Genomic DNA, 115343 nt, shown 5'->3' with positions numbered 1-115343 from the left:
TTGGCGTTCGTCCAGGACAGCAAATCGTTCCTGCAACGGTTTTTACGCCAATGGCGAATCCAAAAAAGATTTTAGCGAAGGCTTGGGATAACCGCTATGGCTGCGGCCTTGCAATTGAATTATTAAAAGAATTAAAAGACGAAACACTTTCATGTCAGCTGTACTCAGGAGCAACTGTTCAAGAGGAAGTAGGGCTTAGAGGGGCTGAGGTAGCTGCGAATATGATTCAGCCAGATCTTTTCTTCGCTTTAGATGCGAGTCCTGCAAACGATGTGACAGGTGACAAAACACAGTTCGGCCAGCTTGGAAAAGGTGCACTTCTTCGTATTTTTGATCGGACAATGATTACGCACCGCGGAATGAGAGAATTTGTGCTTGATACTGCTGAAACAAACAACATTCCATATCAATATTTCGTATCACCGGGTGGTACGGACGCTGGACGTGTTCATATTTCAAACCAAGGTGTGCCTTCTGCCGTCATTGGGGTTTGCGCACGCTACATTCATACAAGTCATTCTGTTTTGCATGTGGATGATTACGCAGCGGCTAAAGAGTTAATTGTCCGCCTTGTCAAAAATTGTGATCAAAGTACAGTGGATTCTATTTATCAACAAGTATAAATAGAATAGAAAAAGGCTGCTTCTTCAATGAGAGCAGCTTCAGCGTGTAGACAAACCCTCGCATTCCGCTCCGGTACTCGTCCTTCCTAGACTGCAAAGGTTTTCTATCACGCTGAAAAGAAGACAAAGGGCTAAAATAAACATCATTTTAGCCCTTTGTCAACTATCTGAAAGGCTGCCTCTTCAATGAGAGCAGCCTTCTTTATTATTGCTGTTCAAACACATAAGATAACGCCTTGATCGCTTGGTTTACGGTTTCCACAGTGATATTTGCTTTGTTTGAGAGTTCCTTTAACGGATGGTGCAGCTCTTTTGGACGGATTAAAATAAGAGGTTTCCCTTTTGCAATCGCAGCAGATGCATCCATGGCTGTGTTCCACTGTTTATATTTCTCACCAAAGCGTGCAATGACGACATCTGCTTTGTTTAATAAAATTTCAGTACGAAAATTGTTCAAATCAGAAGCTGCATCATCTTTGAAAATGGCATTCGGCTGCTCACCTAAAATATCCTCACCGATATTATCTGAGCGGTCATGATTCTCCATTGGACCGACAAATGTCACTGGCAGCTTCAAAGATTGGCTTTTCTCCTTGATTTCATCACGCCACTGGCTATGAATTTCTCCAGCTAAATAGACAGTTAATTGCATAACGATCTCCTCCTTTTGTACAAACTTAGTAAAGGTTTGTCCTGTTTCTTTTCATGTTACACAAGAAGTGCTTGATAAAGCAAAAAAAATATGATTATGATATTCATGGTAGAGACTATTTTTCATCGTAAGAATACTACATATAATGGGAAGGACAGGCCTCTTCGTCTTTCCTATGAGAAAGCAGGAAGACGACGTTGATGACTTATTTGAAAAGAAAGGGGATCTCCCTTTCGCCAAAGGTGTATTTCATTGATGCACTTTCTTATATGGCTTTAGGTCTATTTGCTACATTAGTGGTAGGTCTGATTTTAAAAACAGCAGGCGGTCTGTTATCACTTTCTCTCATTGTGAAAATGGGTACGCTTGCTATGGGTCTGATGGGACCGGCAATTGGCGTAGCAGTTGCTTATCGCTTAAATGCTTCTCCATTAATCATTTTTGCAAGTGTTGTCTCAGGTGCCGCTGGAGCAGAGCTTGGGGGGCCTGCTGGAAGCTTTGCCGCAGCATTAATTGGTGTGGAACTCGGCAAGCTGGTCAGTGGTGAGACAAGAATTGATATTATTTTAACGCCGCTTGTCACCATTATCACTGGCTTTTTCACCGCTGCTTTCATCGGACCTGGGATTGAAGCCATGATGACAGGGCTCGGCAGGCTCATCATGTGGGGGACAGACCAAAGCCCGCTGATCATGGGCATGCTGGTAGCGACCATTGTTGGACTTGCCCTCAGTTCTCCGATCTCAAGTGCTGCACTTGCGCTTATGCTTGACTTAAGCGGAACCGCTGCTGGTGCTGCAACGATTGGCTGCTGTGCTCAAATGGTTGGCTTTGCTGCTGCAGGCTTTAGAGAAAATCGCTTTGGCGGTCTTGCGGCTGTCGGCATTGGAACGTCAAAATTGCAGCTTTCGAACATTGTGAAAAATCCCCTCATCCTGATTCCGCCGACGATTGCTGGTCTGATTCTCGCGCCAATTGGTATTATTGGCTTTGGGATGGTCAATAATGCGGCAGGAGCGGGAATGGGAACGAGTGGCCTTGTTGGACAGCTCATGACCCTGACCGTCATGGGGTTTCATCCATCTGTGTTTTTGGCGATAGCTCTCTTGCATATCGTTGGCCCGGCAGTGATTAGTTTGGTAGTATCAGAATGGATGAGAAAGAAAGGCTATATACAATTCGGAGATTTAACCATACAAACTGGAGGAATGAAACATGAAAAAAATTGAATCAAACGAAGAATTACAAAAAGTGATTCAAGAAGACTTAACGGTATTGCTATTTTCAGCTGACTGGTGCCCGGACTGCACATTTATTGAGCCATTCTTGCCAGAGCTTGAAGCAAACTACCCAGAATTTGAGTACTTCTATGTTGATAGAGACAAGTTCATTGACACTTGTGCAGAGTGGGAAATTTACGGCATTCCAAGCTTTTTAGTCTTTAAAAACGGACAAGAGATTAACCGCTTTGTCAGCAAAGATCGTAAGACAAAGGAAGAGATTGAAGCATTTTTAACAGATTCTCTTTCTAAATAACGAAAGGAGAGTCTAAAACGATGGCAAAAATGACATCAAGACAGCTTGCGAATGAACTCAAAAGCCGTCTGACGAACGACAGCTGGTCACACCAGTTTGACCGGGAAAAAGATACGCTTCGTATTGAAGATAAACAAACAGGCAAAGGCATCACACTAGAGCTCCCGCCAATTATTGCAAAGTGGGAAGTAAAGCCTGATGAAACCATCGATGAGATCGTTTATTATGTGAAAGAAGCGCTGAGTGCGATGAAAGGCGAAGCGCAGCACATTTCAGGAAAAGAAAAGCAGATCTATCCAGTCATTCGTTCCACTTCCTTTCCTGAGGCATCAAGTGATGGAATTCCCCTCGTGTTTGATGAGCATACAGCAGAAACGAGAATCTACTATGCACTTGATCTTGGAAGCACCTATCGATTAATTGATGAAAAGATGCTTCAAAAGGAAAACTGGACAAAAGAGCGAATCAGAGAAACCGCCAGCTTCAACGTCCGTTCGCTAGAAACTGTAGTGAAAATGGATGAAGTGGCAGGCAACCGGTTTTATTTCTTCCGTGCAAATGACGGATATGACGCCAGCAGACTTTTAAATGAATCGTTATTACAAGAATACGCGCAAAAAATAGAAGGACAAATGGCGATTTCTGTTCCCCATCAAGATGTATTCATCATTGCTGATGTTCGCAATGATTCAGGCTATGATATTTTAGGACAGATGTCGATGAGCTTCTTCGCCAGCGGTACGGTTCCGATTACCGCATTATCATTTTTATATGATGAGGGGAAGCTTGAACCGATCTTTATACTTGCAAAAAGCAGACCAAAACAGCAGTAGAAGGGAATTTTGAAGAATGAACGTTTTTTATAATGCAGAAGGTGTAGGCGACACACTCCTTATTTCATTGAAAGATGTGACGAGAGAAGAAGTAGGTCATGAAACGTTTGGAGATGTTGTACGAATCTTCAATCAAGAAACAAAAGAAACAACAGGCTTTAATATCTTCAATGCATCGACTTACATGAAAATTGAAGAAAACGGATCTGTCCCGCTTTCTGAAACCATTGTTCAAGATATCAATGAAATTTTAAACCGCAACGGTGTCAGTGAAACGTTGACTGTGGATCTATCACCAAAATTTGTTGTCGGCTATGTGAAGGAAAAAGAAAAGCATCCGAACGCAGATAAATTAAACATTTGCCAAGTTGATGTGGGCGATGAAACCTTACAAATCGTGTGCGGTGCACCAAACGTTGACCAAGGCCAATATGTCGTGGTAGCGAAGGTCGGTGCAGTGATGCCAAGCGGTATGGTCATCAAAGATGCTGAGCTTAGAGGCGTTCCATCAAGCGGCATGATCTGTTCAGCGAAAGAGTTAGATCTTCCAGACGCACCTGCTGAAAAAGGGATTCTTGTTTTAGATGGAAGCCATCAAGCTGGCGAACCCTTTAAAGCGTAACCTCCCATAAACGGGCACATAGGAGCGAAGAATGTGTTATACCAAAAGTCACTAAGTACGTACTTAGTGACTTTTTTTCATCTACAGACAGCATGAACAGCAAAAAGCGGCACTTTTCTCGCTTTTCTGCATGAAAAAGCAATGGTATACTAAAAATCGCCCAAGAAAACGTAAGGGGAGTTAAAGTGAGTGATAAATGATGAGTTGGTTAGATAAATTTTTTAGTGTATTTTTAGGAGAAGAAAAGAAAGAAGAAAAAGCTGCAAGACCTGAAGAAGATCTAGCTGCACCAAAGCAGCCAGCTTTTGAACCGCATAAAGAATATAAAAAAATCGAAGATACGAAAGTGTATTATGAATATCCGAAAGGGAACTTTCGCTTTCCGCTCGTTCCAGATGAACCTCAGCGCGATGGAGTGAAGCCGGAGAGAAGACGCGCCAAACCAAGCCAGTCAAAGACCAGACAGACAACCTATCAGCCTAAACAAACGCTTCAGCCTGATATGAATAAAAAGCCATTCAAGCCAGAACAAATTCCATCACCGATCTATGGCTATCATCAGGATATGCGTCCAAAACGGGCAGATGCAAAAGAAGAAACAGCTTCAGTTCAAAGGAAAGCAGCAGAAGAAACGGCGCAGCGTGTCACACTGTTATCAGAAGAGGCAGAGCGTGAACGGAATGTCAGACAGCAAATGAACATCCCGTCAATACAGAAAGAAAAACGTATCGAGGAAATGGTTTCAGCGTCAGCAGAAGAGAGAGCAGATAAGGAGCCAGCAGTAACCCCGCATACATTGCAAGAGGAACTCGCTTATCAAGATCATGTTCAATCGACGATGGAACGTTTAACTGACGAGCCTTTCATCGAGCCAGAAGATCATCATGAAGCTGATTTACATAAGCAGCAAGCCGAAGTCTATCAGAAGCAGCCGGCAGAGTCTGAGCCGGAACAGACTGTTTCCAGTGATGAAGAAGAAATAAAGGACGAGCCTGTCCATCAGTTTGAAGAGCATACTGAGGAAATAGAGATGTTGACCTTCGAAACACCGGAACCTTCGCAGCCAGCGATTGAAATGGAAGTAGACATTCCAGCAGAAGAAGCGGCGTTAACAGAAAACATTTCAGCAGAACCGGTGGAAGAAGTAGAAGCTGATCCAATAGAAGACAACCAAGAAGAAGCGCCAGCGGCAGCATTTGAAGAAGCTGAGCCAGTCAAACATGACCTGCAGGAAGTACAGCTGGTTCAAGAAGCTGAAATTGAAGAAGATCAAGCGGTGCCAGTAGAACAAGTAAGAGAGGAACAAACTGCATCTGAACCGGCAGAAACGGTTATAGAGCAGCAAGAACAAACGCAGGAAGTCAAGAAAGAAGAACCAAAACAGACATCTCCGCAGCCACAACGCACAAGCGGGCAAACCTCTACGGTTCCGTTTAATGTCATGATGTTAAAAAGCGACCAGCGCGTGCAAGGGCAAAAGAAAGCAGCCGATACACAAGGGTATGTTTTTCCAAGTCTCGCCCTTTTAGACGTACCGCCAGCTCAAAAAGAAGAGGACGGGACTTGGGTGAAAGAGCGGGCTGAGCTGCTCAATGCGACACTTAAAAATTTCAATGTAAGAGCAAGTGTGGTTCATGTCACACAGGGTCCTTCTGTGACAAGGTTTGAAGTACATCCAGAACCAGGTGTCAAAGTGAACAAAATCACGAACCTGTCAGATGATATTAAACTTAGTTTGTCCGCAAAGGATATTCGAATTGAAGCCCCGATTCCAGGAAAGAACACAATCGGGATCGAAGTGCCAAATCTGCACAGTAAAATGGTGTTCTTAAGAGAAATGATCAGAAGCAGTGCGTTTAGAGACAATCCATCTCCTTTAACAGCGGCACTCGGATTAGATATTTCAGGCCAGCCTGTCGTGGTTGATCTGCAAAAAATGCCGCATGGCTTAATTGCCGGAGCCACTGGTTCAGGAAAAAGCGTCTGCATTAATACGATTTTAGTGAGCTTAATGTTTAAAGCATCACCAGATGAAGTGAAAATGCTCTTAATTGACCCTAAAATGGTTGAATTAGCGCCGTATAATCACATTCCGCATCTTGTGAGTCCCGTCATTACCGATGCCAAGACAGCAACAGCTGCTCTGAAATGGGTAGTGGATGAAATGGAAAGACGCTATGAACTATTTGCACATTCTGGCGTGAGAGAAATTAAACGATTCAATGAGCTTGTGAAAGAAAAACAAATGGGTGAAAAACTGCCTTATCTCGTCGTGGTGATTGATGAGCTGGCTGATTTAATGATGGTCGCACCAAATGAAGTCGAAGAAAGCATCTGCCGAATTGCACAGAAAGCAAGAGCATGCGGCATTCACTTATTGATTGCGACACAAAGACCTTCTGTTGATGTCATTACAGGTCTCATTAAAGCCAATATCCCAACAAGAATTGCGTTTTCTGTTTCAAGTCAGGTGGATTCAAGAACGATCATTGACATGGCAGGTGCAGAAAAGCTTCTCGGAAAAGGAGACATGCTCTTCTTAGAAAATGGCTCCGGCAAGCCGACAAGGCTGCAAGGGAACTTTGTATCAGACCGTGAGATTGATCAAGTGGTGGCACATGTGAGAAAGCAGCGTAAGCCAGTGTTCCTTTTTGAACAAGAGGAACTAATGCTGCAAGGCTCTGCGATTACAGACGAAGATGAATTGTTTATGGATGCCTGCCGTTTTGCCATCGAGCAGAATAGCGCTAGTACATCAAGTTTGCAGCGAAGATTTAGGATTGGCTACAACCGTGCAGCCAGATTGATTGACATGATGGAGCGCGAGGGCATGATCTCTGGTGCGAAAGGCAGTAAGCCAAGAGAAGTGCTCATGACACTGAGTGACTTAGAACAGTTGATCTAAACAAACCACTTCATTTTTTTCATAAACATGGTATGATAGCACATAGGTGCAATTTTGTAATTGGACGCTTTTCGCATGTCTGCCAGAACGCTTTTTTATGTAAAATAAGCGGAAACAGGTGTTAGAAATGGGAAAGTTGTCGGATACTAATCATAGTTAATATTGATTAGAATAGGAAGATCGGAAAAAATCTTTATTTGGAGCTGCGATCTGTGATCAGCTAGAGGCAAAAATCACAAGTTGCAAATTGAAATGAGCGTCATATACTGTAAGTCAGATAGACGTTTGTTGGAGGTACAATTATGACTGTTTATCATTTTGTTGGAATAAAAGGGACAGGTATGAGTCCACTGGCCCAAATTCTTCATGATACTGGGTATACTGTCCAAGGATCGGATATCGAAAAACATATCTTTACACAAAAAGCATTAGAAGAACGAAATATTAAAATTCTACCATTTGACCCAGATAATATTCAGCCAGGGATGACGGTCATCGCAGGAAATGCATTCCCTGATACACACCCTGAGATTGAACGTGCCCTTTCTGAAGGGATTCCTGTCATTCGTTACCATAAATTCCTTGGAGAATACATGGATTCATTCACAAACGTTGCGATTACTGGTGCTCATGGCAAAACATCGACAACAGGACTGCTTGCTCACGTCATGCAGGCAGCCAAACCTACTTCGTACTTAATCGGTGATGGATCTGGAATGGGGAAAGAAAACAGCGAGTATTTTGTCTTTGAAGCATGCGAATACCGCAGACACTTCCTCAGCTATCATCCAGATTATGCGATCATGACCAATATTGATTTTGATCACCCTGATTATTTCTCGGATATTGATGACGTGTTTGATGCGTTTCAAAACATGGCGCTTCAAGTGAAAAAAGCCATTATTGCCTGCGGTGATGATGAGCATCTGCCAAAGATTCAAGCGAAGGTACCTGTTGTGTACTACGGGTTCAACGAAGAAAATGATTTCCAAGCACGCAATGTTGTGAAAAATACGGAAGGTACCACATTTGATGTATTTGTACGCAATACGTTTTATGATACCTTCTACATTCCTGCCTACGGAAATCATAATGTCCTCAACTCGTTAGCTGTCATTGCATTATGTCACTATGAGTCCATTGATGTAGAGCTTATCAAAGGCGCATTAACGACATTTGGCGGTGTGAAACGACGCTTTAATGAAAAAGTGGTCGGTGAGCAGGTCTTAATTGACGATTATGCACATCATCCAACTGAAATTGAAGTCACGATTGAAGCAGCTCGCCAAAAATATCCGGACCGTGATATTGTGGCTGTCTTCCAGCCGCATACGTTCACACGTACACAGCAATTCTTAAGTGAATTTGCTGACAGTCTAAAGAAAGCCGACTATGTCTACCTTTGTGATATTTTCGGTTCAGCCCGTGAAAACATTGGGAAGCTGAGCATTGAAGATTTACGAGAAAAAATCCCGCAGGCCCAATTGATTGAGGAAGAAGATACATCTGTGCTGAAAACGCACGAAGATGCGATTCTGATCTTTATGGGAGCAGGAGACATTCAGAAGTATTTGCGTGCTTATGAAAAAGTCGCTGTATAAATGCTTTAAAAAAGTGCCGTTTCACACGGCACTTTTTTTATTTTGAATAAAATGTGACAAAAGGGCTAAATGTGTCAACATGTGGCGCTTTTTTTCGTTCGCTGTGGACAGGAATTAGCGAATAAGTGTAGAATTATTATTCAATCGGTCATTCTAGGCGATGTTTGAATGATACAACGAGAGGGTAATGAATTGAATATGCCCGCAGCAAAGGAGGTATCAGATGATTATTATTCTATATCTAAGCGTTGCACTGATCGCAATTGCTTTCCTCATTCTTGTCATCTATTTGTCCAAAACATTAAAATCCTTACAGCTGACATTAAAGAATGTTGCATCAACTTTAGAAGGTCTTGAAGGTCAGATGCAAGGCATCACCACAGAGACAGCACAGTTGCTACATAAGACGAATCAGCTTGCTGAAGATATTCAAGACAAATCAGCAAAACTTAACACAGTTGTGGATGCGGTGCAGGGAATTGGCGGCTCGATCAACCAATTTAATACAAGCATAAAGCAGGCAGCTGGTGCGGTTTCTTCATCCGTTGAAAGAAATCAAGAAAAAGTGACGGATGTGGTAAGCTGGAGTAACGCAGCACTTGAAATTTATAAAAAATGGAAACAGCGTAAACACCAAAAATAAACCATATTCGCATAGGAGGAATAATCATGAGCAAAGACGGAATCAATAGCAAAGACTTTTTGATCGGAACACTTATTGGTGGAATTGTTGGTGCAACAACAGCATTATTTTTAGCACCGAAGTCAGGAAAAGAGCTTCGCGATGATTTGAACACCCAAGCGAATGCGTTAAAAGAAAAAACAGACCGGCTCACAACAGATGCAAAAGAAAGAGGCACTGAATATGTGACGATTGCGAAAGATAAAACGTCTGAATTGTCTCAGCTTGTAGCAGAGCAGTCAAACCAGATTTTAGACAAAGTGAAAGACATAAAAGAGCGTGCGGCTGGAAAAGCTAATCACGTGAAAAATGAAGCAGAAGATGCGGCAGCGGATTTGGCAAGCGAAGCATCTGATGTAGCAGATGAAGCAAAAGTAAGAGCACAAGAAGCAAAATCAGAAATTGAAGACGGCATCAAAGATGTCAAAGAAAAAGTAGAACAATCTACTAAAGGCTAACTCTCACTGCTCGAAGTGAAGAAGGAGAACATCATGTCAAAACAACTCATTGAAACAGAAGAACAGTTTGATCAACTAACGAATCAAGATGGGACCTTTGTCTTTTTTAAGCACAGTTTGACATGTCCGATCAGCCAAGCGGCTTTTCAAGAGTTTGAAGCATTTGCGTCTGCACATGAAGACGTGCCAACGTATTTCTTGCAAATTCAAAACACGAGAGAGCTTTCATCCTACGTGGCTGAAAAATCGGGTGTAAAGCACGAAAGTCCGCAGGCACTCGTTTTTAGCGGTGGAAAAGTAAAATGGCATGCTTCTCACTCAAGCATTACAAAAGAAGTGCTTGAACATAATCTGTAAAAGAAAGAAACGTCAGCAGCGGCTGACGTTTTTTTTATAAAAAAGGTTTACTTGAACGAAAAGTATGCTATAATCTTACATACAATACTTTATCGCTTAAAAGCGTTTGGGTAATAAAGAAAATTTTCGTGACAATTCCGAAATCTTTGTTTATAATAAACCCTATCATGCAAGAATGAAAAAATAAAAAGCGAGAGCAGGCAGAGGAAAGGATGACAAAAATGAGCAACAATGAACTAGAAAAATTGAGGCAGCAAGCAGATGAACTAAATCTTCAAATTCTAAAACTGATCAATGACAGAGGAAACATTGTCAAAGAAATTGGAAAAGCAAAAGAAGCGCAAGGTGTCAACCGTTATGATCCTGTCAGAGAGCGCACAATGCTGAACCAAATTCTTGAAGAAAATGATGGGCCATTTGAAAACTCAACGATTCAACATATTTTCAAAGAGATTTTCAAAGCAGGTCTAGAGCTTCAAGAAGATGACCACAGCAAAGCACTTCTTGTTTCTCGTAAGAAAAAACCAGAAAACACAATCGTGAACATCAATGGGGAAGCGATCGGTGATGGAAAGCAGCGTTTCATCGTTGGACCATGTGCCGTTGAAAGCTACGAGCAAGTCGCAGAAGTAGCGGCAGCAGCGAAACAGCAGGGATTAAAACTACTTCGCGGTGGCGCATTTAAACCTCGCACAAGTCCATACGACTTCCAAGGACTTGGTGTAGATGGTCTAAAGATTCTAAAGCGTGTAGCGGATGAATACGGTCTTGCTGTCATTAGTGAAATTGTCAATCCTGCTCATATTGAAGAAGCGATTGAGCATATCGATGTCATCCAAATTGGGGCACGTAACATGCAAAACTTCGAACTGTTAAAAGAAGCCGGTTCCGTGAAGAAACCAGTTCTTTTAAAACGCGGTCTTGCAGCGACCATTTCAGAATTCATCAATGCAGCTGAATACATCATCGCCCAAGGAAATGATCAAATCATCCTTTGCGAGCGCGGTATCCGCACATACGAAACAGCGACAAGAAATACACTAGATATTTCGGCAGTGCCAATCTTGAAACAAGAGACACATTTACCAGTCTTCGTTGATGTGACGCATTCAACTGGACGTAGAGATCTTCTCCTTCCAACAGCAAAAGCAGCTCTTGCAATTGGAGCAGACGGTGTCATGGCAGAAGTACATCCAGATCCATCTGTTGCTCTATCTGATTCAGCGCAGCAAATGGACATTCCACAATTCGAAAAATGGTTAGATGCGTTAAGACCACTTGTCAACATTCACGCGTAATCATAGATAGAAATAGCCGCCGGATGACTGCCCGGCGGTTTTTTTATGGAAAAAATACCATGAGGTTTGGGAATGAAAGGAAGAAAGCACATTGCAAGCCCAAAAAGTGCTTGTTCACAATGTTTTCATTTTTAAAATTCGATAGAATCTGCTAAGATCATTGTCATAGCTGGCGTTCTCGATGATTTTTTATGAAATATGATTCAAATTACAGGTAACAAGCCGATTAAAGTTTGTTTAATTTAGTTATAAAAAGAAAGGGAACGTTTTCATATGACAAAAAAACGTGTATAATTTCATAAAAGAATGTCATTTTGATGTAGATTGAAAAATTATGTGTCTCTTTTCATCGTTTTAATGACAAATAGGATATTATTTTCCTCGTATCTGACATGTCTCTATCCAATTGGTGAATGCTATAGATATGAAGTGTATTTGAAGGAGTGATTTATGTGAATAATGTTACAATATATGATGTAGCAAGAGAAGCAAATGTAAGTATGGCAACGGTATCACGCGTAGTAAATGGTAATCCAAACGTAAAACCAACAACAAGAAAAAAGGTGCTTGAAGCGATTGATCGCCTTGGCTATCGTCCGAATGCAGTGGCACGAGGCCTTGCAAGTAAAAAAACAACGACAGTTGGGGTCATCATCCCTGATATTTCTAGTATCTTCTATTCGGAATTAGCACGCGGTATTGAAGATATCGCCACGATGTATAAATACAACATCATTTTAAGCAACTCAGATCAAAATACGGATAAAGAGCTTCATTTGTTAAATACGATGCTTGGCAAACAAGTAGACGGAATTGTCTTTATGGGCGGAAACATCACAGATGTGCATGTGGAAGAATTTAAGCGCTCTCCTGTACCGATTGTGCTTGCAGCATCTGTTGAAGAACAGGCTCAAACACCATCTGTTAACATCAACTATGAGCAGGCGATTTATGATTCCGTTCAGCTGTTAGTTGAAAAAGGACATAAACGAATTGCGTTTGTTTCTGGTCCGATGTCAGAACCAATTAATTCCGTGAGAAAGCTAGCAGGTTATAAGCGTGCGCTTGAAGAAGCGGGTATCGCGTTTGACGATGCACTTGTCGCTGAAGGCGATTACTCTTATGACTCTGGAATTGAAGCACTTGCTCATCTGCTTGAGCAGTCTGACAAACCGACAGCTGTTATCGCAGCTACAGATGAAATGGCACTAGGTGTCATTCACGGAGCACAAGACAGAGGGGTCTCCATTCCTGAAGATTTAGAAGTGATTGGCTTTGATAATACAAGACTTTCTCTCATGGTGCGTCCTCAGCTGACAACAGTTGTTCAGCCAACATATGATATTGGTGCTGTTGCCATGAGACTGCTCACAAAACTGATGAACAAAGAACAAGTGGACGATCAAATTGTTGAGCTTCCGCACAGAATTGAAGAAAGACAATCAACAAAATAAAACAAAAAAGCAGGCTCACCTTATGAGGGAAAGCCTGCTTTTCTTATGCCTGTTTCTTTTCTCTTCTAACAGGCATGAGTGCTTTTTCTACTGTTTGAGCATTTTTTTCTGTGATTTCTGCTTTTCTTGGGATCGGTGGATATAAATCGTCAGGGTCTCTCCACGTGGATGGAAGGGTAACAGGCGATTGCTTATTCCATGCCTGAATCCAGTCCTGAGGGAGCTCATCTGGCGGTGTAATGCCTTTCATCTCAAGCCAAATGCGGCTCCACGCTCTTGGAACGACGCGCCAAATATCATATCCCCCTCCGCCAACAGCGATCCACTTGCCGTCACAATATTGATGAGCAAGCTCATGGGCAAGTCTAGGAATTTCTTCATATATTTTCATTGTGGCAGATAAATGAGTTAACGGATCATAGTAGTGTGCATCTGCCCCGTTTTGCGTCAAAATCACATCTGGTTTAAAAAAAGCAGCAATTTCAGTCACTGCTGTTCGGTATGCTTCGAGGAACGATTCATCTTCCGTAAATGCATCTAGCGGAATATTATAGGCGTAGCCATAGCCTTTATCGTGGCCTCTTTCCTGTACTTGTCCGGTTCCAGGGAACAAGTAGCGTCCCGTTTCATGAATGGAGACTGTGCATACCTCTGGGTCGTCATAGAAGCTGAACTGGACACCATCGCCGTGATGAGCATCCGTATCAATATATAAAATTCTAGCGCCATAAGTCTTTTGAATATATTGAATCGCCACAGAGCTGTCATTATAAATACAAAAGCCAGATGCACGCCCTTTGAATCCGTGGTGAAGCCCGCCTCCAAGATTGAGGGCATGCTGCGAATGACCGAGCATCACTTGATCAACCGCTGTTAATGTTCCGCCAACAAGGAGAGATGCCGCCTCATGCATGCCTGCGAACATCGGTGTATCTTCAGTGCCAAGACCGTAGCGTTCACCCTCTGCTGTAGACAGTTTTCCTTCACTTGCCCGCTGCACAGCCTGGATATAATCTGCTGTATGGACGAGCTTTAATTCCTCCAGAGTAGCCATACGTGGTGCAACGATTTCATCCTCTGTTAACGCCTTCATTTTTTGAAGAAGATCATAAGTTAAGTAGACCCGAAGCTGATTGAAGGGATGATCTTGGTTAAATTGGTACGTTTGAAAAGATGGTGAAAAAACAAAGGTCGCTTCCTTCATTTGATCGTCTGCTCCATAGGCCAGAGCACTTTATAGCCTTTTGCGCGAATCAGCTTTGTCACATGATCTGCATGAATGGTTTGAAGGCGGAATACGAGCACTTTAGATGCCTCATTGGCATGCGGGTACACAAGCACACTCAGCAATTGAATATGCTGCTCCTTTAAAATGGCCGTAATGTCTGCGAGGCCTTCTGTCATCTGCTCGACTTCAACCTCTAAGTGCGACCCAGGCTGATCTGCACCTGTCAGTCTTACAAACGTACGAAGCAGATCTGTTTTTGTGATAATGCCTACAAGCTTGCCGCGTCTCACCACTGGAAGACAGCCAATTCCGTGCTCAAAAAAGACACTTGATATCTCCTCAACGAAATCAAGCGGGTGAGCCGTGATCGTCTCTAATACCATGATTTCTTCTACCGGCCGCTGAATAAAGAGCTTCCTTTTCTCTGTTTCAAAAATACTTGGACTGGCATTTTTAATATCCCGATCTGTCACCATCCCAATGACAGAGCCTTGATCAGATACGATCGGAATATGCCGGATGTGGTGTGCACTCATTTTTTGAATGGCCTCTTCAATCGTATCGGTTTTTCGCAGCGTGATCACATCACGCTCCATAATTTGTTCAATCATCATTGTTTACCAATCCCCTTTGCCAAAAAAACGAATTGAACGTTAATACATAAAGCGCTGATGGAAGCGAAGACGATCGAAACGCTCGATCGAATCAGGACTCACATGTTTCCCAATTCTGGCCATTAAACAATTGGCTGGATGTGAGCTAATCTCTGGCTCGTCTGTTGCAAACCAGACAAGACCGCCTGCGTTCATCATTTTCTCCATCATTTTGCGGTACTCCCAAACGTTTTTCTTTGTCCCCTTTAAATCCCAATGCCAGTAATATTCAGTTGTAATGATGATGTAATTCTCCATTTGCTCATCCATCATGCTCACATCAAGCAAATGCTTGCCAAGTGAGCATCCTCTAAATGGAGGTGCGACCTCAATCGCGCCAAGCTCAATTAAATTATCCATTTTGCCCTCTGACCAGCGCTCAAGTGGATCAGGATACAAATACGTGACATAGCCTACGACAAGCTCATTCGCTCTTGCAATGATAATACGTCCTTCTGGAAGATCTGCTATTTCAACAAGTGCTTGTTTCTGTTCCTCAGGCGTGCGAAATGCCGTTAGTCCTTCATGAAACGTATAGTTCGCAAGCTCTGATGCAGGTACCGGTCCTTCAATCAGGATGGAACCTGTTTCTCGCTCAATGGTTTTTGAATAATAAGTTTTAGGATGCTCCACGTATCCACCGCCCCTAATTCTAGTGAGTCGTCTCTATTCTATCTTAAATCTTGCAAGATTTAAAACGGTTTCATCAGAAGTTTTTTAAAAATTGAGAAAAAAAGTCATCTATACTATAATGGTCATTGTAAACGTATGCAAAGGGGGACTGTTTGATGAAATTGGAAACGCTACCATCAGTAAAAGGGGATTATCATTTAAATGATTATGAGCAGGCATACAAAGATTTTTCATGGGAGGAAGCTAGAAAAAACTTCTCCTGGTATGAAACAGGAAAAATAAATGCAGCCTATGAAGCGATTGACAGACATGCGGACTCGTTTCGTCAGAACAAGGTGGCGCTTCACTACAAAGATTCACAGCGGGATGAAAAGTATACGTTCAGGGATATGAAAATCAACACAAATAAAGCGGGAAATCTATTCAGAGAAAAGGCACATGTAGAAAAAGGGGATCGCGTGTTTATCTTTATGCCAAGATCACCTGAGCTCTATTTTCTTCTGCTTGGTGCAGTTAAAATTGGAGCGATCGTTGGCCCGTTATTTGAGGCATTTATGGAAGGTGCTGTCAAAGACCGTTTAGAGAATAGCGAGGCAAAGGTGATCGTGACAACACCTGATCTGCTTGAGCGAATTCCATTTGCAGAGCTTCCGAAGCTTGAATCTGTCGTCATTGTCGGCGGTGAAAACGAAGACGTCGATGGTGTGCGGACAATTCACTATGAAAAGGCGTTTGAGGAGGCAGCAAAGGAGCTTGAGATTGAATGGATGGATGAAAAAGACGGCTTCCTGCTTCATTACACATCAGGATCTACTGGTACGCCAAAAGGTGTGCTTCATGTCCATGGTGCAATGGTCCAGCAAGGCCAGACTGGTAAATGGGTGCTTGACTTGAAAGAGGATGACGTTTACTGGTGTACAGCTGATCCAGGCTGGGTTACAGGCACAGTGTACGGTATTTTTTCACCGTGGTTAAATGGGGCGACGAATGTGATTTTAGGCGGCCGGTTTAATCCTGATACGTGGTATGAAACCATTGAATCACTCGGTGTAACTGTTTGGTACAGTGCCCCGACCGCCTTTAGAATGCTCATGGGGGCAGGGGATGATCTCATTCAAAAATATGACCTCAGCTCGCTCCGCCATGTTTTAAGTGTGGGAGAGCCACTTAATCCAGAAGTCATCCGCTGGGGAGATGCTGTTTTTGGCAAGAGAATTCACGACACTTGGTGGATGACAGAAACGGGTGCACAGCTGATTTGTAATTATCCATGCATGGACATCAAGCCAGGCTCGATGGGAAAACCGATTCCAGGCGTAGAAGCGGCGATTGTTGATAATGCAGGAAATGAACTTCCGCCATACCGGATGGGCAACCTTGCGATTAAAAAAGGCTGGCCTTCTATGATGCATACGATCTGGAACAATCCTGAAAAATATGAATCTTACTTTATGCCGGGAGATTGGTATGTTTCAGGAGATTCAGCTTATATGGACGAAGACGGATACTTTTGGTTCCAGGGACGTGTCGATGATGTCATCATGACGTCAGGAGAGCGGGTCGGTCCATTTGAGGTGGAAAGTAAACTGGTCGAACATCCAGCTATTGCGGAGGCTGGTGTCATTGGAAAGCCAGATCCGGTCCGCGGTGAAATTATTAAAGCATTTATAGCGCTTAGAAGCGGATATGAGCCGACAGATGAGCTGAAAGAAGAGATTCGTACATTTGTGAAAAAAGGACTCGCAGCACATGCGGCACCTCGAGAAATTGAGTTCAAAGACAAACTGCCGAAAACGAGAAGCGGAAAAATTATGAGACGTGTGCTAAAGGCGTGGGAGCTGAATTTACCTGCTGGCGACCTTTCGACAATGGAAGATTAAATTTTTTCATCAGTTGACTTGATATCAAAAGTGTGTTAAAAATGACATTAGTTGAATATGAAAAGGTTTTGACTGAGATTCAGTAGAATGATCTTTCCCTGTTGAAGAGAGCTGACGGCTGGTGCGAGTCAGTACAAAGAGATATTCGAATTACCCTCACGAACCGCTTTTACGAAAAGGAGCATGCCCTGATTAGTGAAAGAACGGATCTGTCCGTTATCAGTGTAAGTGAAAAGACGAGATTTTTTGTCTTTTAAGCAGGGTGGTACCGCGATATATATCGTCCCTTCGTTCATTCGAAGGGGCGTTTTTTTGTTGAATTGTAAAAAAAGGAGATTTGGAAATGAGTCAATTGATGGAAGAGCTATCGTTCAGAGGATTAATTCAGCAGCAAACAGATGAAGAAGGTTTAACAAAATTATTAGCAGAAGAAAAAATCAAACTATACTCCGGCTTTGATCCGACAGCTGACAGCTTACACATTGGTCATCTATTGCCAATTTTAACATTACGCAGATTCCAAGAAGCAGGTCATCATCCGATTGCTCTTGTTGGCGGCGCAACTGGACTAATCGGCGACCCTAGCTTCAAAAAAGCAGAACGTTCACTCAACCCAGCAGAAATCGTCGAACAGTGGTCAGAAAAAATCAAAGGACAGCTGTCTCAATTTCTTGATTTTGAAGCAGGGGAGAATCCAGCCGTTATCGTGAATAACTACGACTGGATCAGCCAAATGAATGTCATCACGTTCCTTCGTGATGTTGGAAAGAACTTTGGTGTAAACTTCATGCTGGCAAAAGATATCGTGAGCTCACGTATCGAAACAGGGATTTCTTACACAGAATTCAGCTACGTTATCCTTCAGTCTTTAGACTTCTTAAATCTTTACAGAAATGAAAATTGTAAGCTGCAAATCGGCGGAAGTGACCAGTGGGGAAATATCACATCTGGACTTGAGCTGATCCGTAAGTCTGAAGCAGAAGGGGCAAAAGCATTTGGTCTGACGATGCCGCTTGTCACAAAAGCAGACGGCACAAAGTTTGGTAAAACAGAAGGCGGCGCCATCTGGTTAGATAAAGAAAAAACGTCTCCATACGAGTTCTACCAATTCTGGATTAACACAGATGACCGTGATGTCGTGAAATACTTAAAATACTTTACGTTCTTATCAAAAGAAGAGATTGCATCGTACGAAGAAAAAGTGCAAACAGCACCTGAAAAGCGTGAAGCGCAGCGCCGTCTAGCAGAGGAAGTGACAACACTTGTACATGGCCGTGAATCACTAGAACAGGCTGTTAACATCTCAAATGCGCTATTTAAAGGTGAGATCAAATCTCTTACAGCTGAAGAAGTGAAAGTAGGCTTTAAGGATGTTCCATCAATGGAGAAGAGCAGCACAGAAGAATTAACACTAGTCGATATCCTTGTGGAATCAAAGCTGTCTCCATCAAAGCGTCAAGCACGTGAAGATATCACAAATGGTGCTGTCTCCATCAACGGAGAAAGACAAACAGATAAAGATTATGTTCTTTCCGCTGACGACCGAATTGAAAACCAATTTACTGTTTTAAGAAGAGGGAAAAAGAAATACTTCCTCGTGACGTATAAATAAATCTTTATGAAACAGTAAGCATCATGGAAAAGCACCTCAACATGTTCGTATACATTGAGGTGTTTTTCTTTTTTATATAGAAGTAGCTCATTCGTCTGCTTCTTGTTCAAGGAGTGAATCTTTGTTTGTATAAGCATGTTCTACCTTACAAATTCGGGTTGTGTAGGATTCATACCAATCTTTTTTCCCCTTTTTTTGAACACGCTGATGTGCTGTATGTGCTTTCCATTCTTTGATGGCTTCTAATGAATCCCAGTAAGAGACAGTGATTCCAACACCATGTTCATCTCGTACACTTTCTATTCCAAGAAACCCATCTAGATCTTTCGCTAATTCTTCCATTTTTTGAGCAGCTGCAGCGTATTCTTTTTGCTCGACATTTGTTCGTTTTGATGTGAAAATCGCGGCATAGTAGGGTGGTGCAGGTGTTTGAGTAAATAGCATCTAGTAGAACCTCCTTAGTCTATTGATATTATATATGAAAGAAAGAAGGTCTCGTAGTCTTTTTGTTTTAATTTAAAAAAGTCCAAGGTGCTTTTTGATTATTTATATTTTTGTAAAATCATCTCATAAACATTACCTTGTTCACTTTTCTGACATATTTTTCTTGTATAAAATAGAGTCGTATAAGATGAATAAGGGGGAATGAAAGTGATGTTTGTTAAGAAAAGGAGTTTGCAAATTCTCATTGCGCTTGCATTGGTGATTGGTTCAATGGCTTTTATCCAGCCGAAAGAGGTGAAGGCGGCTGAGCATAATCCGGTTGTGATGGTACACGGCATTGGCGGTGCCTCTTATAACTTTTTTTCTATTAAAAGTTATTTGGTTGGACAAGGCTGGGATCGAAACCAATTATATGCTATCGATTTCATAGACAAAACAGGAAATAACCGCAACAATGGTCCGCGTCTATCCAGATTCGTCAAAGATGTGTTAGACAAAACGGGTGCCAAAAAAGTAGATATTGTGGCTCATAGTATGGGCGGAGCGAACACATTATACTATATTAAGAATCTAGATGGCGGCGATAAAATTGAAAACGTTGTCACAATTGGTGGAGCAAACGGACTCGTTTCAAGCAGAGCATTACCAGGCACAGATCCAAATCAAAAAATTCTTTACACATCTGTCTACAGCTCAGCTGATCTTATCGTCGTCAACAGCCTCTCTCGTTTAATTGGCGCAAGAAACGTTCTGATCCATGGCGTTGGCCATATCGGTCTATTAACCTCAAGCCAAGTGAAAGGCTATATTAAAGAAGGACTGAACGGCGGAGGACAGAATACGAATTAAAAAAACGAAAAGACAGCGGCATATGCTGTCTTTTTTGATGTCAACTGGCATATGGCAGCTAGAGATATTGAAAAGGGTGGCAAAACGATGATACAGAAACAGACCATCGTACATAGCCGAATAAAAAACATGTACAAAACGTCCACCATTCCTTACACTACATGTAGTGAATGAGAATTTTCGGAGGTGGACGTTTGTGAAAACGAATCAAAAGGCTTTCATCATTGTAGATGTACAAAAAGCGTTCGAGCATGAAAAATGGGGAGAACGCAATAATCTAGAGGCAGAGGAGAATATTAGCCGGCTATTGACGTTTTGGAGAGAGAAGGGCTGGAAAGTGATTCATATTCAGCATACATCCGACAATCCGGACTCTGTATTTCATCCAGCAAATGAAGGGCACCTTTTCAAAGATATGGCTAAACCGCTAGAGGAAGAAACAGTGATACAAAAGAAAGTCAACAGCAGCTTTATAGGGACAAGCTTGGAGGAACAACTAAGGTCAAATCAGATTGACACGGTCGTCATTGCAGGATTAACAACACCTCACTGCGTATCAACAACCACAAGAATGAGCGGAAATCTTGGCTTTGATACGTATCTGATCTCAGATGCAACAGCCGCCTTTGGACTAACAGATCAAAACGGTACATATTTTGACCCAGATACGATCCACCGGCTCTCACTTGCAACCCTGCATGATGAATTTGCGACTGTCATGACAACAGAGCAGCTCATCAAAAAATGGACAAGTCCAGAATAAAAGTTTGAAAGCTCCTAGAAAGATATCTAGGAGCTTTTTTGCGTATTAAGCGATTGTTTTCGTTGTTTCTTACGTGAGTAAACGAGATCAATCTCAATAAATAAAAAACTGACAAAGAATGATAAAATCAATACGCCGTCATCCCCTATCGATACATTCATAAAGTTTAAGTAAAGGACATACTTGATAGAGAGATGTAAAACGATCCAAGAACTCACCCATTCCAAAGCATAAGTGAGCCATACAGGAAGTTTAAGGAGATAAGCCAGTCCTTTTCCTATGAATAGAAGGACAGGTGACCAAAAAACGACGATAACACTCACGAACAAAGAGAAAGAGATCAAAGAAAGAAACGAATCATACGTGATGGTTTCTCCAAAAAGAAAATTCACGCCTAAAACGACGATGTATAGCAATACACATGGAACCGCGATCACAAAGCAGATAGAAAAAAAGAGCAGGAAGATAAACAGACTTGCAGCAAATCTATTGGGCGGCTCATCGATAATCTGTTTTTTTCTTAGAAGAGAATAGGCAATCACTGATAAGGTTAAAAGTAAGAATAGAATGATCGTGATACTATACATGGAACTCCCCCATCTAAGTACTATAGAAGACCATACGACTGATATGTCATCTATCATGATTGTACCAATAGAAAAAAGGCACTTCAATGAAATATTTCCTATATTTGTATATAAAAAATGAGACAGGTTTAGTTGAAGTAAGAATACAGGGGACGGTCGAGGAAAAGAGGTGATTGGAAATGGGAGGTTTCTTCCAATGATCTTATGTACAAATGTACGGCTTACTCAAAGGTGGTCTTGGCTAAATCCCCTTGAAAAGGGGTGACGCCTATGTCAACTTTTCAAGCATTAAAACCTGAAACAAAAAACCCTAGAAATCCTTGAACAATCAAGGGATCTAGGGTTTGTTTGCTCTCTCTTAGAGAAGTAATGAAATTAACGAGAGTAGAACTCAACGATTAGTTGTTCGCTGATTTCAGGCGCTAATTCAGAACGCTCTGGAAGACGAGTGAAAGTTCCTTCAAGCTTTTCAGCATCGAAAGAAAGGTATTCAGGAACGAAGTTGTTTACTTCAACTGATTCTTTCACTACTGCAAGGTTTTGAGATTTCTCACGAAGAGCAATCGTTTGACCTGGTTTCACAGAGAAAGATGGGATGTCTACACGGCTTCCATCAACAAGGATGTGACCATGGTTTACTAGCTGACGAGCTTGGCGGCGAGTACGAGCAAGGCCAAGACGGTATACTAGGTTGTCAAGGCGAGTTTCAAGAAGGATCATGAAGTTTTCACCTTGTTTACCAGGAAGTTTAGCAGCTTTGTCATATAGTGTACGGAATTGACGTTCGTTGACACCGTACATGTGACGAAGCTTTTGCTTCTCTTGTAATTGTAAACCGTATTCAGATAGTTTTTTGCGTTGTCCTGGACCATGTGGGCCTGGAGCGTAAGGGCGTTTTTCAAGTTCCTTACCTGTTCCGCTTAATGAAATGCCTAAACGGCGGGAAATTTTCCAACTTGGACCTGTATAGCGAGCCATAATGTGACTCCTCCTTATTGTTTTTATTTGTGAAAAATAAAAACCGTCTGTTCTTCCTCTTTTTCGTCATTATGTTTTCATGCATCCTCGCTCCAGCAGCAGGGAGTTACAAGATACACCTTCATAATATAGAAGGAACAAAATGATACAAAAAAGCCGAACAAAAAGGCTGCCATATTTCACACAAACTCTATTATATGACGCTGGGTAGGAGAAGTCAACCTATTTAGAGGCAGAGGTGACGTTCTCCATTATATAAAGAAACATAAAAAAGCAGACAATGTGCCTGCTTTTTCTTCATGATTACGCATCCGTAGAGACGGATAACGCCTGTTGGAGAATTTCTGTAAATTGAATAAGATAGGTCTCATCTACTTCACTGAAGCGGTCTTTCACAGGGCTGTCAATATCGAGTACCCCAATGATCTGTCCATTGACCTTGAGCGGAATGACTATTTCAGATTGCGATGCGGCATCACAGGCAATATGCCCAGGGAATGCATGGACATCAGCGATACGCTGCACTTCACCTGTCGCAAAAGCTGTACCGCAAACGCCTTTTCCAGAAGGGATGCGCACACATGCAGGCAGTCCGTTAAACGGTCCAAGCACAAGCTCGCCGTCCTTTGCTAAATAAAACCCTGCCCAATTGACTTCAGGAAGTGAGTGATAGAGTAGCGCAGCTGCATTTGCCAAGTTGGCAATCAGATCAGGTTCACCATCTGTAATGGCTTCTACCTGTTTGACGAGCAATTGATAGTCTTTTGAAGGATCGCCAGACTGTTTTTCGACATGAAACATGAAAATCTCCTACTTTCTATCTTAAAAATACATAACTTGCGTTTCGCATGTGGGATTTGTCGAGCAATTGTAAAAGGAACTTCCGCCTTCATCTTGAAGTATGTACACATGAAGAGGGGTGAGCGGATGAAAACATCAACAACCGTGCAGACAAAAGATCGTATTATGGATGCTGCCATCAGACTTTTTAACCAAAAAGGATTTTCTGGAACCTCTGTCCGTGAGATTGCGAAGGAAGCAAACGTCAACGTTGCCCACATTTCTTATTACTTTCAAGGAAAAGGAGGGCTGCTTGAGCAGCTCGTATCCGATTTTTATGAAGGCTACATTCACATGATTGAATCACATCTCCAGCACATGGAAACCCGTCATGCAAAAGAATGCTTACTACATGTGGTTTTTGATATTTTATCTTATCAGCACAAGCACCGTCAATTAACCCGTTTCGTTTATCGGGAGGTGACGATTGATTCGACACTCATCAGAGAAATCATGTCGACATATTTAACAAAAGAAAAGTATTTGTTTCAGCTTATCATTGAAAAAGGAAAAAGCACCCATGTTATTTGTGAGCAGCTTTCACTCGCATCCTTTATGATTCAGCTAAAATCACTTCTCATGATGCCATATTTACAGCCGCAATATTTAACAGAGGTGCTTTATTTGAACCCAAGTGAGCCGTATTTCTATCAAATGTACTTTAAGGAGCTGAGCCGCTCGCTTCATTATTTGTTAGAACCAAAAGAGCCGGCACTAGATTCTCATCTGAACCTCATGATGTCCTCGAATTGATCATACGCATATCCGAGATCTTCCGCTTGATGGGCATCAGAGCCGAATATGAGCGGAATTTTTTTCTTTTTTGCAAGCTCAATCATCCATTGATCTAAATAGATACTTCTGGCATATGTTTTACGAAGACCTGATGTATTAAAATCTAAGGACATGCCTTTTTTTGCCGTTTCTTCAAGGCAAAGGGTGACCTTTTGACAAAGTTCAGGTGACATTTCATATGGAAAAAGCTGTTTGAATTTCTGGACAAGGGTGATATGACCGATTCTCTTTGGCTTATATTGGCCTAAAGATGATAGAATAGAAGAATGAATTTGGTCATAGTAGCTTTGATAGACCTGTTCGATGCTGCCATAGATGCTTATTAGCTGCTGGAAGGCATGCTCGTCAAAATCAAGGCAAATATAATCATCGCCAGCAGGAAGAAAGTGAACAGATAAAATGGCGTCGTCTAGTTCTGGACCGTAGCAGTCTAAAAAGGTTCTTGTTTCCTCTTCATACTCTTTGATAAAGTCAACCTCAAGCCCAGTTTTTACTATTAATTGTCCTTTGTATTCTTGTTTCAGCTGAGCCAGTTTCGTTATATACGCTTCAAGGTCTTGGAGCTTCATGGCACTATCCTGCTCAGGTGTTGGATCTTGAAACGATGGAGGCAGCGGGGCATGCTCGGTAAAGGTTATGGAATCAAATCCCTTTTTGATGGCTTTTTCAATATAAGAATGAAAAGAATCAAGCGAACCGTGCGGGCAAAACGGTGTATGTAGATGTGCATCTTGTTTCAGCATGTCGTCACCTCTTGTCGATATTTTGAAAAACGTGATGTTTATTAGCGAAAATAATGAAAAATCATGACCAAAAATGCTGGTTACATGGTATCATAATAACAATGAAAACGACAGCTTCCGCATACATAAAAGCAGGTCACATTGATACGTGTGATCAAATGATAGAAAGCGCACAAATACTTTCTTGAAAAAACATACATAAAACCGTGAATGGATGGTATTGGAAAACATACGATCCTGCTTATAAAAAACAAATGCAAAGCGGACACGAAAGGGTTCTCAGGTCTACTCGGGACACTTTTACCCTGACATCACTTAGATCACAACAAGGGGGCTCATTATGGAGTTAATCATCGGTTTAATTGTCATTTTGCTTGCTTTGTTTTCAGTCGGTTATTTCCTGCGAAAAAATATATATAAAGAGATTGACCGATTGGAAGCATGGAAAATTGAAATTTTAAACAGATCAATTGTAGAAGAAATTTCAAAGATCAAACATTTAAAAATGACCGGAGAAACAGAGCAATTTTTTGAAAGATGGCGTGCAGAGTGGGACGATATCGTCACAGCCCATCTTCCAAAGGTAGAGGAGCTATTATATGATGCAGAAGAGTATTCTGATAAATATCGATTCTCCAAAGCCAAGCAGGTTCTTACGCACATTGAGGACTTGCTGAGTGCTGCTGATTCGAACATTGAAGACATTTTAAAAGAGATTGCAGACCTTGTCACAAGCGAGGAGCAAAATCGCAAGGACATTGAAAAGGTCAAAGAGCAATATCAAACAGTTCGAAAAAATCTGCTTGCGTACAGCCATTTATATGGCACCCTTTATGACAAAATGGAGCAGGACTTAGACGAGGCCTGGGAAGGGATCAAGCAGTACGAGGAAGAGACAGAAAACGGCAACTATATGAAAGCAAGAAAGATTTTGCTTGAGCAAGACCGCAGACTCGATCAGCTTCAACTGTATATCAATGATGTACCGAAGCTCATTGCAGACTGCAAACAAACCGTACCAGGCCAGCTGACGAAGCTGAAAGACGGATATAAAGAAATGACAGACAAAGGCTACAAGCTCGAGCACATCCAGATCACTAAAGAGCTTGAGAACTTAAACAAACAACTGACCCGTGCGGAAAAACTACTGATTGATGAACTCAATCTGGATGAAGCATCAAGCATTTTGCAAATGATTGATGATGCCATTCAGACGTTGTATGATCAGCTGGAAGCGGAAGTAGAAGCAGGTCAGGAAATCAAAAGCAAAATGCCTGAGCTGACGGAAGCATTTGAAAAGCTCGAGCAGGATCACACCCAAACAAAGGCAGAAACAGCTCTTGTAAAAGAAAGCTACAAACTGACAGCCGGAGAGCTTGATCAACAGAAGGCGTTCGAAAAACGCTTAGAAGAAATTGAAAAGCTCATGAAACAAATTCGCGAGAAGCTTGATCGTGATCATGTCGCATATTCCCTATTAATGAATGAAATCAATCAGCTTGAGACCTTTATCGATGATGCAAAAGCATTGCATGATACATTTAAGGATCATCTTCAATCATTAAGAAAAGAAGAGCTGCAAGCGAGAGAAACACTGGCTGAGCTCAAAACGATGCTGACAGATACAGTGCGTCAGCTGCAAAAAAGCAATATTCCAGGTGTACCTGCTGACATGAAAGAGCAGGCTGAAAAAGCGCAGGAGATGATTCAGCAAGTGCACGAGCAGCTGGAGAACCTGCCGCTCAACATGCCAGCTGTGAATGGGCAATTAAAAGAAGCCTCTGACACAGTGAGACATGTTGTGAATGAGACGGAAGAAATGCTCACAAAAGTGGATCAAATTGAACGAATCATTCAATATGGCAATCGTTTTAGAAGCCAAAATCATATTCTTTCAGAACAATTAAAAGAGGCAGAGCGAAGATTTTATGCGTATGATTATAACGGTTCATTTGATGTAGCAGCATCAGCTGTTGAAAAAGCATCACCTGGAGCCGTTCAGAAGCTATTAGCTCAGCACGAAAAAGAATATCAGCATCAATAAAAAAGCTGAAGTCCATTGATAGGACTTCAGCTTTTTTTGTATTATGATGCCTGCTTCTGACGTTCTTCTGAAGCAGAAGAAGTGAAAAGGGAGATCACGAACCCAATGGCGACTCCAAGTATCGCAGGGACAAGCCAGCCAATGCCAAGGTCATAAAAAGGCAGCACTGTTTGGAAAATGTCTTTTACTGGACCGATTGGAAGCTTTGCTGCTGCTAAGCCGTCAAATAAGCTCACGCACCCTGTCAAAATTAACGAGAGGACATATACTGGTCTTCTATGTCCAAGCCATTTATCAGCAAGTGATAGAACGATGATCACAATCGCCAGCGGATAAATCGCTGTTAAGACTGGAACAGAGAAAGCAACAATATGAGCAAGTCCAAAGTTAGAAATAATGAAACTAAACAATGTAACAAGTGTCACGACCATTTTATAAGAAAGCTTGGGAAGTAACTTTGAGAAATACTCTCCGCATGATGTGACAAGACCGATACTTGTTGTTAAACAAGCGACTGTAATGGCAGCTCCTAACACAATATTTCCTAGACTGCCGAAAAGGAACTGAGAAGACTGAGCTAAAATTTTGCTTCCATCTCCAACGAATCCAATGGCATGTGTACTAGAAGCACCCAGATACGCAAGTGACAGGTAAACGAAGGTTAATCCAGCAGCTGCAATCAAACCCGCTTTGATACAAGCAGAGGCCAGTGCCTTTTTACTTGTCACACCGCGTCCTTTAATCGCGTTGATGACAACAATTCCAAATACAATAGAAGCAAGAGCATCCATCGTTTTATAGCCCTCTAAAAATCCTTTGAAAAACGATCCGTTGCTATAAGATACATCTGGTGTACCAATGACGCCCATCGGTGTCAAAATGGCTTTGACAATGATAATAAAAATGATCGTAAATTTAATCGGTGTTAATATTTTCCCTACACGATCCACGATTTTCGTTGGATTTAAAGCAAGATAATACGTAATACCGAAAAAGACGAGTGTAAATAAAAGAAGAGACAGCCAAGCTGGCACACTTGATAAAAATGGTAATGCCCCAATCTCATACGAAACTGTTCCTGTACGCGGAATAGCGAAAAGCGGCCCAATGGATAAATATAAAATGACGGTGAATGCTGTTCCAAACACTGGGTGAGCCTTATCTGCAAGTCCTTTTGCATCACGCCCTGTTAAAGCAATCGCAATAATCCCGAGTAGAGGTAAACCGACACCTGTTAATAAAAATCCGCCCATTGCTTTCCAGACATTTGTTCCGGCATATTGCCCAAGCTCTGGCGGATAAATCATATTTCCGGCGCCGAAGAATAAAGCAAATAACATAAAACCTATAATAATCGTATCTTTCGTCGACAATGTTGCCTTCATTGAATATAAAGCCTCCAATATTATGTTGAAATATTCTGTTAATTAGCTGCTAAAACGGTTCTTCATTAACATTCACTAATTATAAAGGATGTACGCCTGATGTCAACATGTGTTTTCATACAAAAGTCATGAATTTTTCTATTTTAGTATATGAAGAACAATAAAAAACATCCCCTTCTCCTATGAAGGGGATGTTTTTTGATTTGATGCTTGATTAAGCAGGCTGTTTAGGTGGGCTCGTAAACAAAGAAATAAGAAGACCAATAATGGCTCCAAGTACGGCAGGGATAGCCCAGCCGATCCCAAGTTTGTATAAAGGAACAGTAGCTTCTAAAAATTCATTTAAACCGCCAAGAGGAATCTTTGCTGCCACTAACCCGTCGATGACGGCAAAGATACCTGTAAAAATGAGTGAAGCGATATAAATAATCCGTCTTCCGTTGATCCAGCGATCAAGAAAAGATAAGAGAATGATCACGATGGCTAACGGATAAATCGCAACAAGAACCGGAACAGAGAGCGAAATAATTTGTGCCAGTCCAAGGTTTGCCACAAATGTACTGAATAAAGATACAACTAAAACAACAGTGCGATAAGAAAAGCGTGGAAATAGTGAAGAAAAATATTCCCCGCAGGATGAAACCAGGCCAATACTTGTGGTCAAACAGGCAAATAAAATGGCAGCCCCTAGCACAATATTACCAGCAGAACCAAATAAAAAGTTCGCCGAAAGCGAAAGGAGTTTTCCACCTTCATTTGCCCCGACCATACCTGTTGCCTCAGGACTTGATGCTCCGACATAAGCGAGTGATATGTACACAAGAGCTAGTCCAGCAGCTGCGACAAGCCCAGCTTTAATACAGGCTGCGGCAATCGATTTACGTTCTGTCATACCGCGCTCTTTCACAGCCGTGACAACGACAATTCCGAAAACGATTGAAGCAAGAGCATCCATCGTTTTGTAGCCTTCTAAAAAGCCGGTAAACAGCGGGCTTCCTTCATAAGTTGGATGCGGACTCCCAATTCCACCCATTGGTGTCGCGATCGCTTTGATCACAATTAAAGCAATGACAGCGAGTAAAATTGGTGTTAAAATTTTACCGATTCGGTCAACAAGCTTCGATGGATTTAAAGCAAGAGCATAGGTAATGCCGAAAAAAGCAATCGAAAACAAGAATAATGGAATCCATGATTCAGACTGCGCTTCAGACAGAAACGGCGCCAGCCCAATTTCATAAGAAACCGTTCCAGTACGAGGGATCGCAAAGAAAGGCCCAATGGATAAATATAAAATGACAGTGAAAATGGTACCGAATGTAGGATGAGCTTTGTCAGCAAGCCCCTTTGCACCAGTTCCTGTCAGGGCAACGGCGATGACACCTAAGAGTGGAAGCCCAACTCCGGTCAGTAAAAATCCACCGATCGCAAGCCATACGTTTTCACCTGCGTACTGTCCAAGTACAGGAGGGAATATCATATTGCCTGCGCCGAAAAAGAGTGCAAACAACATTAAGCCGATGGCTAATGTGTCTGTTTGACTTAACTTATTTTTCATAAGGTTATCCCCCTATTATTTTATTTTTCCGCCATGTTTAAATATTCTGTTAATTTAGGAAAAAATATGACAATGGCACTATGCATGATATAGTGAATTGATGAGGTTGTCAATATACCGCTTTATATTGAAATAAAAGGAATTCATCATATTAGTTAAACGCAAGAGGATAAGGAGTTTCGCAATGATGTATCTTGATAATAGTGCAACCACAAAACCGTACCCTGAGGTTTTACAAGTATATCAGCAAGTGAGTGAGCGTTATTTTGGAAATCCATCTTCGCTTCATCAGCTCGGGATAGATGCAAGCCGGCTGTTAAATGAAACGAGAAAACAAATGCTTCACTACACGGGCTTGAAACAATATGAGATTATTTTTACTTCTGGTGCAACAGAAGCGAATAACATCGCCATTAAAGGAGCAGCACTTGCCAAAATGAACCGGGGCAAGCATATTGTGACCACAGAAATAGAGCATCCTTCTGTTATTGAATCGTTTGAACAGCTGAAGGCGTTATTTGGCTTTGACATCACCTATATTCAAGTAAATGAGCATGGCCATGCAGATATGACTCATTTAAAAGAAGTGCTTCGCCCTGATACAGTGCTTGTCAGCATGATGCACGTCAATAACGAAACCGGTGCTATCCAGCCGATTGAAGAGGCTGCTGGCATCATTCGTGAGCATGCCGAAAACGCACTTTTTCATGTCGACGGGGTGCAGGGAATGTGCAAGGTCGCACTCAATAAACAGCTGGATGTAGACCTTTTGACGATGTCAGGCCATAAAATTCATGGATTAAAAGGCACAGGAGCACTCTTTTTAAAGAAAGATGTCACTCTCGCCCCTTTCATTACTGGGGGAGAGCAGGAATTAGGACTTCGTTCAGGTACTGAAAACCCTGCTGGAGCTGTCAGCTTAGCAAAAGCCATGAAACAATCATTTGAACAGCTTGACAAGTATCATAATGAGATGCTGAACTTAAAAACGCAGCTGCAAAAACAGCTTGGAGAGATAGAAGGTATTGTGATGAATACACCGAGGGCGCAAAGTGCGCCGCACATTGTGAATTTTTCAGTACCGGGTATTCAAATTGAGGTCCTCCTCCATATGCTTGAAAAAGAAGGCATATATGTTTCTACAACCTCTGCCTGTTCAGCCAAGAAAAAAGAGCCAAGCCGTGTACTGCTGGCAATGGGAAAACCAGAGGAAGTAGCCAAAAGCAGTATGAGAATCAGCTTGACGTATGGACAAGGACCAGAGCTAACGCCGCAAATCATCACATCGATCGCACAAAGTGTGAAAAAATTAAAAGGAATGAGATAACAGCATGAAATATGATCATATTTTAGTCCGTTTTGGTGAGATCTCAACAAAAGGGAAGAATAGAAAGAAATTTATTGAAAAACTAAGAAAGCACATTCGGTTCGTCTTAAAGGATTTTGAAGCATTAAAGGTTGCATCTGATAGAGACCGCATCACGATTATGCTGAACGGAGAAGACCCTGAACCGATTTCAGAACAGCTCAAAAGTGTATTTGGCATTCAGAGCTTTAGTCTTGCGGTTAAATGTGAGACGAATCTAGATGCGATTAAAGAAGCGGCACTAACAGCAGTACAGGAAGTGTATGAACAAGGAAATACATTTAAAGTCTCAACGAAACGCTCTTATAAACAATTTGAACTTGATTCAAATGAAATGAACCGTGAAATTGGCGGACATGTTCTAAAGAATACGGAAAACTTAACGGTCAATGTGAAACAGCCGGATGTGCATTTACGCATTGAAATCAGAGAGCAAGCAACGTACATTACATTTAAAGATGTCAAAGGTGCAGGCGGCCTGCCGGTTGGTTCTAGCGGAAGAGCGATGCTCATGCTTTCAGGCGGCTTTGACAGCCCAGTTGCCGGCTATCAAGCAATGAAACGCGGAATTGAAATCGAAGCTGTGCATTTCTTTAGCCCGCCGTATACAAGTGAACGTGCCAAACAAAAGGTCATTGATCTTGCAGAATGCCTGGCAGCATATGGAGGCGAAGTGAAGCTTCACATCGTACCTTTTACAAAAATTCAAGAGCTGATCCATAAACAAGTACCTGAAAACTATACAATGACATCAACAAGAAGAATGATGCTGAAAATAGCTGACAAAATAAGAGAAAAGCGCGATGCCCTTGCGATTATTACCGGAGAAAGCCTTGGTCAAGTGGCAAGCCAGACACTTGAAAGCATGTATGCTATTAACCATGTGACCAATACACCAATCATTCGCCCGCTCATTGCTGTCGATAAAAATGACATTATTGATGAAGCGAGACGAATTGGCACATACGATACAAGCATTCAGCCTTTCGAGGATTGCTGTACGATTTTTACGCCGCCGTCTCCTAAAACAAAACCAAAGCTTGAGAAGGTAGAACGCTACGAAAGCTTTGCTGATTTTGAGCCGATGCTGAACGAGGCAGTAGAGCAAATTGAAACAATTATTGTGACAAATGAAAAGAAAGCAGCAGACGAATTCGCTGATTTATTCTAAAACGAAAATTTCATAATAATTACCATAAAATCAATCGCATGAAGTCATGTGTTTCTACACATTCTATATTCACAAGGAGGTGAGAACACATGGCTCAACAAAACAGACAAAGCAGTTCTAACCAATTACTAGTACCAGGCGCTGCACAAGCTATCGACCAAATGAAGTACGAAATCGCTTCTGAATTTGGTGTAAACCTTGGTGCAGAAACTACATCTCGCGCTAACGGATCAGTTGGTGGAGAAATCACTAAGCGTCTTGTATCTTACGCTCAACAACATATGGGTGGCGGATCTTTCTAAGACACACAATTTAAAAGCTATGGCTTATGAGCGGGATCCTTCCCGCTCTTTTCTTTTTGTACATATAAATAGTTAGAATATTTTTAAAAAAGAAGACGGATTTAAAAAATTATGGCATAATACTAGGAGTAGGTCCTAATTCAAGCATTTTTCAGTTATGAGTGTTAGAATAGGTAAATTGAAACATGTTTCGTTTCATAAGAAAGAGGCTAAAAGGAGCTGTACCATGAAAAGAGAAGACTTAATTGCACCAGAACAATATAACTTAGTCAGTGAGATTGAAGCGTTCAGTCATGACAAGGAGAAAATGGCCCTGCACTGGCAGGACGGCAATGGCCAAGAAGCACATGTGACGTATGCAGCATTAGTGGAAGAGGCAAATAAAATTGGACATGTTTTATTAAAAGCAGGCTTCAAAAAAGGCGATAAAATTATTGTGATGGTGCCGCGCATGCTCGAGGCATACAGCATTTATTTAGCAATTTTGAAAACAGGAATGGTTGTGATTCCTTGTTCTGAAATGCTGCGTGCGAAAGATTTAGATTACCGAATTGAACACGCAGAAGCAAAAGGAGCGATCGTCTACTCTTCATTCATTCAATCGTTCGACGGAACCAAAAAACCAAACGATTTTAAAACATTCTCAATCGGCGAAAATGATCATGGCTGGACAAACATTCTAGCGCAAAAGGAAGAGCAATCAAACGAGCTTGAATTGGCAGAGACAAAGCGCACAGACATGGCGTTTTTATCCTATACATCAGGTACAACAGGGAACCCTAAAGGGGTTGTTCATACACACGGATGGGCGTATGCACATTTACGCACAGCTGCCAAAGCATGGCTCTCCATTAATGAAGGAGATAAAGTATGGGCGACAGCAGGACCAGGCTGGCAAAAATGGGTGTGGAGCCCCCTCTTATCTGTGTTAGGAAGTGGAGCAGAAGGCTTTGTATATGGAGGGAAATTCAATCCAAATACATACTTAGAGCTGCTTCAAAATAATGAAATCAATGTCCTATGCTGTACACCGACAGAATACCGCTTTATGGCAAAAGTAGATGATTTAAGTCAGTACGAGCTGCCGAAGCTGCATAGTGCTGTTTCTGCGGGAGAGCCGCTGAACCGTGAAGTCATTGATACATTCAAAAAGCATTTCGATATAGAAGTACGAGACGGCTATGGCCAAACTGAAAGCACACTGCTCGTAGGGGTGTTAAAAGGAATGGACATCAAGCCAGGCAGTATGGGAAAACCAACCCCTGGCAACGAAGTAGATATCATTGATGAGGATGGAAACGTCTGCGCACCTGGAGAAATTGGTGACATTGCGGTGCATCTTGAAACGCCGGCTTTGTTTAAGGAATACTATAAAGACGAAGAGCGTACAAAAGCGCAGCGCCGCGGCAATTACTTTATTACGGGTGACCGCGCGAAAAAAGACGAAGATGGGTACTTCTGGTTTGAAAGCCGCAGAGATGACATCATTGTCAGCTCAGGCTATACAATTGGACCGTTTGAAGTAGAAGATGCGCTGATTAAGCATCCAGCAGTGAAGGAATGTGCAGTTGTGGCGAGCCCAGATGAAATCAGAGGATCAATCGTGAAAGCATACGTCGTCCTTCGTGATGGAACTGATCATAGTGATGAACTGATCAAAGAGCTGCAAACACATGTGAAAAACACAACAGCACCGTACAAATACCCAAGAGAAATCGAATTCATTGACGAACTGCCAAAAACACCGTCAGCGAAAATCCGCCGTGTAGAGCTGAGAGAAAGAGAGCTTGCACGAAAAGGTCAATCATAAAGAAGCGAGAAGCGTTCGGATGGAAGCATTCGGCGCTTTTTTTGTACGGAAAATTAAATTTGTTGAAAGCAGGCAGGGTGCTTTGTGTTAAAATATGTAGGAATTTCTGAAAAAGGAGAATGTTAGTAGATGTCCATTGCGATCATTCATGGAATTGTGCTTGCCTTTGGTCTTATTTTACCTTTGGGCGCTCAAAATGTATTTGTATTTCAACAAGGAGCGCTGCAGCCTCGATTATATCGGGCTATGCCTGTTGTCATCACGGCTGCTCTTTGTGACACACTTTTAATTGCTTTAGCTGTCATAGGTGTTTCTGTTGTGGTGTTTACCATTCCAGTGCTGCAAATTGGTCTTTATATCATTGGTTTTTGTTTTTTAGTTTATATGGGATGGTCTGTATGGAACACAAGCTCATCATCAGGTGATCAAGAGAAGCAGAAATTAATGCCTGCAAGAAAACAAATTGTATTTGCCTGTTCAGTTTCTCTTTTAAATCCCCATGCGATTCTCGATACAATTGGTGTCATTGGTACAAATTCGCTGCAATATAGCGGGGCAGAAAAGCTGGCGTTTACACTTGCCTGTATCATCGTGTCCTGGTTATGGTTTATGGGGCTCGCCCTTTTAGGGAAGATGTTAGGAAAGTTAGATACAAACGGCAAATGGATGAACCGTATCAATAAGGCTTCGGCGGTCATGATCTGGCTGGTAGCGTTATACATTGCGTATCAATTGATTGTGTAAGATACATAGAGAATCGAACAAAGAAGCGTTTGGACGTAATGATCCTGCGCTTTTTTTGTGTATTGGACAGGCTTTCCAGCCAGTGTCAGTACGATCTTAAGAGGTAAATCAGATGCAATTGCCCAGAGGAAATGATAATGAGTAGGCTTTATGCTATATTATCAACAGTGGGTTTTATTGGTAATTTAGTCTATTACATTATTTTCCTTGAAAGGTTATAATCTTTATTAAATTTACTAAAGGAGTCTATCGATGAAGATAAGAAAAATGTTTTGTGTGTTATTGTTCATATCACTTTTATTAGGACAATATCCTGTTGGAAACGCTGTTACCGTAAAGGAGGACGAGCCTTTTAAAAAGATACAAAATGATAAAGCAGCAGAAAAACTCATAAAAAAGGCAAAAAAAAGCTCTCAATTTTTAGAGGCAAAAGAATTAGCCCAAAAGAAAGGATATCTATTAAATGGAAAAAGTGCAGCTGTTCATTTGAAAGCTGCTAAAACGGATGTTGTTTATTTTTATCTGAAAAAAAAGAAGTCAGATAATCAGCTGCTTAACAATGTTTCCTTCATTTCAGTTTCACTGAGCCAAATAAAAGCTCACTATATTCAACTTGCGGAATACGATGAGAAAGGGAATTTGCACTCATACTTCTTTCAAAATGGAAAATTGAAAAATAAGTTCCATATCAACCAAAAAGGGGAGTTTTTAAAAGGATCTTTTACCTATGGTGAAAATGATGTAAAGCAAGATATGATGGAATTAAATAAAAAAATTGTCCAAATAGATGATTCGGAAATTCAAACGAGTTTTAATTGGAACAAGTTTTGGGACTGCTTAAAAAAGAAAAGCGGTCCGAATGAATCTCTTCCATTACGTTCAATGGTTCTAGGAGCGTGTTATTATATTTGTTTTACGGGACCTGCTAGCTGTATTGCATGCGCAGTGATTAATGGAGGTATATCAGCGGGATTGGCCGGTTATTGTGTGAAAAAAGTTTGGTGAATAGGGGGGATTTAGAATGGCTCATAAAGAACAGCGTAAAGGAGTAGTTCTTGCTGTTTTAGATACGTTAACATTTGGAATACCAGTGTTGCTATGGAATTTATATAAGAATACGAATAAAACATTGAAATTAATGATCCCGATCATTCCGATTGTTGGTTTCATAACGTATCTTTTAGCATCCCTTCACTAATAAGATAAAAAATCCTTAGTATGAGCGTAACGCTCATGCTTTTTTCATTTATTTCAGAAACGTCTGCTCTTCATATGTTGAGATAAGTCACTTTTCTTCTAATTTGATCCTGTTCTGTTTTAAAATGTCATTGAGGCGGGGCATTTATCCTCGTCATTTGAAAAGGGGGATATGGATGAAGAAAACATTGTTTAAAGATGCAGCTCTCTTAACACTGGATCCATCTTTAGGTTTTCTTGAAAAGGGAGATTTGTTAATTGAAGGGAAACATATTTTAGAAGTTAGGCCTTCAATTGAAGTAAGTGATGCAGACATCGTTGATGCATCTGATATGGTCATCATGCCAGGTCTTGTAGATACACATCGGCATGTGTGGCAGTCTGTCATCCGGGGCATAGGGACGGATTGGTCTTTGCAGACATATTTGAGCAAAATCTATTATGGCAACTATGGAGCGATGAGACGCCCATCCGACGATCGAATCGCCAATTATTTAGGGGCATTAGAGGCTTTAGATGCAGGTGTGACCACGTTCTTAGACTGGACGATGATCAATTCAATGGATCATACAGAAGAGCTCATTGAAGGATTAAAAGATGCGGGCATACGAGCTGTTTTTGCTTTTGGGTCCTCTGGAGATGCTGAATATTGGGATAGAGAGAGTACGCTCACTAATATGGAGGACGCAGCACGTGTGAAAAAAGCGCATTTTCAATCATCAGATCAGCTTTTAACAATGGGACTTGCGATTCGTGGACCAGAGTTTTCATCATGGGAGACGTCGGTATTTGAAATTGAAACAGCCCGGTCTCTAGATGCTCTATGCAGTATGCACATCGGCTTTGGGAATTGGGGAGCGGAGGATCGATCGATTGAGCGGCTTCACTTAGCAGGGTTACTCGGACCGGATTTGAACATGGTGCATATTAATGCAATTGATGCGGATCAAATGAAGATGCTGGCAGACAGCGGAAGCTCCATATCCATTACCCCTGAAATTGAAATGATGATGGGTCACGGTTATCCTGTCACAGGACTTGCGATTGAACAAGGTGTTCTTCCAACACTCGGTGTAGACGTAGTGACAGCGACAGGAGGAGATTTGTTTGCCCAAATGAAATTCGGACTTCAAGCAGAGCGCGCGATCCAAAATCAATCGTTGTTAATGGATGGGGTCATGCCGGGGCCTGAACTTGGGCTGTCTGCTCATCAAATGCTTGAGGCTGCGACGATCAATGGGGCTCGTGCATTACAGCTCGATCATAAAATTGGGTCGCTTACACCTGGGAAAGAAGCTGATTTCATCCTAATCGACCGGACAAGCATGAATCTTCTGCCGATGACAGATCCGGCTGGCGCGGTTGTCCAAACGGCACATCCTTCAAATGTTGATTCTGTTTATGTGGCTGGAAAAGCAGTGAAACGAAACGGAAAGCTTGTTGATGTGAACCTAGAAGAGGTCAAACGAAAAGCTTATACAGCAAGAGACCATATTTTATCACACAAGTTTGAATCGACACCTTCGTAAATAAAATAACCCCATAGGCGTTGCCTATGGGGAATTGTTTACAAGGATTCTTTGATGACCTTTTTATAATATTGGACAGACAGGAATCCGAAGACAGAATAGAGGGCAGTGTAAATCGACATGACGATAAGCATTGGAGTCCACAATTCTCCGCCGAACAAAAACCAGCCTGATTGTACAGCAAAGTAGCTGTGCAGCAATCCGATGATGAGCGGAATCCCAAAGTTAAACAGCTGTTTCAGCCGGATGCCTTTTAATAGATCCTTCTCAGTAAAACCAAGCTTACGCAAGATCGTGTAGGAGCTTTGTTCCTCTTCACTTTCATTCATTTGTTTAAAGTATAAAATACAGCCTGATGTGACAAGGAAGCTGAGACCTAAAAATCCGACCACAAACATCATTAGTCCTATTGTTTGTTTTTGCTGCTGAGCTGAAGCTAATTGAGACATGCTTTTGTCACTTAGTTTTAAAGATGTAAACACGCGATTTGCTTGTTCAAGATTTTTATTATCTTTTATATTGACTGCGTTATATTGGCTATTCTCAAACTGCAGCTTTGGATCTTTCTGTTTGTCGAGCTGCTCAAAAACATGTTGACTCACGACGGCAACAGGCAGACCGCCAAAAGTGAAGTTGTATGAAATGAGATAATCTTTCTTCATATCCATGACTTTCAAATCAACAGGCTCCTTGATGAGAAGCTTCACATCGCCTGAGCTTTGAATCGGCATGAATTTCTTTAATAAATCACTGTAGCCGCTTAAAATAACTTCGTTGTTCTCTACATGAATATTTGGTGCGTTTTTCTCACTGATCACAGGCAGTGTCAATACGCCTGGTTCATTATTCACACTTTTTAACTCTGAATCCATGATTTTTTTCGCATCAAATTTCGCTTGAATCACTTTGACCTGCTTTTGATCATAAGCAATATGTTTGTCAGAAAGTGCACGAGTGAAGGTGGCTGCTTCTTTTTCTGAGCCCATGACGAAATGAGCTGGAATTTGCTGCTCAGCGGTTTTTTCTGCTGAGTAATAGGAAATGTAGCTAAGAGCCAGCAAACCGATGGCAAGTGCAGATACGGTTGTAATAATCGTTAAAAGCAGTGCATTTGATTTTAGCCTGAACATAATGGATGACAAAGATAACACTTCATGAATGGCGAGATAGCCATTTTTTCTTTTACGTACGATATTGGCAATGAAAGAAACAGAGCCTTTATAAAAAAGAAAGGTACCGATGATGACTGAGGCTAGAATATAAATCATGGCTAAAAGTAACTCAAACATCGACGTATATGAGCCGGTAAAAAGCTTAGAAGAAATATAATAGCCTGAGCTGATCAAGACAATACCGAAAACCCCAATGATGATTTCAAACACAGAGATCTTTTTCACACGCTGTTCTGTCGAAGATGTTGTTCTAAACAAAGATAAAATCGTCTGTTTTTTAATAAAACGCCTATTTCTCAGCATAATCAATCCATAGATAATGAAAAAGACAATAAGTGTTTGCAGAAGGGCCATGCCTGAAAAATGCAGATTGGCGATGGCGTTAACGCCAGTCACTTTAAATAACACCATCAGCATCAGCTTTGAACCGATAAAGCCGGCAATGATGCCGATAACCATGGCTGTCACGTACAGGATAAAGTTTTCTGCATTGAGCAGTCTGGCAATTTTTTGTTTCGTCATGCCGATGAGCTGCAGGAGACCTATTTCTTTTCCTCTGCGTTTAATAAAAATGCTATTCGCATATAGCAGGAAAATACCGACGATCGCAATGAGCAGAACCGAAGCGGCTTTAATTGAAGCGCCGCCTTTAATGGAGCCTTTTACACCATCAAGTGCTGGCGAGTACTGCAAGGTGACAAAGGAAAAATAGAGCGCGACACTAAACACGAGAGCAAACACATATAAATAGTAATTCTTCAAATTTTTCTTCAAGTTACGGAAGATGAGCTGATTAATGTTCATGCTTCACACCGCCTAAGACACCTTGCGTTTTCATAATATCTTCGAAAAACATTTTTCTTTCTAAAGCGCCTTTATTCAACTGTGTATAAATCTGTCCATCCTTGATAAAAATGACGCGGCTTGAATAGCTGGCTGCGACAGGATCATGAGTTACCATCACAATGGTCGCTTTTCGTTTGCGATTGAAATCTTGCAGTTTGTTGAGCAGGTCAGATGCCGATTTGGAATCAAGTGCCCCTGTAGGTTCATCAGCGAAAATAAGACTTGGTTCATGAATGAAGGCACGAACCGCCGATGTCCGCTGCTTTTGTCCGCCAGAGAGTTCATTCGGATATTTATCTCTTAGTTCATAAATGCCCATGTCTTCTGCGAGCTGCTGAAAACGTTCAAAAGCTTCTTTTTTTGGTGTTTTGGAGATGGATAAAGGCAAAAGAATATTTTCTTTGACCGTGAGTGTATCAAGTAAATTATAATCTTGAAAAACAAAGCCAAGCTGCTTTTTTCTAAATTCCGCGAGCTGCTGATCCTTCATTTGCGTCATCTCAGCATCTGCAATACGAATGGATCCGCTGGACACATGATCGATAGAGGACAATACGTTCAGAAGGGTTGTTTTCCCCGAGCCTGATGGCCCCATGATACTAACAAATTCCCCGGCTTCAATGGTCAAATCAATGCCGCTGAGCACCTCTTGTTTGTTGAATTTATTTCCATAGCTTTTATAAATTTTGCGAGCTTCTAAAATGTTCATTTGCTGAACCCCTTTTTCTTTTAATTGATACCTCTAGTATAAAAAGAAGGCTGCCAAACGTCCTTCGATTTGGCGAACAAAACAGACGAGCATGTGACATTGTTGTCACATGCTCGCAATATGAACAAAATCATTCTTTTTCGGAAAGATGAAGGTGAAGGTTGTCCCTTGATCTATCGTGGAGTTGACCTCGATCGTCATATGAAGAGCGTCTGCTCCTTTTTTCGTTAAATAGAGCCCCATTCCTGTTGAGGCGGTGTCATTGTGATGTCTAGTTGAGGTAAAGCCTTTTTCAAAAATACGAGAGATGTCTCTTGGATCAATTCCTCTGCCTTGATCTGTAATCGTCAGCATGACTTGGTCATTTAGTTGCTTGCTTTCAATGACAATATCGGAAGAATGGCTGTATTTGACTGCATTTGTGAGTACCTGTCTAATCATAAAGGATAACCATTTTATATCACTTAATACGGTGCGTTCCTCCAGCGTCAGCTCAAAGCCGATTCCTTTTTGCATACACCAGGATTGGAGCGCTTTGATTTCTTTCGCTATGATGCTTTGCAGGTCCAGCTTTTCAATGAATAAATCATTTTCGATATGACGTACTCTGCTTTGGTGCAGCTGGGCATCAAGTAATAAATGTATTCTGAGCCACTCATACGTCATATTTGATTTCAGCGGCTGATCTGTTAATCGGTCAATCATTAAGCGCATCGCTGTAAGGGGGGTTTTGACCTCATGTATCCAAGAGAGCAATTCATCTTTTTCTTCTTCGAGAGCGATTTTCTGCTCTGCTGCCATCTGCCGGTAGCGTGCAATTTGCTCTGACGTTGCATCATGGATGAGCTGCTCAAATGGGGAAGAGGGGGTTAGCCGTATTTGATGTTCAATGTCATCATCCCATTCTTTCAACTTCTCATAATAAGCCGTTTCTTTTCGGTATCGGAAAAAGAGAAAGACAATCATGAGAAACGTAGACAATAGCACAATATAAAAAAGAGAAGCGATTGGAATGGTCGTATCCAAATAAGCAACAAACAGAATGAGGAGCTGCAAACTAAGAAAGAAAAGAATCCAGCTTCTTCGTTCTTTTAAAAATGCTTGCAGCATCATTGATCATCCTTTTCCTTTGCAAGATAGCCTTGACCCACTTTTGTCTCAATGAAGGCGCCAAGGGAGATCTCGTCTAGTTTTTTTCTGAGGCGGTTGACGTTTACAGTCAGTGTGTTGTCACTGACAAACCGTTCATCCTCCCACAATGCTTGAATGAGTGATTCACGGCTGACGATATGATTTTTATGCTGAATCAATTCCTTGAGAATAAATAACTCATTTTTTGTTAATTCAACCTCACCATGATCGTTTGTTACAGTATTTTTTTCTAGGTCAATCGCAGCGCCGCACCATACCTTTAGGCTGGCCGGTTCTGCACTATAATCATGCACGCGGCGAAGAACAGCACTTATTTTGGCAATGAGCACGTCAAAATGGAAGGGCTTTTGCACAAAATCATCGGCACCGAGCTGCATTGACATGACCATATCAGCTGGATGGTCTCTTGAGGAGAGGAAGATGATTGGAACATTTGAATGATGCCGAATCATCCGGCACCAGTGAAAGCCATCGTATTTTGGCAGCTGTATATCTATAATGACAAGATCAGGCTGGACAGACGTGAATTCCTGAAGCACCTGATGAAAATTTTGAATCCCATAGACATCATAGGACCAGTTAACTAGACGTTCTTTGATTTCCTGGAAGAGGGTTGTATCATCTTCAATTAGTAAAATCTTAAACAAAATCAGCACCACACTTTTTGTATTCGCTTGTTGTCATTGTAGCGGAAAAAAGGCCCTGCCGCTAGAACCAGACAAGAAAAAAGCAAGGGAAGAGGTCCCTTGCTTCAGCTTATTTACCTAAAAAGTGCTTTTTAAAGAATGATAGTTGGAATTCAAGTGTGAGTGGGTCATTAAAATAGAATTCCTCTGCATTGGCTTCATACACACGATGTTTTTTGACAGCTGGGATGGACTTGTAAATTTCACTGTTTTGATAGGAATTGTCCATTTCGCTGTTTTTACTAATGATCATATAGTCTCCAGCAAATTCAGGAATGACTTCCTGTGAAACCGCGTAGTAGCCGGCTTTTAATGCTTTTTCTTTCACTTTCTCAGGCATTTTCAGTTTCATTGCTTGATAGAGAATTTCTGTTCCGCGGCCCCATGCATCTCCAAAGACGTAAAGATCTTTTGTGCCGCTTTCAAAGACAGAAACTGTTGCATCTTTACCGATTTTTGCTTTGATTTCTTTTCCAGCTTCAGCTGCGCGTTTTTTGAAATCTTTTACCCAAGCTGTTGCTTCTTTTTCTTTGTTTAAAACTTTTCCAATTTCAATGTGCTGCTGAAGGTAATCCACTTTGTTATACGTAAACAAAACGGTTGGTGCGATTTTTTTGAGTTTTTCTACATTTTTAGTATTGCTTAAGCCAATGATGACATCAGGCTTTAGCTTCATGATTTTCTCTACATTTGCATCAGATACTTCTTCCACATTTTTTAATTTCTTTTGGAAACGCGGATTCTTTTTGGACCAAGAGTCAACGCCGACAAGGTTCACACCAAGTGACATGACATTCCCTGTGTAAGAACCGAGCACAACAACACGTTTTGGATGCGCTGGCAGCTTCACAGGCCCATTTTCAGATTGATATGTAATTTTGTCTGATGATGCTGATTGATTTCCTTTATTTGAGGAAGAGCTGCTGCTATTGCCACATGCGCTCAATGCAAGTACAAAAATGAGCATCAGAGGGAACAATATTTTCTTCATGAATGTAGACTCCTTTGAAATCGGCGCATAAGCCGGATATTGGTTGTATTAGTGATAATGATAATTATTATCACTTGGATATCATATCATAAGACTGTAGGCTGTTGTCAATGACATTTTGATAGCTGGTAATAAAAAATAAAGGGGGGATTTTCAATAAAAAAAGATCAAGGCAGCGTGTGTCCTGATCTTTTTTCTTATTTAAACCAGCCTTTTTCTTTTGAGCGTGTAATGGCCTCGATGCGGTTTTTCACTTCCAGCTTATCTAAAATAATGGAAATGTAGTTCCGGACAGTGCCGCTTTTGATGCTGAGTTCTTTTGCAATTTCTTTTGTGTTTTTACCGTCTGCGACGAGTTCAAGGACCGATTTCTCTCGCTCCGTTAATGGATTTTCATCACTATATAAGTCTTCCATCAATTCAGGGGCATACACCTTTTTCCCTTTCATCACACTGCGAATCGCACTTGCCAGCTCCTCGCTTGGACTGTCTTTCAGCATGTAGCCGCTGACGCCCGCTTTTAGCGCCCTTTGGAAATAGCCGGAGCGGGCAAAGGTCGTTAAAATAATGATTTTCACATCTGATCCTTTGAGCTCTTCCGCTGCATCAAGTCCGGATTTTCCCGGCATTTCAATATCCATTAAGCAAATATCAACAGGGTGTGTTTTGGCAAAATCGATGGCATCTTGGCCATTTGTTCCTTTCCCAACAACCGTCATATCGTCTTCTAAATCGAGAAGTGAACCGAGTGCACCAAGCAGCATTTGCTGATCTTCCGCGATAAAGATATTGATCATTTCAATCCCTCCTTTTCTTTTGCTGCTGAATCATTTGGAATGCTCATAATGAGCTTTGTCCCGTCCTTTGTTTCAATACGCAGGCGGCCATTTGCAAATTCCAATCTTTCTCTTATTCCTAAAAGGCCGTGACCCTTCGTTTGAGAGGATGAATAGTCGCCTTTAAAAGTTCCGTCGTCCTCAACGGTGATGATGGCTTCCTTTGACTTTTGGTGAATGGTGATTTTACAAACCGTTGCATCACTATGTTTGACGACATTCGTCACCGCCTCTTTGATGCACATGCTCACAATGTTTTCGTTCAGAAGTGAGATGTGTTTCGGTGCTTCCTTTTCATCATAAATCAATTCAATTCCAGCTGCTTCGAGAATTTGCTCGATGTTCGACATTTCATCTTTAATTCGGATGCCTTTCATCGAGGAAACAATCTTCCGCACTTCATTGAGAGACGTTCTGGCGGTCTGCTGGACGCTTTTGAGTTCGGCACGAGCCTGTTCAGGGTCTTTATACACGAGTTTACGGGCAAGATCACTTTTTAAACCGATCAAAGAAAGCTTTTGTCCAAGGGTGTCATGCAGGTCGCGTGCAATGCGCTGCCTTTCTTCAAGCTTCACAAGATCTGCAATCCGTTCATTGGCATATTCTAATTTCTCCTCAAGCCGTTCACGTTCCTTCCTGCTCCGAATGCTGAGAGGAAGAAGAATGGCACTAATCAGAGTGATGACGACAAAAGGAATTTGTGTGAGAAACCAGCCCTTTTTTAAGATCAAACTAAAGTTCACTGCCACGGCGGCGCTCGCCAGATGGATATAGTACAAGATATAAAAGGGAACTTTTCGTTTAATATGTCCGTTAAAATAGGCGATGCAAAAAGCGAAATAAATATAGCTGTAGAGCATCACATAACCAGTTGAAATGCCGATCAATAATAGGCCAAAGACATATAATGACCAGCCTTTTGCAACAAAGGCAAAACGATACACAGCGAAAAAGACGACGTTCAAAATAATGCCGATCACAATACCTAAAGTCGAAGGTGTCTTAAGGATAAAATAGAAGGGCAGGATGAAAAAAATGGCCCATATATAGGGGGAAATCCCATGCAATTTTTGAAGTTTAAACTGTTTTTTCATCCGTGTGCCACCTTTTTTCGTTTTTCATTGTTTTTCCTTACTTTATCAAATTCAGCCTATTGGTGCATCCTGTAAATGACAACAAGCCCCTTCTCGTGTAAGAAAGAGCCTGCGCCGATTATGCATTTTTCTTGAGAATGTCTCCTTTGATAACAGGAACGTTCATCTTCTTAGATTGCCGTGCTTCTCTAAACGTCACAAATGCTTTCGTTTCCTCATCCCACAGTCTAAATTTCATCGACTCAAGGCTTGTTTTCAACGTGATGGTCGGGACATTTTGCAGCGGTTCACTTTGGTCATGGGCATGCTCTAAAAGATAATTCGGTACTCTTGGGCTTAAATGATGGACATGATGGTAGCCGATATTACCTGTTAACCATTGAAGAAGCTTTGGCAATTTGTAAAAGGAGCTTCCTTCAACAGCTGCCTGCACATAGTTCCAATGTTCATCTGCTTCAAAATAAGAGTCCTCAAACGTATGCTGTACATAAAACAACCATACACCGATAGATCCTGAGATCAGGAAGATCGGACCTTGAACAAGCAGGAATTCCTGCCAGCCAAAAAGAAGACATGTTGCGGCTGCTAACGCAATGATGCTCACGTTGGTGAAATACGTGTTCCAACGCTCCTTTTTACGAGCATTTTTGACGTTGAAACGGTTTTTTAAGAGAAAGACAAAGATCGGTCCTAAAATAAACATCACAAAAGGGTTACGATAAAATCTGTAGCGAAATTTCGTCCATGCTGATGCTTCTTGATATTCTTTGACTGTTAGGAGCCAAATGTCGCCAGTACCTCGTTTGTCTAAATTACTGCTTGTGGCATGGTGAATTGAATGATCTCGTTGCCATTGAAGATAAGGGAAAAGGGTGAGTACGCCCGTTAAAAAACCGAACAGGTGATTCAGCGGCTTCTGTTTAAAAAAGGATTGATGGCAGCAGTCGTGAAAAATAATAAAGACACGCACTAAAAAACCAGCTGCAATAACCGCAAAAAAGAGGGTTAAAAGGTAGGAGATATTCAGGCTATAATAGGCAAGAAACCAAAGCCCTAAAAATGGAATGAATGTATTAAAGAGTTGAATGATACTTTTTTTCGAATCAGCACCAGAGAACTGACCCACTTGTTTTCTTAAAGTAGCTTGCTGCTGTGTGTTTGTTGAAGTCGTCATGAACGTTCAAGTCCTTTCCGTTTCTTTCTACTTCAAAGTATAGAAGGAAAGGTGTCATGCTCATAGTAGCACCCATCATGTATTCAATATGACATTTGTCATGTTTGTCATCAAAAAGGCTGATGGGATACGGTTTTGAGCTTATTTCAATATAAATAAAAAAGTAAAGGCGCTGGGCCCTCACTTTTTATGAACGTGCTTCATGTACTTTTAACTGCTTGCCTTTAATGGTTGTGTGGCGCATGGCATTCAGCACAAGGGGGCCTTTACCGTTTAAAATATCTACATATGTTTTTGTGTCTTGAATCGTAATAATCCCAATGTCATCGAATGCAACGCCTTCTATTTTGGCAATGGTCCCAACGAAATCAACAGCCCGCAGCTTCTTTTTCTTTCCGCCGTTAAAATAGAGCTTCATAATATCCTTCTCAACGCCTGCCTGTTTATTTTCCTTTTGAACAGGCGTTTCAATTTTCTCTTCGAAGCTTTCTACATGCTCCTCTGCTTCTTCCTTTGTCGGATAAGGCTGAGTTTGAAAGTCTATGCCGGCATCCTGCTTTAATTCATCAATAAGCGGTTTTGCATTCTTTGTCATAAACGCAATCGTTTTCCCGCTTTTTCCCGCTCTGCCTGTTCTGCCAGTCCGGTGAATATAGCGCTCTTTTTCATAAGGGAGATCATAATGAATGACATGTGTCATATCACTGACATCAATTCCCCGGGCTGCTATATCTGTTGCGATCAGATAACGGAATTCACCTTTTTTAAATTCATCCATCACATCAAAGCGGTCTTCCTGTCTCATGCCGCCATGAATTTTGTCACAGGGCACATCCCATTCGTCCAGCTTCAGCGTGAGTTCATTCACCCTGTCTTGTGTATTACAGAAAATAATGCAGCTATCTGGATTTTCAATGACGATCGTACGCTGAAGAAGGGAGAATTTCGATTCTTCTTCCGTTTCAATGACGGTGTGGGTGATTTGCTGTACAGACGTTTCTTCACGTGCAACCTCAATGACTTTTGGTGATTGTAAAAACTGTTCGCTCAATTTCTTCATGTCATCAGACATTGTCGCTGAAAACAGCATCGACATGCGCTTTGGCGGCAGATACTGAATAATAGAAGAGACTTGATCGATAAATCCCATGTTCAGCATCTCATCCGCTTCATCTAACACGAAAAATTTGAGATTTTCTAAAGAAAGGGTGCCTTTCTCAAGGTGATCCAAAATGCGGCCTGGTGTCCCGCACACAATATGGTTTTTCTGTGAAAGCTCTACTTTCTGCGCTTGAAAAGAGGCTTTTCCATAAATGGCTGCGGCTTTGATTCGTTTGAACCGCCCAAGGCTTGTGAGGTCTTGTTTGACCTGCATGGCGAGTTCTCGTGTCGGAACGAGGATGAGGGCTTGAGGTTTATTTTCAGCCCAATCAACCATTTCACAAATCGGCAGACCATAGGCTGCAGTCTTGCCGCTCCCAGTCTGAGATTTGACGATTAAATCCTGCTTTGAAAAAGCAACGGATAATGTCTCGTGCTGAACGGGTGTAGGTGTATGGAAGCGAAGCGCTTCTAACGCTTGTTTCAATTCATCACTTAATGGATATTGATCAAAATGTCGTAATGTCATCGTGTTCTCCTTTTCGTACATTCATACTTGTGACATCATACCATAACCATGGCCGTGAATGAAAAGACATAAAAAAAGCCCCGTAAAGGAGCTTTCAGCGCGCGGACAAATCTCAAAGGAATCTGCGTTTTACTTTTTCCCAGTAAGAGTTGTCTTTTAATTTCACCGTTTTAATGACTTTTCCTGAAAGGCCAATGTCAATTTGTTTGACGTGTTTTGTGCCGAGCGCTTCGTTATCAAGCCCGATAATTGGATGATCGTTTCCATCCTGCACTACCTTGAGCGTCAGCTTGCGGTCACTGCTCAAGATGAAAGGAGCGCCTAATGTACGGTACGAGTTGTTATTCAGCGATGCAAGCTCTGTGACTTGCATACAAGGAAGCATCGGATCAACCACGGCGCCGCTCACGGATTTATTGTAAGCCGTTGAACCAGTCGGAGTGGAAATAATCATGCCGTCGCCTCTAAAAGTTTCAAAGTGGAAATCATCTATATACACATCGATCACAAATGTTTTAATAATGCTGGAGCGGATCGACAGTTCATTTAAGCAATGGAACTGGTTTGTGCTGTCAACGCTTACATCGATGATCGGATATTTTCTCACTTCAAGCTGTTCAGTGTTCATGGCATCAATCATTTTATCAAAATGCTCTAACGAGAAATCGCAGTATAGGTGCGTATTTTCTGATTTTGATACCCCTACATACAAGCAGTCATCCCGGAAGTTTGTTTTACGTACTGCTTGAAGAAATGTGCCATCCCCGCCAATTGAAGCAATAATATGGGCATCCTCTGCACGCTTGACGACGTGAAAGCCCTGATCGGTAGCGAGCTTCTCGAGAGAAGAAATGTGTCCATCCAATTCATGATCTTTTTTGTAAAAGAAAAATACATTGCGACGATTGTCTGTCATTGACGTTCTCCCCTTTGCTGTCAAAAATAATTTTCAATGATAAAGGGCTTACATGAAAACCCTTGCTCACATTTTACACTTTTTTCATATGAAAGTAAAAACTTTAGAAAGAACCATCTGAGGATCGGATTGCTTTATGAGAAATGAGTCGATGTGAGTGATTTGAAATGGCTGAATCCTGAGCATAATTGAATAGCCGTTTTCTCATGAAAGAATGGTTTAGGTGTTTCGTTGCGGTGAAGATATAGCCTATTAGGTGCAGTTAGAGGATAAAAAAGCCAATTTTTCGTCATGCGCATGTCTAAGTAGACGATGTAAAGTTGATCGTTATTTAAGAGAGGTGCTATCATATGCCTACATGAAATGTAAAAAAACCACAATTCCTGTGAAACATTTCTTGTGGGCATTCGTATGAATGAAGTGAGATAAAAAGGAGGAGAAAAAGATGAATGCGAAAAGATGGGTAGCGCTAATTATTGCACTTGGTGTTTTCGGATTTTCAATTGTGATTAGTGTCACGATGGCCTTGTTCGATAGCTTCAATGACAATAAAATGAGCTATCAATTCGGGGATGAAATAGAAGAGAAGGTACTAGAGAATGGCAGCGGTGCAGGCAAGATTGCTGTTCTTGAGATTAATGGAACCATTCAAGATAATGGCGGCGCATCGAGCCTATTAGGCGGAGAAGGTTATGATCATCGTGCATTCCTCAAGGAACTAGATAAGGCGAAAGAGGATGCTTCTGTAAAAGGTGTACTTCTGCGCGTAAACTCTCCTGGCGGCGGTGTCTATGAAAGTGCTGAAATACATAAAAAATTAGAAGAAGTGAAAAAAGCGAAGAAGCCGATTTACGTATCTATGGGTTCAATGGCAGCTTCTGGCGGCTACTACGTGTCAACTCCAGCGAAGAAAATCTTTGCTTCACCTGAAACATTAACAGGGTCGTTAGGGGTCATCATGCAAAGCTTAAATTATTCTAAGCTCGCAGATAATCTAGGTATTAAATATGAAACGATTAAGAGCGGGAAATTCAAAGATATCATGTCTCCAAACCGTGATATGACAAAAGATGAGCGCAACATCATGCAAAGCATGGTCGATAACTCTTATGAAGGATTTGTCAAAGTAATCTCGGAAGGACGCGGCATGTCAAAACAGGAAGTCAAGAAAATTGCCGACGGCCGGGTATATGACGGGACACAGGCAAAATCGAACGGATTAGTCGATGAGCTTGGGTATTATGAAGATGCATTAAAAGCGATGAAGAAAAATGAAAAAGGCTTAAAAGGAGCAACAGTGGTCGGCTATTCTCAAAGCTTTGGCTGGAACTCTCTCTTCAACATGAGTGCAAGCAAGCTCTTTAAAAGCGAAATTGATTTTCTGAATTTAAAAGAAACACTGGCTGGCTCAAATGGGTCTAAACCGATGTATCTCTATTCAAAATAAAGGAGGGATCATAGATGGATTCTACATTCGATGAAGTAAGCGAAAGCCGCAGCCAAGAGGAAGAATCGAAGCCGGCCTTTGTGAAGCGCGCTTCAATTGAAGCACAGGCGTTTGCAGGTTTTTGGATTAGATTTTGGGCATTTATTCTTGATTGGCTCGTCGTCTGGGGTGTAAACCATTTGACGGTTTCTCCAATCTTTAGTCTGTTTGGCTGGTCCAAAGGAGGGGGATGGTTTTCTCCATTTTCCGTCACAACGACGATTGTATTCCTCCTTTATTTCGCCATCATGACGAAAATCTTTCAACAAACACTTGGCAAGATGGTGTTTGGAATTAAAGTGGTCTCACTTCAGCCTGAGAAGAAGCTGGCATGGGATGTTATTTTCTTTAGAGAGATTGTGGGGCGCTACATTAATACGATCTTTATTCTCTATGCTATCGTTGGGTTCTCACCGAAAAAGCAAGGGGTTCATGATTACTTTGCCGATACGGTGGTCGTCCATGAACATTTATATGAAAAAACAGAATCAAACGTATAATCAGAGGAGTTTGGCCGGGTACCGGTCAAACTCTTTTTTGTTGATTGGGTATAAAATCCAGAATGAGAGCCATAATCGTAGGGGAAGCATCATTTGTTATGGAGGAAGTGAGCACAGTGCTTTACGTTTGGATCGCAGCGTTTTTGCTTCTTGGGATCTTGTTGATTTTCATGAAAGTAACCATTTCGCTGGACTATTCGCATACAAACGACAATGACCACATTGCACTGAAGGTCATCACCTTATATGGATTGGTCAGACTCAAAAAAGATATTCCGATGGTGAGGGTCAATCCAGAAGACCAAACGATTGATATTCGTGAAAAGAAAATGGAAAGCGCTAAAAACCCTGATCACGAAAAAGAATCGATGCATAAAAAAGTAGGAAAGCGTGATATGAAGCAAATCCTTCATCAAATGGAGCGCATCACAAAAGAGATTGTCGATTTAAATCGGATCATGCGCAAATTCTTCATTCACATAAGGGTTGTCTCATTTCACTGGTCGACATGGATCGGCTTTCATGACGCCGCTTTAACAGGTGTAGCAGCCGGCGGTGTGTGGTCAGTGAAAGGAGCACTGCTTGCCTTTATGCAGGAGCATCTCACCTTTAAGCATAAACCGGTGTATGAAGTCATTCCGGCTTTTCAGCACAATGTGTCACAGACTCAGTTTACATGTATAGCATATTTTCGTATTGGACATGCTATGCTTGCAGCCATTCGTTTACTTGTCCATTGGTTAAAAGGAAGAAAGGCGAGAAAAAGTGCCTCTCTTCAAGCAACGAAGAATGAATCATCTGTTTAAGGAGGAACCCGAAAATGGCAGATCATCCAATCCAAGGTCTCATGAAGACAGCGATGGAAAACTTAAAAGAAATGATAGATGTGAATACAATCATCGGCGATCCAGTCGAAACCCCTGACGGCAGTGTCATTCTCACTGTGTCAAAGGTTGGTTTTGGATTTGCAGCCGGCGGCAGTGAATTTAACGGGAACCAAAAGAAAGAAAAACGTTCTGATGAACAGGAACGAAAAGAGCCGAGACTCCCATTTGGCGGCGGAAGCGGCGGCGGGGTGTCGATTACACCAATCGCCTTCTTAATTGTAGGAACAAACGGAGTTCGAATGCTTCATTTGGATGAACACACACATCTGCTCGATAAAATATTGGATTCTGCTCCTCAAGCAATTGAACGTCTTCAGCACATGTTTAAGAAGGATGAGCGGGAGCACCGTCACAAAGAACGAAAACTAGATGACATAGACCTTTAAAAAGTTAGCTGCGCTGCAGTTAACTTTTTTTGCAAAAGGGACGATTAGGCTTTGCAGTTTTTTGCTTTCTCTACTATGATAGAACCATACATTTGAAAAGGGAGGAATTGTTTTGGCATCGATCACATTTAAAGGAAGTCCTGTCACGCTTGTAGGAAATGAAGTAAAAGTAGGCGAGCAGGCTCCTGATTTTACGGTATTAACGAACTCACTTGGAGAAGTTTCACTTTCTGATTTAGCAGGAAAAGTGACGATCATCTCAGTGATTCCTTCTATTGATACAGGTGTGTGTGACGCACAAACAAGACGTTTCAATGAAGAGGCAGCCGGTTTAGGTCCGGTCAATATTTATACGATTAGTGCAGACCTTCCATTTGCACAAGCACGCTGGTGCGGAGCAAACGGAATTGAAAATGTCGAAACATTATCTGATCACAGAGATATGTCATTTGGTGAAGCATTCGGAGTGTATATGAAAGAATTGCGTTTATTGGCGCGTGCAGTCTTTGTATTAGACCCTAACGGAAAAGTGGTTTACACTGAATACGTAAGTGAAGCAACGAATCACCCAAATTATGAAAAAGCCATTGAAGCTGCAAAATCACTGTTATAAAAGCAGCATCGACAAGAGCTCCGGCTTCATCCTGGGGCTCTTTTCAATGAGAACATATAGCTTTTAACAAAGCGAGGAGAGAAAAGCATTGCAGAAAGATCAAGTAAGTACTATTTTTGAACTGCTCGATACAGCTTCTATTCGATTAAAAAAGGAACAGGGCATTTCCTATATTGAAGCATTGGCAGAAGCAGGAGAAGCCTTTTTCCAAGCAAATGATCGAAACGGTTTATTAAAGGATTTAATAGAAAAGGCAGATTTTGCTTCTTATGATCATGAGCAGATTCGTAAAGCGTTTCAGCTCGCCGTATTGAAAGGTCAAAAGGATATTTCTCATCCAAATCGCCAGATGACACCAGATACGATTGGACTGTTTGTCAGTTATTTGGTGAATAAATTTTTAGACGGTCAAAAAGAGCTTGTAGTCTTTGATCCAGCAGCGGGAACAGGAAACTTACTTCTTGCTGTTTTAAATAATCTCACTGCAGAAACAAAACGCGGCTTTGCATCTGAAATTGATGATGTGCTCATTAAAATTGCTTGGGCGCAGGCGAATTTAGAGGAGAAAGAAGTTGAGCTTTTCCACCAGGACAGTCTTGAGCCGCTTCTGATCTCACCGGCAGATGTCACTGTATGCAGTCTCCCAGTGGGCTATTATCCGAATGATGAGCGTGCAGCAGACTTTGAACTAAAGGCAAAAGAAGGACATGCCTTTGCCCATTATTTATTCATTGAACAAAGCCTTCGCTACACGAAAGAAGGCGGCTTCTTATTCTTCATCATTCCAAATGATTTGTTTGAAGGAAAAGAGAGCGTACAATTAAAGGATTTCATCAAAGATCATGCGTATATGAATGCGTTAATTCAGCTGCCAGTGTCCATGTTTAAGGATAAAAAACACGCCAAAAGCTTATTTGTGATGCAAAAGAAAAAAGAAGGGCTGAAAGCACCAAAACGAATGCTGTTTGCCAATCTTCCATCTTTCTCACAGAAGGAAGCAATGGTCGGTGTGATGAGAAAATTAGACCAGTGGTTTATAGAAGAAAAAGAAACAAAAGAATAGCCAGAGTGATTTCTGGCTATTTCAGCGTGTAGACAAACCCTCGCATTCGCCCGCAGGTCTGCGCTCCGGTGCTCGCCCTTCCTAGAGCTGCAAAGGTTTTCTATCACGCTGAAAAGAAAACAAAGAGCTAAAATAAAAATCATTTTAGCTCTTTGTCAATAATCTGGATATTTTACTATTCAGAAAATAACGACTTATTGATGTAAGCGATAACAGTTTGAAGGTGCACTTGAAATGCAAAGTTTTCAATGTTTAAATGAAAAAGTCAGATATTTTTCGGACTTATCGTTAAACTATAAAAGACCCGTCAAACAGGTTGAATATAGCACCGGAAAAAACGTGAAACCTTATATAACAACTGAGTAAAAGGAGCGACAGTAATGTCCAAAATTATTGCAATTAACGCAGGAAGCTCATCTCTTAAATTCCAATTGTTCGACATGCCAGAAGAAACCGTTTTAACAAAAGGGCTTGTTGAAAGAATCGGAATGGACAACAGTATCTTCACGATTTCTGTAGATGGAGAAAAGAAAACAGAAGTGACAGATATTCCAGATCACGCAGTAGCGGTCAAAATGCTGCTTGAAAAACTAACTGAATTTCACATCATCAAAGACTTTAATGAAATTGATGGCGTAGGACACCGCGTTGTTCACGGCGGAGAGAAATTCAGCGATTCTGTTCTTTTAACTGATGAAGTGATCAATGACATTGATCAGCTTTCAGAGCTTGCACCACTTCACAACCCTGCAAACGTTGTAGGAATCAAAGCATTCAAACAAATTCTGCCTGACGTACCAGCGGTTGCTGTGTTCGATACAGCATTCCACCAAACTATGCCAGAGCAGTCTTACCTATACAGCCTTCCGTACGACTACTACAAAAACTTTGGTATTCGTAAATACGGATTCCACGGGACAAGCCACAAGTTCGTTACAGAGCGTGCAGCAGAGCTATTAGGCCGTCCGCTAGAAGAGCTTCGTCTGATTTCTTGCCACCTTGGAAATGGTGCGAGTATTGCAGCAGTCGAAGGCGGAAAATCAATCGATACATCTATGGGCTTTACACCACTTGCAGGTGTTGCAATGGGTACACGTTCTGGTAACATTGACCCTGCCCTTATTCCATTTATTATGGAAAAAACAGGACATACTGCTGAAGAAGTGCTTTCTACTTTGAATAAGAAGAGTGGTCTTTTAGGTGTGTCTGGTCTGTCAAGTGACCTTCGTGATATCGAAGAAGCAACAGAAGAAGGAAACGACCGTGCAGAAGTTGCTCTTGATATTTTTGCGAGCCGTATTCATAAATATATCGGTTCTTATGCAGCAAGAATGAATGGCGTAGATGCGATCATCTTCACAGCTGGAATCGGTGAAAACAGTTCAGAAGTAAGAGCACGTGTACTTCGTGGTCTAGAATTCATGGGCGTTTACTGGGATCCTTCTTTAAACAACATGAGAGGCGAAGAAGCATTCATCAGCTACCCGCACTCTCCTGTAAAAGTGATTGTCATCCCTACAAACGAAGAAGTAATGATTGCAAGAGACGTTATGCGTTTAGCGTAATCAAGTTTGAAAAGCTCTTTTCCAATAAGGAAAAGAGCTTTTTTCTGTTGAAAGCAGCATGCTATAATGTTGTCCAATATGAAGCAAAAGGGAGCGGTGCGAAAGATGAGCGTGACAGAACATAAACGTGAGGCGAAAGAAAGGCTTTATGTGAAAGTCATTACGGTCAGTGATACAAGAACGAAAGATACAGATAAAAGCGGCCGTCTGATGATTGATTTGGTCAAAGAACAGGGACATCTTGTTCTTGCATACGATATTGTAAAAGATGATATAGGATCGATTCAAGACGCTGTGCTCGAAGGAACAAGTGAACCGAAAATAGATGCCGTCTTGTTAAATGGCGGAACAGGGATTGCCGCAAGGGATGTGACCATTGAAGCGATCACTCCTCTTTTTTCCAAGGAACTGCCTGGCTTTGGTGAAATCTTCCGCATGCTCAGTTATACAGAAGACATAGGTTCAGCTGCTATTTTATCCAGGGCAACGGCAGGGGTCGTCAATCAAAAGGCTGTCTTTGCCACGCCGGGATCTACCGGAGCCGTTCGTTTAGCCATGACCAAACTCGTGATTCCAGAGCTTCCTCATGTCTTACGAGAGCTTGAAAAGGATCAAAAATAGCCCAAAATGACTCTGCCAAGAAAATTTGGCAGAGTTTTTTTCATAAAGGGGTTGAAAAAACAATTTTTCCTTGTTACAGTGTATACATACTAAATGCATGTTTATAAATTAAAACTTATTTTTATGCAAAAAACATTCACAGAATCAAAACAAGCGAGAGGAGCTTTTCAATCATGTCACAAAATAAAAAAGTCGTATTAGCATATTCCGGAGGTCTTGATACCTCTGTTGCAGTTAAATGGTTACAAGAGCAAGGATACGAAGTCGTTGCTTGCTGCCTGGACGTAGGTGAAGGAAAAGATTTAGCATTCGTTCAACAAAAAGCACTTCAAGTCGGAGCGGTTCAATCATACATGATTGACGCAAAAGAAGAATTTGCTGAAGAGTTTGCACTCACTGCATTACAAGCACACACAATGTATGAAGGAAAATATCCACTAGTATCTGCACTATCCCGTCCGCTTATTGCAAAAAAATTAGTGGAAGTAGCAGAAAAAGAAAATGCAGTAGCAGTTGCTCATGGATGTACTGGAAAAGGGAACGACCAAGTTCGTTTTGAAGTATCCATTAAAGCATTAAATCCAGACCTAGAAGTTCTTGCACCAGTGCGTGAATGGAAATGGTCTCGTGATGAAGAAATCGATTATGCACAAAAACACGGTATTCCAATTCCGATTAACTTAGACAGCCCATATTCAATCGACCAAAACCTTTGGGGCAGAAGTAACGAATGTGGCATTTTAGAAGATCCTTGGGCTGCGCCGCCAGAAGGTGCATACGATCTGACAAATCCACTTGAAAAAACGCCTGACACACCTGAAATCATTGAAATCACGTTTGAAAAAGGAAAACCGACAGCCATTGACGGTATCCAGTATTCATTATCTGATCTCATCCTTCATTTAAATGAAGTCGCTGGTCAGCATGGTGTTGGCAGAATCGATCACGTTGAAAACCGTCTTGTCGGCATCAAATCTCGCGAAGTGTACGAATGCCCAGGTGCAGTCACACTTCTAAAAGCGCATAAAGAGCTTGAAGACTTAACGCTAGTCAAAGAAGTCGCTCACTTTAAACCAATCGTTGAACAAAAAATGGCTGAATTAATATACAACGGCTTATGGTTCTCACCGCTTAAAGAAGCACTAGATGCATTCTTACAAGAAACACAGCAGAACGTAACAGGTGTTGTACGTGTGAAACTATTTAAAGGTCATGCCATTGTAGAAGGACGTAAATCACCATATTCACTTTATGATGAAAATCTAGCCACTTATACAAAAGCAGATGAATTCGATCATGATGCAGCTGTAGGATTTATTAATCTTTGGGGCTTACCGACAAAAGTAAACAGCATCGTGAATAAAAAGGAGCAGGTTAAAGCATGAAAAAGCTTTGGGGAGGCCGATTTCAAAAAACACCAGAAAAATGGGTCGATGAGTTTGGCGCGTCCATTCATTTCGACAAACAATTAGTCAAAGAAGATCTGACCGGCTCCCTTGCTCATGCAAGTATGCTGAATAAATGCGGTATCCTCGGCGATGAGGAGGCCGCTGCCATCAAAGACGGACTAAATACGCTCATGAAAAAGGCAGAGGCGGATGAGCTGGAATTCTCAGTCGATTATGAGGACATTCATTTAAACCTTGAGAAAATGCTCATTGATGAGATTGGTCCGCTTGGCGGCAAATTGCACACAGCGAGAAGCCGGAATGATCAAGTTGCAACCGATATGCACTTGTATTTGAATAACCAAGTCGAGCATATCATTGAACTGATCTCTTCCTTTCAAACGGTGCTTGTAGAAAAGGCAGAACAGCACGTTGAAACGATTTTTCCAGGATATACGCACCTGCAGCGTGCACAGCCTATTTCGTTTGCCCATCATATGCTTGCCTATTTCTGGATGCTTGAGCGTGACAAAGCGCGCTTTCAAGATTCATTGAAGCGAATTAACGTGTCGCCGCTTGGATGCGGAGCGTTAGCAGGAACGACATTCCCGATTGATCGTGAATATACAGCAGAGCAGCTTGGCTTTGACCACATTTACGAAAACAGCCTCGATGGTGTGAGTGACCGGGACTTCATTTTAGAGTTTTTGTCTAATAGCAGTCTTGTGATGATGCACCTCTCACGTTTTTGTGAGGAAATCATTTTATGGTGCTCGCAAGAATTCAAATTCATTGAACTCGATGATACGTATGCAACAGGCAGCAGCATGATGCCGCAGAAGAAAAACCCGGATATGGCTGAATTAATCCGCGGGAAAACAGGCCGTGTGTATGGCAACCTGATGGGGCTTCTCACGATTATGAAAGGCTTGCCGCTTACGTATAACAAAGATCTGCAAGAAGATAAAGAAGGCATGTTTGATACAGTGAAAACCATCGCTGGCAGCCTGCAAATCTTCATAGGAATGATCCAAACGATGACAGTGAACGAAGATGTCATGAAAAAGGCAACAAAAGAAGATTTCTCAAATGCGACAGAAGTGGCAGACTACCTTGCGAAAAAAGGCATGCCATTCCGTGAAGCACACGAAATCGTTGGCAAGCTTGTGTACACATGTATTCAAAAAGGTATCTACTTAAGTGACCTTCCTTTTGAAACATTCACAGAAGCAAGCGATCTTTTTGAACAAGACATTTACACTGTTCTTGATCCATATGTTGCGGTTGAAAAAAGAACAAGTGCAGGCGGAACTGGATTTAAACAAATTCAGCTCGCTTTAGAAAAAGCAAAAGCATGCCTGGCGTAACTTATTAAAACCATTCGTTTATACGGATGGTTTTTTTGTCATGGAAAAAGGAGATTGATGATCATTGGAGAAATGAAAGCATACCTGCGTCAAGCAGAAGAGGGAGTGACAGCAGATCATGAGGAAAACGCTTGAGGCTTTGTTTCATCAACCAATCGTATCAGTGAAAACGTTAGGAGAACAATATAACGGACGGGCTAATGATGTGTGGCTGATCTCCTTACAAGATAAAACGGAATATGTAGTCAAATCTCCTAAAACTGCACGAGAAGAAAGTGAATTTGTGTCTGGGATCAAAATGATCTATGGAGTAGATGACCGTACTGTACAAGAGCATATCGATCAAATCAATCAAAAGCTGTCTCATGCGAAATCCTTTCATGTTCCAGAAGTTGTTCGTAAAGTGAAGAAGGCAGGGAGACATTTTTATGTAATGGAAAAAGTAGAAGGAACACCTTGTACATCTTTTGAGGGACGTTCATCAGACTTTTATAAGGATTATGGGAGGAAACTAGCACATCTTCATTCATATCGTACTGACTTTTTTGGTGCAGTCTACGGAGCTGAAAAGAAGCATTTGAGAGAATTCCATGCTGTGTTAAAAAAGGCTGTATCCAAACTCATAGGCCGCTATTACGCTGATCAGCATGAATTTCACTGTTATGCAGAAATTGTGCTGCAAAAGATGGAAAAGCTAAAGCCCCCTGATTCAGCAAGTCTCATTTTAATTGATTTAGATCCGTCTCAATATATTGAAAAAGATGATCAAGTGACTAGTTTAGTTGATACAGAATATGTCGTATATGGACCAGCTGCGTTTGATTTTATTGCATTGGAATACCTTTTGACGAAAGAAGCTGCCCGCAATGTTCAGTTGGGCTATGAAGAGATTTGCCCGCTTCCTCGTGATCTTCATGAGGTGAGAGAGTGCTATCGTTTTGTTTCTCTGCTGCTCGATATCCATGGCTCATGGGATTTGAAAATGTGGATGAATCACCCTATATTGTTTGACTCATATCGATAAAGGGTTCATAAGTGCGCCAGATGCCGGTTTATAGTAAAGTAAAGATAACAAAAGAAACACGTGAACTTGCAACCTTTGCTTTAGGAGGAGATTGTGTGCGACACGCATTAATAACAGCGGGTTCTAAAGGACTTGGCCGGAAAGTTACCGAGTCTTTACTGAATATGGGGTATTCTGTGACAGTGAATTATCGAAGTGATGATGAAGCTGTCCGGCAGATGAAAGAAGAATTACACCAGTACGAAGATAAGCTTCAATTTGTCCAAGGTGATGTGACAAAAAAAGAAGATTTGAAAAACATGGTAGAGCTGGCAGCAGAGCGATTTGGACGGATTGATGCCTTGATTAACAATGCCGGTCCTTATATTTTTGAACGAAAAAAACTGGCGGATTACTCTGAAGATGAATGGTATCAAATGATAGAAGGCAACCTATCAGCAGTATTCCATTTGTTCCGAATGGTCATCCCAACGATGAGAAAACAAGGCTTTGGCCGCATTATCACTTATGGCTTCCAAGGTGCAGACCATGCGCCAGGCTGGATGCACAGATCAGCCTTTGGAGCGGCAAAAGTGGGCCTTGCGTCATTGACGAAAACCATTGCGATTGAAGAAGCCGAAAACGGCATTACCGCCAATATGGTGTGTCCAGGCAAAATCGTTGGAGACATGAAAGAATCGACAATAGAGGAAGCCCGCCAAATCAAAGATGAAGAAACGCCAATAGGCAGGTCTGGCACTGGTGAGGATATAGGACGCATCATTTCATTTCTATGTGATGACCGTTCAGATCTCATTACAGGGACCGTCATTGAAGCAACAGGTGGTCTTAACGTGATTCACAGGCATTAAGTTTTTCAGCTTTTTATAGAGGGAATAAATGATATGAGATCAAAATTGAAAGGTGGATATACTACATGAAAGCTACATATCATGGACATTCAGTTGTACACATTGAAACAAACGGATATCATATTTGGATTGACCCATTTTTAAATGGAAATAAGCACACAGAGATCAAACCGCAAGATGTGAAAGCGGATGTCATTTTACTGACACATGGACATGGAGATCACCTTGGTGACACTATTGAAATTGCTAAAAATAATGACGCTCTCGTCGTTGCGCCAAATGAGCTTGCCGTTTATTTAAGCTGGCAAGGGGTGAAAACGCACCCGCTTCATATCGGCGGCGGACGTGAGTTTGAATTTGGTAAAGTGAAGCTCACGCAAGCGTTTCATGGTTCAGCTGTCATTGATGAAGAGGCACAGACAATTACGTATACAGGGATGCCATCAGGTATTTTATTTACCGCAGAGGGTAAAACAATTTATCATGCAGGAGACACTGCACTCTTTTCAGATATGAAACTGATCGGTGAACTGAATCATATTGAGCTCGCATTCCTTCCAATTGGTGATAACTTCACAATGGGACCGGAAGATGCAAGAATCGCAGCAGAATGGCTGCGGGCAAAACAGGTCGTTCCGATTCACTACAGCACATTCCCGCCAATTGAACAGGATCCGCATGCATTTGCAGACAGCCTGCATGGCGGCGTCGGTCATGTGTTAAACAGCGGGGAATCAATCGACATTTAATCCTCATATGAAAAAAGCTGGCACACAAATGCCGGCTTTTTTTATTTGCCTTCATCTGCCGAAAGAAAAGACAAATTGCTATTAAAAGCATCCTGCCCTTATAATGAAACATAGATGAAAACGCTGAAAACAAAAAGGGTGAACGGGATTGGCGACAAAGCATGAGCAAATTTTATCGTATATTGATTCATTAGATGTCGGAGAGAAAATTTCTGTCCGGCGCATAGCGAAAGAAATGAAAGTGAGTGAAGGTACCGCTTACAGGGCCATCAAAGATGCTGAAAATAAAGGATTCGTCAGTACCATTGAACGAGTCGGCACCATTCGAATTGAACAAAAGAAAAAAGAAAATATTGAAAAACTCACATATGCAGAAGTGGTCAATGTTATTGATGGTCAGGTCCTTGGAGGACGCGCCGGCTTACATAAAACGTTAAATAAATTTGTTATCGGAGCGATGGAGCTGGACGCAATGATGCGCTATACGGCTGCTGGCAACCTGCTCATCGTCGGAAACCGGATCAATGCCCATAGGCAGGCATTAGAGGCAGGGGCGGCTGTGCTGGTCACAGGCGGATTCTCAACAGATGATGAAATCATTCAGCTCGCAGATGAGCTGGAGCTGCCGATTTTATCGACAAGCTACGATACATTTACCGTAGCGGCTCTCATTAACAGAGCCATTTATGACCAATTAATTAAAAAAGAAATTGTGCTTGTAGAAGATATTTTAACGCCGATTGAACGCACCGTGTATTTATCACCAGAGGATAAGCTTGAAAAATGGTATGAAAAGAATTATGAAACTGGCCACGGCCGTTTCCCGGTCGCAGATGATCAAATGAAGATTCACGGAATCCTCACCTCAAAGGATATTGCGGGGCATGACCGCTCCACACCGATTGAAAAAGTGATGACGAAAAATCCGCTGACGGTCATTGGCAAGACATCTGTCGCCTCTGCTGCACAAATGATGGTGTGGGAAGGCATTGAGGTGCTGCCAGTTGTGGATGATCATGCGAAGCTGATCGGTATGATCAGCCGTCAGGATGTGCTCAAGGCGCTCCAAATGATTCAAAAGCAGCCGCAGGTCGGAGAAAAGCTGGATGATGTTGTCTCAAGAGGATTTAAAGAAGCCGATACAGAGAAACCAAAAGCGGATGCGGTTTATCAATACGAGGTTACCCCGCAAATGACGAACCAGCTTGGAAATATTTCATATGGGGTGTTCACACAAATTTTAATCGAATCTGCCAACCGCTTCTTAAAATCTCATAAAAAGGGCGAACTGATCGTCGAGAGTCTCTCTGTCTATTTCTTAAAGCCGGTCCAAATGGAATCCACCATCCAGATTAAGCCGAATATTCTAGAAGTAGGACGCAAGTTTGGAAAGCTGGAAGTGGAGGTTTATCACCAATCGAATATCGTAGGCAAAGCGATGCTGATGGTGCAGCTGATGGAAAGAGGATAATGATAAAAAGGGCGAACTCATGTCGCCCCTTTCCTTATTACGCATGATCTTTTTCGCCTTCCTTTAAAAAGAGCGGAAGGTAATGCTTGTAGGCTTTATACCCAGCCCACGTACTGCCGATACCAACAGCAACAAAAATAAATCCGATGACAAATGCGAGTGACGAGCGGTTTAAAAATAATTGATTCACACCGAAGAGCAGGACAAAGCAGCCAAGGGCCATACTGGATTTCGCCGACCAGAATTTTTTCTCGACTGGCCGGTTCGTACGGACATTTTTTGCTTTGTAGTATAAATAAAACATGGCAGAACAAATAATAAACACAATCAAAACAAGCATGTGCCAAGCCTCCATTGTAAGTGGTTACAACCCTATTTTAAACGTAAATAGGCTTGCTTACTAGAATAAATTGTCTATTCCTCACTTTTCCGTCACGATAGATTATGATTTAATAATAAAAAGAGTATCGCATGAGAAGGAGTTTTTATGAAAAAAGAACTGATTAGAACCATATCATTATATGACACCATCATCATCCATAGACATGTAAGACCAGATCCTGATGCGTATGGATCGCAGTGCGGCCTTACGGAAATCTTGCGTGCCACCTATCCAGAAAAAAATATTTATGCGACAGGAACGCCTGAGCCATCCCTTTCATTTTTATATGAACTCGATGAGGTACCAGATGACGTGTATAAAGGGGCCCTTGTCATTGTCTGTGATACGGCCAATCAAGCAAGAATTGATGATCAGCGCTATTTAATGGGCGATAAGCTGATGAAAATCGACCATCACCCGAATGAAGATCCTTATGGTGATTTGCTTTGGGTGGATACAGAGGCAAGCTCTGTGAGCGAGATGATTTATGAATTGTACTTAGAGGGGAAAGAAGAAGGATATCAGCTGAATACAAAGGCAGCTGAATTGATCTATGCCGGCATTGTAGGAGACACAGGCCGCTTCCTTTTCCCAAACACAACGAAAAAGACACTCAAATATGCAGGGGAACTTATCGAATATCCATTTTCATCTTCAGATCTTTTCAATCAATTGTATGAGACAGATTTGAATGTCGTGAAATTAAATGGCTATATTTTTCAACATATATCTTTGTCAGAGAACGGGGTTGCATCTGTTTTCATTAAGCGTGAAATTTTGGAATCGTTCCAAACAACAGCGCAGCAGGCCTCACAGCTTGTTGGGACACTAGGGAATATTGCAGGCATTAAGGCATGGGTCTTTTTTGTGGAAGAAAACGATCAGATTCGTGTGAGATTCCGCTCTAAAGGCGTCGTCATTAACACCATTGCGAAAAAATATCATGGAGGCGGCCACCCGCTTGCAGCCGGTGCGTCCATTTATGATTGGGCAGTAGCAGATGAGATTTTGCGTGATTTAGAGGAAGTATGTAAATCATCATCATAAGAGAGGAGGGATATGAAGTCCCTTCTCTCTTTTTTGTCATGGAGAAAAGGGTTATTTGCATACAGGAATAAACCAGCAGCCGATGTCTGTTGAATCTTCATAGGCTTGGAGATTTTGATGCTTTAATTCTTTTTTAATTAAATGAGCCATCATTTCTGTCTCAGCATAAGCACACATGCCGTCTTTGATCCGGCTTGCTTTGTCTCGTGCCATTTGACGATAGCTGTAAACCTCCATTGTCCTCACCTCTTTCTATTTAAGATCTCGTTCTACTTTTAGTGTATAAAAATGAAGCGTGAAAAGAAATCATTGAGGGCAGAAATTCATAAAAATTCCACAACCTCTTTATTCAGCAAATGAAATACGTACTTCAAGTGAAAGCTTCGTATAAATTGTCAGCTCTGTCACTTTCGCGCGATATGCCTTTTCCCGAATGGTATATTCTTTATTTTCCACTGTCCGTTTTAGTAATTCCTTTGTTTTATAGACACTTTCAATATCCTTTGTAATGACTTCTGAGATATCCTCCTTGACCTGATCTTCAAACTTTAGCGTGTCTGGCTCTGGGATTTTATATTGCTCACGATTCACGAGATGAACATCTACGCTTTGGATCAGCAGCCGCTTCTTATTATCCTCATTTAACTTATGCAAATCTTCCCGATAGAGTGTGATTTGTTCTTTCAGACTGTCCATATGATGCTGCTGGCTTCTCAGCAGTGTCACTTGCTTTTCCTGAAAGGTTCCGTATGTAAAGAGAAAAATAAGCCAGCTTACAATCGCACCAAACATCATTCCTGCAAAAAAACGCTGCCAGCCTGGGCGTTTATACAGCTCCGGCACCCTCATGATGACACATGCTCCTGGGTAAGCCACGTAATAATGAGATACCCCGTTTGTGCACCGCCCATGGCAGAGATAATTAATAAAATCTGCTTGAAAATATCACGTGTGTTTCCTTCGAAAATGCCTCGTTCAAAGCTATAAACAGCATCAAATGTTCCGCCGATAGCGGCGACAAGCGCCCAAATCTTTAAACGGTTGGCAAGACTAGTAATAATGGATAAAGGCGGCTGACCAGATAAATAAGCACCAACACCGCCTATGATAGCACCACCCAAAATGACCCCAAGGGCGATAAAGTAACAGCTGATAAAATTCGGAATAAAAGCTTCCTTCACATCCATTTTGTCCACCTCACTCTATTCAATATATGGCGTGTGCTGGACAAGTATGAACGGACAGAAAAGAAAGAACATTTGTTTCTCATCGCATCGCGTTTTATAATGAAAGAATGACTTTAGACGAAAGGAGTGGATTAAGCATGTCTTATGTTCATCTTCAGGTCCACAGTGGATACAGCTTGTTAAGCAGTGCAGCTAAAGTAAAGGAGCTTGTGCTGAAAGCAAAAGAACTTGGCTGCAAGGCGCTCGCTCTTACCGATGACCATGTGATGTATGGCACGGTTGAATTTTATAAGGAATGTAAAAAACATGGCATCAAGCCTGTTATCGGTTTAACAGCTTCTGTCTTCATAGATGAACAAGAGACAGAGGCTTATCCCTTGGTACTCCTTGCAAAAAACAATGAAGGCTATCAAAACCTAATCAAAATCAGCAGTGTGCTGAAATCAAAATCAAAAGCCGGATTGAAAGAGAAATGGCTCAAAAGCTATCACCGCGGGCTCATTGCCATCACACCAGGCGCATCTGGGTATATTGAAACGCTTTTGCAGCATGATCAGTTAGAAGAAGCGCGTGAAGCCGCCAACCAATTGAAGCATATATTCGGCGAGGGACATGTGTATATCGCACTTCAGCCATTTCAGCAGGACGAATCGCTCGCCGGCAAACTGCGGGACGTCTCACAAAGTGCAGACATTCCTCTTGTTGCGACGGGTGATGTTCACTATATCAATCGAGAAGACAAAATGGCTTATACGTGCTTAAAAGCGATTAAAGCAGGTAAGCAGCTTTCAGAGATAGAGGAAGACCGAGGAGAAAAGCATTTCAGATCCTTTGAAGAAATGTTGGAATGGTATAGAGATGATCGAGAGCTGCTGACAAGAACGGTGGAGATTGCAAACCGCTGTGAAGTTGATTTAAATCTTGGGCAGACAAAACTCCCATCCTATCCAACTCCTGATCAATCAACAGCAGATCAGTTTTTACGCAGAGTGTGCGCGGAAGGGATGAAGCAAAGAAAGCTTGCTTCAAATGACATGTATGTCAAAAGGCTTGAATATGAGCTGAGCATTATCCAAAAAATGAATTTCAGTGATTATTTTCTCATTGTGTGGGATTTTATGAAGTATGCGCATGACAAAGGAATTGTCACAGGCCCTGGACGGGGATCAGCAGCGGGTTCACTTGTTGCATATGTTCTGTTTATTACAGATGTCGATCCGCTCCGTCACGGTCTTTTATTTGAGCGCTTCTTAAATCCAGAGCGGATCAGCATGCCAGATATTGATATTGATTTCCCCGACACGAGAAGAGATGAAATCATTTCTTATGTAAAAGACAAATACGGAGACATGCATGTAGCGCAAATTGTCACGTTTGGAACACTTGCAGCAAAAGCTGCTTTAAGGGATGTTGGTCGTGTGATGGGAATTGATTCAAAGGCAGCGGACCGTCTTGCCAAGCTGATTCCATCAAAGCCAGGAACGACGCTGAAAGAAGCGGTGACTGCATCTTCTGAATTAAAAGCGATGCTTCAGCAATCTGAAGAGCTTCGAAAGGTCTTCCAAACTGCTTTAAAAGTAGAAGGCTTACCGAGACACACCTCGACACATGCAGCTGGCGTTGTGCTGAGCGAGGAGCCGCTGACAGAGGTCGTTCCAATTCAAGACGGCCATGAAGGTGTGTATTTAACGCAGTATGCCATGAATTATTTAGAAGATCTCGGACTTTTAAAGATGGATTTCTTAGGGCTCAGAAACTTAACATTAATTGAATCCATTAAAAACCAGATTGAAAGACAGGAAAACGTCCACATTAACTTTAGTGACATATCATATGAGGATCAGAAAACGTTTGAATTGTTATCTGCGGGAGATACAACTGGAATATTCCAGCTTGAATCACAGGGGATGCGTCAGGTGCTGAGGCGCCTAAAGCCGTCTAGTTTAGAAGACATCGTGGCGGTCAATGCTCTCTATCGTCCAGGTCCAATGGAAAATATCCCGCTTTTTATCGACCGAAAGCATGGCAGAGTCAAGGTCTCCTATCCTCATCCTGATTTGTATGACATATTAAAGGATACATATGGGGTCATCGTCTATCAGGAGCAAATCATGCTGATTGCAGCGAAGATGGCTGGTTTTCAGCTGGGCGAGGCAGATCTATTAAGAAGAGCTGTTTCAAAGAAGGATAAAAAGGTCCTGGATGAAGAGCGAAGCCATTTTGTTGAAGGATGCCTAAAAAAGGAGTATCCTGTTAACATTGCAAATGACGTTTATGACTTAATCGTCAAATTTGCAAACTATGGTTTTAATAGAAGCCATGCTGTTGCATATAGCATGATTGGCTTTCAGCTTGCTTATTTAAAAGCGCATTATCCGTTATATTTTATGTGCGGTCTTTTAACGAGTGTAATTGGAAATGAAGACAAAATTGCTCAATATTTCTATGAGGCGAAGGAAAAAGGGATATCTGTGTTGAAGCCTTCTATTAATAAGAGTGAGTTTCCATTTACGGTTGAAAAAGGGGAGATCCGCTACAGCTTAAGAGCGATCAAAAATGTCGGAGTGTCAGCTGTAAAGGATATATACAGAGCAAGACAGGAAAAGCCGTTTGAAGATTTATTTGATTTTTGCGCAAGAGTATCACCAAAGAGTGTCAACCGAAAAACGATTGAAGCGCTCATTTTTTCAGGGGCGATGGATGAGTTTTATCCCAATCGTGCTTCGTTATTAGCATCGATAGATATCGCGTTAGATCACGTGTCATTTTTAAATCCAGAGGATCAGCTGGACTTTCTTGGGGATACAACCTTCTCCATTAAGCCAAAATATGCGGAGATAGAAGAAATGCCGCTTGTTGATCTCCTGCAATTTGAAAAAGAGGCACTCGGGTTATATTTATCAAATCATCCAGTACAAGCGTACCGAGACCGCTTAAGAGAGAATGGTGCAGTGGAAATCATCAGACTTTCTTCCTATATTAAGCGTAAAATCTCAATGGGTGGTCTTTTGACAAAAGTGAAATCGATTCGGACAAAAAATGGACAATCGATGGCATTTGTTACATTTGGGGATGAAACGGGAGAAATGGAAGGCGTCGTCTTTCCAGAGCAATTTAGAAAGCTGTCCCCCTTACTTGAGGAGGGCAACATGCTTTATGTTGAAGGCAGAGTAGAGGTCAGAAATGACAGCAGTCAAATCATCGTGCAAGAAGCTGCTTTGCTGGAAGAGATGGATGCAAAAAGAAAAGAGTCTGTCTACATTCGTGTGAAAGAAGAGAATCATACGCAGGAGCTGCTAGAGCAAGTAAAACGAATCCTTTCGATGCACAGCGGAGAAGCAGATGTCTATTTGTATTATGAGAAGCAAAAAAAGACGATGAGACTTCCAGATGCATACAAAGTTCATGCAGATCATGCTGTAATTTTCCAGTTAAAAGAGCTGCTCGGTGAACAAAACGTTGTGATTAAATGATGACAAATCGCCTGAATATGTTTTACAAATTCACCTATTGTGTTATCATTTTAAAGATTCTGTTTATTTAAAACTGCCAGTATGTGCTTATCAACTTAGCAAATCATTAAATCATTTTCCACTTGAAGGAGTGTTCATCACATGTCATTAAGAGAAGAAGCATTACATATGCACAAAGAGAATCAAGGCAAACTCGAATCAAAATCAAAAGTACAAGTGAAAAATGCGAAAGACTTGAGCTTGGCTTATTCACCTGGTGTTGCAGAACCATGTAAAGATATTTATGACGACACAAGCAAAGTGTATGATTATACAATGAAAGGCAATATGGTCGCTGTTGTCACAGACGGAAGCGCTGTTTTAGGACTTGGAAATATTGGTGCAGAAGCATCTCTTCCAGTAATGGAAGGGAAAGCTGTATTATTCAAAAGCTTTGCAGGCGTAGATGCCTTCCCAATCGCGCTTGCAACGAATGATGTAGACAAAATCGTTGAAACAGTGAAGCTCCTTGAGCCGACTTTTGGCGGTGTGAACCTTGAAGATATTGCAGCGCCTAACTGCTTTATCATCGAAGAGCGCTTGAAAAAAGAGACAAACATTCCAGTTTTCCACGATGATCAGCACGGAACAGCCATTGTGACAGTAGCGGGACTTGTGAATGCACTGAAGCTATCTGGAAAATCCATGTCTTCAATTAAAGTAGTGGCAAACGGCGCCGGAGCAGCAGGAATTGCGATTATCAAGCTTCTTTATCATTTCGGTGTACGTGATATCATTATGTGTGATACGAAAGGTGCTATTTACGAAGGCCGCCCGAACGGTATGAATGCAGTGAAAAACGAAGTAGCTAAATTCACGAACCAAGACCGCAAAGAAGGTTCATTAGAAGAGGTCATTGAAGGCGCAGACGTCTTTATCGGGGTTTCTGTAGCAGGCGCTTTAACAAAAGAAATGGTTGGAAAAATGGCAAAAGATCCTGTCATCTTTGCTATGGCTAATCCAAATCCAGAGATTATGCCAGAAGATGCACATGAAGCAGGAGCAAGTGTTGTAGGTACTGGCCGTTCTGACTTCCCGAACCAAGTTAACAACGTACTGGCATTCCCAGGAATTTTCCGCGGAGCATTAGATGTACGTGCAACTCACATTAACGAAGAAATGAAAATCGCAGCTGTTGAAGCGATTGCGTCTCTTGTTTCAGATGAAGAATTGTCAGCTGAATATGTCATTCCTGCACCATTTGATGCACGCGTAGCACCAGCGGTAGCAAAAGCGGTGGCAAAAGCAGCAATGGAAACTGGCGTTGCAAGAATCAAGGTCGACCCAGAAGCTGTCGCTGAAAAAACAAGAAAATTAACGATTATCGGCGAATAATCAACTGGAAAAGTGTGCACGTTCTTTCTGAAACTGGAGAAAAACGTGCACCATTTCCTCTCTTACGCGAAAATTTTTTCATCCGGAATGAGATTTTTTTGTAGACGTTCACAATTCAAACATATCAACTGCTCAGCGCCCCAATCACATACTCATTTCTCATCAATTCCCCACTGAAAAAATTGAATGAAGGATGACAGCGTTTGACAAAAAAAGTACAATAGTTTCGGTACAGTTATGACATGTCCTATAATAGTGGATGTGCGTGTAAAGAAAAAACCCTTCAAAAAGGGAGGTAGTCATTTGTCAATCAAGAATATTTTCAGTAAAAAGAAAAAATATGCATCTGTACCCTCTGAACAGGCAAGTCAAGATGTGCCTGAAGGCATCATGACCAAATGTCCGCAATGTAAAAAAATAATGCTCACCAAAGAACTAGATAAAAATTTACGTGTTTGTATGAATTGCGGCAGACATTTGCAAATGAATGCAAAACAGCGTATTGAAAGCCTTGTAGATGAAGGCACATTTGAAGAATTTAACGGGCACCTCATTTCATCAAACCCGCTCGGTTTCCCAGGCTACGAAGAAAAGCTTGAGAAAGACAGAGAAAAAACATCTTTGAATGAAGCCATTGTCACAGGTAAAGGTGAAATTGAAGGCCAAAGTGCTGTGATTGCTGTCATGGATGCCACGTTCCGTATGGGCAGCATGGGATCCGTTGTTGGTGAAAAGATCACGCTGGCGATCGAGAAAGCAAAAGCGGACAAGGTGCCATTTATTATCTTTACTGCTTCTGGCGGAGCGAGAATGCAAGAGGGAATTCTCAGTCTCATGCAGATGGCAAAAACAAGTTCAGCATTAAAGCTGTTCAGCGAGGATCAAGGTTTGATTATCTCTGTGATGACGAACCCTACAACTGGCGGTGTATCAGCTAGTTTTGCGTCTCTCGGTGATTACAATTTTGCAGAACCTGGTGCTTTAATTGGTTTTGCAGGCCGCAGAATCATTGAACAAACGATTCGTGAAGACCTGCCAGAGGACTTCCAGACGGCTGAATTTTTAATGAAGCATGGACAGCTTGATGCTGTGATTCATCGTGCAGAAATGAAAGAAACACTAGGCCGAATCTTAGCACTACACAGCACAGGAGGTGAACGAGAGTGGCTGGAGAACTAGAATTTGAAAAACCTGTCATTGAACTTCGAGCGAAAATTGATGAACTAAAAAAGTTCACACAAAACTCAGAAATGGATTTAAGTGCAGAAATTGAGCGCCTTGAAACACGTCTGAGCAAGCTCGAAGCAGACATTTATACAAATTTAAAGCCGTGGGACAGAGTGCAGATTGCTCGGCATGCGATGCGCCCAACAACTCTCGATTACATTCAAGAGCTGTTTGACAACTTTTTCGAATGTCACGGTGACCGTTTTTATGGTGATGATGAAGCGATCGTTGGAGGAATTGCCACGTTTAAAGGGCTTCCTGTCACGGTTATTGGCCATCAGCGCGGTAAAGATACAAAAGAAAACTTGCGCCGTAATTTCGGAATGCCTCATCCAGAAGGCTACCGTAAAGCGCTGCGCTTGATGAAACAAGCAGATAAATTTAATCGCCCGATCATTTGCTTTATCGATACAAAAGGAGCTTATCCTGGTAAAGCAGCTGAAGAGCGCGGACAAAGTGAAGCAATTGCGAAAAACCTATTCGAAATGGCAGGACTTCGTGTACCAGTTGTCTGTATTGTCATTGGAGAAGGCGGAAGCGGCGGCGCACTAGGCTTAGGCGTAGGAAACCACCTATTCATGCTAGAAAACTCAACATATTCAGTGATTTCACCTGAAGGTGCAGCAGCACTGCTCTGGAAGGATTCATCACTTGCGAAAAAAGCTGCAGAATCAATGAAAATTACCGCTCCAGACCTAAAAGAATTAGATATTATAGATGATGTTATTAAAGAAGTGCAAGGTGGAGCACATCGAGACGTGAAACAACAAGCAGCTTACATGGAAAAAACATTAAAACAGTCACTTACATCTTTGCTCAAACTAACGCCTGAGGAACTAGTCGAACAAAGATATGAAAAATACAAAGCAATCGGGAAAGTCTCGATTGAAAATCAATATATTGGGGTAAACTAAATAAACGTACAGCCTTTTTGGCTGGCGTTTATTTTTTTCATCTTTTTTCATGAAAACCGTCTTCATGTAAGCGCTTTTTGAAAATAATTTTCTTTTGTTTTCATAAAATTTGAAACGTCTGAAAACCTTGATATGACAAGGTTTATAGCACTTGCCTTTACAGATTTCAGAGAGATTTGCTTTCATGACGTTCTTAACTTTTGTTTAAAAACGGTTTATTTAATTGTATAATAAGTACGGTTTTAGAAATTCGTATTGAAAACATCCAAATTTGCTCATGATTGTTTTCAAGCAGTGGAAATGGTATGTTTAATTCATATATGGTCTCTGAGGTGAAAAAGATGAAGCGTATAGGAGTTTTAACAAGCGGTGGGGATTCCCCAGGAATGAATGCAGCTGTGCGCGCAGTTGTAAGGAAAGCAATTTACCATAATGTTGAAGTTTACGGTATTTATAATGGATACTCAGGTCTAATTAACGGTAAAATTGAGAAACTCGAAATAGGTTCAGTAGGCGATATCATTCATCGTGGAGGAACAAAACTTTACACGGCAAGATGTCCTGAATTCAAGACAGTTGAAGGTCGTGAAAAGGGAATTGAAAACTTAAAAAAATTCGGTATTGAAGGACTTGTAGTCATTGGTGGAGACGGGTCATTTATGGGAGCGAAGAAATTAACAGAGCTCGGTTTTCCATGTGTAGGTGTTCCAGGCACGATTGACAACGATATTCCAGGTACTGATTTCACTATTGGCTTTGATACAGCACTGAATACTGTCATTGATGCCATTGATAAAATTCGTGATACAGCCACATCTCATGAACGTACATACGTAGTGGAAGTAATGGGAAGACATGCTGGTGATATTGCCCTTTGGTCAGGTCTTGCAGGCGGAGCCGAATCTATTTTGATTCCTGAAGCAGACTATGACATGGACGAAATTATTGCTAGGTTAAGAAGAGGTCACGAACGCGGCAAGAAGCATAGTATCATCATCGTTGCCGAAGGCGTAGGCAGCGGTGTTGAATTTGGTAAGCGGATTGAAGAGGAGACAAGCCTTGAAACACGTGTATCTGTCTTAGGGCATATTCAGCGCGGTGGTTCTCCGAGTGCGTTTGACCGTGTACTGGCAAGCCGTTTAGGAGCATATGCAGTCGAGCTTCTTCTTGAAGGACAAGGCGGACGCTGTGTAGGCATTCAAAGCAATGAACTCGTTCATCACGATATTTTAGAAATCTTAGATAAAAAACATACAGTCGATAAAAATATGTACCGACTTTCACAAGAGCTCTCTATATAAAACGAGAAGACCTTAGGAGGAACAGTAATGAGAAAGACAAAAATCGTTTGTACAATCGGTCCAGCAAGTGAAAGCATTGAAAAGCTGACTGAATTGATTGAAGCAGGAATGAATGTAGCCAGACTAAACTTCTCCCATGGAGATTTTGAAGAGCATGGTGCACGCATTGAAAACATACGTAAAGCAGGTAAAACATTAGGCAAGGACATTGCGATCCTTCTAGATACAAAAGGTCCAGAGATCCGTACACGTACAGTTGAAAACGGCTCAATTGAGCTAGTCGCTGGTGCTGATCTTATCGTGAGTATGGAAGACATTGTTGGAAATACGGAAAAAATTAGTGTGACATACGAAGATTTAATTCATGATGTAGAAGTAGGTTCAACGATTCTATTAGATGATGGTCTGATTGGTTTAGAAGTAAAAGAAATTAACAAGGACCGCAAAGAAATCGTCACTAAAGTCATGAATACAGGCACGCTCAAAAACAAAAAAGGCGTCAACATACCTGGCGTCAGTGTGAACCTGCCAGGTATTACAGAAAAGGATGCCAATGATATTCTGTTTGGAATTGAACAAGGCGTCGATTTCATCGCAGCTTCTTTTGTGAGACGAGCTTCTGATGTTCTTGAAATTCGTGAGCTTCTTGAAAAGAACAATGCGACTGATATTCAAATCATCCCTAAGATTGAAAACCAAGAGGGTGTTGATAACATCGACGAGATCCTTGAGGTATCTGATGGTTTAATGGTTGCGCGTGGAGATCTTGGTGTAGAGATCCCGGCAGAAGAAGTACCGCTTGTTCAAAAAATGCTGATCAAAAAATGCAATCGCTTAGGCAAGCCTGTCATCACAGCGACTCAAATGCTGGACAGCATGCAGCGTAACCCTCGTCCAACTCGTGCGGAAGCAAGTGACGTGGCAAATGCTATTTTTGACGGTACAGATGCGATTATGCTTTCTGGTGAAACAGCAGCAGGAACATATCCAGTAGAAGCTGTACAAACAATGCATAACATTGCATCACGTTCAGAAGAAGCACTAAATTATAAAGCCATTCTTTCTCGCAGAAGCGAAGAAGTAGAAGTCAGCATTACAGACGCGATCGGTCAATCTGTTGCACATACAGCAATGAAGCTTGATGTAGCAGCGATTGTGACACCGACGGAAAGCGGACATACAGCAAGAATGATTTCAAAATATAGACCAAAAGCACCAATCGTAGCAGTTACTGCAAACGAATCAGTGGCGAGAAAGCTTTCACTCGTATTCGGTGTATTTGCAAAGAGTGGATCAAAAACGACGTCTACTGATGAAATGCTTGAGAATGCAGTAGAAAAGTCAATTGAAACAGGCTATGTAAGACACGGCGATTTAATTGTCATTACAGCAGGTGTGCCAGTTGGTGAAACAGGTACGACGAACTTAATGAAAGTATATGTTGTCGGTGACATCATTGCGAAAGGTCAAGGGATTGGCCGTAAATCTGCATTTGGACCGGTTGTCATTGCACAAAGCGGAAAAGAAGCAGAAGAAAAAATGTACGATGGTGCGATCCTAGTTGCAAACTGCACAGATCGTGATATGATGGGAGCTTTAGAAAAAGCATCTGCCCTTATCACAGAAGAAGGCGGTTTAACAAGCCATGCAGCAGTTGTTGGACTAAGCCTCGGCATTCCAGTGATTGTTGGTCTTGACAGCGCCACGACACTTTTAAAAGAAGGCGAAGAGATTACAGTAGATCCAGCACGCGGAGCGATCTACAAAGGCCGTGCAAGCGTCCTTTAAATCATCCAAGAGGGGAGTTGTCTGACTCCTCTCTTTTTTTATGTTACACTAAAAAAAGTAAACAGCTTTCGATGAAAGATACCCCATGAGGTGATATGGTTGAAGAAATATTTTCTACTATTATTAATTCTGTTCCCTGCGGTGGAAATTAGTTTATTTTTAATCTCAAGTAAAATCATTGGCATTTTGCCAACGATGCTGCTCATCGTGCTGACAAGTGCCTTAGGTGCTTATTTTGCAAGAAAACAAGGGATAGAAGCCTTCCAAAAAGTGCAGCGTGATTTACAATATGGCAAGATGCCAGGGGGAGCGATTGTCGATGGTTTTTGTATTCTCATTGGCGGTCTGCTGCTGCTCATTCCAGGCTTCTTATCGGATCTCATTGGGGGTTTGCTGCTCATTCCGGTGACGAGAAAGGGAATCAAGCCGCTCTTTGAACGCTGGCTTAGAAACATGTCTAATCGTAACCGCTACACGATCATTCGTTAAAGAGACCTTCAGGCTGAAGGTCTCTTTTATTTTTGCATGCCATACCGAATGTACTCATAAATATCTCTGAAAACTCCTGCATTACGGAACGCCTGCCACACGACAAGAGAAGCAGGGCCAATCACAAGTCCTAAGAAACCAAACCATTTTAACCCGACAAATAGCGCTACAAGCGTTGCTAAAGGATTAAGTCCAATGGATTTGCTTAAGACTTTTGGCTCTGATATTTGTCTTTGAATGAGGACGACAATATACAAAATGCCCAGTCCAATGGCGAGGGAAAGATTTCCTGTCATAGCAGAATAAATGATCCACGGTAGAAAAACAGTACCGCTCCCGATATATGGAAGTAAATCGACGAGCCCAATACATAAAGCAATTACAAGGGCGTGCTCAACTTTTAAAATGATGAGTCCAATCAATACAATACCAATCGTCATGGCCACAAGCAGGAGCTGGGCTTTCATAAAGCCAGTAATGGCTTTTTTGATTTCAGATAAAATGGCGCGTGTATGCTGCATCCATTTTGCGGGAAAGATACGTGAGCCATATGTTTTTAACGTAAACCAATCCTTCGTGATAAAAAAAGTTGCGAGAGCAGAAAATAACAGAGTGGCTGCTGCATCAGGCAAAAGACCTAAAAACGCTGGAATAAGCTCGAGTGTTTTCGAAAGAAAAGTCCCGATTTTTGCGGCCGCTTCATCACCGAGTGCTTGAATTTGTCCCAAAATCGATTCCTTTTGACCTGCTTGAAGCGTATTAAATTGGGCCGTCACATCATGATATAAAGGCAAAATCTTGTCTGTGAAAAATTGCTCCACAATACCAATCATTTGATCAAGATGGCCAGGCAGCACTTTTGCCAAATAAGCACTTCCTGAAATGATTTCCGCAACTAAAAGCGTCATTAAGCCAGCAGCTGCAACTAAAAAGAGCAAGAGCACAATGACCACAACAAGTCCTCTCGGCATCCCGGTGATCTCTTCGATTTTGCATACGGCAGGATGAATTAAACAAGACACAATAAGAGCAATCCAAAAAGGATATAAAAACGGAAAAGACTGATATAAAAAGACAACAGCAAAAACAGCAATGCTGATCATCATCAAACTTCGCAAAAAAATGGCCACATAGGCGTGATTCACACAATCCCCTCCAAAAAACAAGCATGTCCGATACTTCATTTTATTCAAAAAGATTAGTAATATGAAAAGGTCGCAATAAAAAGAAAGAAAGGAGCGGCGTATGTTTACTCAAGCAAATTTATTTTTGGTACTTTTACTCGTTATTGCACTTATTGCAAAAAACAATTCGTTAATTGTAGCGGTCTCTGTGCTGATCGCGATTAAGCTGATTGGCCTGGATCAAAAAATTTTCCCGGTTCTCCAATCTAAAGGCATTAATTGGGGAGTCACCGTTATTACCATTGCTGTGCTGGTCCCGATTGCAACAGGTGACATTGGATTTAAGCAGCTTGGAGAAGCGATGAAATCTTCCTATGCTTGGATAGCTCTTGGAGCGGGTATATTAGTAGCATTAATTGCAAAAAACGGGATTGTGCTACTCGAAAATGATCCGCATATTACGGCAGCGCTTGTGTTTGGTACCATTTTGGCAGTCAGCTTATTTAAAGGTGTGGCTGTTGGGCCGCTCATCGGGGCAGGAATCGCTTATTTGGCGATGCAGGCTGTGAAATTTTTCAGCGGGTGAAAAGAGAGTGGTTCCTGCCACTTTCTTTTTTAAATTTTTTCTTGCGTGAGCTTTTGCAAAAAAACATAATTAAATATATTAAAAGAAGCAAAATCCCTTTATTCCATGCCTGATATGGGAGACTGGAAAAAAAAATATCAAAAAAAATTATAGTTAAACATTTAACAAATGTCTGATTATTGTTTATAATGGGAATAGGCTTAATTTTGAACTCATTGATCACACAAGAGATATGAGGCTAAAAGCGCTCTAACCGTATAGGTAAATGTAAGCATTTTCTTTTCTGAGCCTGTTATCTTATTCGGATTGGATAGCGCTTTCAAAAAGTGAGAATTCTGCAACGAAGGGGAATCTTTTTAAAAAGGGGAGATTGAACATGACAGCAACAAGAGGTCTTGAAGGTATCGTGGCAACAACTTCATCCGTAAGCTCAATTATTGATGATACTCTTACTTATGTAGGGTACAATATTGATGATTTAACTGAAAAAGCTACATTCGAAGAAATTGTCTACCTGTTATGGCACTTAAAGTTGCCGAATGAGCAGGAGCTGAGTGAATTAAAACAGCAGCTCAATGAAAATGCTCAGATTCCGCAAGAAATCATTGAGCATTTTAAATCTTATTCGCTCGATGGGGTTCATCCAATGTCTGCGATTCGTACAGCAGTATCTTTACTAGGTTTACTCGATGACGAATCAGAGATTATGGACAAAGAAGCGAATTACAGAAAGGCGATTCGCTTACAGGCGAAAATTTCTGGACTAGTCGCTGCGTTTTCACGCATTCGCAAAGGACTTGAGCCTGTACAGCCAAAAGAAGAATACAGCTATGCTGCAAACTTCTTGTATATGCTAAATGGCGAAGAGCCGTCACCAGTAGAAATTGAAGCCATTGATAAGGCACTTATTCTACATGCGGATCATGAATTAAACGCATCGACATTTACAGCACGTGTATGTGTTGCTACACTATCAGATATCTACTCTGGTGTAACAGCGGCTATCGGTGCGCTGAAAGGACCGCTTCATGGCGGCGCTAATGAAGGCGTGATGAAGATGCTTTCAGAAATTGGCGAAGTTGAAAACGTAGATTCCTATATTCATGGTAAGCTAGAGAAGAAAGAAAAAATTATGGGCTTTGGCCACCGTGTATACCGCCAAGGTGACCCGCGTGCAAAGCATCTAAAAGAAATGAGCCAGCGTTTAACAAACCTCACTGGCGAGCCGAAATGGTATGAAATGTCTGTTCGCGCAGAGGAAATCGTGACATCAGAGAAAAATCTTCCACCAAATGTTGATTTTTATTCTGCATCTGTATATCACAGTCTTGGGATTGATCATGACTTGTTTACACCAATTTTCGTGATCAGCCGATTCTCTGGATGGATTGCTCACATTCTAGAGCAATATGACAACAACCGTCTCATCCGTCCAAGAGCTGACTACATTGGACCTGATCTTCAAACCTTTGTTCCGATCAGTGAAAGAGACTAATGTTTATAGAATAAGCGGGGGCTGATTTCAAAAGGCCAATCAGCCTCTATATCAACAAAAAACGAATCACGTGAAAAACTTTTTTGCTTGCAGACATCAAGCCAAGAAGTTTCAAATATTCACTACATAACCTGGGAGGTAATATCATTGTCACAAGGCGAAAAAATTACAGTTACTGGCGGCGTATTGAATGTACCAAATAATCCAATTATCCCGTTTATCGAAGGGGACGGAATCGGTCCTGACATTTGGAAAGCAGCATCAAGAGTACTTGAAGCAGCTGTAGAAAAAGCATATAAAGGTGAAAAGCAAATCACTTGGAAAGAAGTATATGCAGGTGAGAAAGCTTACAATAAAACTGGAGAGTGGCTTCCTGAGCAAACGCTTGAAGACATTCGTGAATACTTAATTGCGATTAAAGGACCACTAACAACACCAATTGGCGGAGGAATCCGTTCATTAAACGTGGCACTTAGACAAGAGCTTGATTTATTCACATGCTTACGTCCAGTTCGCTGGTTCAAAGGCGTACCTTCTCCTGTGAAACGTCCAGAAGACACAGATATGGTGATCTTCCGTGAGAACACAGAAGATATCTATGCTGGTATCGAGTATGCAAAAGGTTCAGACGAAGTGAAGAAGTTAATTGACTTCTTGAAAAACGAATTAGGTGTGAACAAAATCCGTTTCCCAGAAACGTCAGGTATCGGAATCAAGCCAGTTTCTGAAGAGGGTACATCCCGTCTTGTCAGAGCGGCTATCCAATATGCAATTGACCAAGGCCGTAAATCTGTGACGCTTGTTCACAAAGGAAACATCATGAAATTTACAGAAGGTGCCTTCAAAAACTGGGGCTACGAAGTGGCTGAAAAAGAGTTTGGCGACAAGGTCTTTACATGGGCACAATATGATCGTATTGTAGAACAAGATGGAAAAGATGCGGCAAACAAAGCGCAAAGTGAAGCAGAAGCTGCTGGCAAAATCATTGTCAAAGACAGCATTGCAGATATTTTCCTTCAACAAATCCTAACTCGTCCAGCTGAGTTCGATGTTGTGGCTACAATGAACTTAAATGGAGATTACATCTCTGATGCACTTGCAGCACAAGTTGGTGGAATTGGTATCGCACCAGGTGCGAACATCAACTACGAAACAGGACACGCTATTTTTGAAGCGACTCACGGCACAGCACCAAAATATGCTGGTCTTGATAAAGTGAATCCATCTTCTGTTCTTCTATCAGGCGTGCTTTTACTTGAGCACCTTGGCTGGCAGGAAGCAGCTGATCTAGTGATTCAATCTGTTGAAAAAACAATTGCATCTAAAGTCGTCACGTACGATTTTGCTAGATTAATGGATGGCGCAACAGAAGTAAAATGTTCTGAGTTTGCTGACGAGCTCATCAAAAACTTGTCTTGATTCTTAAACTTTAAAGTTAAAGGGGAAAAAGGAAATGGCAAACAAGCGTAAAAAAGTATCTGTCATCGGAGCAGGTTTTACTGGAGCAACTACAGCATTTCTAACAGCTCAAAAAGAATTAGCGGATGTCGTATTAGTTGATATCCCGCAGCTTGAAAACCCAACAAAAGGGAAAGCTCTTGATATGCTGGAAGCAAGCCCTGTTCAAGGCTTCGATGCGAACATTACAGGCACTTCTAACTACGAAGATACAGCCGGTTCTGATGTCGTGGTCATTACGGCAGGAATTGCAAGAAAGCCGGGAATGAGCCGTGACGATCTCGTGTCCACAAATGAAAAAATCATGCGCAGCGTGACACGCGAAATCGTTAAATATTCTCCAGAAGCCATTATTGTTGTGTTAACAAACCCTGTTGATGCAATGACATATGCAGTTTATAAAGAATCAGGATTACCAAAAGAAAAAGTCATTGGACAATCGGGCATTCTTGATACAGCACGTTTCCGTACGTTTGTTGCTCAAGAATTAAACCTATCTGTCAAAGATGTGACGGGCTTTGTCCTTGGTGGACATGGCGATGACATGGTTCCGCTTGTTCGTTACTCTTATGCAGGCGGTATCCCGCTTGAAACATTGATTCCAAAAGATCGTATTGATGCGATTGTTGAAAGAACAAGAAAAGGCGGCGGCGAAATCGTAAACCTATTAGGTAACGGTAGTGCCTATTATGCACCTGCTGCTTCACTAGTAGAAATGGTTGAGGCGATTCTAAAAGATCAGCGCCGCGTCATCCCAACGATTGCATACCTTGAAGGTGAATATGGCTACGAAGGCATTTACCTTGGAGTACCAACAATCGTAGGTGGAAACGGCCTTGAGCAGATCATTGAGCTTGAGTTGACAGAAGAAGAAAGAAGTCAGCTTGACCGTTCTGTTGAATCTGTTAAGAACGTCATGAAAGTATTGTCTTAATATGAAAAAAAGAAGGCTTCTCTTATGAGGGGCCTTCTTTTTGTTTACAAAACCAATCTTGTCGAAATTTTAAATTGTCCTCTTGTTAAGCTTTCGTTAAAATGAAAGAGAAAGCATGACTTCTCGCTTTTCACATAAGATACAAAAAAACGGATGCAGGGGAAATCACTAATTGGAGGCACAACATGAATAAAAAAATATTAGTTGTGGATGATGAAGAATCGATTGTAACACTTCTAAGCTATAACCTTGAAAGGGCGGGCTATGATGTCGTCACAGCAAGAGATGGCGAAGAAGCGCTTGAAAAAGCAGCAAGTGAACAGCCTGATCTCATTGTATTAGATTTAATGCTTCCGAAGATGGACGGCATTGAAGTGTGCAAACAACTGAGAATTCAAAAAATGATGTTCCCTATTTTAATGCTGACAGCAAAGGACGATGAATTTGATAAGGTGCTCGGCCTTGAGCTTGGAGCCGATGATTACATGACAAAGCCATTTAGTCCTAGAGAAGTGGGTGCTCGGGTAAAAGCCATCTTGAGAAGAGCGCAGCAATCTCAGCCTGTCCCCGCGCAAGAGGAGAAGGAAGAGATCATTGCAGACCAAATCAAAATTGGTGAACTGCGCATTTTACCAGAACACTACGAAGTCTACTTCCAAGAAGAACGCCTAGAGCTTACGCCGAAGGAATTTGAACTGCTGCTTTATTTGGCCAAGCATAAAGGACGTGTCCTCACACGTGATCTGCTGCTAAGTGCCGTTTGGAATTATGACTTTGCAGGTGACACTCGTATTGTGGATGTACATATCAGCCACTTGCGGGACAAAATTGAAAAGAATACGAAAAAACCAACATACATTAAAACCATTCGCGGCTTAGGCTACAAATTGGAGGAGCCAAAGCCAAATGAGTAAAATTAGAACCCGTCTGTTTTCGGGCCTTATTTTTCTCCTTTTTATTGTGTTTGTTGCACTTGGCCTTTTTTTGGATCACATGTTCCATGTCTTTTATGAAACAAAATTAACGGAACGAATGGAAAATGAATCGAGCTTTCTTCTTTCTTCCATGGATGGTGATGATCTGCAGGCGAAGCAAAACAAGGAGATCCTCAATCAGGCAAAGCAGCATCTCGATATGAATGCATCAATTGTGGACCTGAAGGGGAATATCATACATACAACAGGTCAAGCGGAGCAAAGGGGCATCATTCAAAACACACTGAACAATGAACGCCTTCAAACAAAAGGCGTCGTCATTGAGGATGAGAAGGATGCGCTGTTTCATTACGCCGTCCCTATCCTGAAACAAAACAAACCGGTGGGCTATTTATTTCTCCATGCGTCATTCCAGCCTTTAAATGAAATTGACGGCCAGCTTTGGCTCGCATTAGCCGTTTGTCTTGGCTCGGCGATTATTATTATCGTTTTCTTTGGATACCGCATGTCGATGAAATATGTAAAACCGATAGATTATGCCACAAAGGTAGCCAAACAGCTGGAACGAGGGAACTATGATACCAATCATTATGAAGAGCTCATCATCGAAACAAGTGAGCTTAATACATCAATGAAGCGCCTGGCAGAAAGCCTTCAAGAAATGACTAGCACTGGGGAAATGCAGCGGGACCGTCTGCAAACAGTCATTGAAAACATCGGAGCAGGAATTATTTTGATTGATAAGATGGGATATATCAACCTAGTCAATCGAACCTTCCGCAAGCAGTTTAAAGTGCAAAAGCACATTTACATGCACAAGCTGTATCATGAAGCATTTACTCATGAAGAAATTATTGAGCTGATTGACGAAATTTTCATGACAGAAACGAAGGTGCGGAAGTTTTTACGCCTGGCCGTTGACATTGAACGGCGCTACTTCCAGGTGGATGGTGTTCCCATTTTAAGTACAGACGATGAATGGAAAGGAATTGTCCTTGTATTTCATGACGTGACAGAAACAAAGCAGCTTGAGCAGATGCGAAAAGATTTTGTCGCCAATGTGTCTCACGAATTAAAGACACCGATTACGTCGATTAAAGGATTCTCCGAAACTCTTCTTGATGGAGCGATTGATGACAAAGAAGCGTTGACACAATTCCTTTCCATCATTCTAAAAGAGAGTGTCCGTCTCGAAACTCTTATTCAAGATTTACTCGATCTTTCCAAAATCGAGCAGCAGCATTTCAAACTGAATATTCAAGACGCCAATGCGACAGAAATCATTCAAGAGATTGAAGTCCTTTTAAAACAAAAGGCCGCAGAAAAAGGCATTCAATTACAAGTGCGAATCCCGAAAGAGCCTGTCTATGTGATGGCAGATCCTCTGAGGTTAAAGCAAATCTTCCTCAATCTCGTGAACAATGCCCTTACCTATACACCAGAGGGAGGGAGTGTCACCATTTCGGCAAGACCGCGGAAAGGCGCCTATGAATTTGATGTAGCAGATACAGGAATCGGCATGAAGAAAAGCGAGATTCCAAGAATATTTGAGAGATTTTATCGAATTGATAAAGATAGAAGTAGAAATTCAGGCGGTACAGGACTTGGTCTTGCCATTGTCAAACACCTTGTGGAGGCGCATGAAGGGACGATTTCGGTCCATAGCAAACAAGGTAAAGGAACGACTTTTACAGTGAGCCTGAAATCAAAATAGGAAAAAAAGGAAAGTCACGTTAAAATTTACATGATCTTTACAATGGATTCATGTTTAGTTAAACAATCATTGGTAGGATGAATAGGAACCCCTTCATCCAAGGAGCCAATTTTGTAAGGACGAAAACACTTGTTGTTTTCGTCCCTTTTTTTATGCAGGTTCGACTATTTTCTTTTCAAAATAAACTTTGATAAAATGATGATACAATGTGTGAAAGAGACGGCTGAAATGGCTCAGCCGATGGAGGATTAAAACATGACAGACAAAAAGAAATTAGTACTAGTGGATGGAAACAGTCTCGCATATCGAGCCTTTTTTGCATTGCCGCTATTATCAAATGATAAAGGCGTCCATACAAATGCCATTTATGGCTTCGCGATGATCTTAATGAAGATGCTCGAGGACGAGAAGCCAACCCATATGCTTGTCGCATTTGATGCGGGAAAAACAACGTTCCGCCACGAGACATTTAAAGAATATAAAGGCGGAAGACAAAAAACGCCGCCAGAGCTATCAGAACAAATGCCGTTTATCCGTGAACTATTAGATGCCTATCAGGTGAAAAGGTACGAGCTTCCTCAATACGAGGCAGACGATATTATCGGGACATTGGCTGTGGAGGCAGAAAAAGACGGCTTTGAAGTCAAAATTTTCTCAGGAGATAAGGACTTAACGCAGCTCTCAACAGACCATACGACGGTAGCAATTACGAAAAAAGGCATTACAGAAGTAGAATATTACACACCGGCTCATATTGAAGAGAAATATGGCCTGCGCCCAGAACAAATCATCGATATGAAAGGTTTGATGGGAGATTCCTCAGATAATATCCCAGGGGTGCCAGGTGTAGGTGAAAAAACAGCGATTAAATTGTTAAAGCAGTTTGAAACGGTTGAAAACCTGCTTGAACATATTGACGAAGTCAGCGGGAAAAAACTCAAAGAAAAGCTTGAAGAATATAAAGAGCAGGCAGTGATGAGTAAAAAACTCGCAACGATTCTTGTAGAAGCGCCAATTGATGTATCAAGTAAGGATCTCGCATATGAAGGTCCTCATATGGATCAAGTGATCTCTCTTTATAAAGAACTAGGCTTCCAAACGCTGCTAGAACGTCTAGGAGAAGCACCAGAAACAGGTGAACAGGTCGAAGTAGAAGCATTAGAAGTGAAAAAAATGACCGAAGTAACGGATGAGATGCTGACAGATCATGCCGCCCTTGTGGTAGAACAGCTTGGAGATAATTATCATGAAGCAGATTTGATTGGTTTTGCGATCCATAATGAAAATGGTGCGTTTTTTATCACGAAAGAAGATGCGCTTCAATCAAATGCATTTAAACAATGGGTACAGGATGAAACGAAGAAGAAATGGGTCTTTGATTCAAAAAGAGCAGTTGTCGCCCTCAGATGGCATGATGTCGATCTAAAAGGTGTCGATAACGATGTTCTGCTCGCTTCCTATGTCGTCAACCCTCAGAAATCGTATGAGGACGTTGCAAGTGTGGCGAAGGAATATGGTCTTAACATCGCTCTTTCTGATGAAGTAGTGTACGGAAAAGGAGCAAAGCAGGCGATTCCACCTGAAGATGAACTGAAGGAACATCTTGGGCGAAAAGCAGCGGCGATCTCTGCTCTGCATGATTTAACACTTGAAGCGCTAGAAAAAAATGATCAGCATGAACTATATGAAGACTTAGAGCTGCCGCTTGCCCTCATCTTAGGTGAAATGGAATCCCTTGGCGTAAAGGTAGATATTGAGCGCCTAGAGAAGATGGGTGAAGAGTTAACGAAAAAGCTGAAAGAATATGAAGAAACCATTCTCCGCTTAGCAGGTGAAACGTTTAACATCAATTCTCCTAAACAGCTTGGCGTGATTCTTTTTGAAAAATTAGGCCTGCCGATTATTAAAAAGACAAAGACGGGCTACTCGACATCTGCGGATGTTCTTGAAAAGCTTGAAGATAAGCACGAGATCATTCGGTCCATTCTGCATTACCGCCAAATTGGAAAGCTCCAATCGACCTATGTGGAAGGCTTAATGAAAGTAACGCGCAAGGATACCCATAAAGTGCATACACGATTTAATCAAGCACTCACACAAACAGGAAGATTAAGCTCAACAGATCCCAACTTGCAAAATATCCCGATTCGTTTAGAGGAAGGACGAAAGATTCGTCAAGCATTCGTCCCTTCAAAAGAAGGCTGGCTCATGTTTGCTGCTGACTATTCTCAAATTGAGCTGCGTGTACTCGCTCATATTTCTCAGGACGAGAATTTGATCGAAGCGTTTACGCAAGATATGGATATTCACACAAAGACAGCGATGGACGTGTTCCATGTCTCAGAAGAAGAAGTGACTTCCTCTATGAGAAGACAAGCCAAGGCAGTCAACTTCGGAATTGTATATGGAATCAGTGACTATGGATTATCTCAAAATCTTGGGATCACAAGAAAAGAAGCAGCTGCCTTTATCGAACGCTATTTAACAAGCTTTAAAGGCGTGAAAACCTATATGGAAGAGATCGTGCAGGAAGCGAAACAAAAAGGATATGTCACGACGCTTCTCAAACGCAGAAGGTATATCCCGGATATCACAAGCCGTAATTTTAATATCAAAAGCTTTGCCGAACGAACAGCCATGAACACACCGATCCAAGGAAGTGCAGCTGATATTATTAAAAAAGCCATGATTGATATGGCGCGAAAGTTAAAAGAAGAAAACTTGCAGGCAAATCTTTTATTACAGGTGCACGATGAATTGATCTTTGAAGCACCGAAAGAAGAAATTGCCATACTTGAAAAAATTGTCCCTGAAGTCATGGAAAATGCACTTCAGCTAGATGTGCCGCTAAAAGTTGATTTTGCTTCAGGCCCATCTTGGTACGACGCAAAATAATAGAGAGAGAAAAAGGAGCGAGGAGCATGCCGGAATTACCAGAAGTTGAAACCGTCCGGCGCACACTCAAGCGGTTAGTCGAAGGAAAAACGATTGAAACGGTCGATATTAAATGGCCAAATATCATCAAACGTCCTGGGGAGCCGGAAGAGTTCGCAAGAAGGATGGTAGGAGAAACAATACAAACCATTGAAAGAAGAGGAAAGTTCCTGCTCTTTCATTTAGACCATTACGTGATGGTCTCCCATTTAAGGATGGAAGGGAAATACCGTGTACATGAAGCGCATGAGCCATACGATAAACATGTCCACGTCGTCTTTACGTTTACAGACGGTACTGAGCTTCGGTATCATGATGTGCGTAAATTTGGCACGATGCATTTATTTCAGCCGGGTGAAGAAGAAAAGGAACTCCCGCTCTCACAGCTGGGATATGAGCCTTTTGATGATCAATTCACTCCGGAATATTTATGGGAGCAATTGAAAAAAACATCCCGTGTGGTCAAAACAGCGCTGCTTGATCAAAAGATTGTCGTGGGACTAGGTAATATTTATGTAGATGAGGTTTTGTTTAAAGCAGGCATTCATCCAGAAACAAAAGCGAATCAGCTCAGACTTGAATCGTGTAAAGTGCTTCACAGGCATATTATCGATACACTTCAAGTAGCGGTAGATGCAGGAGGCAGCACGATTCGCTCATATATCAATTCACAAGGTGATATTGGAACATTTCAGCTGCAGCTTCTTGTGTATGACCGGCGGGGAGAGCCTTGTCAAACATGCGGAAGCATCATTGAGAAAACAGTAGTCGGAGGGCGCGGCACTCATTTTTGTGTGACCTGCCAAAAACGTCCTCAATAAAAATCAGCCATCAGCATGCTTCCTTTTTGTAGTGCATACGATAAAAAACATTCATTTTTCAGCAAGGTGTAGACTGACACACAGCCCACCTGCTCTTCATATAGTGAAGAAGAGTCTAAGGACGCCTAGAGACTCTTGATCATCGTTGCATGAACAGAAAGGAAGAGTTCAGGTATGATTTCGATTTCGCTCCTGTTTTTAGCTATTGCAGTCAGTATTGACAGCTTTTCTGTAGGCTTTACGTATGGCCTTCGTAAAATGAAGATTCCATTTAAAGCGATTGTCATTATTGCATGCTGTTCAGGGATTGTGCTGCTCATTTCCATGCTGATTGGCAGCCTGCTGACGACATTCCTCCCTGTCTCAGTGACAGATAAACTTGGTGGAGGCATTTTGATCGCCATTGGACTTTGGGTCCTTTATCAATTTTACAAACCAGCGAAAGAGCGTGATTTGCTTCTTCATGAAAAGACATTGCTCAATGTGGAAGTGCAATCGCTTGGTCTTGTCATTCAAATTTTGCGAAAGCCGACAAGTGCAGATATTGACCGTTCTGGGACGATCAATGGAATGGAAGCGGTGCTTCTTGGGATTGCTTTATCCATTGATGCATTTGGCGCAGGGATTGGCGCTGCGATTCTAGGCTTTTCTCCAATTGTCATGAGTATCACTGTGGCCGTGATGAGCTCACTCTTTGTATGTATCGGGCTCCGTGCCGGTCATTACTTGGCCAATTGGCGCTGGATCGATAAACTTGCATGCTTACCAGGGCTTCTGCTCATTTTAATTGGGGTGTGGAAGCTGTAAAGGAGGAAATCAATTGACGCTTGTCATTGGATTAACAGGCGGGATTGCTAGTGGAAAAAGCACCGTCTCGCAAATGATAAAAGAGCAGGGCATCAGGGTCGTGGACGCAGATGTCATTGCAAAAGAAGCGGTTGCCAAAGGTACACCAGCTCTTCAACAAATCGTTCAAGCCTTTGGCGAGGATGTTCTTCTGCCAAATGGGGAGCTGAACCGGCAGCAGCTTGGAGCCATCATTTTTTCTGATGAAGAGAAAAGAAAGCAGTTGAATGCGATTGTTCATCCTGAAGTGAGAAAAGAAATGCTCAAACAGCGAGAGGAAGGGGTTAGTCAGAAGGAAACCTTCGTTGTCCTCGATATCCCGCTTTTATTTGAAAGTCAGCTGGAAAGCCTTGTCGACCGCATCATTGTGGTGTATACAACGCCTGAATTGCAGCTGTCGCGGCTCATGAATCGAAATGACCTTAGCGAGGAAGAAGCGCTGAATCGTATTCACTCTCAGCAGCCTCTTGAGGAGAAATGTAAAAAAGCAGACCGCGTGATAGAGAACACACAAGATCTCGCGTTTATTAGAAAGCAATTGCAGAACATATTAAATGAATGGGAACATACAGATAAGTAAGAGTACATACACGTACTCTTCTTTTTTTATGCTTTATTCTGATTTCCTTTGAAAAGAACAGCCCTTTTTAGAAAATATACGTTTATATACTGGCAATTACATTCTAATGTGATATACTAATTTCATAAATAAATTTATTGAGTATAACACATAATAGAGGAGTGACCTGTTCATGAAGGTAAAAGCAGCGATCAATGGGTTTGGCAGAATTGGACGCATGGTCTTCAGAAAAGCAATGCTTGATGATCAAATTCAAATTGTAGCGGTGAACGCAAGCTATCCTGCCGAAACGCTAGCACATTTAATTAAATATGATACAAATCATGGACGTTACGAATGTGATGTGACAGCAGAAGATGACGCCTTGATTGTGAATGGCAAAAGAGTTCTTTTGCTTAATAATAGAGACCCAAAGCAGCTTCCATGGGGAGAGCTTGGGATTGATATCGTCATTGAAGCAACAGGTAAATTTAATTCAAAAGATCAAGCGATGGGCCATATAGATGCCGGAGCGAAAAAAGTCGTTCTAACAGCTCCAGGTAAAAATGAAGACATTACGATTGTGATGGGTGTCAATGAGGATGATCTTGATCCTGAAAAGCACGTCATTATTTCAAACGCATCTTGTACAACAAACTGTTTAGCACCAGTTGTGAAACTGTTAGATGATGAATTTGGCATCGACAATGGTTTAATGACAACGGTTCATGCTTATACAAATGATCAAAAAAATATCGATAACCCGCATAAGGATCTGCGCCGGGCGAGAGCATGTGCTCAGTCCATTATTCCAACTACGACGGGTGCCGCTAAAGCGCTTTCTTTAGTGCTTCCGCACATGAAAGGGAAATTACATGGACTTGCACTTCGCGTACCAGTTTCCAATGTGTCGATGGTTGATCTTGTCGTTGACTTGAAAAAAGATGTGACAGCAGAAGAAGTCAATGCAGCCTTCTCGAATGCATCTAAAACATCTCTTGCCGGTATTTTAGATTACACAGATGAGCCGCTTGTCTCTACGGACTTTAACACAAACCCTTATTCAGCAGTCGTTGATGGACTGACAACGATGGTAATGGAAGGGAGAAAAGTGAAAGTTCTTGCATGGTATGACAATGAATGGGGTTATTCATGCCGAGTGGTTGACCTTGTAAAGTTTGTCGGCGCACAGATGAAAGAGCTGTCTGCTGTTTGAAATGAAGAAGACGATCGTCCCTTTTCAAGAAATGAGAGAAAATCCCACTAAAAACACAGCTTGCAAAATGGATCTAAACAAAGTATACTATTTTTCGTGAACTTCTTGTTCGCAGACTCATTCGGGTATACTTAAAGGGTTAGGACCTCTTAGGACTAACTTTCCCCCGTGGTATATGTCCGGTCCGGCTGCTTAGAACTTCACTCTTTCATTCTTGTTTAAAGGGGGGTCCATGATGGAAACAATCGGACGTCACGTTATCTCCGAGCTATGGGGATGCGACTGTGATAAACTGAACGACATGGATTTTATTGAAAAAACGTTTGTAAATGCAGCTTTGAAATCAGGAGCTGAGGTAAGAGAGGTTGCTTTTCACAAATTTGCACCTCAAGGAGTAAGTGGAGTTGTCATTATTTCTGAATCTCATCTGACAATTCACAGCTTTCCTGAACATGGTTATGCGAGCATAGATGTTTATACTTGCGGTGACCTAGATCCGAATATTGCAGCAGATCATATCGGAGATGAATTAGGTGCTGAAACAAGAGAAAACATCGAAATTCCTCGAGGCATGGGACCTGTACAAGTAAAACAGGCACAAGCCAAAGCACTGTAAACATAAAAAAGATTGCAATGGGAGCTGGCCAAAAGCATTGAATGCCTTTGTGTTATGCTCCTTTTTATATTTTTTTTTGATAAAAAATCCAACATTCCCCAGCTTGTCTATACTTTTGTTCTAGGAAAACAAAGGTTTTTTTTATAAAATAAAGAAAGAGGCATTATGGCAAAGGGGATACGTGTATGACTTTAAGACAAAAGTTTAAGCGATTCATGTCAAACCATACAGAAACATCTGACGAGCATCCAGTGTCAGAACTGAAAAGCCATTACTACAAATCGACGAATGCACAAGTTTTTCAAGCGGTGGAAACCATTCTTTCCCGAAGCGATTCTTATCAAGTGACATCTGTTTCAGCAGAACGAGGTGAAATCAGCGCAAACATACGATTGCCGAAAAAAGCCTTTCTCGTGGCGACTGTCATTTCAATTCGTCCTTTTGAAACAGCTGTCGATTTTAATGTGACAACAGAAACGGCCCTGCCAACAGATTTCGGCTATAGTCAAAAGACCGTTCTGTCCCTTTATGATGAACTAGACAAACAACTTCCAAGAATAGATCGGAGCTGATGAAATGAAATGTCCCACATGTCAGCACCTTGGCACAAGGGTGCTTGATTCAAGACCAGTAGATGAAGGGAAATCCATCCGTCGTAGAAGAGAGTGCGAAAGCTGCCAATATCGCTTTACGACGTTTGAAAAATTAGAAGAATTACCGCTGATTGTGGTGAAAAAAGAAGGGATTCGAGAAGAATTCAGCCGGGAAAAAATGCTGAGAGGACTCATCAAAGCGTGTGAAAAGCGTCCTGTCGCTTTAAAGCAGCTGGAGGATGTCTGCTTTAATATCGAAAAAGAACTGCGCAATCAAGGCATGTCAGAGGTGAAAAGCGAGCTTGTAGGTGAAATGGTCATGGACGAGCTGGCGAAAATTGATGAAGTGTCTTACGTCAGGTTTGCCTCGGTTTACCGGCAGTTTAAAGACATCAATGTCTTTATTGATGAATTAAAAGATCTATTAAAGAAAGAACGCTAAAAAGAGCTGGAGATTCTTCATGCTCTTTTTCCTGCGTAAAGCGTAAAACGTAAAAAGAGTGTACAATGGAAACAATCGCAATTCATGGGGAGGATCAGCATATGACAGAGCATTGGAAGGAAGTGCTAGCCGTCGATCCGTATGTCGTCAAAAGCGCTTCATTGCTCGGTGACATCGATAGACAGCTCATCACTCTTTTATATCAGCCGCTTATTGGCATGTCCGCTTTCAGCTTATACATGACGCTGTGGGGTGAGCTGGAACAAAATCGTATGTGGGGGAAACCTGCACCTCATCGGCAGCTCATGGTCATGCTGCAGACGAATTTAAATGATATTTTTGAGGAACGTTTAAAGCTTGAAGCGATCGGCTTACTCCGCACATATGAACAGGAAACGGAAGAAGGCAGACTGTTTACATATGAGCTTGTACCGCCGCTAAGACCGGATGAGTTTTTCCAAGATGGTATGCTGAATGTTTTGCTGTACCATCGTGTAGAGAAAGCAAAATATATGCAGCTGCGTGATTATTTCTCTTATCCAGGTGTTCCTGCAGAAGCAAAGAACATTTCACGGTCGTTTGAAGAAGTCTTTCACGTATTGCAGCCAGGCGAGCGCAAGATGACAGAAGAAATTCATCAGGCGTCATCGCTTGAGCAAGGCTATGAATATGTGACCGTTGGATCGAGTCAGCCGGCACCGCTCTCAGACGAATCCTTTGATTTCGATCTATTATTAGCCGGTATGTCTGACATGATGATTCCAAGGAAGGCTTTGACAAAGCAGGTAAAAGAAACAATTAAGAAGTTAGCTGTTGTATACGGCATCACCCCGCTTCAAATGCAAAATATTGTAGCAGGTGCATGCGGTTCTGATCAAATGATCTCAACAGAAGAGCTGAGAAAAGCAGCAAGAGACTGGTACCAAATTGAATACAGAGGCGAACAGCCAAAGCTGATTGATCAAAAACAGCCAAGACACTTGCGCCAAGATGCTTCAAAGACGCCGGCGGCTGATACTCCAGATGCAAAATTGATTGAAAAACTGGATCATATTTCGCCTAGAGAGCTGCTAAAAGACATGGCAGATGGCATTGAGCCAACGTATGCCGACTTAAGAATTGTCGAAGATATCATGCTCGAGCAGCAGCTAGAGCCAGGTGTCATGAATGTTCTCATCTACTATACATTACTTAAAACAGATATGAAGCTGTCAAAAACATATATGCAAAAAATCGCCGCTCATTGGGTGAGAAAGAAAATCAAAACCGTAGCAGCTGCCATGAAAATTGCCAAAGAAGAGAACAGACAAATGACAGAGTGGGCGCAGCAGAAAAAGCAGCGCAGCCCATATGGTACAGGAAAAGTTGTCCGGGAAGAGAAACTGCCTGACTGGATGAAAGAAACTGAAACAAAAGAACAGCCGGCAAAAGAGCAAACGGACAATCTGTCTACAGAAGACCTCGAACGAGAAAAAGAAAAACTGTTAGATCAGTTTAAAAATATGAAAAAGTACAATGCACATTAAGGTGAGGTGAGATGGGATGAAACCGATCGGTCGTTCATTTGAACAGCTAAAAGGACGAGTAGATTTTCGCGTGAGATACAATCAGATTAAAGAAAGTGTGTTATCTGATGAAGATGTGAAGGCTTTTTTACAGAAGCATCAAGAAGAGATACATGAAGACATGATCAATCGCAGCTTGAACCGGCTCTTTGAATATGTGCAGCAGTCGAAGGGCTGCTCTTACTGCTTAGATGACGAAGACGTTAATGCGATTTTAGATGGGTATCACCCGAAGCTTGTGATCAAAGGTCAGAGTATTGATATTGAATATTCTCCTTGCCCAGTCAAGCTGCGGCTCGATAGACAGAAGAAACAGCAAGAGCTGATGAAAAGCATGTATATTCCGCAAAATGTCCTTCAAGCGACGTTCGCTGATCTGAACGTTGTGGGAAGACAAGAGGTCATTCAAAAAGTAGGTCAATTCCTCCAAAGCTATGATGAGACTGGAAAAGGAAAAGGCTTGTATTTACACGGAAAGTTTGGAGTAGGAAAAACGTATATACTAGCAGCTATTGCGCAGCAGCTAGCGGAGAAAGAATACCCATCTCTCCTTGTTTACGTGCCTGAATTTGTAAGAGAGTTAAAAAATTCATTAGCCGATCATACGCTAGAAGAAAAGCTGAATATGGTCAAGTCCACTCCTATTTTAATGCTTGATGATATTGGGGCAGAATCGATGACAAGCTGGGTGCGGGATGAACTGCTCGGTACGATCTTACAATACCGTATGGCAGAGCAGCTGCCGACATTTTTCTCTTCTAATTTCTCACCAAACGAGCTGAAGCATCACTTTACGTACTCACAGCGGGGAGAAAAAGAAGAGGTCAAAGCCGCTCGTTTAATGGAACGGATTCTCTATTTAGCAGAGCCAGTGTTGCTCGAAGGAGAAAACCGCCGTCATTTATAAAAGCGTATGTCACCTGAAGGAGGAGCAAATGAAATGAACAAAAGAAAATGGCTGCTTTTTCTTGGGATTGGCATTCTTGCTGCTGCGCTGTGGTGGCTGAATAAACAGCATCTTCAGCTGGCGCCGAAAGATGTGAAGAATTGGGTGCTTCAATTTGGGATGCTGGCTCCCTTTGTTTTTCTTTTCTTATCTCTTTTCCGCCCGTTTGTTCTTGTTCCGATTACGGTCTTTTCTTTGGCGGCAGGTTTGGCATTCGGCAGTGTCCTTGGGACGATTTATGCCCTCATTGGAGCGACAGCCGGGGCAACAGGCTCTTTCATGATTGCTTCAACCTTTCGTGCGAAAAAGAAGGAAACGGAATCAAACAGCCGAAAGCTGAAAGCGGTGACGTCCCGCATTCAGGAGCATGGATTTCTTTATATTTTGTTATTGCGTATTGCACCGATTCATTTTGATTTTGTCAGCTATGCGGCAGCTGCTTCACGTGCAAATTATCGTGCATTTGTGACAGCCACCTTTTTAGGCTTAATACCGGGTACAATTGCGTTAAATGTTCTCGGCTCAAGCTTTGTCAGCGGCAATTATGCCGCCTTAGTGGTTGTTTGTTTGATTTATTTGATCTTTATCTCTGTTCCACTCATTTTAAAAAGAAAGATGCCTGATTTATTTTAGGCGTCTATTTTTTATGTTCCCCCCATATATATGTAACAGATGTCGTTAGGGGGGACAAACATGCTTGAAATAATCTTTGAAGATGAATATGATACCGCCGCTTTTTTACATCTTGCTGAACACTTAGACAGTCGGCATCACATGTCAATTCAACAAGGGAAAGACCGGCTTCTCATAGAGGCGAAGGAATCCGAAGAAGCACTTGAGCACATTGTGCGGCCATTATTGGTTCACTTTTTTTTGGAATGCAAAGAAAATGAGCGCATGCGCAGCATCCTTGAAAACACCTATTTGTTTAAAGATCCTGAAGAGCAGCACCAAATTCTTTCCATCGCACACAGTATCATGAACGGGGATTTAGATGATATTCCCGGCATTCAGCAAGACCCGTCAAGAGAAGCCCTTTTAAAAAAGGAGCTTGAGGCGATTTCTTTACAGCAAGGCGTTTTTTCAATTGGTTCATTTATGACATTTAGACTGTCAGAGTATGACCGAAGGCTGAAGAACTATGTTGAAGTGTCCATTGAAGAATACAAAATGGAGCAAGAGTATCAAAACTTCATTCAATCGCTTCGAGACTATGTGATGGCAAGAGAGCCTAGGCTCGAAAAAGTACATGTTGTGCATCAGGACCGCCTGGTGATTTGGGAATTTCGCTACGCTTCTGAGCGTGATCAAAAACAATACATAGACAGACAGTTTGTAAGAGAGCATCCAATGTATATTGATTCGCAGCTGATTGCACCGCTTGTCTCCATTGCACCGCAAAAAATTGACCTATTTACAAATGATACAGGTCACTCGATGGTGCAAACCATTCAAAATATTTTTCAAGAAAGGGTCGAGGTGTTCCCGTCTCATTCATTCCAAGAGCAGAATGTTCAATTTGTACATGCTCATTTCAACAAGAAAAGTGAAAAGCTTTCTTGATTTTCACGAAAAAACGTTTTATAATACGGTGTAACTTCATACAGAGACCGTATTGATAAGGACATGAACAAATGAACACCCGCTTAAAGAGAGGGAAGCCGCGGCTGAAAGCTTCCTAGCAGAGGACCATTTGCTTTACCACCTTTGAACATCAGCTGTGAACTTTTTAGTAATGGCTGACGGGAATTCCCGTTATCGAACCGCAAGCCGTATTTGCTTATGAAAAAGCAAGCTGCAAATACGGGAAAAAGGGTGGAACCACGATTCCGTTTATTCAACCTCGTCCCTTTCCAGGGGGCGGGGTTTTTATATTGCCAAAAAAAGGAGTGACCAGAGATGTCAGAACAAATTCAACTTACATTTCCAGATGGAGCAGTCAAGGAGTTTGACAAAACAGCTACAACAGAAGACATCGCGGCATCAATTAGCCCGGGCCTAAAGAAAAAAGCACTTGCCGGTAAATTGAACGGTAAAGAAATAGATCTGCGTACGCCGCTATTAGAAAGTGGAACAATCGAGATCATCACAGATAAAAGTGAAGAAGCACTCGACATTATGCGCCACAGCACAGCTCATTTGCTAGCGCAGGCGATCAAACGTCTGTATGGAAAAGAGCATCACGTTCAGTTTGGCGTAGGTCCTGTCATCGAAAATGGCTTCTACTACGATGTAGACATCGATGTTGCCATCACACCTGAAGACTTACCAAAGATTGAAAAAGAAATGAAGAAAATCATTAACAGCAATTTGCCAATTGAGCGAATTGAAGTATCAAGAGAAGAAGCGAAAAAGCGCTTTGAAGCGATTGGTGATGAATTGAAGCTTGAGCTGTTAGAGGCGATTCCAGAAGGTGAAGCTGTGACGATTTATGAGCAGGGTGAATTCTTTGACCTCTGCCGCGGGATTCACTTGCCGTCTACAGGGAAAATCAAAGAATTTAAACTGTTAAGCCTTGCCGGTGCATACTGGAGAGGTGACAGTAACAACCAAATGCTTCAGCGTATTTACGGAACAGCTTTCTTCAGCAAAGAAGATTTAAATGAACACTTACGTCTGCTGGAAGAAGCGAAAGAACGCGATCACCGTAAGCTTGGAAAAGAGCTGAAACTGTTTGCGAATTCCCAAAAGGTTGGTCAAGGACTTCCGCTTTGGCTGCCAAAAGGCGCTACAATCCGCCGCGTCATTGAGCGTTACATTGTCGATAAAGAAGTGCGTCTTGGCTATGAACATGTGTACACACCAGTTCTTGCAAGTGTTGAATTGTATAAAACATCAGGACACTGGGCGCATTATCAAGAAGACATGTTCCCGGTAATGGAAATGGACAACGAAGATCTTGTTCTTCGTCCGATGAACTGTCCGCACCATATGATGATTTACAAAAACGAGCCGCACAGCTATCGCGAATTGCCAATTCGTATTGCAGAGCTTGGTACAATGCACCGCTATGAAATGTCAGGTGCCTTATCCGGCCTTCAGCGTGTTCGCGGTATGACATTAAACGATGCACACATCTTTGTTCGTCCAGATCAAATCAAAGACGAGTTCATCCGTACAGTTCGTTTAATTGAAGAAGTGTATCAAGACTTTGGCTTGAATGACTACACATTCCGCTTGTCTTATCGTGATCCAGAAGATACTGAGAAGTATTTCGATGACGATGCGATGTGGAATAAAGCACAATCGATGCTGAAGGATGCAATGGACGAGCTTGGTCACGACTACTATGAAGCAGAAGGCGAAGCGGCATTTTATGGGCCGAAGCTTGATGTACAAGTGAAGACAGCTCTTGGAAAAGAAGAGACATTATCCACTGTACAGCTTGATTTCTTACTTCCAGAACGCTTTGATCTCACATATATCGGAGAAGATGGAAAGCACCATCGTCCAGTCGTGATTCATAGAGGCGTTGTTTCTACAATGGAACGCTTCGTTGCCTTCTTAATTGAAGAATACAAAGGAGCCCTTCCAACATGGCTGGCACCTGTACAATTCCAAGTCATCCCAGTTTCACCGTCTGTTCATTTAGACTATGCGAAAAAAGTACAAGAACGTTTGCAGCTTGAAGGTCTTCGTGTAGAGCTTGACAGCCGCGATGAAAAAATTGGGTACAAAATTAGAGAAGCGCAAATGCAAAAGATTCCGTACATGCTTGTCGTCGGAGATCAAGAAGCAGAAAATGGCGCTGTCAATGTAAGAAAATACGGGGAACAAGATTCAGAAACAATGGATCTTGAAGCCTTTGTGAAACATGCAGTAGCAGAAGCAAAGAAATAATAAGCACAGCCAGTGATTCTCTTTAGATCACTGGCTTTTTCTTTTTGGAGAACATCTCCACTAGTGATCCAATTCCTAAAAAGAGACGTTTAGATAGTACAAAAGTAAGGGTAAGTATGTACTATTGGTTCGAGACAAATTGGGGGAATGAAAGCGATGATGCAAACAACAAACAATTTTTCGTCACATGTATTGGAGCAATCAGCTGTTCTTCGTGCATTAGAGCACTCGCTGGCAATGATTGAATTTAATGTGACAGGTGAAGTTCTATGGGTGAACGATATTTTTGCAAAAGCCATGGGATATTCTAAAGAAGAGATGATCGGTCTTAAACATAGACAGTTCTGTCCTCCACATATTATAGAACACACGAGCTATCACATGTTTTGGAAGCGTTTGAGAGAAGGTCAAGTCTTTCAGGAAAAAGTGCAGCGGATCACAAAAAATGGCAGCAGCTTATGGCTTGAAGCAACATATTCACCTGTTCAAGATGAAGAAGGAACTGTAGTGGGTGTTGTGAAAGTGGCAACAGATATTACGAAGAGAGAACACACAATGAAACAGGTTGTAGAAGACTTAACCGTGTTTACAAACCGGGATCTTGTAAAACAGGCAAGCGAAGAATTCATCATTGTAGGAGAAGCAGCACGCGGCTTAGACCGGCAAGCGCAAAATCTAGCAGCAATCATTTAGCTCTGAGAATACAAAAACACCCAATCTCGTGAGAGAAGGGTGTTTTTTGTTCTATTTTAATATATCAAACAATTCATGTAAGTCTTTGATTTCATAATCAGGCGTCACATCTGTTTCATTTTTCTTGCCATGGCGATTGATCCAAACGGTTTGGATGCCAACCCGAGATGCACCGAGAATATCTGTTTTCGGATTATCTCCAACCATGATCACTTCGTCTTTTGTTAAGTTTAACAGCTGAAGGCAGTGCTCAAAGATACCAGGATCGGGTTTGCCTTTTCCGTAATCTCCTGAAATCACAATTTCGTTAAAATAAGGGGCAAGCTCAGGAACACCTGCCAGTTTTTCCTTTTGAAGGCTAGGATCTCCATTTGTTAAAAGGAGCAATTCGTAGCTGCCTTTCAGGCGGTTTAATACAGGGTATGTTTCTTCATAGACATATGGGCGTTTTCTGCGTTCTGCTGCAAAGAAATCAGCCAAATATTGTCCAAATGCCTCATCGTCAATTCCCGCTGTCTTTAAGCCGTTGGTCCAAGCGTTTTTACGATACTCTGGTGCAATGGCGTTCAGCTTTTGAAAGCCTTCGCTAATCGGTTCACTAAAATTGGACCACAGTCCTTCGAAAGGATTAATGCCGATCATGACAGTATAATCATATGTTTCATAGGAAGAGTACAGCTTTCTTGCTTCTTCACGTACAATCTGTTCAAACGATTCTGGATCAAGTCCATATTTCTTTTCCGCTTCCTGGCAAGTTTCTTGAAAAGTTGTATGAATGCTTTTTTCGTCCCAAAGCAAAGTATCATCTAAATCGAAAAATACGGCTTTCATGATCTTCTCCCTTGTTATGTATGTGTTACCTTCAACTGCAAGTGACAGGCTCAAGTTCATTTTACAATAGAAGAAGGGGCCAATAAAGAAAAGATTTGAGAGATCTTTGATCATTGACCGCACATGATAGAATAGAAAGACAGTAGATATGACATACATCATTTGAGGTGGCCGGTTTGCTTCATTTAATTATCATGATGATCGAGCGTGTGGGGATCATCGTTATTTTAGGATTTGTGCTTGCTCATGTGAAGGGCTTTCGCAATCTATTGCTACATAATCAAGGGTTTCGGAAAAAGGCAATCCTTGTCTTCATTTTTGCTTCTTTTAGTATGATCAGCAATTACACAGGTATTGAAATCCAGCAGCAAATTGTCATGAATCATGAGTTTTCTTATCATCTCGGCTCGTCAAGCTCTATCGCCAATACGAGAATTATGGGGATCGAAATGGGTGGTTTGATCGGGGGGCCGTTTGTAGGGATTGGCGCAGGGCTTTTAGCTGGAATCCATCGCTATACCCTAGGGGGAAGCACCGCGCTCAGCTGTGCGATTTCTTCCATTTTAGCCGGTGTCATTGCAGGCTATGTCGGCAGCAGATTTAAGCGGAGGAATCGAATGGTCACACCTCGCCAAGCAGCTCTTTTTGGTGTAGCGATGGAATCATTACAGATGATCATTATCCTTCTGTTTGCAAGGCCATTTGCGGATGCATGGGGGCTTGTCAGTATCATCGCTTTGCCGATGATCTTTGTGAATGGAATCGGCAGCTTTATCTTTTTATCTATTTTACAGTCAGTCATTCGGCAAGAAGAGCAGGCAAAAGCGATGCAGACACATCGTGTATTTTCGATCGCCGATCAAACACTGCCTTTTTTCCGCCAAGGGTTAAATGAACAGTCATGTAAAAGTGTGGCGGAGATCATTCATCGGTTGACTGAAACAGATGCGGTCTCCTTAACAGACACAGAAAAGATTTTAGCGCATGTCGGAGATGGAACAGATCATCATATTCCATCTAAAAGCTTGATTACGGGGCTGTCGAAACAAGTATTGATGAGCGGCAAGATTATGAAAGCACATTCGAAGGACGAAATCAATTGTTCAGTCGCCCATTGCCCTCTTGAAGCCGCAATCGTGCTGCCGCTCACTTCTAACGGTCAAACGATTGGAACGTTAAAAATGTATTTCAATTCTCCGGTCGGATTAAGCAGGGTGGAAGAGGAGCTTGCAGAAGGTTTGGCGATGCTGTTTTCCACACAGCTTGAGCTTGGGGAGGCGGAAACCCAAAGCCGCCTCTTAAAAGATGCAGAGATCAAAGCACTTCAAGCACAAGTGAACCCGCACTTTTTATTTAACGCCATTAATACCATCTCTGTTTTATGCAGAACCAATGTGGAGATGGCAAGGAAGCTGCTGCTGCAGCTCAGTATTTATTTTCGTTCAAATATGCAAGGTGCCCGCCAGCTGCTGATTCCAATGCATAAAGAGATTCAGCATGTGGAGGCATATTTATCACTTGAACAAGCAAGGTTTCCAAATAAGTACCATGTGACCTTTCAAATTGAAAAGGAGCTGGAGCAGGTGATGATTCCGCCCTTTGTGCTTCAGGTGCTTGTTGAAAACGCAGTGAGACATGCTTTTCCTAAACATCAAACGAATTGTGAAGTCATCGTTTCCGCTTTGATGAAAGATGGGCATGTTTATATGAAAGTGACAGATAATGGACAGGGGATTGAAGATGATAAGATGGCTCAGCTATTAAAAGCGCCTGTCAAATCACTAGAAGGAACAGGGACAGCCCTTTTTAATTTAGATCAGCGGTTAAGAGGAATTTTTGGCAGACAAGCCGCTTTATCCATTCATAGTGACCAAGGCACTGACATCTCATTTCGCATTCCGATGGACTATGTAAAAAAGGATGATTCTCGTTGATGAAAGTATTAATCGTAGATGATGAAGTGTTAGCAAGAGATGAATTAAAATACTTATTACGAAGAACGAAAGAGGATGTTCAAATAGAGGAAGCAGAAAATATAGAATCTGCTTTTGACCGGATGGTCGACCATAAGCCGGATCTGCTCTTTTTAGACATTGATTTATCTGGTGAGAACGGATTTGATATTGCCAAAAGGCTCAACCGGATGTCTGATCCGCCAGCGGTTGTATTTGCGACAGCCTTTGATCAATATGCGCTGAAGGCGTTTGAGGTAAGTGCACTTGATTACTTAACAAAACCATTTGATGAAGAGCGGCTGCTCCAGACCATTCAAAAGTTTAAAAAATGGAAATCTGTTGAGACGAAAGAGCACCAGGTGTCAGATGAGAAAGCGCCCCGCCAGCAAAAATTAGCGATCTCAGTCGATGACTCAATTGTGATCCTGCAAGTTGAAGAGATCATGTATGTAGGACTCAGCGAGGGGAAAAAGGTCGTGAAAACAAAGAATCACATGTATGAGGTCTCAGAACCGCTTGTGGTCATTGAAAAGAAACTTCCTGAGGCTTACTTTATGAGGGTTCATCGCAGCTATATCGTGAATACCTCTCATATGAAAGAAGTCCAGCCGTGGTTTAATTCGACGTATAATCTGCATATGACAGACGGGTCCATCATTCCTGTCAGCCGTACATATGCGAAAGAATTAAAGAAGTCGCTCCTGCTAGAGTAGGAGGGCTTTTTTGTTTGTATTTCAATACTCGTTTTTTGCATTTCAGTCATTGAATCCAGCGAGTTTCATTGTAAACGCTTCATTTGTTTATTTCATGGCTTATACTGAGGGCAGTCGAAGAAAGAGGTGAAGGGGCATGAGTGCCACGAAAGTATATGGATTTCTATCTCAAGCATTTATTTTTGCAACCGTAATGTTCGTTTCTAATCTCATTTCAATGTATTTACCGATTCCGATGCCCGCATCCGTCATTGGTTTGGTTCTATTATTTGTTTTGTTAACAACGAAAATCGTCAAACTAGAGCAGGTGGAGCAATTAGGTACATCATTGACAGGACTCATTAGCTTTCTATTTGTTCCCTCTGGGATCTCCGTTATTCAATCATTAGGTGTCATGCAAGAAGTGGGTGTGCAAGTCGTCGGTGTCATTATCATTGCAACCATTATGCTACTTGCAGCGACAGGGCTGTTTTCGCAGCTTCTCATGCAATTATCAGAAAGACCGCAGAAACGTAAAGAGACAAAGGAGAGTAAATCTTCTCCTTCTCATTCAAATAAACCAGCTTCAAGTACGCATTAAAGGAGAGATGCAAAATGGGTACAAGTACGATGAGCCCTTATTTTGGCATTGTCGTCTCATTGGTCGCTTTTGGAATAGGGACATTCTTATTTAAAAAATCAAAAGGCTTCTTCTTGTTCACCCCGCTGTTTGTGGCGATGGTACTAGGCATTTTATTTTTGAAAGTTGGCGGTTTTTCCTACGCAGATTATAATGAGGGCGGCAAGATTATCAAATTTTTCTTAGAGCCCGCCACGATTGCTTTCGCTATCCCGCTTTATAAGCAGAGAGCCTTGCTTAAAAAATATTGGTGGCAAATTTTATCTGCTATTTTTGTAGGTTCACTTTGTTCTATTACGATCGTATATCTCGTAGCAAAAGGAATTCATTTAGATGCGGCTGTGATGAAAAGCATGCTTCCACAAGCAGCGACAACAGCGATTGCTCTTCCAATTGCAAAGGATATTGGCGGAATCGCAGATATCACAGCCTTTGCGGTCATATTTAATGCCGTCATTGTCTATGCACTAGGTGCCTTCTTCTTAAAATTGTTCCGCATTAAAAACCCAGTGGCAAAAGGTCTTGCACTTGGTACATCAGGACATGCGCTTGGGGTTTCTGTTGGAATTGAGATGGGAGAAGTAGAAGCAGCGATGGCAAGTATCGCCGTTGTGGTCGTAGGAGTTGTGACCGTTATCGTCATTCCAATCTTTATGCAGTTGATTCTTTGATGGCGCATGGTGTGAAAAAGTCTTGCCCAATTCGTCTCATCATGTTAAACTGAAAAAGTTGTTTCAAGAGTTCGGTTACTTGACGGACAAATGAAAATTGTGTAGAATAGTTAACGAATTGAATAGATATCACAAGCAGAAGCACCCGCTTCTCACCTGATTGACACATGTTTGTAGTTGACAGGTTGACCGTACATTTATTTTTTCATGCAAATGTTCGCAGTGTGGGTGTTTTATATGCCCACACTTTTTGTTTGCCTGTAAAACATACAACGAAATGGTCAAAATGAATTGTGAACTCAATTCAAAATCTCATGGAGGTGGCTCACTATTAGCAAAGATCAATTAGTTAATGAAGGTATTCGTGCGCGTGAAGTTCGTTTGATCGGACAAAATGGCGATCAGCTTGGGATTAAAACCCGCCAGGAAGCTCTGGAAATTGCTGCTAAAGCTAATCTTGACCTTGTGTTAGTTGCTGCAAATGCAAAACCACCTGTTTGCCGAATCATGGACTATGGTAAGTTCCGATTCGAACAGCAGAAGAAGGAAAAAGAGGCACGTAAGAATCAAAAAATCATTAGCTTAAAAGAAGTTCGGTTGAGCCCGACAATCGATGAACATGATTTTAACACGAAGCTCCGTAATGCAATCAAATTCCTTGAAAAGGGAGATAAAGTGAAAGCTTCTATCCGCTTTAAAGGCCGTGCGATTACGCATAAAGAAATCGGACAGCGCGTGTTAGACCGTTTCTCTGAAGCTTGCGCTGAAGTAGCAACAGTAGAAACAAAACCTAAGATGGACGGACGCAGCATGTTCCTCATGCTTGCACCAAAAGTCGAAAAGTAAAGTAACAGAGGGAGGAAACATCCAATGCCAAAAATGAAAACTCACCGCGGATCTGCTAAACGTTTCAAAAAAACAGGTTCTGGTAAACTTAAACGTTCTCATGCGTACACAAGTCACTTGTTCGCTAATAAATCTACAAAGCAAAAACGTAAATTGCGTAAGAGCGCAATCGTAAGTGCTGGAGATTTCAAACGTATCAAACAACAACTTGCAAACATCAAGTAATTTGGAATAGGAATCATAGGAGGGAATTACAATGCCAAGAGTAAAAGGCGGAACTGTGTCGCGTCAGCGTCGTAAAAAGGTTCTTAAATTAGCAAAAGGTTATTTCGGTTCAAAACATAGATTATACAAAGTAGCAAACCAACAGGTGATGAAATCTGGAAACTACGCTTTCCGTGACCGTCGTCAGAAAAAACGTGACTTCCGTAAACTATGGATCACTCGTATCAACGCTGCAGCTCGTATGAACGGTCTTTCTTACAGCCGTTTAATGCATGGCTTAAAGCTTTCTGGTATCGAAGTAAACCGCAAAATGCTTGCTGACCTTGCTGTGAATGACCTAAGCGCATTCAATCAGCTTGCTGATGCTGCAAAAGCACAACTAGACAAGTAAGTTTTATAAAAGATCATTCCTTCGAGGGGTGATCTTTTTTCTCATCATGTGAGGTGAAATGAATGAATATGGCTTTAATCCTGCTGCTTATTTTAGTGAATGGCTACGGCTTTTTTCTCATGGGTGAGGACAAACGCCGGGCCAAAGCACATAAATGGAGAATTTCAGAGGCGCATTTATGGAGTGCTGCGGTTCTTTTTGGCGCTGCCGGATCGTATCTAGGAATGCAGTATTTCCGTCATAAAACAAAGCATCCTGCCTTTCAAATCGGCATGCCTGTATTAATTATTTTGCAGTTGATCCTATTGGGATATATCCAAGTTATTTGAAAAAGGAGCAGACGCCATTAGGACGGCGTGTCTGCTCCTTTTTTTTGTTTGATTTTTTTAATAGGCTGATCCCAATCAATTTTTGTTTGAGGATAACGCTCGATAATGTTTTCCTCCAGTTTTTCAAAGTCTTCTAATGTAAATTCACTCAGCTTCTCAGGTGTCTCCGTCCAAACGTAAATGGAGTGGACAAACAGAGGATGATCCTTAGAAGGAACATGCTTCTCCCCTTCAAACAAGACACCTTTATAGACGAAATTAAAATTTTTGCGTGCATTTTGCTGTTCGTCCATAAAATAAAAGCCTTCTTTTAATTGTGCTTGTTTCAGCTTTCTTCTCGGATTTGAGAAGAATTTTACCGCCATGTAGAAGATGTAGACAAGCAGTGCAACAAGAGCTAGTCTCATGAGGATTACAAACATGACAGGATGCACCTCCAATACCGTTATCTGATGTACTACGAATGAAAACGCCAAAAGGTTTCAACTTTTTTTAAAAAAATATTTCGTAAAACGAAAAAATATTCATAAAAAGATCGTATTGAACGAAAGAGGTTTTGTATAATAAGAATGCACCATGAAGATAAAGGAGGATAAATGGAATGACAAAGCTCGATCAAACATTAACTATGCTGAAAGACCTAACGGATGCAAAAGGGATTCCAGGAAATGAACGTGATGTCAAAAAAGTCATGCAGACATACATAGAATCATATGCAGATGAAGTCTCTACAGACCGCCTTGGCAGCTTAATCGCTAAAAAGGAAGGAAACGCAAACGGACCTAAAATTATGCTCGCTGGTCACTTAGATGAAGTAGGATTCATGGTGACAAAAATTGATGACAAAGGCTACATTCGTTTTCAAACAGTCGGCGGCTGGTGGTCACAAGTCATGCTCGCCCAGCGTGTCACCATTGTGACGAAAAAGGGAGAGATCACAGGGGTAATTGGTTCAAAGCCACCACACGTCTTGTCACCTGAAGCTCGTAAAAAGTCAATTGAGATTACGGATATGTTTATTGATATTGGGGCGTCAAGCAAAGAACAGGCAATGGAGTGGGGCGTGCTGCCTGGAGATCAAATCGTTCCTTACTTTGAGTTTACAGTCATGAATGATGAAAAAATGCTCCTTGCAAAAGCATGGGACAACCGCATTGGCTGTGCAGTGGCCATTGATGTCATGAAAAACTTACACAATGCTCAGCATGAGAATATTGCTTACAGCGTCGCAACTGTCCAAGAGGAAGTAGGCCTGCGCGGAGCCAAAACAGCAGCGGCTACAATTCAGCCCGATATTGGATTTGCCATTGATGTAGGTGTAGCAGGAGATACACCAGGCATCACTGAGAAAGAAGCAACTAGCAAACTTGGCAAAGGCCCAACAATTGTTGTATTTGATGCTTCAATGGTCTCTCATAAAGGACTTCGTGATTTTGTTGTCCAAACAGCTGATGAGCTGAACATTCCTTATCAATATGACTCAATGCCTGGCGGCGGGACAGATGCTGGCGGTATTCATTTAACAGGTCATGGAGTTCCATCACTATCTATCGGGATTCCGAGCAGATATATTCATACCCATGCTGCAATGATTCACCGAGATGATTATGAAAATGCAGTGAAGCTTTTAACAGAAGTGATCAAAAGACTTGATCAAAAAACCGTTGAACAGATTACGTACGGTTCTTAAGGAAGAATGCCTTTCCTCAGTACAGGGGAAAGGCTTTTTTTATTGAATTTCCCAGGAAATGAACGGTGTGTTCAAGTTGAGCCAAAAGAACTGTTTTTGGTAAAAGAAGAGAGTGTTTCCTAGTGAATAAGGCACATGTGATCGAGCGTTTATTTTTGTAAGATGAAAGCAATAAAAAGGACAGAGCCATAGAATGCCCTGTCAAAAGAGAGTTTATGGAAGTAGGTGAAGCTACCTTAAGAATAAACACATTATTCTTATTTGTCAACTTGGTTTTAAAAGAAAGAAAAATCAATCAATTTATGTTATATTTGTAACAAATTGTTTATACAAAGGGGATGGTTAAATGAATGCGGTTACAATTGTAATAGGATCTATGTGTATTTTAGCGATTGCCTATCGTCTTTATGGCACATTTATGATGGTCAAGGTATTAAAGGTCACAGATGATCATCCTACACCGGCTCACACGCTAGAGGACGGGAAAGATTATGTGCCGACAAATAAATGGGTCACATTTGGGCATCACTTTGCTGCGATTGCAGCTGCTGGTCCGTTAGTGGGTCCGATTTTAGCCGCTCAATTTGGATATTTACCTGGTCTCCTTTGGCTTTTAATTGGTGCAGTCATAGGCGGAGCTGTACATGATCTAGTCGTCTTATTTGCGTCGATGCGAAAAAAGGGGAAATCATTATCAGAGGTAGCGAAGGAAGAGCTGGGACCTGTTGCCGGGTTTTGTACAGGGCTTGCGATGCTGTTTATTATTACCATCACAATGGCAGGTTTGTCTATGGTTGTGCTTCATGCTTTAGAACGTAACCCTTGGGGGACATTTGCAGTTGGAATCACGATTCCGATTGCAATGGGGGTTGGTCTGTATTATAAAAAAACAGGCAATTTAAAGCTGGCGACATCTGCGGGATTTATTTTGCTGATGTTTGGTGTATTCCTTGGGCCAAATATTCAAGGAACAGCACTAGGTGATTTTTTAACCCTTGATACAAAAACGCTTGCTCTTGCCTTGCCGATCTATGCCTTTTTTGCTGCGGCTCTGCCAGTTTGGCTGCTGCTTGCACCGAGGGACTATTTAAGTAGTTTTATGAAAATTGGTGTATTCATTGCGCTGATTGCCGGAATCTTTGTCGTGAATCCGTCCATTCAATTCCCGGCGTTTACAGAGTTTGTGAATGGAGGAGGACCTGTATTAGCTGGTCCTGTCTGGCCATTTATTTCGATTACCATTGCTTGCGGTGCCATTTCTGGTTTCCACGCATTTGTTGGTTCAGGGACAACACCTAAGATGCTGGACCGATGGAGTGATATGAAGCCTGTTGCGTTTGGCGCAATGCTTGTGGAATGCTTAGTTGGGATTATGGCTTTAATTGCGGCTACTGCCCTGCATCCAGGAGATTATTTTGCGATAAACAGTACGCCAGAAGTGTTTCGTACACTCGGTATGAGTGTCGAAAACCTTCCGCAGCTGAGTAAGGAAATCGGCCTCGACTTAGAAGGAAGAACGGGTGGTGCCGTGACATTGGCTGTAGGGATGGCGTATATCTTTACGGGGATTCCGTTCTTTAGTCATTTGGCTTCTTACTTCTTCCAGTTCGTCATTATGTTTGAGGCTGTCTTTATTTTAACTGCTATTGATGCGGGGACACGTGTGGCACGCTATTTGATTCAAGACTTCTTAGGCGAAGCATATAAACCGCTTAAACGAACTGACTGGGTACCTGGTTCGGTGTTTGCAAGTGCGCTTGCTTGTTTTATGTGGGGATACTTACTTTACTCAGGGGACATCGGGTCTATTTGGGCGCTGTTTGGGGTTTCAAACCAGTTAATGGCTTCGGTTGGGTTAATCATTGGGGCAACTGTTGTATTAAAAATTGCAGATAAAAGGCGATATATGCTCACTTGTTTAATTCCGCTTGCTTACTTATATGTGACGGTGAATTATGCAGGCTATTGGATGGTAGCGAATGTATATCTCAATCCTGAAGCATCTGGCTACAGCGTGCTGAATGCGGTGCTTTCGATCATCATGCTGATCTTAGGTTTTGTGATTATTGTGTTTGCGATAAAAAAATGGGTCGAAATCTGGCGTGATCCAGCGCTTCGAATGGAAACGCCTATCACTGGCTAAATGAAAAAGGCCGGCTTGCTTTTATAAGCAAACCGGCTTCTTTTTATTGCTGCTGCTGAGGCTTTAAGCCTTGTTCTAATGTTTCAAGGATCTCATTTTTCTCGTTTTCTGATGCTTCTTGCCATAGCACTTCGAACAACACGCCAAGGCCTGGCAGCATTTTTTCCTCGCCGCTTTGAATAGCATCTAAAATCGTATGTTCAAGCTGTTCTTGATTATGGCCAGTAATGTTTTGAATGACTGCGCCTCTTAAATTAAAATCCATTGCCCACACTCCTTTTTTGATGGTAATAGCCCTATTCTGTCTCAAAGACAGGTTTATTATGTAGTGTGCATGAGATATAATAAATTCATGATAATTAAAGGAGTTAACGTCGCTTGAAATATATAGAATCAGCTAAAAACACAAACATTAAACAGTGGAAGAAGCTCCATACGAAAAAAGAACGAACGAAAACGGGGCTGTTTCTCGTGGAGGGAATACATTTAGTCGAAGAAGCATTAAAGAGCGGGATCGTGAAGGAATTAATGGTCACCTCGCCCGATATGCTTCCTTCTCATATCCAGCCTGACATTGAGCTTTATGAACTGAGCGAAGAGGCCTTTTCTGCCATGACAGAAACAGAAACGCCTCAGCACATTGCCGCAGTCTGTACAGTTCCTGTTTTTGAAGAAAAGAAGGTTGAACGACTTCTTTTATTAGACGCAGTGCAGGACCCGGGGAATTTAGGCACACTCATTCGAACAGCAGATGCCGCTGGTCTTGATGCTGTGATCTTAGGAGAAGGAACAGTTGATGCGTTTAACGGAAAAACGCTCCGTTCGGCACAAGGGTCTCATTTTCACCTGCCTATCTTAAAGCAAACTCTTCAACAGGCGATCACGGAGCTGAAAGAACGAGGCATACCTGTATACGGAAGTGCCTTAAAAGATGCGAAAGAGTATAGAAGCGTAACGGCAGAAGGTCCGTTTGCATTAATTGTTGGAAATGAAGGAGCAGGTATTGATCCAGAGATTCTGCAAATGACAGACCAAAATTTATATGTGCCAATGTATGGGCAGGCAGAATCATTAAATGTAGCTGTTGCAGCCGCTGTTCTTGTTTATCATTTGCGTGGATAATGTTGCAACATGCGTTTATTTTCACTATAATAAAACTAATATTTTAAAAACCATGATAGAGGAAGATTGTTTCAAGAAGCGGCCTTTTAGGGAGAATGCATCGTAGACTGAAAGTGCATTTAAGGAATGCTGAAACAGGAATTCACCTCTGGAGTTGTCACCGGGACCGCAGGTTTTGCGTAAAGGTGAACCGGATTCGTTTGATTCCGTTATGTCAATGAAGCTTATTCGCACATGCATTTGTGCTTAACAAGGGTGGTACCGCGACCACAACTCGTCCCTTCTTTTATGGAGGAACGAGTTTTTTTATTGTCTTCAAACGATCAAACAGCCGTTTATCCGAGCGGTTTTGTATATCAAAAGGAGGATCACACTCATGCAAGAAACGTTAAAACAGCTTGAAACAGAGGCGATAGCAAAGGTTGAAGCAGCCAGCTCGCTCAAAGAGGTTAATGACATTCGTGTTCAATACTTAGGGAAAAAAGGGCCGATTACAGAAGTACTTCGCGGAATGGGCAAGCTTTCCGCAGAAGAAAGACCGAAAATGGGGGCACTCGCAAACGAAGTAAGAGAGCAGATTGCTAGTGCCATTGCTGAAAAAAATGAACAGCTCGAAGCAGAAGAAGTGAAGAAAAAACTTGCTTCTCAAACGATCGATGTTACTTTGCCGGCAAGTCCAATCAAAATGGGAGCAAGACATCCATTAACGATAGTTGTCGAAGATATTGAAGATTTATTTATCGGAATGGGCTATACCGTTGAGGAAGGTCCTGAAGTGGAAACGGATTATTATAACTTTGAAGCACTGAATCTCCCAAAGGAGCATCCGGCACGTGATATGCAGGACAGCTTCTATATTACCGAAGATACACTGATGAGAACACAAACATCACCAGTACAAGCACGTACACTTGAGAAATATAAAGGACAAGGTCCTGTGAAGATCATCTGTCCTGGGAAAGTATATAGACGTGACAGTGATGACGCGACTCATTCACATCAATTTATGCAAATTGAAGGGCTTGTCGTCGATCACAATATTAGCATGAGTGATCTAAAAGGAACGCTGGAGACAGTCGCAAGAAAAATGTTTGGGGAAGATCGTGAAATTAGACTGCGTCCAAGCTTTTTCCCATTCACAGAACCATCTGTCGAAGTCGATGTGTCTTGCTTTAAATGCGGCGGGAAGGGCTGCTCTGTATGTAAAGGAACAGGCTGGATTGAGATTTTAGGTGCAGGAATGGTTCATCCGAATGTCCTGAAAATGAGCGGATTTGATCCAGAAACTTACCAAGGCTTTGCTTTTGGAATGGGTGTGGAACGGATTGCAATGCTGAAATACGGCATTGATGATATTCGCCATTTCTACACAAATGACATTAGATTCACAAAGCAATTCAAGCAGGACTAAGAGGAGGAAATCAACATGTTTGTTTCATATAAATGGTTAGAAGACTATGTCGATTTAGAAGGCATCAAGCCGGATGAATTAGCAGAAAAAATCACAAGAAGCGGAATTGAAGTGGAAGCCGTTGAATATAAAGGCGAAGGCATCAAAGGAGTTGTCGTTGGACACGTCATTGAACGTGAACAGCATCCGAATGCGGATAAATTAAACAAATGTCTTGTTGATATCGGCGAAGACGCACCGGTGCAAATTATTTGCGGGGCGCCGAATGTGGAGAAAGGACAGTATGTGGCCGTCGCAACGGTTGGCGCAGTCCTTCCTGGCAACTTTAAAATTAAAAAAGCAAAACTGCGCGGTGAAGAGTCTCATGGCATGATTTGTTCTCTGCAAGAATTAGGCGTAGAGAGCAAGCTCGTACCAAAGGAATATGCAGAAGGCATCTTTGTTTTCCCGAATGACGTGAAACCAGGAGATGATGCCCTTCAAGCACTTCAATTAGATGATGCGGTACTTGAGCTTGGCTTAACACCAAACCGTGCCGATGCCCTGAATATGCTGGGTGTCGCTTATGAGGTTGCCGCCATTTTAGGGAGAGACATCAAGCTTCCTGATACAGCACATGACACTTCTTCCGAAAAAGCAGCAGACTATATTTCTGTTAAAATTGAGGATCAAGAAGCGAATCCACTTTATGCAGCGAAGATCATTAAAAATGTAAAGATTGGACCAGCTCCGCTTTGGATGCAAACAAGATTGATGAATGCAGGCATCCGTCCAATTAACAACGTCGTGGATATTACAAACTTTGTACTGCTTGAATACGGCCAGCCGCTTCATGCCTTTGATTATGACCGCTTTGGTTCAAAGCAGGTGGTCGTTCGTAAAGCGTCTGACAGCGAAATCATTCAAACACTCGATGAGCAAGAGCGTACATTATCATCAAAGCATCTTGTCATCACGAATGGAACGAAAGCGCACGCGGTAGCAGGCGTCATGGGCGGTTTTGAATCAGAGGTGCGTGATGAGACAACGACGATTCTTTTAGAAGCGGCATATTTCAACGGTCAAACAGTTCGTCAAGCATCTAGAGACTTAGGGCTTCGCAGTGAATCAAGCACACGATTTGAAAAAGGGCTCGATCCGCAGCGTACGAAGCCGGCAGCAGAAAGAGCAGCTCAATTGATCAGTATGTATGCAGGCGGTGAAGTGCTAAGTGGTACAGTTGAGGAAAATCACCTTGAGGCAAGTATGAATGTCATTCACGTATCAACTGAGCGTGTGAACAAGGTGCTTGGAATGAGCATTTCAAAAGAAGATATGATTCAGATTTTCAACAAACTAGGCTTTACAGTAGGCGAATCAAATGATGTTCTTGTCGTAACGGTTCCTTCCCGCAGAATGGATATTACGATTGAAGAAGACCTCATTGAAGAAGTTGCAAGATTATATGGCTACGATAATATTCCATCTACACTGCCTGCGACAGCCGGCACTGTTGGCGGTCTCACACCATACCAAGTAAAGCGGAGAAAGGTCAGACGTTTCTTAGAGGGCGCAGGACTTTCTCAAGCGATTACGTATTCATTGACGAATCAGCATAAGTCCACAGCTTTTGCCCTGCATCCAGCTTATAAAACGAGACTTTCTCTGCCAATGAGTGAGGAACGCAGTGTGCTAAGACAAAGTCTTCTGCCAAACTTACTTGATTCTGTAGCATATAACTTGGCAAGACAAGCTGATTCATTCGGATTTTATGAAACGGGCTCAGTTTTCTTAGCAGAAGCTGAAGGGGCAAAACCAGTGGAAAAAGAACATGTCGCTGGTGCGCTGACAGGCTTATGGCATAAAAATCTTTGGCAGGGCGAGAAAAAAGCTGTCGACTTTTATGTAGCGAAAGGAATTGCTGAAGGATTGTTTGAAAAGCTTGGTGTGTCAGACCAAATCACATATGTTCAAGCAGAGCGTGAGGGTCTTCACCCAGGGCGAACAGCAGATGTTCACTTAAATGGTCAAGTCATTGGCTTTGTTGCCGCACTGCATCCAGTCGTTGAAAAAGAATTGGATTTAAAAGAAACGTATGTGTTCGAGTTTGATTTAACAGATGTGATGACGTCTGAAACGAAGGATATGAAATATACAGCGATTCCGAGATTCCCTGCTGTGACAAGAGATATTGCACTTGTTGTCGATCAGCATATCTCAAGCGGACAGCTGGAGCGAGTCATCTATGAAGCAGGCGGTTCATTACTCACAGACCTATCTGTATTTGATGTATATGAAGGGGAACATATGGAAGAAGGCAAAAAATCTGTTGCATTCTCACTTCAATATTTAAACCCTGAACAAACGTTGACCGAGGAAGAAGTCACAGCTGTTCATACAAAAGTATTGAAAGCACTAGAAGATACGTATCAAGCCGTCTTACGCGGTTAAAGAAAAAAGCTAGGGCCTCAGGGACTGACCCCCGTTTTTGAGACAGGGATCAAAACACCTTTATACAGCCAATTGCCGATAGTTGATCGGTGATTGGTTGTTTAGTTTTGTTTGAATACCGATAGTTGATCGGTGATTGGTTGTTTAGTTTTGTTTGAATAC

The 115343-nt window shown here is 41.8% G+C and carries 110 protein-coding genes and 3 other annotated features (1 of these 113 running past the window's edge); of the genes, 81 read left to right on the top strand and 29 right to left on the bottom strand.

Annotation, left to right across the window (positions count from 1 at the left end):
- Positions 1–623, top strand: the 3' portion of a protein-coding gene (locus ASE42_RS16645; RefSeq protein ID WP_056768234.1) for a M42 family metallopeptidase. It extends 451 nt beyond the left edge of the window; only the last 623 of its 1074 coding nucleotides appear in the window; its start codon lies off the left edge, out of view; the stop codon is at positions 621–623.
- Positions 624–828: 205 nt separating this feature from the next.
- Here ASE42_RS16645 and ASE42_RS16640 read toward each other — a convergent pair whose 3' ends face one another.
- Entirely contained in the window at positions 829–1275 is a 447-nt protein-coding gene (locus ASE42_RS16640; RefSeq protein WP_024426182.1) for a YtoQ family protein, read from the bottom strand.
- A 200-nt stretch (positions 1276–1475) separates the two neighbouring features.
- Here ASE42_RS16640 and ASE42_RS16635 point away from each other — a divergent pair, with 200 nt between their 5' ends.
- The 11 genes from ASE42_RS16635 to ccpA all read left to right on the top strand — a co-directional run bounded on the left by ASE42_RS16635 (position 1476) and on the right by ccpA (position 13021).
- Entirely contained in the window at positions 1476–2504 is a 1029-nt protein-coding gene (locus tag ASE42_RS16635; RefSeq protein WP_024426181.1) for a PTS transporter subunit IIC, read from the top strand.
- Complete coding sequence (locus tag ASE42_RS16630) at positions 2491–2811, top strand: thioredoxin family protein (protein ID WP_024424860.1); 321 nt, start codon at positions 2491–2493, stop codon at positions 2809–2811. Before ASE42_RS16635 ends, ASE42_RS16630 begins: the two co-directional genes overlap by 14 nt.
- A 20-nt stretch (positions 2812–2831) precedes the next feature.
- A complete protein-coding gene (locus ASE42_RS16625) occupies positions 2832–3644 on the top strand; it encodes a DUF1444 domain-containing protein (protein ID WP_024426180.1) in 813 nt (270 codons plus the stop codon).
- 16 nt (positions 3645–3660) lie between these two features.
- The gene (gene ytpR / locus ASE42_RS16620; RefSeq protein WP_024424858.1) at positions 3661–4266 is read left to right on the top strand and encodes a YtpR family tRNA-binding protein; all 606 of its coding nucleotides are present in this window, start codon (positions 3661–3663) and stop codon (positions 4264–4266) included.
- 196 nt (positions 4267–4462) lie between these two features.
- Entirely contained in the window at positions 4463–7171 is a 2709-nt protein-coding gene (locus ASE42_RS16615; protein ID WP_082580798.1) for a DNA translocase FtsK, read from the top strand.
- A gap of 302 nt (positions 7172–7473) precedes the next feature.
- Positions 7474–8772, top strand: a complete 1299-nt coding sequence (gene murC, locus ASE42_RS16610) for a UDP-N-acetylmuramate--L-alanine ligase (protein ID WP_025092288.1) — start codon at positions 7474–7476, stop codon at positions 8770–8772.
- A gap of 223 nt (positions 8773–8995) precedes the next feature.
- Positions 8996–9415: a DUF948 domain-containing protein gene (locus tag ASE42_RS16605; protein WP_024424855.1), complete on the top strand. Its 420-nt coding sequence runs from the start codon at positions 8996–8998 to the stop codon at positions 9413–9415.
- Between the two features lie 26 nt (positions 9416–9441).
- Positions 9442–9912, top strand: coding sequence for a YtxH domain-containing protein (locus tag ASE42_RS16600; protein WP_041107287.1), 471 nt, complete (start codon positions 9442–9444; stop codon positions 9910–9912).
- Between the two features lie 33 nt (positions 9913–9945).
- A complete protein-coding gene (gene ytxJ / locus ASE42_RS16595; RefSeq protein ID WP_056768231.1) occupies positions 9946–10269 on the top strand; it encodes a bacillithiol system redox-active protein YtxJ in 324 nt (107 codons plus the stop codon).
- A 221-nt stretch (positions 10270–10490) separates the two neighbouring features.
- Positions 10491–11567, top strand: a complete 1077-nt coding sequence (locus tag ASE42_RS16590) for a bifunctional 3-deoxy-7-phosphoheptulonate synthase/chorismate mutase (protein WP_056768228.1) — start codon at positions 10491–10493, stop codon at positions 11565–11567.
- Positions 11568–12019: 452 nt separating this feature from the next.
- Entirely contained in the window at positions 12020–13021 is a 1002-nt protein-coding gene (ccpA, locus tag ASE42_RS16585; protein WP_024424851.1) for a catabolite control protein A, read from the top strand.
- A 43-nt stretch (positions 13022–13064) separates the two neighbouring features.
- On the opposite strand, the gene ASE42_RS16580 is transcribed toward ccpA, so the two are convergent.
- The 3 genes from ASE42_RS16580 to ASE42_RS16570 are packed head-to-tail and all read right to left on the bottom strand — an operon-like array spanning position 13065 to position 15535.
- Positions 13065–14225, bottom strand: a complete 1161-nt coding sequence (locus ASE42_RS16580) for an acetoin utilization protein AcuC (protein ID WP_056768225.1) — start codon at positions 14223–14225, stop codon at positions 13065–13067.
- On the bottom strand, positions 14222–14863 hold the full coding sequence (locus ASE42_RS16575) for a CBS and ACT domain-containing protein (protein ID WP_024424849.1): 642 nt from the start codon (positions 14861–14863) through the stop codon (positions 14222–14224). The genes ASE42_RS16580 and ASE42_RS16575 overlap by 4 nt, the downstream gene beginning before the upstream one ends.
- A 39-nt stretch (positions 14864–14902) precedes the next feature.
- On the bottom strand, positions 14903–15535 hold the full coding sequence (locus ASE42_RS16570) for a GNAT family N-acetyltransferase (protein WP_024424848.1): 633 nt from the start codon (positions 15533–15535) through the stop codon (positions 14903–14905).
- 155 nt (positions 15536–15690) lie between these two features.
- On the opposite strand from ASE42_RS16570, the gene acsA reads away from it, so the two are divergent.
- Both acsA and tyrS read left to right on the top strand, forming a co-directional pair.
- A complete protein-coding gene (gene acsA, locus ASE42_RS16565) occupies positions 15691–17415 on the top strand; it encodes an acetate--CoA ligase (RefSeq protein ID WP_024426174.1) in 1725 nt (574 codons plus the stop codon).
- Between the two features lie 59 nt (positions 17416–17474).
- Positions 17475–17706: a binding site (T-box leader), on the top strand.
- A 52-nt stretch (positions 17707–17758) separates the two neighbouring features.
- Positions 17759–19027, top strand: a complete 1269-nt coding sequence (gene tyrS, locus ASE42_RS16560) for a tyrosine--tRNA ligase (protein ID WP_025092286.1) — start codon at positions 17759–17761, stop codon at positions 19025–19027.
- An 87-nt stretch (positions 19028–19114) separates the two neighbouring features.
- Here the strand turns inward: tyrS and ASE42_RS16555 are convergent, their stop codons facing one another.
- Positions 19115–19471, bottom strand: a complete 357-nt coding sequence (locus ASE42_RS16555; protein WP_056768222.1) for an antibiotic biosynthesis monooxygenase family protein — start codon at positions 19469–19471, stop codon at positions 19115–19117.
- Between the two features lie 207 nt (positions 19472–19678).
- On the opposite strand from ASE42_RS16555, the gene ASE42_RS16550 reads away from it, so the two are divergent.
- Positions 19679–20320 carry an esterase/lipase family protein gene (locus ASE42_RS16550; protein WP_103132353.1) on the top strand — a complete coding sequence of 214 codons (642 nt, stop codon included), beginning with the start codon at positions 19679–19681 and terminating at the stop codon, positions 20318–20320.
- A gap of 196 nt (positions 20321–20516) precedes the next feature.
- Complete coding sequence (locus ASE42_RS16545; protein WP_024426172.1) at positions 20517–21083, top strand: cysteine hydrolase family protein; 567 nt, start codon at positions 20517–20519, stop codon at positions 21081–21083.
- A 26-nt stretch (positions 21084–21109) separates the two neighbouring features.
- On the opposite strand, the gene ASE42_RS16540 is transcribed toward ASE42_RS16545, so the two are convergent.
- The 3 genes from ASE42_RS16540 to ASE42_RS16530 form a co-directional block, all read right to left on the bottom strand.
- Complete coding sequence (locus ASE42_RS16540; RefSeq protein ID WP_056768221.1) at positions 21110–21670, bottom strand: hypothetical protein; 561 nt, start codon at positions 21668–21670, stop codon at positions 21110–21112.
- A gap of 375 nt (positions 21671–22045) precedes the next feature.
- The gene (rpsD, locus tag ASE42_RS16535) at positions 22046–22648 is read right to left on the bottom strand and encodes a 30S ribosomal protein S4 (protein ID WP_024424838.1); all 603 of its coding nucleotides are present in this window, start codon (positions 22646–22648) and stop codon (positions 22046–22048) included.
- 303 nt (positions 22649–22951) lie between these two features.
- Positions 22952–23449, bottom strand: coding sequence for a GAF domain-containing protein (locus ASE42_RS16530; protein WP_025092283.1), 498 nt, complete (start codon positions 23447–23449; stop codon positions 22952–22954).
- Positions 23450–23575: 126 nt separating this feature from the next.
- Between ASE42_RS16530 and refZ the strand changes: the two genes are divergently transcribed.
- Complete coding sequence (gene refZ / locus ASE42_RS16525; protein WP_056768220.1) at positions 23576–24241, top strand: forespore capture DNA-binding protein RefZ; 666 nt, start codon at positions 23576–23578, stop codon at positions 24239–24241.
- Here refZ and hisJ read toward each other — a convergent pair.
- On the bottom strand, positions 24211–25026 hold the full coding sequence (gene hisJ, locus ASE42_RS16520) for a histidinol-phosphatase HisJ (protein ID WP_034624242.1): 816 nt from the start codon (positions 25024–25026) through the stop codon (positions 24211–24213). The genes refZ and hisJ overlap by 31 nt on opposite strands.
- A 340-nt stretch (positions 25027–25366) precedes the next feature.
- Here hisJ and ezrA point away from each other — a divergent pair, with 340 nt between their 5' ends.
- Complete coding sequence (ezrA, locus tag ASE42_RS16515) at positions 25367–27070, top strand: septation ring formation regulator EzrA (RefSeq protein ID WP_025092280.1); 1704 nt, start codon at positions 25367–25369, stop codon at positions 27068–27070.
- A gap of 41 nt (positions 27071–27111) precedes the next feature.
- Here the strand turns inward: ezrA and brnQ (ASE42_RS16510) are convergent, their stop codons facing one another.
- Positions 27112–28455, bottom strand: a complete 1344-nt coding sequence (gene brnQ / locus ASE42_RS16510; protein WP_034279555.1) for a branched-chain amino acid transport system II carrier protein — start codon at positions 28453–28455, stop codon at positions 27112–27114.
- A 214-nt stretch (positions 28456–28669) separates the two neighbouring features.
- Entirely contained in the window at positions 28670–30010 is a 1341-nt protein-coding gene (brnQ, locus tag ASE42_RS16505; protein ID WP_056768217.1) for a branched-chain amino acid transport system II carrier protein, read from the bottom strand.
- Positions 30011–30194: 184 nt separating this feature from the next.
- Between brnQ (ASE42_RS16505) and ASE42_RS16500 the strand changes: the two genes are divergently transcribed.
- From ASE42_RS16500 to ASE42_RS16470, 8 genes are all read left to right on the top strand, one after another.
- Positions 30195–31337, top strand: a complete 1143-nt coding sequence (locus ASE42_RS16500) for a cysteine desulfurase family protein (RefSeq protein ID WP_056768215.1) — start codon at positions 30195–30197, stop codon at positions 31335–31337.
- 4 nt (positions 31338–31341) lie between these two features.
- Positions 31342–32547, top strand: coding sequence for a tRNA uracil 4-sulfurtransferase ThiI (gene thiI, locus ASE42_RS16495; protein ID WP_056768214.1), 1206 nt, complete (start codon positions 31342–31344; stop codon positions 32545–32547).
- A gap of 89 nt (positions 32548–32636) precedes the next feature.
- A complete protein-coding gene (locus ASE42_RS16490; RefSeq protein WP_024424829.1) occupies positions 32637–32849 on the top strand; it encodes an alpha/beta-type small acid-soluble spore protein in 213 nt (70 codons plus the stop codon).
- Between the two features lie 226 nt (positions 32850–33075).
- Positions 33076–34659 carry an acyl-CoA synthetase MbcS gene (gene mbcS, locus ASE42_RS16485; protein ID WP_056768211.1) on the top strand — a complete coding sequence of 528 codons (1584 nt, stop codon included), beginning with the start codon at positions 33076–33078 and terminating at the stop codon, positions 34657–34659.
- Between the two features lie 129 nt (positions 34660–34788).
- On the top strand, positions 34789–35403 hold the full coding sequence (locus ASE42_RS16480) for a LysE/ArgO family amino acid transporter (protein ID WP_034624225.1): 615 nt from the start codon (positions 34789–34791) through the stop codon (positions 35401–35403).
- A gap of 252 nt (positions 35404–35655) precedes the next feature.
- The gene (locus ASE42_RS16475; RefSeq protein WP_024424826.1) at positions 35656–36408 is read left to right on the top strand and encodes a hypothetical protein; all 753 of its coding nucleotides are present in this window, start codon (positions 35656–35658) and stop codon (positions 36406–36408) included.
- A 16-nt stretch (positions 36409–36424) separates the two neighbouring features.
- The gene (locus ASE42_RS19125; protein ID WP_166644691.1) at positions 36425–36601 is read left to right on the top strand and encodes a hypothetical protein; all 177 of its coding nucleotides are present in this window, start codon (positions 36425–36427) and stop codon (positions 36599–36601) included.
- A gap of 175 nt (positions 36602–36776) precedes the next feature.
- Positions 36777–38129 carry an amidohydrolase family protein gene (locus ASE42_RS16470; RefSeq protein WP_056768208.1) on the top strand — a complete coding sequence of 451 codons (1353 nt, stop codon included), beginning with the start codon at positions 36777–36779 and terminating at the stop codon, positions 38127–38129.
- 38 nt (positions 38130–38167) lie between these two features.
- Here the strand turns inward: ASE42_RS16470 and ASE42_RS16465 are convergent, their stop codons facing one another.
- The 10 genes from ASE42_RS16465 to ASE42_RS16420 all read right to left on the bottom strand — a co-directional run bounded on the left by ASE42_RS16465 (position 38168) and on the right by ASE42_RS16420 (position 49335).
- Entirely contained in the window at positions 38168–40105 is a 1938-nt protein-coding gene (locus ASE42_RS16465; RefSeq protein WP_056768206.1) for an ABC transporter permease, read from the bottom strand.
- Complete coding sequence (locus tag ASE42_RS16460) at positions 40095–40856, bottom strand: ABC transporter ATP-binding protein (protein WP_024426158.1); 762 nt, start codon at positions 40854–40856, stop codon at positions 40095–40097. The genes ASE42_RS16465 and ASE42_RS16460 overlap by 11 nt, the downstream gene beginning before the upstream one ends.
- Positions 40857–40961: 105 nt before the next feature.
- Positions 40962–41966, bottom strand: coding sequence for a sensor histidine kinase (locus ASE42_RS16455; protein WP_056768202.1), 1005 nt, complete (start codon positions 41964–41966; stop codon positions 40962–40964).
- Positions 41966–42655: a response regulator transcription factor gene (locus tag ASE42_RS16450; protein WP_056768201.1), complete on the bottom strand. Its 690-nt coding sequence runs from the start codon at positions 42653–42655 to the stop codon at positions 41966–41968. The genes ASE42_RS16455 and ASE42_RS16450 overlap by 1 nt, the downstream gene beginning before the upstream one ends.
- 109 nt (positions 42656–42764) lie before the next feature.
- Positions 42765–43685 carry an iron-hydroxamate ABC transporter substrate-binding protein gene (locus tag ASE42_RS16445; RefSeq protein ID WP_056768200.1) on the bottom strand — a complete coding sequence of 307 codons (921 nt, stop codon included), beginning with the start codon at positions 43683–43685 and terminating at the stop codon, positions 42765–42767.
- Between the two features lie 197 nt (positions 43686–43882).
- The gene (locus tag ASE42_RS16440; RefSeq protein ID WP_024424818.1) at positions 43883–44482 is read right to left on the bottom strand and encodes a response regulator transcription factor; all 600 of its coding nucleotides are present in this window, start codon (positions 44480–44482) and stop codon (positions 43883–43885) included.
- Positions 44479–45615 carry a sensor histidine kinase gene (locus ASE42_RS16435; protein ID WP_056768199.1) on the bottom strand — a complete coding sequence of 379 codons (1137 nt, stop codon included), beginning with the start codon at positions 45613–45615 and terminating at the stop codon, positions 44479–44481. Before ASE42_RS16435 ends, ASE42_RS16440 begins: the two co-directional genes overlap by 4 nt.
- Before the next feature lie 118 nt (positions 45616–45733).
- Positions 45734–46789 (bottom strand): fatty acid desaturase, encoded by a 1056-nt coding sequence (locus ASE42_RS16430; RefSeq protein WP_024424816.1) that lies wholly within the window; start codon positions 46787–46789, stop codon positions 45734–45736.
- Positions 46790–46976: 187 nt separating this feature from the next.
- Positions 46977–48419: a DEAD/DEAH box helicase gene (locus tag ASE42_RS16425; protein ID WP_056768198.1), complete on the bottom strand. Its 1443-nt coding sequence runs from the start codon at positions 48417–48419 to the stop codon at positions 46977–46979.
- A gap of 112 nt (positions 48420–48531) precedes the next feature.
- On the bottom strand, positions 48532–49335 hold the full coding sequence (locus tag ASE42_RS16420) for an NAD kinase (RefSeq protein WP_024424814.1): 804 nt from the start codon (positions 49333–49335) through the stop codon (positions 48532–48534).
- Positions 49336–49780: 445 nt separating this feature from the next.
- Between ASE42_RS16420 and sppA the strand changes: the two genes are divergently transcribed.
- The 14 genes from sppA (at position 49781) to ASE42_RS16350 (ending at position 63306) form a co-directional block, all read left to right on the top strand.
- Positions 49781–50782 carry a signal peptide peptidase SppA gene (gene sppA / locus ASE42_RS16415; RefSeq protein WP_056768192.1) on the top strand — a complete coding sequence of 334 codons (1002 nt, stop codon included), beginning with the start codon at positions 49781–49783 and terminating at the stop codon, positions 50780–50782.
- Between the two features lie 14 nt (positions 50783–50796).
- Positions 50797–51321, top strand: a complete 525-nt coding sequence (locus ASE42_RS16410) for an RDD family protein (RefSeq protein ID WP_024424812.1) — start codon at positions 50797–50799, stop codon at positions 51319–51321.
- Between the two features lie 98 nt (positions 51322–51419).
- The gene (locus tag ASE42_RS16405) at positions 51420–52127 is read left to right on the top strand and encodes a DUF2953 domain-containing protein (RefSeq protein ID WP_034624208.1); all 708 of its coding nucleotides are present in this window, start codon (positions 51420–51422) and stop codon (positions 52125–52127) included.
- A 14-nt stretch (positions 52128–52141) separates the two neighbouring features.
- Positions 52142–52594, top strand: coding sequence for a GerW family sporulation protein (ytfJ, locus tag ASE42_RS16400; RefSeq protein ID WP_007501733.1), 453 nt, complete (start codon positions 52142–52144; stop codon positions 52592–52594).
- Positions 52595–52706: 112 nt separating this feature from the next.
- Positions 52707–53207 (top strand): thiol peroxidase, encoded by a 501-nt coding sequence (gene tpx, locus ASE42_RS16395; protein ID WP_024424810.1) that lies wholly within the window; start codon positions 52707–52709, stop codon positions 53205–53207.
- Positions 53208–53295: 88 nt separating this feature from the next.
- The gene (locus ASE42_RS16390; protein WP_025092266.1) at positions 53296–54270 is read left to right on the top strand and encodes a class I SAM-dependent methyltransferase; all 975 of its coding nucleotides are present in this window, start codon (positions 53296–53298) and stop codon (positions 54268–54270) included.
- 380 nt (positions 54271–54650) lie between these two features.
- The gene (locus tag ASE42_RS16385) at positions 54651–55835 is read left to right on the top strand and encodes an acetate kinase (RefSeq protein WP_024424808.1); all 1185 of its coding nucleotides are present in this window, start codon (positions 54651–54653) and stop codon (positions 55833–55835) included.
- Positions 55836–55940: 105 nt separating this feature from the next.
- Positions 55941–56456, top strand: coding sequence for a molybdenum cofactor biosynthesis protein B (locus ASE42_RS16380; RefSeq protein ID WP_056768188.1), 516 nt, complete (start codon positions 55941–55943; stop codon positions 56454–56456).
- A gap of 173 nt (positions 56457–56629) precedes the next feature.
- Positions 56630–57841, top strand: coding sequence for an argininosuccinate synthase (locus tag ASE42_RS16375; protein WP_024424806.1), 1212 nt, complete (start codon positions 56630–56632; stop codon positions 57839–57841).
- Positions 57838–59211 (top strand): argininosuccinate lyase, encoded by a 1374-nt coding sequence (argH, locus tag ASE42_RS16370; protein ID WP_056768171.1) that lies wholly within the window; start codon positions 57838–57840, stop codon positions 59209–59211. Before ASE42_RS16375 ends, argH begins: the two co-directional genes overlap by 4 nt.
- Before the next feature lie 118 nt (positions 59212–59329).
- Entirely contained in the window at positions 59330–60235 is a 906-nt protein-coding gene (locus ASE42_RS16365) for an aminoglycoside phosphotransferase family protein (protein WP_056768163.1), read from the top strand.
- A gap of 95 nt (positions 60236–60330) precedes the next feature.
- Positions 60331–61086 (top strand): SDR family oxidoreductase, encoded by a 756-nt coding sequence (locus tag ASE42_RS16360; RefSeq protein WP_024426147.1) that lies wholly within the window; start codon positions 60331–60333, stop codon positions 61084–61086.
- Positions 61087–61151: 65 nt separating this feature from the next.
- Complete coding sequence (locus ASE42_RS16355; RefSeq protein WP_024426146.1) at positions 61152–61835, top strand: metal-dependent hydrolase; 684 nt, start codon at positions 61152–61154, stop codon at positions 61833–61835.
- Positions 61836–61983: 148 nt separating this feature from the next.
- Entirely contained in the window at positions 61984–63306 is a 1323-nt protein-coding gene (locus ASE42_RS16350; protein WP_024424801.1) for a CBS domain-containing protein, read from the top strand.
- Positions 63307–63343: 37 nt separating this feature from the next.
- Here the strand turns inward: ASE42_RS16350 and ASE42_RS16345 are convergent, their stop codons facing one another.
- Positions 63344–63646 (bottom strand): YtpI family protein, encoded by a 303-nt coding sequence (locus ASE42_RS16345; protein WP_003216665.1) that lies wholly within the window; start codon positions 63644–63646, stop codon positions 63344–63346.
- A gap of 147 nt (positions 63647–63793) precedes the next feature.
- Between ASE42_RS16345 and ASE42_RS16340 the strand changes: the two genes are divergently transcribed.
- Positions 63794–64735, top strand: a complete 942-nt coding sequence (locus tag ASE42_RS16340; protein ID WP_024424800.1) for a DHH family phosphoesterase — start codon at positions 63794–63796, stop codon at positions 64733–64735.
- 51 nt (positions 64736–64786) lie between these two features.
- On the opposite strand, the gene ASE42_RS16335 is transcribed toward ASE42_RS16340, so the two are convergent.
- From ASE42_RS16335 to ASE42_RS16325, 3 genes are all read right to left on the bottom strand, one after another.
- A complete protein-coding gene (locus ASE42_RS16335) occupies positions 64787–64972 on the bottom strand; it encodes a hypothetical protein (protein WP_003216400.1) in 186 nt (61 codons plus the stop codon).
- A gap of 108 nt (positions 64973–65080) precedes the next feature.
- Positions 65081–65584, bottom strand: a complete 504-nt coding sequence (ytrI, locus tag ASE42_RS16330; RefSeq protein ID WP_003216226.1) for a sporulation membrane protein YtrI — start codon at positions 65582–65584, stop codon at positions 65081–65083.
- Positions 65581–65922, bottom strand: a complete 342-nt coding sequence (locus tag ASE42_RS16325; protein ID WP_024424798.1) for a YtrH family sporulation protein — start codon at positions 65920–65922, stop codon at positions 65581–65583. The genes ytrI and ASE42_RS16325 overlap by 4 nt, the downstream gene beginning before the upstream one ends.
- Positions 65923–66059: 137 nt before the next feature.
- Between ASE42_RS16325 and dnaE the strand changes: the two genes are divergently transcribed.
- The 7 genes from dnaE to ASE42_RS16290 all read left to right on the top strand — a co-directional run bounded on the left by dnaE (position 66060) and on the right by ASE42_RS16290 (position 76488).
- Positions 66060–69395: a DNA polymerase III subunit alpha gene (gene dnaE / locus ASE42_RS16320; RefSeq protein WP_056768160.1), complete on the top strand. Its 3336-nt coding sequence runs from the start codon at positions 66060–66062 to the stop codon at positions 69393–69395.
- 141 nt (positions 69396–69536) lie between these two features.
- Positions 69537–70769 (top strand): NADP-dependent malic enzyme, encoded by a 1233-nt coding sequence (locus ASE42_RS16315; protein ID WP_024426144.1) that lies wholly within the window; start codon positions 69537–69539, stop codon positions 70767–70769.
- A 303-nt stretch (positions 70770–71072) separates the two neighbouring features.
- Positions 71073–71948, top strand: coding sequence for an acetyl-CoA carboxylase, carboxyltransferase subunit beta (accD, locus tag ASE42_RS16310; RefSeq protein ID WP_024424796.1), 876 nt, complete (start codon positions 71073–71075; stop codon positions 71946–71948).
- Positions 71933–72910, top strand: coding sequence for an acetyl-CoA carboxylase carboxyl transferase subunit alpha (gene accA, locus ASE42_RS16305; RefSeq protein WP_024424795.1), 978 nt, complete (start codon positions 71933–71935; stop codon positions 72908–72910). The genes accD and accA overlap by 16 nt, the downstream gene beginning before the upstream one ends.
- Before the next feature lie 341 nt (positions 72911–73251).
- Positions 73252–74211, top strand: coding sequence for a 6-phosphofructokinase (pfkA, locus tag ASE42_RS16300; RefSeq protein ID WP_024424794.1), 960 nt, complete (start codon positions 73252–73254; stop codon positions 74209–74211).
- A 27-nt stretch (positions 74212–74238) separates the two neighbouring features.
- Positions 74239–75999 carry a pyruvate kinase gene (gene pyk / locus ASE42_RS16295; protein WP_024426143.1) on the top strand — a complete coding sequence of 587 codons (1761 nt, stop codon included), beginning with the start codon at positions 74239–74241 and terminating at the stop codon, positions 75997–75999.
- 99 nt (positions 76000–76098) lie between these two features.
- Positions 76099–76488, top strand: a complete 390-nt coding sequence (locus ASE42_RS16290; RefSeq protein WP_056768156.1) for an FxsA family protein — start codon at positions 76099–76101, stop codon at positions 76486–76488.
- A gap of 26 nt (positions 76489–76514) precedes the next feature.
- On the opposite strand, the gene ytvI is transcribed toward ASE42_RS16290, so the two are convergent.
- A complete protein-coding gene (gene ytvI, locus ASE42_RS16285; protein WP_056768152.1) occupies positions 76515–77633 on the bottom strand; it encodes a sporulation integral membrane protein YtvI in 1119 nt (372 codons plus the stop codon).
- Positions 77634–77733: 100 nt separating this feature from the next.
- On the opposite strand from ytvI, the gene ASE42_RS16280 reads away from it, so the two are divergent.
- From ASE42_RS16280 to ASE42_RS16185, 20 genes are all read left to right on the top strand, one after another.
- On the top strand, positions 77734–78198 hold the full coding sequence (locus ASE42_RS16280; RefSeq protein WP_024424791.1) for a DUF441 domain-containing protein: 465 nt from the start codon (positions 77734–77736) through the stop codon (positions 78196–78198).
- Between the two features lie 376 nt (positions 78199–78574).
- Positions 78575–79693 carry a citrate synthase gene (citZ, locus tag ASE42_RS16275; protein ID WP_024424790.1) on the top strand — a complete coding sequence of 373 codons (1119 nt, stop codon included), beginning with the start codon at positions 78575–78577 and terminating at the stop codon, positions 79691–79693.
- Positions 79694–79840: 147 nt separating this feature from the next.
- Positions 79841–81112 (top strand): NADP-dependent isocitrate dehydrogenase, encoded by a 1272-nt coding sequence (gene icd / locus ASE42_RS16270; protein WP_024424789.1) that lies wholly within the window; start codon positions 79841–79843, stop codon positions 81110–81112.
- A 34-nt stretch (positions 81113–81146) separates the two neighbouring features.
- Positions 81147–82085 (top strand): malate dehydrogenase, encoded by a 939-nt coding sequence (mdh, locus tag ASE42_RS16265; protein ID WP_008356047.1) that lies wholly within the window; start codon positions 81147–81149, stop codon positions 82083–82085.
- A gap of 185 nt (positions 82086–82270) precedes the next feature.
- A complete protein-coding gene (locus ASE42_RS16260; RefSeq protein WP_024424788.1) occupies positions 82271–82999 on the top strand; it encodes a response regulator transcription factor in 729 nt (242 codons plus the stop codon).
- Positions 82992–84734 carry a two-component system histidine kinase PnpS gene (gene pnpS, locus ASE42_RS16255; RefSeq protein WP_024424787.1) on the top strand — a complete coding sequence of 581 codons (1743 nt, stop codon included), beginning with the start codon at positions 82992–82994 and terminating at the stop codon, positions 84732–84734. Before ASE42_RS16260 ends, pnpS begins: the two co-directional genes overlap by 8 nt.
- A gap of 255 nt (positions 84735–84989) precedes the next feature.
- Positions 84990–87629 (top strand): DNA polymerase I, encoded by a 2640-nt coding sequence (gene polA / locus ASE42_RS16250; RefSeq protein WP_056768148.1) that lies wholly within the window; start codon positions 84990–84992, stop codon positions 87627–87629.
- A 26-nt stretch (positions 87630–87655) separates the two neighbouring features.
- Positions 87656–88489, top strand: coding sequence for a DNA-formamidopyrimidine glycosylase (mutM, locus tag ASE42_RS16245; RefSeq protein ID WP_056768145.1), 834 nt, complete (start codon positions 87656–87658; stop codon positions 88487–88489).
- 174 nt (positions 88490–88663) lie between these two features.
- Positions 88664–89296: a sporulation membrane protein YtaF gene (ytaF, locus tag ASE42_RS16240; protein ID WP_025092255.1), complete on the top strand. Its 633-nt coding sequence runs from the start codon at positions 88664–88666 to the stop codon at positions 89294–89296.
- A 13-nt stretch (positions 89297–89309) separates the two neighbouring features.
- Positions 89310–89915: a dephospho-CoA kinase gene (gene coaE, locus ASE42_RS16235; RefSeq protein ID WP_056768141.1), complete on the top strand. Its 606-nt coding sequence runs from the start codon at positions 89310–89312 to the stop codon at positions 89913–89915.
- Positions 89916–90087: 172 nt separating this feature from the next.
- A complete protein-coding gene (locus ASE42_RS16230; RefSeq protein WP_024425707.1) occupies positions 90088–91110 on the top strand; it encodes a glyceraldehyde-3-phosphate dehydrogenase in 1023 nt (340 codons plus the stop codon).
- Positions 91111–91345: 235 nt separating this feature from the next.
- Positions 91346–91726 (top strand): adenosylmethionine decarboxylase, encoded by a 381-nt coding sequence (gene speD, locus ASE42_RS16225; RefSeq protein WP_003216492.1) that lies wholly within the window; start codon positions 91346–91348, stop codon positions 91724–91726.
- Positions 91727–91911: 185 nt separating this feature from the next.
- On the top strand, positions 91912–92298 hold the full coding sequence (locus ASE42_RS16220; RefSeq protein ID WP_024425708.1) for a hypothetical protein: 387 nt from the start codon (positions 91912–91914) through the stop codon (positions 92296–92298).
- Positions 92299–92302: 4 nt separating this feature from the next.
- Positions 92303–92761, top strand: coding sequence for a transcriptional regulator NrdR (gene nrdR / locus ASE42_RS16215; protein WP_003216720.1), 459 nt, complete (start codon positions 92303–92305; stop codon positions 92759–92761).
- A gap of 101 nt (positions 92762–92862) precedes the next feature.
- Positions 92863–94287 carry a replication initiation and membrane attachment family protein gene (locus ASE42_RS16210; protein ID WP_056768328.1) on the top strand — a complete coding sequence of 475 codons (1425 nt, stop codon included), beginning with the start codon at positions 92863–92865 and terminating at the stop codon, positions 94285–94287.
- A gap of 16 nt (positions 94288–94303) precedes the next feature.
- Positions 94304–95233: a primosomal protein DnaI gene (gene dnaI, locus ASE42_RS16205; protein ID WP_056768137.1), complete on the top strand. Its 930-nt coding sequence runs from the start codon at positions 94304–94306 to the stop codon at positions 95231–95233.
- Between the two features lie 33 nt (positions 95234–95266).
- Positions 95267–95905 carry a TVP38/TMEM64 family protein gene (locus tag ASE42_RS16200; protein WP_025092250.1) on the top strand — a complete coding sequence of 213 codons (639 nt, stop codon included), beginning with the start codon at positions 95267–95269 and terminating at the stop codon, positions 95903–95905.
- Between the two features lie 60 nt (positions 95906–95965).
- Positions 95966–96835 (top strand): putative sporulation protein YtxC, encoded by an 870-nt coding sequence (gene ytxC / locus ASE42_RS16195; RefSeq protein WP_024425712.1) that lies wholly within the window; start codon positions 95966–95968, stop codon positions 96833–96835.
- A gap of 43 nt (positions 96836–96878) precedes the next feature.
- Positions 96879–97126, top strand: a binding site (T-box leader).
- 45 nt (positions 97127–97171) lie between these two features.
- On the top strand, positions 97172–99112 hold the full coding sequence (thrS, locus tag ASE42_RS16190) for a threonine--tRNA ligase (protein ID WP_024426134.1): 1941 nt from the start codon (positions 97172–97174) through the stop codon (positions 99110–99112).
- A gap of 156 nt (positions 99113–99268) precedes the next feature.
- Positions 99269–99805 carry a PAS domain-containing protein gene (locus tag ASE42_RS16185; protein ID WP_056768125.1) on the top strand — a complete coding sequence of 179 codons (537 nt, stop codon included), beginning with the start codon at positions 99269–99271 and terminating at the stop codon, positions 99803–99805.
- Positions 99806–99856: 51 nt separating this feature from the next.
- On the opposite strand, the gene ASE42_RS16180 is transcribed toward ASE42_RS16185, so the two are convergent.
- Positions 99857–100636 carry an HAD family hydrolase gene (locus ASE42_RS16180; RefSeq protein ID WP_056768122.1) on the bottom strand — a complete coding sequence of 260 codons (780 nt, stop codon included), beginning with the start codon at positions 100634–100636 and terminating at the stop codon, positions 99857–99859.
- Positions 100637–100812: 176 nt separating this feature from the next.
- Here ASE42_RS16180 and ASE42_RS16175 point away from each other — a divergent pair, with 176 nt between their 5' ends.
- The 8 genes from ASE42_RS16175 (at position 100813) to ASE42_RS16140 (ending at position 106385) form a co-directional block, all read left to right on the top strand.
- Positions 100813–102570 (top strand): sensor histidine kinase, encoded by a 1758-nt coding sequence (locus ASE42_RS16175; RefSeq protein ID WP_056768119.1) that lies wholly within the window; start codon positions 100813–100815, stop codon positions 102568–102570.
- On the top strand, positions 102567–103304 hold the full coding sequence (locus tag ASE42_RS16170) for a LytR/AlgR family response regulator transcription factor (protein ID WP_056768115.1): 738 nt from the start codon (positions 102567–102569) through the stop codon (positions 103302–103304). The genes ASE42_RS16175 and ASE42_RS16170 overlap by 4 nt, the downstream gene beginning before the upstream one ends.
- Before the next feature lie 136 nt (positions 103305–103440).
- A complete protein-coding gene (gene lrgA / locus ASE42_RS16165) occupies positions 103441–103884 on the top strand; it encodes an antiholin-like murein hydrolase modulator LrgA (protein ID WP_056768112.1) in 444 nt (147 codons plus the stop codon).
- A gap of 14 nt (positions 103885–103898) precedes the next feature.
- Positions 103899–104594, top strand: a complete 696-nt coding sequence (lrgB, locus tag ASE42_RS16160; protein ID WP_024425719.1) for an antiholin-like protein LrgB — start codon at positions 103899–103901, stop codon at positions 104592–104594.
- A 127-nt stretch (positions 104595–104721) separates the two neighbouring features.
- Positions 104722–104853 (top strand) — a sequence feature (ribosomal protein L20 leader region).
- A gap of 71 nt (positions 104854–104924) precedes the next feature.
- The gene (infC, locus tag ASE42_RS16155; RefSeq protein ID WP_024425720.1) at positions 104925–105440 is read left to right on the top strand and encodes a translation initiation factor IF-3; all 516 of its coding nucleotides are present in this window, start codon (positions 104925–104927) and stop codon (positions 105438–105440) included.
- Between the two features lie 24 nt (positions 105441–105464).
- Positions 105465–105665 carry a 50S ribosomal protein L35 gene (gene rpmI, locus ASE42_RS16150; RefSeq protein WP_003216324.1) on the top strand — a complete coding sequence of 67 codons (201 nt, stop codon included), beginning with the start codon at positions 105465–105467 and terminating at the stop codon, positions 105663–105665.
- A 31-nt stretch (positions 105666–105696) separates the two neighbouring features.
- Complete coding sequence (gene rplT / locus ASE42_RS16145; protein WP_003216409.1) at positions 105697–106056, top strand: 50S ribosomal protein L20; 360 nt, start codon at positions 105697–105699, stop codon at positions 106054–106056.
- 62 nt (positions 106057–106118) lie between these two features.
- A complete protein-coding gene (locus ASE42_RS16140) occupies positions 106119–106385 on the top strand; it encodes a DUF1294 domain-containing protein (protein WP_024426128.1) in 267 nt (88 codons plus the stop codon).
- A 17-nt stretch (positions 106386–106402) separates the two neighbouring features.
- On the opposite strand, the gene ASE42_RS16135 is transcribed toward ASE42_RS16140, so the two are convergent.
- Complete coding sequence (locus ASE42_RS16135) at positions 106403–106807, bottom strand: hypothetical protein (RefSeq protein WP_024425722.1); 405 nt, start codon at positions 106805–106807, stop codon at positions 106403–106405.
- A 179-nt stretch (positions 106808–106986) separates the two neighbouring features.
- Between ASE42_RS16135 and ASE42_RS16130 the strand changes: the two genes are divergently transcribed.
- Together ASE42_RS16130 and cstA are read left to right on the top strand one after the other, a co-directional pair.
- Entirely contained in the window at positions 106987–108075 is a 1089-nt protein-coding gene (locus tag ASE42_RS16130; protein WP_024425723.1) for a M42 family metallopeptidase, read from the top strand.
- A gap of 346 nt (positions 108076–108421) precedes the next feature.
- A complete protein-coding gene (gene cstA / locus ASE42_RS16125; RefSeq protein ID WP_024425724.1) occupies positions 108422–110218 on the top strand; it encodes a carbon starvation protein CstA in 1797 nt (598 codons plus the stop codon).
- 43 nt (positions 110219–110261) lie between these two features.
- On the opposite strand, the gene sspI is transcribed toward cstA, so the two are convergent.
- A complete protein-coding gene (gene sspI / locus ASE42_RS16120; protein ID WP_024425725.1) occupies positions 110262–110483 on the bottom strand; it encodes a small acid-soluble spore protein SspI in 222 nt (73 codons plus the stop codon).
- Positions 110484–110596: 113 nt separating this feature from the next.
- Between sspI and ASE42_RS16115 the strand changes: the two genes are divergently transcribed.
- The 3 genes from ASE42_RS16115 to pheT all read left to right on the top strand — a co-directional run bounded on the left by ASE42_RS16115 (position 110597) and on the right by pheT (position 115181).
- Positions 110597–111340 (top strand): TrmH family RNA methyltransferase, encoded by a 744-nt coding sequence (locus ASE42_RS16115; protein WP_056768110.1) that lies wholly within the window; start codon positions 110597–110599, stop codon positions 111338–111340.
- Between the two features lie 376 nt (positions 111341–111716).
- A complete protein-coding gene (gene pheS, locus ASE42_RS16110) occupies positions 111717–112751 on the top strand; it encodes a phenylalanine--tRNA ligase subunit alpha (protein ID WP_034624184.1) in 1035 nt (344 codons plus the stop codon).
- A gap of 15 nt (positions 112752–112766) precedes the next feature.
- Positions 112767–115181 carry a phenylalanine--tRNA ligase subunit beta gene (gene pheT / locus ASE42_RS16105; RefSeq protein ID WP_056768108.1) on the top strand — a complete coding sequence of 805 codons (2415 nt, stop codon included), beginning with the start codon at positions 112767–112769 and terminating at the stop codon, positions 115179–115181.
- The last annotated feature ends 162 nt before the right edge of the window (positions 115182–115343 follow it).

This window comes from Bacillus sp. Root920, assembly GCF_001429445.1.
Classification (GTDB): domain Bacteria; phylum Bacillota; class Bacilli; order Bacillales; family Bacillaceae; genus Bacillus; species Bacillus safensis.
The sequence above is the reverse complement of the archived record's forward strand: the minus strand, read 5'-3'. Positions and strand labels throughout refer to the sequence as shown.

Excerpts from the sequence above, each read along its gene's own strand:
- ASE42_RS16640 (WP_024426182.1), bottom strand. The coding sequence starts at position 1,275 with ATGCAATTAACTGTCTATTTAGCTGGAGAAATTCATAGCCAGTGGCGT.
- ASE42_RS16635 (WP_024426181.1), top strand. The coding sequence starts at position 1,476 with ATGACTTATTTGAAAAGAAAGGGGATCTCCCTTTCGCCAAAGGTGTAT.
- ASE42_RS16630 (WP_024424860.1), top strand. The coding sequence starts at position 2,491 with ATGAAAAAAATTGAATCAAACGAAGAATTACAAAAAGTGATTCAAGAA.
- ASE42_RS16625 (WP_024426180.1), top strand. The coding sequence starts at position 2,832 with ATGGCAAAAATGACATCAAGACAGCTTGCGAATGAACTCAAAAGCCGT.
- ytpR (WP_024424858.1), top strand. The coding sequence starts at position 3,661 with ATGAACGTTTTTTATAATGCAGAAGGTGTAGGCGACACACTCCTTATT.
- ASE42_RS16615 (WP_082580798.1), top strand. The coding sequence starts at position 4,463 with ATGATGAGTTGGTTAGATAAATTTTTTAGTGTATTTTTAGGAGAAGAA.
- murC (WP_025092288.1), top strand. The coding sequence starts at position 7,474 with ATGACTGTTTATCATTTTGTTGGAATAAAAGGGACAGGTATGAGTCCA.
- ASE42_RS16605 (WP_024424855.1), top strand. The coding sequence starts at position 8,996 with ATGATTATTATTCTATATCTAAGCGTTGCACTGATCGCAATTGCTTTC.
- ASE42_RS16600 (WP_041107287.1), top strand. The coding sequence starts at position 9,442 with ATGAGCAAAGACGGAATCAATAGCAAAGACTTTTTGATCGGAACACTT.
- ytxJ (WP_056768231.1), top strand. The coding sequence starts at position 9,946 with ATGTCAAAACAACTCATTGAAACAGAAGAACAGTTTGATCAACTAACG.
- ASE42_RS16590 (WP_056768228.1), top strand. The coding sequence starts at position 10,491 with ATGAGCAACAATGAACTAGAAAAATTGAGGCAGCAAGCAGATGAACTA.
- ASE42_RS16580 (WP_056768225.1), bottom strand. The coding sequence starts at position 14,225 with ATGAAGGAAGCGACCTTTGTTTTTTCACCATCTTTTCAAACGTACCAA.
- ASE42_RS16575 (WP_024424849.1), bottom strand. The coding sequence starts at position 14,863 with ATGATGATTGAACAAATTATGGAGCGTGATGTGATCACGCTGCGAAAA.
- acsA (WP_024426174.1), top strand. The coding sequence starts at position 15,691 with ATGAAATTGGAAACGCTACCATCAGTAAAAGGGGATTATCATTTAAAT.
- tyrS (WP_025092286.1), top strand. The coding sequence starts at position 17,759 with ATGAGTCAATTGATGGAAGAGCTATCGTTCAGAGGATTAATTCAGCAG.
- ASE42_RS16555 (WP_056768222.1), bottom strand. The coding sequence starts at position 19,471 with ATGCTATTTACTCAAACACCTGCACCACCCTACTATGCCGCGATTTTC.
- ASE42_RS16540 (WP_056768221.1), bottom strand. The coding sequence starts at position 21,670 with ATGTATAGTATCACGATCATTCTATTCTTACTTTTAACCTTATCAGTG.
- rpsD (WP_024424838.1), bottom strand. The coding sequence starts at position 22,648 with ATGGCTCGCTATACAGGTCCAAGTTGGAAAATTTCCCGCCGTTTAGGC.
- ASE42_RS16530 (WP_025092283.1), bottom strand. The coding sequence starts at position 23,449 with ATGTTTCATGTCGAAAAACAGTCTGGCGATCCTTCAAAAGACTATCAA.
- refZ (WP_056768220.1), top strand. The coding sequence starts at position 23,576 with ATGAAAACATCAACAACCGTGCAGACAAAAGATCGTATTATGGATGCT.
- hisJ (WP_034624242.1), bottom strand. The coding sequence starts at position 25,026 with ATGCTGAAACAAGATGCACATCTACATACACCGTTTTGCCCGCACGGT.
- ezrA (WP_025092280.1), top strand. The coding sequence starts at position 25,367 with ATGGAGTTAATCATCGGTTTAATTGTCATTTTGCTTGCTTTGTTTTCA.
- brnQ (WP_034279555.1), bottom strand. The coding sequence starts at position 28,455 with ATGAAGGCAACATTGTCGACGAAAGATACGATTATTATAGGTTTTATG.
- brnQ (WP_056768217.1), bottom strand. The coding sequence starts at position 30,010 with ATGAAAAATAAGTTAAGTCAAACAGACACATTAGCCATCGGCTTAATG.
- ASE42_RS16500 (WP_056768215.1), top strand. The coding sequence starts at position 30,195 with ATGATGTATCTTGATAATAGTGCAACCACAAAACCGTACCCTGAGGTT.
- thiI (WP_056768214.1), top strand. The coding sequence starts at position 31,342 with ATGAAATATGATCATATTTTAGTCCGTTTTGGTGAGATCTCAACAAAA.
- ASE42_RS16490 (WP_024424829.1), top strand. The coding sequence starts at position 32,637 with ATGGCTCAACAAAACAGACAAAGCAGTTCTAACCAATTACTAGTACCA.
- mbcS (WP_056768211.1), top strand. The coding sequence starts at position 33,076 with ATGAAAAGAGAAGACTTAATTGCACCAGAACAATATAACTTAGTCAGT.
- ASE42_RS16480 (WP_034624225.1), top strand. The coding sequence starts at position 34,789 with ATGTCCATTGCGATCATTCATGGAATTGTGCTTGCCTTTGGTCTTATT.
- ASE42_RS16475 (WP_024424826.1), top strand. The coding sequence starts at position 35,656 with ATGAAGATAAGAAAAATGTTTTGTGTGTTATTGTTCATATCACTTTTA.
- ASE42_RS19125 (WP_166644691.1), top strand. The coding sequence starts at position 36,425 with ATGGCTCATAAAGAACAGCGTAAAGGAGTAGTTCTTGCTGTTTTAGAT.
- ASE42_RS16470 (WP_056768208.1), top strand. The coding sequence starts at position 36,777 with ATGAAGAAAACATTGTTTAAAGATGCAGCTCTCTTAACACTGGATCCA.
- ASE42_RS16465 (WP_056768206.1), bottom strand. The coding sequence starts at position 40,105 with ATGAACATTAATCAGCTCATCTTCCGTAACTTGAAGAAAAATTTGAAG.
- ASE42_RS16460 (WP_024426158.1), bottom strand. The coding sequence starts at position 40,856 with ATGAACATTTTAGAAGCTCGCAAAATTTATAAAAGCTATGGAAATAAA.
- ASE42_RS16455 (WP_056768202.1), bottom strand. The coding sequence starts at position 41,966 with ATGCTGCAAGCATTTTTAAAAGAACGAAGAAGCTGGATTCTTTTCTTT.
- ASE42_RS16445 (WP_056768200.1), bottom strand. The coding sequence starts at position 43,685 with ATGAAGAAAATATTGTTCCCTCTGATGCTCATTTTTGTACTTGCATTG.
- ASE42_RS16440 (WP_024424818.1), bottom strand. The coding sequence starts at position 44,482 with ATGATCAATATCTTTATCGCGGAAGATCAGCAAATGCTGCTTGGTGCA.
- ASE42_RS16435 (WP_056768199.1), bottom strand. The coding sequence starts at position 45,615 with ATGAAAAAACAGTTTAAACTTCAAAAATTGCATGGGATTTCCCCCTAT.
- ASE42_RS16430 (WP_024424816.1), bottom strand. The coding sequence starts at position 46,789 with ATGACGACTTCAACAAACACACAGCAGCAAGCTACTTTAAGAAAACAA.
- ASE42_RS16425 (WP_056768198.1), bottom strand. The coding sequence starts at position 48,419 with ATGACATTACGACATTTTGATCAATATCCATTAAGTGATGAATTGAAA.
- ASE42_RS16420 (WP_024424814.1), bottom strand. The coding sequence starts at position 49,335 with ATGACAGACAATCGTCGCAATGTATTTTTCTTTTACAAAAAAGATCAT.
- sppA (WP_056768192.1), top strand. The coding sequence starts at position 49,781 with ATGAATGCGAAAAGATGGGTAGCGCTAATTATTGCACTTGGTGTTTTC.
- ASE42_RS16410 (WP_024424812.1), top strand. The coding sequence starts at position 50,797 with ATGGATTCTACATTCGATGAAGTAAGCGAAAGCCGCAGCCAAGAGGAA.
- ASE42_RS16405 (WP_034624208.1), top strand. The coding sequence starts at position 51,420 with ATGGAGGAAGTGAGCACAGTGCTTTACGTTTGGATCGCAGCGTTTTTG.
- ytfJ (WP_007501733.1), top strand. The coding sequence starts at position 52,142 with ATGGCAGATCATCCAATCCAAGGTCTCATGAAGACAGCGATGGAAAAC.
- ASE42_RS16385 (WP_024424808.1), top strand. The coding sequence starts at position 54,651 with ATGTCCAAAATTATTGCAATTAACGCAGGAAGCTCATCTCTTAAATTC.
- ASE42_RS16380 (WP_056768188.1), top strand. The coding sequence starts at position 55,941 with ATGAGCGTGACAGAACATAAACGTGAGGCGAAAGAAAGGCTTTATGTG.
- ASE42_RS16375 (WP_024424806.1), top strand. The coding sequence starts at position 56,630 with ATGTCACAAAATAAAAAAGTCGTATTAGCATATTCCGGAGGTCTTGAT.
- argH (WP_056768171.1), top strand. The coding sequence starts at position 57,838 with ATGAAAAAGCTTTGGGGAGGCCGATTTCAAAAAACACCAGAAAAATGG.
- ASE42_RS16365 (WP_056768163.1), top strand. The coding sequence starts at position 59,330 with ATGAGGAAAACGCTTGAGGCTTTGTTTCATCAACCAATCGTATCAGTG.
- ASE42_RS16355 (WP_024426146.1), top strand. The coding sequence starts at position 61,152 with ATGAAAGCTACATATCATGGACATTCAGTTGTACACATTGAAACAAAC.
- ASE42_RS16345 (WP_003216665.1), bottom strand. The coding sequence starts at position 63,646 with ATGCTTGTTTTGATTGTGTTTATTATTTGTTCTGCCATGTTTTATTTA.
- ASE42_RS16340 (WP_024424800.1), top strand. The coding sequence starts at position 63,794 with ATGAAAAAAGAACTGATTAGAACCATATCATTATATGACACCATCATC.
- ASE42_RS16335 (WP_003216400.1), bottom strand. The coding sequence starts at position 64,972 with ATGGAGGTTTACAGCTATCGTCAAATGGCACGAGACAAAGCAAGCCGG.
- ytrI (WP_003216226.1), bottom strand. The coding sequence starts at position 65,584 with ATGAGGGTGCCGGAGCTGTATAAACGCCCAGGCTGGCAGCGTTTTTTT.
- ASE42_RS16325 (WP_024424798.1), bottom strand. The coding sequence starts at position 65,922 with ATGGATGTGAAGGAAGCTTTTATTCCGAATTTTATCAGCTGTTACTTT.
- dnaE (WP_056768160.1), top strand. The coding sequence starts at position 66,060 with ATGTCTTATGTTCATCTTCAGGTCCACAGTGGATACAGCTTGTTAAGC.
- ASE42_RS16315 (WP_024426144.1), top strand. The coding sequence starts at position 69,537 with ATGTCATTAAGAGAAGAAGCATTACATATGCACAAAGAGAATCAAGGC.
- pfkA (WP_024424794.1), top strand. The coding sequence starts at position 73,252 with ATGAAGCGTATAGGAGTTTTAACAAGCGGTGGGGATTCCCCAGGAATG.
- pyk (WP_024426143.1), top strand. The coding sequence starts at position 74,239 with ATGAGAAAGACAAAAATCGTTTGTACAATCGGTCCAGCAAGTGAAAGC.
- ASE42_RS16280 (WP_024424791.1), top strand. The coding sequence starts at position 77,734 with ATGTTTACTCAAGCAAATTTATTTTTGGTACTTTTACTCGTTATTGCA.
- citZ (WP_024424790.1), top strand. The coding sequence starts at position 78,575 with ATGACAGCAACAAGAGGTCTTGAAGGTATCGTGGCAACAACTTCATCC.
- mdh (WP_008356047.1), top strand. The coding sequence starts at position 81,147 with ATGGCAAACAAGCGTAAAAAAGTATCTGTCATCGGAGCAGGTTTTACT.
- ASE42_RS16260 (WP_024424788.1), top strand. The coding sequence starts at position 82,271 with ATGAATAAAAAAATATTAGTTGTGGATGATGAAGAATCGATTGTAACA.
- pnpS (WP_024424787.1), top strand. The coding sequence starts at position 82,992 with ATGAGTAAAATTAGAACCCGTCTGTTTTCGGGCCTTATTTTTCTCCTT.
- polA (WP_056768148.1), top strand. The coding sequence starts at position 84,990 with ATGACAGACAAAAAGAAATTAGTACTAGTGGATGGAAACAGTCTCGCA.
- mutM (WP_056768145.1), top strand. The coding sequence starts at position 87,656 with ATGCCGGAATTACCAGAAGTTGAAACCGTCCGGCGCACACTCAAGCGG.
- ytaF (WP_025092255.1), top strand. The coding sequence starts at position 88,664 with ATGATTTCGATTTCGCTCCTGTTTTTAGCTATTGCAGTCAGTATTGAC.
- ASE42_RS16230 (WP_024425707.1), top strand. The coding sequence starts at position 90,088 with ATGAAGGTAAAAGCAGCGATCAATGGGTTTGGCAGAATTGGACGCATG.
- speD (WP_003216492.1), top strand. The coding sequence starts at position 91,346 with ATGGAAACAATCGGACGTCACGTTATCTCCGAGCTATGGGGATGCGAC.
- ASE42_RS16220 (WP_024425708.1), top strand. The coding sequence starts at position 91,912 with ATGACTTTAAGACAAAAGTTTAAGCGATTCATGTCAAACCATACAGAA.
- nrdR (WP_003216720.1), top strand. The coding sequence starts at position 92,303 with ATGAAATGTCCCACATGTCAGCACCTTGGCACAAGGGTGCTTGATTCA.
- ASE42_RS16210 (WP_056768328.1), top strand. The coding sequence starts at position 92,863 with ATGACAGAGCATTGGAAGGAAGTGCTAGCCGTCGATCCGTATGTCGTC.
- dnaI (WP_056768137.1), top strand. The coding sequence starts at position 94,304 with ATGAAACCGATCGGTCGTTCATTTGAACAGCTAAAAGGACGAGTAGAT.
- ASE42_RS16200 (WP_025092250.1), top strand. The coding sequence starts at position 95,267 with ATGAACAAAAGAAAATGGCTGCTTTTTCTTGGGATTGGCATTCTTGCT.
- ytxC (WP_024425712.1), top strand. The coding sequence starts at position 95,966 with ATGCTTGAAATAATCTTTGAAGATGAATATGATACCGCCGCTTTTTTA.
- thrS (WP_024426134.1), top strand. The coding sequence starts at position 97,172 with ATGTCAGAACAAATTCAACTTACATTTCCAGATGGAGCAGTCAAGGAG.
- ASE42_RS16185 (WP_056768125.1), top strand. The coding sequence starts at position 99,269 with ATGATGCAAACAACAAACAATTTTTCGTCACATGTATTGGAGCAATCA.
- ASE42_RS16180 (WP_056768122.1), bottom strand. The coding sequence starts at position 100,636 with ATGAAAGCCGTATTTTTCGATTTAGATGATACTTTGCTTTGGGACGAA.
- lrgA (WP_056768112.1), top strand. The coding sequence starts at position 103,441 with ATGAGTGCCACGAAAGTATATGGATTTCTATCTCAAGCATTTATTTTT.
- lrgB (WP_024425719.1), top strand. The coding sequence starts at position 103,899 with ATGGGTACAAGTACGATGAGCCCTTATTTTGGCATTGTCGTCTCATTG.
- rpmI (WP_003216324.1), top strand. The coding sequence starts at position 105,465 with ATGCCAAAAATGAAAACTCACCGCGGATCTGCTAAACGTTTCAAAAAA.
- rplT (WP_003216409.1), top strand. The coding sequence starts at position 105,697 with ATGCCAAGAGTAAAAGGCGGAACTGTGTCGCGTCAGCGTCGTAAAAAG.
- ASE42_RS16140 (WP_024426128.1), top strand. The coding sequence starts at position 106,119 with ATGAATATGGCTTTAATCCTGCTGCTTATTTTAGTGAATGGCTACGGC.
- ASE42_RS16135 (WP_024425722.1), bottom strand. The coding sequence starts at position 106,807 with ATGTTTGTAATCCTCATGAGACTAGCTCTTGTTGCACTGCTTGTCTAC.
- ASE42_RS16130 (WP_024425723.1), top strand. The coding sequence starts at position 106,987 with ATGACAAAGCTCGATCAAACATTAACTATGCTGAAAGACCTAACGGAT.
- cstA (WP_024425724.1), top strand. The coding sequence starts at position 108,422 with ATGAATGCGGTTACAATTGTAATAGGATCTATGTGTATTTTAGCGATT.
- sspI (WP_024425725.1), bottom strand. The coding sequence starts at position 110,483 with ATGGATTTTAATTTAAGAGGCGCAGTCATTCAAAACATTACTGGCCAT.
- pheS (WP_034624184.1), top strand. The coding sequence starts at position 111,717 with ATGCAAGAAACGTTAAAACAGCTTGAAACAGAGGCGATAGCAAAGGTT.
- pheT (WP_056768108.1), top strand. The coding sequence starts at position 112,767 with ATGTTTGTTTCATATAAATGGTTAGAAGACTATGTCGATTTAGAAGGC.